The sequence below is a fragment of the Microbacterium sp. bgisy203 genome (assembly GCF_057706945.1).
On sequence record NZ_JBYIPF010000002.1, the window covers coordinates 341,577 to 454,638 of the forward strand.

The following is a 113,062-nucleotide window of genomic DNA, read 5'->3' on the forward strand; positions in this document are numbered from 1 at the left end:
GCCGATCACGATGTTCGGGGCGAACAGAGGCTGCACCTCGAGGAAGTCGCCCGCGTCCACGATGGTGCGGATCACGGTGTGGATGTCGTAGGGCTGATTCGGAGAGTCGGGGATCACCGCGTTGAGCGTGCGATCGGCATCCGTCGTCTCCCACTCGAAGGCGTTCTCGTAGACCGGGATCTCCGACATGTTGTTGTCGGGGAGGAAGCCGATCATCGTGCGCACGTAGTCGAGCGCGTCGTCCTCGTCCTCGGCGAGGTAGTGCGCGACGCCGGAGCGGGTGTTGTGCGTGTAAGCGCCGCCGAGCTCCTCCATGCCGACGTCTTCGCCGGTGACCGTCTTGATGACGTCGGGACCGGTCACGAACATCTGGCTCGTCTTGTCGACCATGACGACGAAGTCGGTGAGCGCGGGGGAGTAGACGGCGCCGCCGGCGGCGGGACCCATGATGATCGAGATCTGCGGGATGACGCCCGAGGCGGCCGTGTTGAGGCGGAAGATCTCGCCGTACTTGCCGAGCGCGACGACGCCCTCCTGGATACGCGCGCCGCCCGAATCGAGGATGCCGATGATCGGCATGCCGCCGCGGAGCGCGAACTCCATGACCTTGATGATCTTCTCGCCCGCGACCTCGCCGAGCGAGCCGCCGAAGGTGGTGAAGTCCTGGGCATAGACGGCGACCGTGCGTCCGTGGATCGTGCCGACGCCCGTGACGACCGAGTCGCCGTAGGGGCGGGAGCGGTCCATGCCGAAGGCGCTCGTGCGGTGGCGGACGTACTCGTCGAGTTCGACGAACGAGCCCGGGTCGACGAGCGCCTCGATGCGCTCGCGGGCCGTCATCTTGCCCTTGGCGTGCTGCTTCTCGCGGGCGGTGCTCTCCGCATCGACGACCGCCTCCTGGTAGCGGGCGCGGAGGTCGGCGATCTTGCCGGCGGTCGTGGAGAGGTCACTCGGGTCGGTCACGCGTTCCACCCTAGCGACCGCGATGCGCGGATCGTTGGGGGAGTGCGACAACGGCATCCGTGTTTCGCTGTTGCCGTTCGCTATTCGGATGCTTGGGCGGAGGGCGCGGTGGGCGCTTCCGAGCGCTTCCGGGCGCTTCGAACGCCCGTGGAGTACCAGTCGTCGGATCGGTGGTGCTGTAGTGAACGGATGTGAAGGATGAGGCATCCATCCGTCGATCGCTCCGACGACGGGACCTCTATCCACGCGATTCGGGCTCCTCGAGACCGGGCCGCGCCCTCGGGGATGCCCTCCTGCGGGCGCCGTCCGAGGCCTAGAGTGGCGCTATGCCGATCCCGAACGAGGGTTACCCCCTGGCCGCCGCCGTCACGCCCCGCCTGCAGGTGATCGGGTCGGTCGACTCGACCAACGCCAAGCTGCTGCACGACGCCGCGCGCGACCCCGAAGGCCACCCGCACCTTTCGACGCTTCTCACGCGCGATCAGCGCGCCGGCCGCGGACGGCGCGACCGCTCGTGGGTGACGCCGCCCGATTCGGCGCTCGCCGTCTCCGTCCTGCTTGAGGTCGGTGCCGTCGCCCTCGAGAACCGCGGCTGGATTCCGCTCATCGCGGGAGCTGCGATGGCGGATGCCGTGGGTGCACAGCTCTCGGATGTCTCGCTCAAGTGGCCCAATGACGTCTTGGTGGGGGTGGGGCCCCAGGCGCGGAAGATCAGCGGCATCCTCGTCGAAGTCCTCCCGTCCGACCCGCGCACGGTCGTCGTCGGCGCGGGTGTCAACACGACGATGGAGACGATCGACCTGCCGGTGCCGACCGCAACCTCTTTCGCCGACCAGGGCGCCGTCGCCGATGAGGATCGCCTGCTCGCCGACTACCTCACGGCGCTGCGCGACGGCATCGCCGACCTCGCGGTCGGGGGTGGCGCCGTCGTCGCGCCGCGGGTGAGCGAGCGGTGCCGCACGATCGGCTCAGAGGTCGAGGTGACGCTTCCCGACGGCGTGGTGCTGCACGGCCGGGCCGTTCGGCTGGATGACACCGGCCGCCTCGTCGTCGGAACGAACGGTGTCGAGACCGTGGTGGCCGCGGGCGACGTCGTGCACGTACGGTAGTCCGCCCGCACTCCGGCCATCGGTGCTCCGCTTCCTCAGGCCATCGGCGCCCGCTCCCTCCGGCGAAACGCCGGAAACCGGCCGGTTGCCCGGCCGAACGCACCCGCGTCGGCACAATGAGAGGGTGACCCAGCCGACCGCGTACACCGGGCGCCCCGCGACACCCGCTCCGGGTGCTGTCGTGCCCGAGCGGCGGATCGCGCGGGTGCGCGGGCACGCGCGCCGACTGTTCTGGTCGGCGCTCGTCGTCATCGCGGTCGCCGGCGGGGTGGGCTACTTCACCGGCAATCTGCCGGCCCAGTTCAGCGCATGGGCGGAGGACTGGATGCTGTGGGCGACGGCGGGCGCCCTCATCCTGCTCTTCGCGATCGTGCCGTATCTTCGGTGGCTCTCGCGCACCTACACGGTGACGACGCGGCGCGTGATCGCCCGGTCGGGGGTCTTCGGACGCCACCGCTTCGAGCTCAGCCATGCCCGCGGCTACACGATCGGCGAACGCCGCGGCCCGATCCAGCGCCTGTGGGGCACCGGGACGCTGACTCTGTCGAACGGCGTCGACGAGCCGCTGCGCATGGTCGACATCCCGTCCGTCCGGCTCATGCACGAGGTGCTCGCCGACCAGGTCGAGGTCAACCAGATCCTCGCGCACCGCGACTCGCACGCGATCCCGATCATCGATCCCGGCCCGCCCCCTCCGCTGCCCGGCCGGTAGCGGGCGCCACGGCGTCCGGGCGCCCCCGCCCCCGCGCCCGCCTCGGCGGCGCCCGCCCCAGCGTCCGCGCGCCGCCCCGCCCACCCCGCGAGACCGCGTGTTCTCGACGAGACCCGCCGTCGGAAGCGCGGGTCTCGTCGAGAACGCACGGTCTCGGGGAAGTGCCGGCGCGCGCGGCGCGGGAGGCAGGCGTGCGCGACGCGGGAAGCTCCGGTCCGTGCGAGGGGAGCGCGGTGAGCGCTCAGGTGCCCGCCGGACCTGAAAGGATGGACGCGTCGAAAGGGACGCGTCATGGCACTCACACTCGGAATCGTCGGGGGCGGGCAACTCGCCCGCATGATGATCGCGCCGGCCGTCGAACTCGGGATCGACGTGCGCGTGCTCGCGGAGGAGCCGGGCATGTCGGCATCCCTCGCCGCGACCGCGACCGGCGATTACCGCGACCTGGAGACCGTCCGCGTCTTCGCGGAGGGCGTCGACGTCGTCACGTTCGACCACGAGCACGTACCGCAGGAGGTGCTCCGTGCGCTCGTCGACGGCGGCGTCGCCGTGCACCCCGGTCCCGATGCGCTTCAGTTCGCGCAGGACAAGCTCCGCATGCGCGCCCGGCTCGCGGAGCTCGGCATCCCCCAGCCGGAGTGGGCCGAAGTGGCGGATGCCGCACAGCTGCAGACCTTCCTGGACAGCAACGGCGGCCGGGTCGTCGTGAAGACGCCGCGCGGCGGGTACGACGGCAAGGGCGTCCGCGTCGTTTCGTCGCCGGACGAGGTCGCCGACTGGTTCGGCGACGGTCCGCTCCTCGCGGAGGAGCTCGTCGACTTCTCGCGGGAACTCGCCCAGCAGGTTGCGCGCCGACCCTCCGGCGAGCTCGTCACGTATCCCGTCGTCGAGACGGTGCAGCGGGGCGGCGTCTGCGCCGAGGTGATCGCCCCCGCCCCGCACGGCGCCGCACGCCTCCCCGAGGTCGCCGCGGAAATCGGCACGACCATCGCCGAGGGCCTCGGAGTCACCGGCATGCTCGCCGTCGAGCTCTTCGAAACCACCGACGAACGACTCCTCGTCAACGAGCTCGCGATGCGCCCGCACAACAGCGGTCACTGGAGCCAGGACGGCGCGATCACCTCGCAGTTCGAGCAGCACGTGCGCGCCGTGCTCGACCTGCCCCTCGGCGACGCCGTTCCGCGGCAGCCGTGGGCGGTCATGGTCAACATCCTCGGCGGGCCGGCGACCGACACCTTGGAGAGCCGCCTTCCCGCGGCGCTCGATGCGCACCCGGCCGTCAAGGTCCACACGTACGGCAAGGCGCCGCGCCCCGGGCGCAAGGTGGGCCACGTGAATGCGACGGGCGAAGAGTTGGATGCCGTCGTCTACGACGCCCGCGCCGCAGCGGCGTTCTTCGCGGACTGACGGCGTTTCGACTCGCTGCGTTCGCGAGGCGACCGGGGCTGCGTTCGCGGGGAGGCCGGGTCTGCGTGGCGTTCCGGGATTCTTCCAGGGTGTCGCCCTAGCCTGGTGCGGTGACTTCGGCTCTCCACTCCTCGGCATCCCCTCTCGTCGGTGTCGTCATGGGCTCCGATTCGGACTGGCGGGTCATGAGCGACGCCTCGCAGGTGTTGAGCGAGTTCGGCATCCCGCATGAGGTCGAGGTGGTTTCGGCGCATCGGACCCCCGACAAGCTCATCCGCTACGGGCGCGAGGCTCGCGCGCGGGGCCTGCGCGCGATCGTGGCGGGCGCAGGGGGTGCGGCGCACCTCCCCGGCATGCTGGCGTCGGTCACGGCGCTGCCGGTGATCGGCGTGCCCGTGCAGCTGGCGACGCTCGACGGGCTCGATTCGCTGCTCAGCATCGTGCAGATGCCCGCCGGCATCCCCGTGGCGACCGTATCGATCAACGGCGCGAAGAACGCCGGGCTCCTCGCCGCGCGGATCCTCGGCGCGTCCGATGACCGGCTCGGCGACCGGGTCGAGCAGTACGCGCGCCTTCTCGAAGAGCAGGTCGAGGAGAAGAACCGGCGCCTGAAGGACTCGCTGTGAGCGTCGCCTCGCCGCCGCGGCCGTCGTCGCCGGGAGCGTCCCGTCCCGCCTCCGGTGCGAGCCAGCGAGCGCAGCAGAAGGCGGATGCCGTCGTGCTCGGCGACCAGCCGATCCGGCGCCCCGACACGCGCTCGCCGAAGGTGATGACCCGGCGCGCGTGGTGGCTCGTGGTCTTGAACTTCCTCCTCCCGGGGTCGGCGCAGAGCCTCGCGGGAAACCGGCGCCTCGGACGCGTCGGCCTCACGGCGACGATCGTCATGTGGGTGCTCGTCCTGGTCGCCGTCGCGATGGCGCTGCTCTGGCCGACGATGCTCGGGACGCTCGCGTCGAACGGCTTCGTCCTCCTCCTCGTGCAGATCGTGCTGCTCGCCTACGCGGTGCTGTGGGTCGTCCTGACCGTCGACACCCTGCGGCTCGTGCGGCTCGTGCGTGCGCGCCCCGGCGCGCGACCCGCGATCGCGGCGCTCGCGATCGTCGGCGTCGTCCTCGGCAGTGGTGGGGCCGTGTATGCCGCGCAGCAGCTCATCGCGCCCGCGCGCGAGCTGATCGCCTCGATCTTCACCAACAACGCGCCGCCGGTCCCGCCGTCGAACGGGTACTACAACATCCTGCTGCTTGGGGCAGATTCGGGGCTCGGCCGCGACTCGATGCGCTTCGACAGCATCTCGGTCGTGTCGGTGAACGCCGACACCGGGGCCGTGCACATCACCGGCATCCCGCGTGATCTTGCCCATGCGCCGTTCTCGGAGGGGCCGATGAGCGAGCTCTACCCGAACGGTTTCGAGGGGCATCCCTCGTCGACCTGCGGATGGGGCCCGGGCATCAACCAGCTGATGAACGCTGTGGAGATCTGCCAGCCCGATGGGGGTAAGGACATCTATCCCGATGCCGCGGCGCAGAGCTCCACGCCCGCGATCGAGGCCACGAAGTCGGCCGCGGAGGGGATTCTCGGGGTCGAGATCCCGTATTACGTCTTCGTCGACATGAAGGGCTTCGCCGACATCGTCGATGCGCTCGGCGGTGTCGACATCACCGTGCAGGAGCGGCTGCCCAAGGGCGGCGGGCCCTCGTACGAAGGCGAGCCGGCGGAGGACTGGGCGATCGGGTGGATCGAGGCCGGTCCGCAGCACATGGATGGGGACACCGCCCAGTGGTACGCGCGCTCGCGCTACACCACGAGCGACTGGGATCGCATGCGCCGTCAGCGCGAGTTGCAGCAGGCGATCCTCGCGCAGGCGAATCCCGCGAATGTCCTAACGCGGTTCCAGGAGGTCGCGAAGGCGGGGGAGGACCTCGTGCAGACCGACATTCCGGCCGGCGCCCTCGGCTACTTCGTCGAGCTCGCCGCCAAGGCGAAGGAGCAGCCCGTCCAGACGCTCGAGCTGACCCCCGACGGTGCCGGGATCTCCACGGAGAAGCCGACCGCCGAGCAATACGCGCACGTGCGCGAGCTCATCCAGCAGGCGCTGTACCCCCCGTCGCCGAGTCCGACCCCCGCCCCGTGACAGCCCTGTTGCGGGTCGTGCTCGACCAAGTGGTGGCGCCGACCGCGTCGGATCTCACGACCGCGTCGCGCGAACTCGGGCGCGCGCTCGTGCGCACGGCGCCCGCCGGCTGCGCCGTCGAGGCGATCGTCCCCGCCGTGCCCGATGCCGCCGGGACGCTCGAGGGAGCAGTCCCCGGGCTCGCGTCTCTGTCGCGGGCGTCGCTCGGGCGTCGCGAGCTCGCCGCCGCGTGGCAGCTGGGGGTCGCGCCGGGGATCGGCGGCGGGATGATCCATTCGCCGACGCTTATGGCGCCGCTCGTGCGGCACGACCGCGTCAACGACAACGACCAGACCGTCGTCACAATCTGGGATCTGGATGCCTGGGAGCGCGGCGCCGAGCTGCACCGCGGTGCCGTCACCTGGCAGAAGGCGATGCTGAAGCGCGCCGCGCGCTTCGCCGACGCCGTGGTCGTGCCGACGCATGCCATGGCAGCGCGCGTCTCCGAACTTGGGGCCTTCGGCGACCGGGTACGGGTGATCGCCGGCGCCGCCCCCGCCGGATTCGCGGTGCCGACCGATGAGATCGGGCGTCGGCGCGCGCTCGGAGTGCCGGAAGGGTTCGTGCTCGCATCAGGTTCATCGTCGCCGTCGGCGCGGGTGGGGGACGCCTTCGGCGCTGTGGTCGCCGCGGGTCTGGACGTCGCCGTCGTGGTGATCGACGTTCCGGAGGGCGATGCGGATGCCGTCACCGCGCTCGCCTCGGCATCCGGCCTCTCGAGCGACCGCGTGGTCGCGCTCGGCGCTCTCGACGACGCGGACCGCGGGGCGCTGCTGGGCGGCGCGGTCGCGTTCGTCGCGCCGTCGCGTCTGTCCGCCTTCCCGTGGCGGCTCGTCGAGGCGCTTGCGGTGGGCCTGCCGGTGGTGGCCGTCGACACGCCCGTCCACCGCGAAGTGGTCTGGGACGGGGGAGCGCTCGTGGAGGCGGACCCCTCGGACGCCGGGTCTTCGACGTCTTCCGCGGCTGCGGCGCTTGGTGCCGCGCTCGCCGAGGTGCTCGGGTCCACGGCATCCGTCGAGCGGTACGGCGTACTCGCCGCGGACCGCGGAAGGGCGTTCTCGTGGTTCGGCGCCGCGGAGCGGGTGTGGATGCTGCACGCCGATCTCTAGGGCGCGGCTTCGGTGCGCCACATTGATGATGAGAAAGTGGTAACAATCATTGACTTCCGTCACAATGTTCACATGAGTACCCGAAACTCGACGTTGGTCGCACGCCGCGCTCGCTCCGGAGCCGCCGCGATCCTCGCGTCTCTGGCGCTCATCGCGTCCCTGTTCGTCGCGGCGCCTGCCGTTGCTGCGGAGCCGGTCTCCGCGTCCGCGCCGGCGGCTGCCGCTGCGCTGGATGCCGCCGCGTCTGCGCCCGACGTGTCCGCCGGCATCGTGAAGGCAGCGCCCGTCGTCGGCTTCGATCCGGAGAACATCATCTCGGATGCGCTGTTCTACGACGGCGCGGCGATGACAGCAGCCGAAATCCAGAGCTTTCTCGACAGCAAGATCGGGCGATGCGAGAATGGCAAGTGCCTCAACGTGATCAACGCGAGCATCTCCGACAAGGCGGAGTGGGTATCGCAGACGACCGGTCAACTCGTGTGCTCCGCCATCAAGGGCGGCACCATGAAGGTTTCGGAGCTCATCTACCGCATGCAGACCGCGTGCGGGATCTCGGCGAAGGTCATCCTCGTCACGCTCCAGAAGGAGCAGGGCCTCGTCACCAGCACCGCACCGAGTGACTGGAATCTTCAGGCCGCGATGGGTGCCTCCTGTCCGGACACCGCACCGTGCGACCCCTCCTTCAAGGGCGTCGGCCCGCAGATCTTCAAGGGCACGCAGCAGCTCAAGACCTACAAGGCGACACGGTTCGCACGACAGCCGGGCGTGCACTTCATCGGGTGGAGCCCGAACTCCGCGTGCGGCGGCACCAATCTCAACATCCGCAACTACGCGACCGCCGCGCTCTACAACTACACGCCGTATCAGCCGAACAAAGCCGCGCTCAACGCCGGCTACGGCATCGGCGACGGCTGCTCGAGCTACGGCAACCGCAACTTCTACAACTACTACACGCAGTGGTTCGGGTCGACGCAGGGCGCCGACACATCGCATTCTCCCTTCGGCGGATACAACCTCGTGGTGAGCCGCGGGCAGGTCACAGTTCAGGGGTGGGCGATCGATCCCGACGCCCCGACCCAGTCGCTAAGTGTCGTCGTGAGGGTGAACGGAGAGGCCAACTGGGCTTCCTTCACCGCCGACGCGTATCGACCCGATGTGGCGAAGGCCTACCCTGGAGTCGGCGACCGGCATGGAATGGACTCGACGTTCGAGGTGCGCGGAGGAGACACAACGGTCTGCGTCGCCGTGAAGAACGCAGGCATCGGTTCAGACGCGGACTTCGGATGCACACCCGTATTTGTGGAGTCCGCGTCGCCGCACGGCGGAACGACGATTCGCGCTGTCCCGGGGGGAATCCACATCGAAGGGTGGACAGTCGACACTGACACCCGCGATCCGCTCGCCGTCCACGTGTATATCGACGGCGTCGGCTCCGCCTACAAGGCGAACGCATACCGTCCCGATGTCGGAGCAGTCTTCAAGGACTCGGGAGACAACCACGGCATCGATCTCTCGATCCCGACGACTTTGGGTGCTCATCAGGTGTGCGTCTACGGCATCAATGTCGGCCTCGGCTTCAATATGCTGCTCGGAGAATGCACGACGGTCCGAGTGACGACGAGTGCTGACCCCGTCGGCGCCGTCGACTCGATCTCGGCTGTGCCCGGAGGACTCCGCGTGAAGGGATGGGTCACTGACCCCAACGCCACGGGCCCGATGACGGTTCACGCATGGATGGGGAGTTCGGCGACGGCGATCCGTGCACAGACCATTCGCACCGATGCCAGGGTCGCCTCTGGTTCGACCGCCTATGGCTTCGACGCTGTCATCCCGTCGCGAACTGGATCGCAGCAGGTCTGCCTCTACGGCATCAACGTGGGATGGGGGGGAAACGTCCTCCTCGGTTGCGGCGCGAGCACCGTGCTCGCCGGCGACCCCTTCGGCGGAATGGACGTTGCAATCGTTGACGGCGATGCGGTTCTGCGGGGCTGGTCGATCGATCCTGACACGACGGATTCGATCCCCGTGCACGTCTACGTGGACGGCGCGTCCCGAGCGGTCACTGCGGACGCGTCCCGGCCGGATGTCGGGCGGGTTTATCCGGGTTATGGGAACTCTCATGGGATCGACGCGAAGCTGAACCTCTCGGCGGGGCGACACAGTGTCTGCGCATACGGGATCAACTCCGCTGGCGGCGGTGGGAACGCGCTCTTGGGTTGCCAGGACATTGTGGTGCCGAATCGTTCGCCCTTCGGAGGAACCGATGCCACCGTCGTCGCCGGGGGTGTGCAGCTCCGCGGGTGGACCATCGACCCTGACACGACGGGCGCGATAGCTGTGCACGTATACGCGGACGGCGTCGCCGTAGCCGTGTTGACGGCGAACGCATCCAGGCCCGACGTCGCGGGCGCGTATCCGGGATTCGGTGCCCAACACGGATTGGACGCGTTCATCCCGCTGTCTAAGGGGGCTCATCAAGTGTGCAGCTACGGCATCAACGTCGGCCGAGGATCGAACTCGCTGCTGGCGTGCCAATCCGTGGTCGTGGTCTGATAGAAGCCGCGCCGCTGTGTACGTGCCCACCGACCGAAGCCGGTAACTGATTCTCGACTCGTGAGGCTCCGGTCGCCCGTCACTCTGTGTGCTCGCGGAGCACTGTCAGATACTGCTCGAGAGTGGAATCAGCCGGTGCCACGTGCCACCCGGTCGCCAGCAACTTCGTCGGATCAAGCACGCTGTTGCGCGGTCGGGGCGCCACCGGCGCGGTCGCGCTGGCGAAGTAGACCTCGGTCGACACTCCGGTGATCCGCGCCGGATCATGCCCCGTCAGTCGGAAGACATCGCGGGCGATGTCCGCCCAGGACTGCGGATCGCCGCCTCCGGTCAGGTTATACACGCCGAACGGTGCACCGGTATCGACGAGGTGGCGGATTCCGCGGGCGATGTCGTCGGTGAAGGTGAGACGGCCGACCTGGTCATCGACGACCTTCGGGTCGATGCCGCGCTCGGCAAGGGATGCCATCGTCCGCACGAAGTTGGCGCCGTCGCCGATGACCCAGCTGGTGCGGATGACGAAATGGCGGGGCACCGTCTGCACGATCGCGTCACCCGCAGCCTTCGTCTGGCCGTAAACGCCGAGCGGACACACCGGGTCGCCTTCGCGGTACGGGCCGTCGAGAGTGCCGTCGAAGACGTAGTCGCTCGACACGTGTACGAGCGTGATCCCGTTCTCCGAAGCGACGCGGGCGAGCGCCGTGACTCCGCTGACGTTCGCCGCCCACGCGTCCTTCCGACCCTCGGACGTCTCAGCGAGATCGACCTTCGTGTACGCGGCGGCGTTGATGATCAGGCCGTAGTCACGCCAGCGACGGGCGGTCGCGAAGTCGGGAGATGCAAGGTCGAGCGCGACGCGGTCGGCGTACTCGACGTGGGGAGCGTCGCCGTACTGGTCGCGCAGCGCACGTCCGAGTTGCCCGTTCGCGCCGAGCACGAGCGTCTTCTTCGGCGGGATCGGTGTGACCTCGGCAAGGCGCGGGTGGTTCTTGTCCTTGTCGCTGATCTCGACCTCATCGAGTGGGATCGGCCACGCGATCGCGGCCGTCTCGTCGGCGAGGTTGAGGAACGAGTAGGCGGCATCCGGCGACCAGTGGTCGTTGACGAGGTAGGTGTACGCGGTGTCTGTGTCGAGGGTCTGGTACGAGTTCCCGACTCCGCGGGGCACAAAGATCGCCTTCGACGGGTCGAGCTCCGTTGTGAACACCGCTCCGAAGGTGGGTCCCTCACGCAGGTCGACCCACGCGCCGAAGATGCGCCCCGTCGCGACCGAGACCCACTTGTCCCACGGTTCGGCGTGGATTCCCCGTGTGGTGCCGACCGCGTCGTTGAACGAGATGTTGTTCTGCACCGGGCCGAAGTCGGGCAAGCCCAGCGACGTCATCTTGTCGCGCTGCCAGTTTTCCTTGAACCAGCCGCGCGCATCGCCGTGAACGGGCAGGTCGAAGACGACGAGACCGGGGATGGCAGTCTCGGTGACGGTGAGGTGCTTGCCGTACTCGGTCACGCGGATCACTGTCCCTTCGACGCGTAGAACGCCTCGACGCCGTCCTTCGCGGGCGCCCACCACGCCTCGTTCTCGCGATACCAGTCGATCGTCGCGGCGACGCCCGCTTCGAAATCGCGGTACTGCGGCGTCCAACCGAGCTCCGTGCGCAGCTTCGTCGAGTCGATCGCGTACCGCAGGTCGTGACCGGCGCGGTCGGTGACGTGGTCGTAGGCATCCGCCGGCTGACCCATCAGTGTGAGGATCAGTTCGACGACGGTCTTGTTGTCCTTCTCGCCGTCGGCGCCGACGAGGTAGGTCTCGCCGATCTCGCCCTTCTCGAGGATCGTGAGGACGGCGGAAGAGTGGTCATCGGCGTGGATCCAGTCGCGGACGTTGTCACCGGCACCGTAGAGCTTGGGCCGGATGCCGCGGATCACGTTCGTGATCTGGCGGGGGATGAACTTCTCGACGTGCTGATACGGCCCGTAGTTATTGGAGCAGTTGGAGATCGTCGCCTGAACGCCGAACGAGCGCACCCAGGCGCGGACGAGCAGGTCCGACCCGGCCTTCGTGCTGCTGTACGGGGACGACGGGTTATAGGGGGTGTTCTCGGTGAAGCGTTCCGGATCGTCGAGTTCGAGGTCGCCGTAGACCTCGTCGGTCGAGATGTGGTGCAGGCGCGTGCCGTGCTTCCGCGCGGCCTCGAGCAACGTGTAGGTGCCGACGATGTTGGTGTCGAGGAACGGACGCGGGTCGTTGAGCGAGTTGTCATTATGCGACTCGGCGGCGTAGTGCACGACGGCATCCGTGTCGGCGAAGAGGGAATCGACCAGCGCGGCGTCCGCGATGTCGCCCTGGACGAAGCTCACGCGGTCAGCGGGGAGCCCCTCGAGCGACGCGAGGTTGCCGGCGTAGGTGAGCTTGTCGAGGACGGTCACGTGGTCGTCGGTGTGAGCGACGACGTGGTGGACGAAGTTGGAACCGATGAAGCCGGCGCCGCCGGTGACGAGGAGCTTGCGCATCCGTCCAGACTATCGGGGCGTTCTGTGGTCTCGAAGTTGGATCGGATCACTCTCGATGAGAGACTTGCAGGATGCGCGGCATCATCCTTGCCGGGGGCACGGGCTCTCGATTGCACCCGATCACCCTCGGCATCTCCAAGCAGTTGGTCCCGGTGTACGACAAGCCGATGATCTACTACCCCCTGTCGACTCTGATCCTGGCCGGCATCCGGGACATCCTGATCATCACCACGCCGCAGGATTCGGAGCAGTTCCAGCGGCTGCTCGGTGACGGCTCCCGGTTCGGTGTGTCTATCACGTACAAAACTCAGCCATCGCCTGACGGGCTCGCTCAGGCGTTCATTCTGGGCGAGGAGCACATCGGTTCGGACAGTGTGGCACTCGTCCTCGGTGACAACATCTTCTACGGCCCGGGTATGGGTACCCGTCTGAGGCAGTATCGGGAGCTCACGGGCGGCGTGGTCTTCGGCTATCGAGTCGACGATCCTTCCGCCTACGGCGTCGTGGAATTCGATGAGTCGGGGCGTGTCGTTTCCCTCGAGGAGAAGCCGGAAGAGCCCAAGAGCCACTATGCGGTCCCCGGTCTGTACTTCTATGACAACGACGTCGTCGAGATCGCGAAGAACCTGAAGCCTTCGCCACGCGGGGAGCTCGAGATCACTGACGTCAACAAGAAGTACCTCGAGCGCGGCGCCCTTCAGGTCGAACTCCTTCCGCGGGGAACAGCCTGGCTCGATACGGGCACGTTCGATTCGCTTGCCGAGGCGACGGAGTTCGTACGGACGGTGCAGAAGCGCCAGGGACTTTCGATCGGCGCTCCCGAGGAAGTCGCGTGGCGGCTGGGATATCTCAGCGATGCGGAACTGCTCGAACGCGCGGAGCCGTTGCGTAAGAGCGGCTACGGTGAGTACCTGCGCAAGCTCGTAGAGGTGGCCGGCCAGTGATCTCTCCCACGCCGTGAATGCCCTCGACCAGGATACCCCCGCTCGTTTCCGCGTGCGCCGGCGCTTCGCGGCCGACATCATCGTCCTGCCGATAGCAGCGGCCTTCATCGCGTTCTTCATCGTCATGATTCCCCAAGGGTGGGGGATGGACGAGCAGTCTCATGTGGCGCGTGCCTACCAGGTCTCGGAGGGCACCCTCGCTCCGTACGTGCGCGCGGACGGGCGCACTCTCGGCGCGCAGGTACCGCAGTCGATCGTCGATCTTCAAATGGACGGGCACCGCGCCTCGAACGACGTCGATCGCGGTGCACCTCAATGGTCTCGCGCCGACTTCGAGAATGCCGGGGACATCGCGCGCCTCGCGAGCGCGCCGCTGCGACCGGAGTCGACCGTCGACTTCGACATCTCCAACGCGGCGGCATCGAGCGCCGTCGCCTACGCGCCGGCCGCCGTCGGGATGGCCGTCGGACGCGCAGCAGGGCTCGACACGGGCGGCGTGCTGCTGGCGGCACGAATCTCCAATGCGCTCTTCTCCATGGCGCTCACGTGGATCGCTGTCCGGATTCTTCGCGGCTTCCGTGCGGCCTGGCTGTCATTCGTTGTCGTCCTCTTCCCCTCCGCGATCGTTCAAGCGTCGTATGTGACTGCGGACACCTACACGAACGCTGTCGCGATCCTCGTCGTATCGGCGGCCGTCCGACTCTGCCTGGATCGTGATCCGTCCGCGAGGGCGCTCCTCGTGGCGGGCGTCGCAGGGCTCGGCCTGGCATTCGCGAAGCCCTCCTACGCTGTCTTCCTTGCACTCGTGCTCGTGATTCCCGGGCCGCGCCTTCTTCCAGAGCGATGGCGCTCCCGTTCGATGAGAGACGATGTGCGTCGGGCGCGCGCGATTCGATGGGGTTATCTTGCGATTGCGGCGGTGCTGACTGCGGTGATCCTCGTCGCAACCTCGTCTGCGGCGTCGGCCATCAGCGCGATGTACGGCCGAGGCGCCGTGCCGGCCGAGCAACTGAAGTGGGTGCTGGCACATCCGCTGGACGCCGCCATGGTCGTAGGACGTTCCTTCGTCAGGTACGGCGACGACTGGGTGCGCAACCTTTTCGGCAGTATCGGGTACAACGGCATTAATCTGCCCGAGATCGCCGCCGTCGTCCTGGTCGCGGTGATCGTCGTGGCAGCGCTCAACGCGGAACCTCTTCGGCGAGGTCGTGGCGTCTGGTTCGCGATCGTCGGCGCGGGCGGGGTCCTCGTATCGATGCTCGCGTTGTACCTGTCGTTCACTCCCGTCGGCGGAGCCGCCGTGGAGGGAGTGCAGGGTCGCTACTTCGCTCCGATGGTGCTCCCGGTGCTCGTGGGTATGCGATCGCTGCTCCCGATGCGAGCGGAGATGTCGGCCCGCGCGTCGGCAGTCGTCTTTCCCGTCGGCTCCGTATTCGTGCTCGCCGCGCTGGCGGCAGCGTGGATCCTGGCGCTGTACTGAACAACCACAGGGGTCGGAGCGGTCGGTCACCGCTCCACGTCGTAGACGAAGTAGTTGATGCCGCCCCAGGTGAAGCTGTCACGCTGAGTGAGACACGGACCGTCCAACGGAGACGCTGAGACCGCGTGTGTGAATGATTCGATGCGCTCCGCCACCACGCAAGGCGATGTCTGGACGATTATCGTGTCGGCGACAGGCTGCGCGAAGGTGATGTCATCGTTGTCGGTCCACTCGAACATGATGTGCAGACCGCCACGATTCCACAACTGCTCGTACGCACCCTCCGGGTCGAGCTTGCGCCACTCGTCGACATCGGGTCCGATCTGCTGCCGGGCGCTGAGGGACGGAGTGCCGGTGGCCATCATCAGTGAGTCGACGTCCTGCGAGGGTGATGCCCACACCGTGCCGTCGGACATGCTCTCCGCGCCCCAGGCCATGAACTTCTGTGCCGTCGTGCTAGCGCGCAGATCGCCCAGGCCGAAGAGGATCGGTTGTGCGGTGGCCGTGAGCGAGAGCGCGGCCACGCCCGCGAGCACCAGCGGCCAGCGGTGTTGGGAGAACGCCACGAGGGCGTAGACGACGGCGCCGGTTCCGAGCGCGCAGGCCCAGATATACCACGTTGTCAGTCCCGGCATCGTCGTCTCCTGGAGGGAGGAGCCGCCATACCCCGACAGGAATGCGGCGGCGGACGCGGCGACGACGGCCACCGCCTGGCGGCGAGGGGGACGCCATTGGCTCATGAACAGACAGAACGCGATGATCGCGATGTATCCGACGCCGAGCATCGCCCGGGTGTTCGGCACACGGTTGACGATCGGTATGTGACTGCCGAGCGACCCCCAGCTCATCGTGCCCCAGCTCAGCCAGAAGAGGCCGAGGGCGACGATGGGGATCAGAGCTGTCGCAAGCACGCGTGATCCGCGCCACCGCTGCGTCGCAAACAGCAACACGAGAACCACGAGCAGCACGGTGAACGCGGTTGCGGCCTCGCTCTGGTTCAGGGGGGTGTCGCGACCGAGTGCCTCCATCTTTCCGAGGTTCGTCGCGCCGAAGACCATCCCCGGGCTCGTGGCGCCGCCTGTGCTCTGGCGGTCGCCGGGGTAGACCGTGCCGAGGCCGGCCATGACCGCCGAGCGATTCTCCCAGAAGATCAGCGCAGTCCAGCCCAGCCCCGAAACGCCGACTGCGCCGAGCGCGAGCACACGCTCGCGCCACGGCGCTGCGCGAGCGAGGATCACCGCGGCGGTCGCGACGACGATGGGGATGCCGACCACGATCGCCAAGGGCTGGTAATACGTGGGAAGGCGCGCGAGGAGGATGCCGCAGGCGAGCACGGCGACGATGCCGCGGCCCCACTGACGTCTTCCGAGAGCCGTTGCTCCGTAGATTCCGAGCGCGCACCCTGCAGCCACGAATCCGAGCGTGTTCACCGGTCTCCCGGACCACCACGCGCTACCCGGAGCAACCATGATGAGCACGCCGGCGAGATATCCCCAGCGCGCGCCCGCCCCGACCTGGCGGAACCAGATCGGGAGCCCGATGAAAAGCAGGAGCGCGGGGAGCCACCACTTGGCCGCGAAGAGCATCTCTTGAGGCAGGATCGTCCCCAACGACAGCATCGAGCCGTCGAAGAACACCACGCTCGACACGGGACCCGCCGGCAGTTGCGCGAAAAAGTCGTTGGAGACGCTGAGCGGGGTCGGATCCTCGGCGCCGCCACGGGCGAGTTGCCCGAGCCAGATCGGTGATTCCGTGCCCCATTCGTCCGATCGGATGCCCTGAGATCCGCCGATCTGCAACCCCAGGGGAGAAGCCGGGTCTTCACGAAGTGAAGAGATTCCGATGTTCGACGTCGTGACACCGAGAAGGACGAGGATGAGGTAGACGAGGACCGGTGCGATGAAGATGGTTCGCCGGCGAGCCCATGCCGAGAATCGGGTCAGCGCGCCTCGGGTCGCGTCGAGCGCGGCGGGGGCTGCCGTCGTGCTCGTCATGGAATCGTAGGCGTCGGCGCGCTGTACTGCAGGTAGTTCAGTCGACTCAGTTCTCGGCGCGCTTTGAGCACACCGTCGAGAATCAGGCCGATGACCCACGCCAGGAATGCGACGATGACGATCCCGACGGCGAGGACTGCGGTCGGCAGTCGCGGGACCAGGCCGGTCTCGACGAAGTCGACGATGACCGGTATACCGATGATGATGCCGATGATCGCGAGCAGTGCCCCTGCGATGCCGTAGAACATCACGGGGCGCTCGTGACGGATGAGACCGATGATCAGCGACAGAATGCGGAAACCGTCGTGGTAGGTCCGCAGCTTGCTCTCACTGCCGACGGGCCGGTCTTTGAACCCGACGGGAACTTCGATCTGCGGAACGCGCAAGCTCATCGCGTGGACCGTCAATTCTGTTTCGATCTCGAACTCTCGCGACAGAGCAGGGAAGCTCTTGACGAATCTCCGCGAGAACACGCGATAGCCGCTCAGCATGTCGCTGACGCTCGAGCCGAACACGCCGCTGACAAACCAGTTGAAACCGCGGTTGCCGAGCTCGTGCCCGGGGCGGTAGGCACCCGCCTCGGTCTCGCGGCGCACTCCGAGGACGTGATCGTAGGGGCCGTCCAACAGTGCATTGATCATCTGCGGCAGATCTGCAGCGGCGTAGGTGTCGTCGCCGTCGATCAGGACGTAGACATCTGCATCCACGTCGGCGAATGCGCGCCGGACGACGTTCCCCTTGCCCTTGACGTACTCGTGCCGCACGGTGGCGCCGGCCGCCCTCGCCACTTCCGCTGTGCGGTCGCTACTGGCGTTGTCATAGACATAGATCGTCATGCCGGGAACGGCCGCGCGCAGGTCGTCGACAACCTTACCGATGGCGAGTTCCTCGTTGTAGCACGGGACGATCGCGGCGATGCGCAACTCGGGCGTTTCAGGCAACACAAATCTCCTCGGAAGGCACGCGCTAAGGACCCTCGGAGGCCCGCGCGGCGGCATCCAAGTTATCATGGGAGCAACCTACGGCCCGTGCGAGTGAGATGGAGTGGCGTGGCAGATCGTTCCGGGCCCGGTGGGTTCCTTCGGAAGAGCGGTGCATTCCTGGTCGTCGGCGGCGTTGCCTTCATCGTTGACGCGCTGACCTACAACCTTCTCGTCTTCGGATTCACCGGTCGTGGCCCCCTGTACGACCTTCCGGTCGTTGCCAAGATCATTGCGATCGTCGTGGCGACGGTCGTCACCTACGTCGGCAATCGATACTGGACATTCGGCACGCGGACGATCGAGCAACGCGCTTCGCGCTACGTGATCTTCATCCTGCTGAACGTGATCGCGATGGCCATCCAGGTGGGATGCCTCGCGTTCTCCCGGCACGTTCTGGGCTTGGAGGGTGTCGTGGCGGACAACATCGCCGGCACGATCGTCGGTCAAGCGCTCGCGACTATCTTCCGATTCTTCACTTACGATCGCTGGGTCTTTCCCGACGACAAGGCCACGGCGCAGCGAGTGGCTGTGGAAACCGGTTGACACCACAGGGAAGCCACAGGCTCTGTCCTTAGCGTCAATGAGCAGTCCCACAGTCTCACGAGGAGGAGCCGAACTTCTATGAACCCGCACAGCTCGATCGCGGAAGAAGGCACGAACGGGGTTCCGGAGGGCACGAGCCGTCTCGTCATCTACGCACTCGCCAGCGAGGGAGCGGCGCTCGACGGTTCGGTGCGCCGCGCTCTTTCCGCACTGCGAGCACACGCAACACGCCTGGTCGTGGTCGTTGCCACGTCGCTCCGCGCCTCGGATCGGCAAGAGTTGGTGGATCTCGCGGACCGGGTCGTGGTAGGCCCCGCCGAGAAGTTCGAACCCTCGTTCTACGCGGTCGCACTAGCCCACAGCTCTGCGAACGCGTGGGACGAGATCCTGCTGACGGGCGACTCGTGGTTCGGCCCGGTGGACGACTTCGCGCCCCTGTTCTCGCGGATGAGCGGGGGAAGCGCAGACTTCTGGCAGCTTGCTGAGAGCCGCCAGGGCTTGGTGCGCGACTTCCCGGACCAAGGCTTCCCCCGTCGATCCTGGCCGTGGACGTGGACTGTTGTCCGGCGAAGTGCCATCGAGCACGCCGCGTGGGCCGAGTACTGGCGGCACCCCCGTGATTCGTTTCCGGTCGACGGCGGGGAGGAGGAGCTCCGTGCTCACTTGGAGGCCGCAGGTCTCGTGGGCGATCATGCTTACTTGAAAGCGGACTTCCCGGATGGGCATCCCACCGTCTTCGCCGCCGATCGCCTCCTCGACGCAGGCTGCCCGATCGCCAGCCGGGTGCCGTTCTCGCTCTACCCGCCGTTCCTTCAGCAGCACGCGGTGATCGGGCGGGACACCGTTCGCGCCCTGCACGCGCATGGCTATCCCCTCGAGGTCGTGTGGCCGACGCTTGCGCGTACCGTGCCGGCGAAGGCGTTGAACGCCAACGCGGGAATGCTCGAGGTGATTCCGCGTCGTTCGCCGGCGCTCGAGGTGCGACTCCGTATCGCCGTCGTCGCCTATGTCTCCGATGTCTCGCTCGCCGACGAGCTGCTCCGCTACGTGGAGAACGTGCCCGAGGGGTTCGACCTCTACGTGACGACGACGGATGGCATCAAAGCCTCGAGGCTGCGCGCGATGCTCGACGACAGGCCGACGCTCGGGGCCAAGATGATAGACATCCGTGTCACTCCGACGGGCGGCGGCGGAGACATGGGCGACTTCTTCGTCGGCTGTCGCGACGTCATCGCGAGCGACGAGTACGACCTGATCGTCAAAGCGCACGTGCGGCGCAAGCGCGCGAAGACGGCGAAGGTGCGCCGTTACTTCCGCCGTTATCAATGGGACAACGTGCTCGGCTCGCCCTCTCACGTTTCCGGCATCCTCGCGCTGTTCGCCAAGGAGCCGGGGCTGGGCATGGTGTTCCCCCCGATGATCCATATCGGCTACCAGACGATGGGGAGGGGCTGGGCGCGTTACCGCGATCGCGCGCTCGCTTTGCTGAAGCGTCTCGATGTGCGAGTTCCTGTGGATCGGATCACCCCGCTGGCGCCCTACGGCGCGACGTGGATCGCCCGGCCGGCGGCATTGCGTCGCGTCGCCTCCCTCCCGTGGACATACTCTGAGTACAAGTCGTTCCCCGACCTCGGTCGAGTTCAGGAGCGCGTTCTGGTCCCCGCAGCGGCGGCGGACGGATTCCACGTGCGGACGGTACTCACTCCCGATCATGCGGCGATAAGTCACACCGCGCTCGAGTTCAAAGCCGATCAGTTGATGTCCACCACGACGGGGTACCCGGTCGACCAGATCACGCTCTTGCACCGAGCCGGCGCGACGGGGCGTGGCGGCCCGGTCGGGCTGTCGCGGATGTATCTCCGCATCAACCACCCTCGCGTAGCCAGGATCACGCTGCCGGTAATGGCGGTCGCCGAGCGATGGTTCCTCCGAGTGCGGGACCTCCGACACCGCAGTGCGGCTCGCAGGGTCGGGCGAACATCCGGGAAGGACGCCTGAAATGAAGACGACCGAACTCATCGTCACAGAGCCCCGCCCCGCCTCCGCGTTCCCCCCAGGGGGCAAGCGCCTCTTGATCTACGTCGTGTACGACCGCCGCGGCGATGTCGAGGACTACATCCCGTACGCGCTGACGAGCCTCAGGGAGTATTGTGACCGCGTCTTCGTCGTGGTCAACGGGACGTTGACCGAACAGGGGCGTGCCGCGCTGGCGGAAGTCGCCGACGATGTCCTAGAGCGCGAGAACCGCGGCTTCGACATCTGGGGGTACAAGGACGGCCTGGATGCCGTCGGGGCGAAGATCGCAGAGTACGACGAGGTGATCCTCGCCAATGACACCTGGTACGGCCCCGTCCGCTCTTTCGGGCCGGTCTTCGACCAGATGGACGGACAGCCCTTGCATTTCTGGGGCATGACCGACCATCCTCGTGTCGAGCCGAATCCCTTCACCGGGACCGGCTACCTGGCCTACCATCTGCAGTCCTACTGGCTGGCGGTGCGGCGCGATCTGTTCCTCTCCCACGAGTGGACGTCCTACTGGCGTGACCTTCCGGAGCTCGCCGGGTACAACGACGCCGTGGTCGTCCATGAGGCGACGTTCACGGAAAAGCTCTCCACCGACGGTTTCGTCGGCGAAGTCGCGTTCCCCGGCCTCACCGACCGCATCGAGAACCACGCGGTTCTGTACGCCGAGGAGCTGATCGAGCAGGGGTGCCCCACGCTCAAGCGCCGCGCGTTCTTCCAATGGCCGCCGTACCTCGACCATCTGGGTGTCGTGGGCAAGTGGGCGTTGGATGCCGCGGAACGCGCCGGGTTCCCCATGCGGCTCATCTACTCGGATCTCGCGAGGAATGTCGAGCCGCATACGCTGAATGCGGATGCCGCGTTGCTCGATGTCCTGCCTGTCGACAGCAATGATCTCGATCCCGACGGCCCGCTGCGCATCGTCGCGATCGCGCACATCTTCTATGAGGAGATGGCGGAGGAGATGCTGGATCGGCTCGACTACCTTCCCGGGAGCTACGACCTCGTCGTCACCACCACCGACGATGAGAAGGCCGCACACATCCGCAATGTGATCGCCGCGCGTCACGCACGAGGGAAGTCGGAGGTGCGCATCGTCGGGTCCAACAACGGCCGCGATCAGAGTGCTTTCCTCATCGACTGCCGCGACGTGCTCACCGAGGGGCGCTATGACCTTGTCGTCAAGATCCACTCGAAGCGGACGCTGCAGGACGCGGCGAACGCAGGCCGACACTTCCAACGTCATCAGTTCGACAACCTGCTGCCTTCGCCGGACTACGTCGCGAATGCGGTCGCCCTGTTTCAGAAGGAACCGTGGCTGGGCCTCGCGTACCCGCCGATGGTGCACATCGGGTACGGGACGATCGGCCACGCTTGGTGGGACAATCGGGCCGCCTTCCTCGCTATGGCGGAGAAGCTCGACGTGCGGGTCCCCGTCGATGAGACCTCACCTCTTGCGCCCTTCGGGTCTATGTACTTCGCGCGTCCCGACGCGTTGATGCGGCTGGCGGAGCAGGAGTGGAGCTACGACGACTTCGGTGGGGCCGAGGCGTATCGCGACGGAGGGCTGGCTCATGTCCTCGAGCGGATGCCCTCTTATGTCGCGGGCGAGGCGGGCTACACGACGCGCACGATCGCGACCGCGGACTATTTCGCGACGAGCTATACGGCGCTCGACTACAACCTGGACCAGTTCTCCAGCACGATGCCCGACACGACGATGCACCAGATCCAGTTCCTGCGAAGACTCGGGCCGATGGGCCGCGGGACCGCCGAGGACTTCGCTCTCATCCTCGCGCGGATGAGACGGCCTGACTGGGAGCCGAAGATCAGGCGAGTGGCTGACCGTGCCCGCGCCGCGCGACGCCGCTTGCGTAGACGTGGCTGACCACGAGAACTCGCCCGGGTCGGCGGTCGTTCCTCGCGTCTCGGTGATCGTCCCCGTGTACAACGCGGTCTCGTTCCTCGAGGCGACGGTGGCGTCGATCCTCGACCAGACCTACTCCCGGCTCGAGGTGCTGCTCGTCGACGACGGCTCGACCGACGGCTCCGGCGAGCTCTGCGATCGTCTCGGCAGGATGGATGACCGGATTCGCATCATCCATCAGGGCAATTCAGGTATCGGTGCGGCGCAGAATGCTGGACTCGACGCTGCGACCGGGGATCTCATCACCTTTTGCGACAACGACGATCTCATGCTGCCGTCACTCATCGCGCGCCTCGTCGAGGTTCTCGTGGACTCGGGTGCCGACATGAGCTGTTGTCGGTGGGCGAATGTCGGTGCCAGTGTGGCCGCGGAGGAGCGCCGTCGTCGGAGTGACGATCCGCCCGGTGAGGTTGTCGTGTTCGGCGAGCCCGCCCGTCACTACCAGGAGGTCTTCAGCCTCGCGCATCGGCGGCTGAGTCGTCGCGAGCTGCAGTACTTCAGTGAGGCGAACTGGGGAAAGCTGTACCGCGCAGCGTTGTGGGACGGCGTCCGGTTCCCCGTCGGTGTCTATGCCCAAGACGTTGCCGTCGCGATGGACCTGTACCTCCGCATGGAGACGGTCGCATCGTGCTCGGACGTGCTGTACCTGTGGATTCAGCATCCGCAGAGCGTGTCGCATGGCTCACGCCGCACCTCGTACTTCCACGACATCGTCGTTGCGCACGCGCACGTGTTCGACCTCGCGCTGGAAGCGGGGATCACGCCGGCGCGAGCCTATGGCGGGATGATGACGCTCGATGCGGAGCGGCGGAGCATTCGCGACGATGACGACCGCGCTCTCTACCTCGATGATGAGCAACAGGTCGCCGCTCGGGTCGCGCGCCTCACACCAGCCCAACGCCTGCGTTGCCGGCTGCTTCATCTCATGCGTCGACTCGAGGTCCGGATTTACCGCCTGACGGTGCACCGCCGCCGTTGACTGGGCCGTGGTGCCGTGCGTCGCCACGGCTAGACTGAGTGACTGGCGTCACCCACGGAACGAGAGCACTGCAAACCATGGATCTTCTCATCGTCGGCTCTGGTTTCTTCGGTCTCACGGTCGCGGAGCGGGCTGCTGCGGCGGGTCGTAAGGTGACGGTCATCGACCGCCGTCATCACATCGGCGGCAACGCGTACAGCGAGGACGAGCCGACCACGGGGATCGAGGTGCACCGTTATGGGGCGCACCTGTTCCACACGTCGAATGCGACGGTGTGGGAGTACGTGAACCGGTTCACGAAGTTCACGGACTACGTCCACCGTGTGTACACGAACCACAAGAACGTGGTGTTCCCGTTGCCGATCAATCTCGGCACGATCAATCAGTTCTTCCAGGCCGCGTACACCCCTGACGAGGCGCGTGCGCTGATTCATGAGCAGGCGGGGGAGTTCGATGCGAAGTCTGCGCAGAACCTGGAGGAGCGGGGGATCGGTCTGATCGGGCGCCCGTTGTATGAGGCGTTCATCCGGGACTACACGGCCAAGCAGTGGCAGACCGATCCGAAGGATCTGCCGGCGGAGATCATCAGCCGTCTCCCGGTGCGGTACACGTACGACAATCGGTACTTCAACGACACGTGGGAGGGGCTCCCGACCGACGGGTACACGGCGTGGCTGGAGCGGATGGCCGACCACCCGAACATCGACGTGAAGCTCGGCACCGACTACTTCGACGACACCCAGCCCTTCAATAAGGCCGCGACTGTCGGGCAGGTCCCCGTGGTCTACACCGGCCCGGTGGACCGGTACTTCGACTATGCGGAGGGTGAGCTGTCGTGGCGGACCCTCGACTTCGAGGAGGAGGTCCTGGAGGTGGGGGACTTCCAGGGGACGAGCGTGATGAACTACGCGGATGCCGGGGTGCCGTACACCCGCATCCACGAGTTCAAGCATTTCCATCCTGAACGCGCCGACCGGTATCCGAAGGATCGGACCGTGATCATGCGGGAGTTCTCCCGGTTCGCGACCCGGGAGGATGAGCCGTACTACCCGGTGAACACCCCCGACGATCGTGCGGGCCTGCTCGCGTACCGGGAGCTCGCGAAGGGGGAACGGGACGTGCACTTCGGGGGACGCCTGGGCACCTACCAGTACCTCGACATGCACATGGCCATCGGGTCGGCACTGTCGATGTGGAACAATCAGCTCGCGTGAGAGCGGGAAGCTGAACGCACGACGGTCTCTCATCGGGCGCTCGGTATAATCGTGACTTCGTGATGAGCGAGAGACAGTGAGCAGTGCGTGAACGAAAGTGCCGTCGTCCGATTCGATCGACTGGCCGGTGAATCCCTCCAGTCCGTGACGCCGAGTCGTGAAGGGATCGGCGGGTTCTTTCGCACCTTCGGTGACATCTGGAACCATCGTCAGCTGCTCGGGCTTCTCGTTCGGCGAGACGTCAAGGCGCGCTACAAGGACAGCGTTCTGGGCATGCTGTGGACGCTCATCAACCCCCTGGTCCAGCTCGGCGTGTACTTCCTCGTCATGGGCCAGATTCTCGGGGCGGCCCGCGGCATCCCGGACTTCGCGATCTACATCTTCTCTGGTCTCACCATCTACGGGCTCTTCTCCGAGACTCTCTCGGGGGCGACCGGGTCGATCGTGGCCAACTCGGGGCTTGTCAAGAAGGTGTACGTGCCGCGCGAGGTGTTCCCCCTCGCTGCGACCGGATCGGCGCTTTTCACCTTCTTCGTTCAGCTGCTCGTGCTGATCCTCGCCAGTCTCCTGCTCGGCACGGCGGCGCTCTCATGGTCATTGCTGTACTTCTTCCCCGCGGTGGCACTCGTCCTCGTGTACGGGGTCGCCTTCGGGCTGCTCCTGTCGGCGCTCAATGTCTATCTGCGTGACGTGCAGTACCTGACGCAGGTGCTTCTGATGCTCGCGCTGTGGGCGTCGCCCATCGTCTACGCGTGGACGATGGTGAGCGATGTGGTCGTGAGATACGGCCTTCCCAGCTGGCTGCTCGAGGTGTACACGGCCAGCCCGTTGACGCTCGCCGTCCTCGGTTTCCATCGCGCTTTCTGGACCGCGGGAACACCCGCCGACTATCCGCCGGACCTGCTCCTCCGCATGGGTATCGCGTTCGCGGTGGGGTTGATCCTCCTCGTCATCTGCCAACGCGTCTTCGCTCGACTGCAGGGCAACTTCGCTCAGGAGCTATGACATGTCAGAAACCACAACTGTGGAAGTGCCCGACGTCGTCGTCATCGACGAGGTCTCCAAGACTTTCACGCTCCGCAAGGACAATTCGCTCAAAGAACGCATCGTCACGTTGGGGCGCCGCGGACGGCAGCATCGCGAGGAGTTCCAGTCGCTGAAGGACGTCTCGTTCTCGATCCCCGCAGGTTCTTCGATCGCCCTGATGGGGCCGAACGGATCGGGGAAGAGCACCCTCTTGAAGGTCATCGGCGGGATCATCGAACCGTCCTCCGGGCAGGTCCTACGCCGTGGCCGGCTCGCCGCGCTCCTCGAGTTGGGGGCAGGCTTCCACCCCGATCTCTCCGGGCGAGACAACGTCTACCTCAATGCCGCGATTCTCGGGCTCACCAAGGAGGAGACCGACGAGCGGTTCGACAGCATCGTCGCCTTCTCTGAGATCGGCGACTTCATCGACACGCAGGTGAAGTTCTACTCATCCGGGATGTACGTCCGCCTCGCATTCGCTGTCGCAGTCCACACCGATCCCGACATCCTTCTGGTCGATGAAGTGCTCGCCGTCGGCGACGAAGCGTTCCAGCGCAAGTGCATGGACAAGATCCGCGAGTTCCAGCGGGAGGGTCGCACGATCGTGCTTGTGTCGCACTCGGCGGGCCAGGTGATGGACATCTGCGACCATGCTGTGGTGCTCAGCCACGGCGAGGTCGCTTACATCGGAGAGGCCGCAGAAGCGACGAAGGTCCATCGCGAAATCCTTGAAGGTAAGCGTCAGGCCAACGCCACCCTCGCGCCTGTGCCGGAGGTGGCGAAGGCCTCCCGGGTCAAGGGCATCAGAGTCACTGACGTGTCGGGGGCGCCCAAAGCGGAAGTCACCCCCGGAGAGGACATCGTGGTGCAGATCGACATCGAGCACGACCAGCCACATGAGATCTGGTACACGACTTTCAGCATCGACACGCCCACGGGGCAGCAAGTGTTCGGAACCGGTGCGCATCGACTCGGAACGGCCCATGACGCGGTTGTGGCAGGACCAGTGACCGTGGAGTATGTCATCCCAAGCGTCAGCTTCGCTGGCGGTCAGTACTTCGTGAACGCCGACGTTTCCGACCAGGATCGCACCAGGCTCGACGTCCTGTGGCAGGGCGCTCACTTCTATGTACCCATTGAGGACCGCCAAACGGGTACCGTCCACGCGGAAGCGCGTCTTGTCAAGGGTGCGCGGTAATGGCGGCGAGGCTGCAGGCAGACGGTGGAAGGACTGACGCGTGACCCTGGTCATGACCGTGCTGGTGCGTGACGAGGCAGACATCATCGTCCCCATGATCGAGTACCATCTCGCGGCGGGCGTCGACCGAATCATCGTCACCGACAACGGATCGATCGACGGCACCCGACAGATCCTTGCGCGCTATGCGGCGGATGAGCGCGTCGTCGTCGAGGACGACCCTGTTCAAGACAAGAATCAATCCAAGAAAGTCACTCGAATGGCGCGCCGTGCAGCGACAGAGTTCGGTGCGGACTGGGTGATTAACGCCGACGCAGACGAGTTCTTCGTTCCGCTCGATCGTTCGATGAATCTTCGAGAGGTCTTTGCTCGAATGCCGGTCGAGATAGTTTCTGCGGTCATTCCGGTCATCGACATGACTGGTGAACCGACTGTCGACGGAGCGGGTATCGAAGCCCTCGTCTTTCGTGATGAGCGGGTCGAGGAGGGTCTCTATCAAAGGTCGGGGTTGCACGCCCACGCGACGCACGACGCGATTCACGTGGGGTCCGCCGACGTCACTGTCGCGCAAGGCAATCACCATGTGAGCCTAGCCAGTCAGGGTCCGGTGCCCCCAGAGCTGAGTATCGAGAGCCTGCACTTTCCGTGGCGCTCTTACCGTCAGTTCGAGAAGAAAGTGGTGAACGCAGGCCGCGCATACGAGGCAAGCCCTCACCTCCGCCCAAGCCCTCGACACCACGGGATGCGTGATTACCGCCTTTGGCGTGCTGGCGTGCTGGAAGCTGCGTACATATTTCGGCACCCGCCGGCGTCAGAGCTCGGTGCGGCTGAGTTACTCAAGGACGAATGGCTGCATGAACGTCTTCTCAGCATCGCGCGGACGGGGGCGGCGACATGTCCTGACCTCCTCGATCGAGCGTTGGCGCGAGTGGGCGCTAGGTACGATGCCGCCTCGCTCGAACACTCCCGGGATATCATGCAGCCTGTCCTCGCAATCGATGAGGAAAGGACCGCCTTGGCCGTACGAGCAGCAGCGAGCGCCCAAGCGGAGACGGCGGTACGCTCGCAGCTCGAGGTTGCTCAGCGGCGTATCGCTGAGCTCGAGCAGGAGACGGTCGAGCTAGCGGACGAGTTGACGCGGGTCAGCGCCGAGTTGACGCGCATTGAGGAGCACCCGGCCTTTCGCGTTTCCAGAGCGACCCTGCGTTGGGCGCGATCAATGAGCCCCGCGAACATCATCGGTCACGTCCGGCGCAAATGATCGAAACCGACCCGCCTGCAGTAGCATTCCGAAACGCGAAGCACTACCTCCGAACTCGCCTTCGTGCTCGAACAGCCCGCATGGCGGCACTTGTCAGCACCTCCGCCCGTGCGTCGAACGAATGATCCGCGCGCACACGCTCGACGATGGCCTCCCGCTCCTCAACGGATGGCCAGGCGTCGTCGTCCGACAGAAGTCGGCGGAGGTCCTCAACGCTCCCGTATGTTCTCACGAGACCGCCGAAGATCTCGTCGGCGCCCGGCACTTGGTCCGAAATCACGCGGGCGCCGACCGCCGTCGCGTCGAACAGGCGATTCGAAATGAATCCGTGATCCCGCATGTCGGACCAATGGTCGTTCAGCACGATTCGTGATCCGCGATACGCGCCGGGAACCGACTCGAAGTCCAGATGGTCAGCGCGGACGAAGGAAGGGTCGATGAAGTCGTCCCAGTCGTGGCCGTACACGCCGAGGCGAGCGCCCGCCGCGATAGCGTCACGCACGACCGGTCGCTCGACCCGTCGTGACGTTCCGACGAAGACCACGTCCTCGGAAATGTCGTCCCTTTCGGGTTCTCGTGTGAAACGCCGCGTGGACACCGCTTGGAGCAACGGCGTCACCTCGATCCCTTCGATCCCGCGCCATGTGTTGCTCGCGACGAATACCTGATCCCAGCCGCGTGTCGCCTCGCTGTCACCGACGCCATCCGGATGGCTGATGATCCAGAGGAAGTTCACTGCGCCCGGCACCGGGCCGATGTCATGAAGTCCACGTAGCACCAACACGACATCATCTTCTTCGGCGGCGCTGGGCTCGGCTCCGAAGAAGACGACTCGCGCCGCCTGACCCTGGCCCCGTAGTGCGTCGGCGAGGTCCTCGGCGAACGCGGTGTCGCCCCATCGTGCAGCGGTCTCATCGTCAGGCGCGCTGATCTTGATCGCCCAGTTCAACTGCCGTCGGCGATAGCGAGATTCGCGCGCCAGACGCCGTCTGATGCGCGCTGTAGTGCTGCGGAATCGATCTCTATGCAGCGAGAGACGTGAGCGCGCGGCGGAGAGAGCGTCCTGCATGTAGACGATGGTATCGATGGGATGGACGGACAGTTCCATCACCGCCCACATAGACTCGAACCCGTGACCACCGCCGTCGTCGGCGCCCCCGGATCCCCTCGGCGCTATCTCCACTCGCTGTGGTTGCTGTCGGCACGCGACCTCAAGGTGCGGTACTCGACGAGCGCGCTCGGATACCTGTGGTCGGTGCTCGATCCGCTGGTGATGAGCCTGATCTACTGGTTCGTCTTCACACAGGTCTTCAACCGCGGAGACATCGGAGGCTCGCCCTACATCGTCTTCCTCATCGTCGGCCTCCTGCCGTGGGTATGGTTCAACACATCGGTGTCAGACTTCACAAAGGCGTTTCGGAAAGATGCCAAGCTCGTCCGCTCGACGGCGATCCCGCGCTCGATCTGGGTGAATCGCATCGTACTGAGCAAGGGCACCGAGTTCCTCTTCTCGATCCCGGTGCTCCTCCTCTTCGCGATCTTCGCGCGCCCGCAGGTGCAGTGGAACCCGATGATCCTGCTGTTCCCGCTCGGGATGATCCTGCAGACGATCCTCCTCGTCGGCCTGGGCCTCCTCGTGGCGCCGCTGTGCGCCCTGTGGGGCGACCTCGAGCGCACCACACGGCTCATCCTCCGTGCCCTCTTCTACGCCTCGCCGATCATCTACGGCATCTCCGACCTGCCTGCACCGTTCGATCAGCTCGCGCTCTTCAACCCGCTGTCCGGCATCCTCGTGCTCTACCGGTCTGGGATGTTCCCCGAGCAGTGGAACCCGCTCGCCGTCGTCATCGCGACCGTGATGTCGCTGGCGTTCCTCGGCCTCGGCATCCTGGTGTTCCGCCGGCTCGAGCCTGCCGTCCTGAAGGAACTGTGATGGCAGACGACATCGCTATCAGCGTGCGCGACCTCGGTGTGCTCTTCCGCCGCAACCGCCGCGGCCGCCGCAACATCAAGGACCTCTTCGGCGGAGCCGCACGTCGCGCCCGCCCGAACGAGTTCTGGGCCCTCCGGCACGTCTCGTTCGACGTCACGCAGGGCGAGGCCATCGGCGTGGTCGGGCGAAACGGGCAGGGAAAGTCGACCCTGCTGAAACTCGTCGCGGGGGTGCTTCTCCCCGACGAGGGCGAGGTCGTCATCAACGGGGGAGTGGCGCCGCTCATCGAGATCACCGGAGGTTTCGTCAACGACCTCACGGTGCGCGAGAACGTCCGCCTCACCGCGGGACTGCACGGGATGCCGAAGGCCGAGATCGCTCGCCGCTTCGACGACATCATCGGCTTCGCGGAACTCGAGGACTTCGTCGACACCCCGTACAAGCACCTCTCCAGCGGCATGAAGGTGCGCCTGGCGTTCTCCGTCGTCTCGCAGCTCGAGGAGCCGATCCTCCTCGTCGACGAGGTGCTGGCGGTGGGTGACAAGGCGTTCCGCGAGAAGTGCTACCGTCGCATCGACGAGCTGCTCGCCGAGGGGCGCACACTCTTCTTCGTCAGCCACAACGAGAAGGACCTACGCCGCTTCTGCACCCGAGGGCTCTACCTCGACAAGGGTGCGCTCAAGCTCGACGGTTCGATCGGGGACGTGCTCGACGCGTACAACGCGGATTACGCCCCGCGCTGAGCGCAGGCGGCTCAGCGGGTCAGGGGCGTCCCATGCCGTAGTAGTCCCAGCCGGCGTTGCGCCAGGCGGTGGCGTCGAGGCCGTTGCGTCCGTCGATGATGACGCGTCCGTCGGTGAGGGTGGAGGCGTGGTCGGGGGTGAGGTCGCGGCGGTACTCGTCCCATTCGGTGACGAGGATGATGGCATCCGCGCCGCGGATGGTGTCGTCGCGGGACGGGTTGTAGGTCAGTTGCGGGTGGACGCGGCGGGCGTTGTCGATGGCTTCGGGGTCGGTGACGACGACGTTCGCGCCGAGCCCGTGCAGGCGTACGGCGACGTCGAGGGCGGGGGAGTCGCGGATGTCGTCGCTGTAGGGCTTGAACGCGGCGCCGAGGACGGCGATCTTCTTTTCGAACACCGATCCGTCGAGTCCGTCGACGACGAGTTGGATGGCGCGGTCGCGGCGGCGGAGGTTGATCTCGTCGACTTCGCGCAGGAACGCGACCGATTCGCCGCGGCCGAGCTCTTCGGCGCGGGCGGAGAAGGCACGGATGTCTTTGGGGAGGCATCCTCCGCCGAAGCCGATCCCGGCGCCGAGGAAGCGCCGTCCGATGCGGACGTCGTGCCCGATCGCGTCGGCGAGCTGGGTGACGTCGGCTCCGGTGACTTCGGCGATCTCGGCCATCGCGTTGATGAAGCTGATTTTGGTGGCCAGGAACGCGTTCGCGGCGACTTTGACGAGCTCGGCGGTGGCGAGGTCGGTGACGAGGAAGGGGGTGCCCTTCGCGACCGCCGGGGCATACACCTCCCGCAGGACATCGGCGGAGGTGTCATCGCCTGGCGCCACTCCGACGACGAGCCGGTCGGGGTCGATCGTGTCCTTCACGGCGAACCCTTCCCGCAGGAATTCCGGGTTCCAGGCGAGCGCCGCGCCGGTCGCCGCGACGCGGGGCGACAGCTCGGCGGCGGTCCCCACGGGGACGGTGGACTTCCCCGCGACGACGTCGCCGGGAGACAAGTACGGCAGGAGCCCGTCGACGGCGGCGTTGACATAGGTGAGGTCTGCGGCGTACCCGTCCTTCTGTTGCGGCGTGCCGACACCGATGAAGTGCACCTTCGCTCCGGATGCCTGGGACATATCCGTCGTGAACGACAAGCGGCCCGTCGCGAGCCCCGCCGTGAGGATCTCGGGCAGGCCAGGCTCATAGAACGGCGCGTCACCACGCGAGAGCGCACTGATCTTGCGCGCGTCGACATCGATGCCGACGACCTCGTGCCCAATCGACGCCATCGCCGCAGCGTGCACGGCGCCCAGATACCCGCAACCGATGACCGAGAGCCTCATCGGCGGCCTCAGCCCTGAACGAGGGCCGGCATCGGCTCCCAGTCGCGGTCGCGTGCGATGGCGCGCCCGTCGCGGAGCCCGCGGAACAGGTGCGACGTGCCGGAGAGCTTCCGCTCGACGAACGCGAGACGGATGAGCTCCTTGCCGAAGGTCAGCGCCGTGCCCAGGCCGAACGCAGCGGGGTGGTAGACGCCGAGCGCGCGGTAGTACTGCTTGATGAGCGCGCGGTTGCGCATGATGTAGTAGCGGTAGGCATCCGATGAGGCATTCATGTGCCGGATGCCCATGTCCCACTGCTTGATCTCGCGCGTGCGGCGCAGGACGAACTCGTTGACGATGACCGAGGTGGTCACGCGCGACGCGAGCCAGCCGTAGGTCTGGTCATCCCAGTAGATGAAGAACCGGGGGTCGGGCAGACCGATCTGTCCGACGATGTCGCGGTGGATGAACATGCCCTCGAAGCATCCCGAGTTCATCTCCTTGTACCCCGACGCGTCGAAGCCGGAAGGAGCGAAGGGAATGGGGATGCCGAGCGGCTCCGCGATGCGGTACTGCCAGTAGAACTCGCTGCCGTCGAAGTCGTAGCGGCGCCCCTGGATCGACTTGAACCGCGGTGCCCACGCGCCCATCTTCGCGAGCCCGTCGGGCATGACCTCGACGTCGTCGTCCATGACCCAGATCCAGGTGGATCCGAGCTCGTAGGCGATGCGCATACCCTCGCTGAACCCGCCGGAGCCGCCGGTGTTCGTATCGAGACGCTGGTAGACGAGCGTCGTACCGATGCGCTCTCGGTACGACTCGACGACCTCGGTGGTGTCGTCGGTCGAGGCGTTGTCGACGATGACGAGATGCCCGGGCTTCGGGTCCATGGCGACGATCGAATCGAGCAGTCGGGTGAGGAGCGCCGACCGGTTGAAGGTCACGACGGCGATCGTCGCGGTGGCGGGATCGAACGGTGGGGCACCCTGCGGAGTCTCCGCGGACGACGAGTCTTCCGGCGTCGATTCCGGGGAAGAGCTCCGAGCGGAGTGCGGCGAAGAGGAGAGCGTCATGACCTGCCGATTCTACCCCGGGCTACCTCTCAGGCAGTGTCGGAACCGTCCCCGTCGGCGTTGCGGCGCCCAAACGCTCGCGCCATCCGCGCGACTGTCCGGCGCGGACGGCGCACAGGACGAGGAGCATCCACCCGAGCCCGAAGAGCGCCAGCGACTCGAACATGCTGGTGACCGCGAGGGCGACGAGCATGAGCGGCGTCCACGCGTACACGATCGAGCGGCGCTCGCTGGCATCCACCCACGAGCGGACCAGCGCGATGCCACCCATCGCGCACAGCAGCAGCACGCCGACCCACCCGAGCTGCAGATGGATGTCGACGTACGCGTTGAGCGCCGTCGTGTGCTGCTGGTCGAGGAGGTCGTTGATGCGCGCGAACGGGATCTCGTTGACGTCCCACGGCCCGAACCATCCCCACCCCTGCACGGGCTGACGCGCCGCGAAGTACGCGGAGAGGGTCCAGAGGTTCGTTCGCATGCGGAGATCGTCGGCCGCCCCCAGCAGGTCGATGATCCGTTCCCGCTGCACGTAGGCGGCAACCGCGACGACCACCACGACCCCTGCCAGGACGGCCTGGGTGAGGGGCCGACGCGCAGCCGGAGCGGCTCGGACGATGGCGAGGATGCCGGTTGCCGCCCCCACCGTGATCAACAAGATCAGCACGGTGGGGGAGGCCGACAGCAGCGCGAGTCCCGTCGCGAGGGACAGCGAGTAGACCGAGAGCCCCGGTCGCAGGGAGTGCGCTCCCCGCTCGACGGCGAACGTGATGAGAGCGACGACGGCGACGAACCCGAGCACATTGCGCGTGCCGAAGATCCCCTGGATCGGCCCGAAGGACGCGAGATTGCCCTGGATGCCGAGGAAGCGGAACGGGACGTCGAAGATGACGCCGCTCAGCACCTCGAGGATGAGCGACAGGGTGAGCGCCACCCGCAGGACATCGCCGAGCGCCCGAACGGTCTGGAGCGTGTCGCGGACATGCCCGATCGTGACGGCGAGGAGCGCGACGGCGGCCATCCCGAGCCACCGGGCGAAGCTCCCGAGCGGGTCGGTGCTCCAGAAGACGCTCGCGAACGCCCACAGGACGAGGAGGGTCAGCGTCGTCGGCACGAGCCGCAGAAGCGAGATCTCGGCGCGCCGTACCCAGAGGATCGCGACGGCGACCACGCACAGTCCGGCGACGATCGTGCGCGCGACGACGACGCCGGAGACGGCGACGACGAAGTGCGCCCCCACGAGCATCGCGAACGCGGCGACGGTGAAGGCTCGCGCGAAATCGGCAGACGCGAGAAGCCGAGCGGCCGCGGACGGAGCGGAGGCCGGGCCCGCGGCATCCTGCGTCATCGTCCGCGCTCGGCGACGGCGCCGCCCTGCTCGCCGGTGAGCCGCTGCTCGCTGGGCCCGCGCCCGATCAGCGGCGCCTGCTTGATCTTGAACGCGAGCATGACGAGGAAGAACCAGCCCCACCCCAGCAGCGGTCCCGACTCGGCGAGGCCCTGTACGAGCAGGATCGCGCCGACGAGAGTCGGGACGAGGGTGAGGGGAGAGTAGGGCCGCGTCGCGACGAGATCCCAGCGCGGGCGGTCGACCGCGAAGAACCATGACCGCCAGACGAACGCGAGCATGGCGAGAAAGAGGAGGACGAGGCCGACGACCCCCAGCTGGAGGAAGGCATCCAGCCACATGTTGTGTGCCTGCATGACGGTCTGGCCGTGGTCGACGATCCACCCGTCGAAGTGCGGATCGCTCGGCACCCATGGCGTCGAGAATCCCCATCCGATCACGGGATGCTCGACGGCCTTCTGCCAGACCTTCTCCCAGATGCCTTCGCGGCCGGTCAGGTCGGCCGAGCGGCCGAGCGCCGAGAACAGCGCATCGCGCCAGAGCCACAGCGCGGCGAGTCCGCCGACGGCGACGACGGCGTACGCAAGGTAGTACCGCGATCTCTCGCCGGGGTGACGGGTGCGGCGCATGAGCAGCACCGTGACGAGCACGACGGTGACGCCGGCCGCCGCGAGGGTGGCCGTCGCGGACCCTGCCCGCACGAAGAGGAACGCCGCGAGAGCGAACCAGGCGACGAGGAGCGCCCGGCGCGGCGCGCGCGACGCGAACCGTACGGCGAAGACGACCATGGCCAGCAGCGCCACGTAGGCGAGGGCGTTGGAGTTGCCGAAGATCCCCTGGATGCGTCCGCCGTCGAACAGGTTGTCGCGACTCCACATCTCGATCGGGTCGGTGCCCTTCTCGGGACGCGTGAACCCCGGCATGACGGGGCCTCCCCAGATGAGCGACGCCCACAGCTCGAAGAGGATCGACAGGCCCAGGATCCACTTGAGCGCCGACGCGATCGCGCGGATGAGCTCACGCCAGGTGAGCACCGACCCGACGAACATCGCCTGCACGGTCGTGGACAGAAGAAGGAGAAGCGTCAGCGCCGTCGCCTCGCGGTACGCCGACCAGATGAGGGAGAGCACCGCCCACGCGACGTAGAGCAGCGCGAACCACGGCAGGCGCCGCCACTGCACGGCCGGGCGGAGCGAGAGCCACAGGACGATCGAGACCAGACCCGAACCGGCGGCGACGATGCCCGAGCCGAGCGTTCCGATCGCGAGCAGCCACGCCGTCCCGGCGACCGAACCTGCGATGACGAAGATGCACCAGCCACGCAGGAGCAGGTGCCCCGTCGTCTCCCGCACCGGCGCCGACGGCGGCGCCTGGACGGGATGGTTGGTGTACACGGCCATGATCCCCTCAGGCTACCGCCCGCGGGTGTGTGATCCCCGGTGTCGCGCGGTCGCGGGCGGATGGGCTCGGCCTAGGCTGATCGCGTGCTGATCCCGATCTCCAATGCGCCCCGCCCCTACTCGTGGGGGCACACCGATTTCATCGCTGATCTCGAGGGCCGCACGCCCACGGGGGACCCCGAGGCGGAGATCTGGTACGGCGACCACCCCGGCGACCCGTCGCGGGTCACCGGGACCGACGAGCGGTTGGATGCCGCGCTCGCCCGCGCCGGGGAGCGCCCGCTGCCCTTCCTGCTGAAGCTCCTCGCGGCGGGATCGTCGTTGTCGATCCAGGCACACCCGACGAAGGCCGAGGCGGTGGCGGGCTTCGCGCGCGAAGAGGCGGCCGGCGTCCCGCGCGACGCGTCCGACCGGCTCTACCGTGACGACAACCACAAGCCCGAGATCATCGTCGCCCTGAGCGACGAGTTCCGCGCGCTCGTCGGCATCCGTCCCGTGGCGGAGACTCGGCGCCTGCTCGCGGCGCTCGGCGGCACGCCCGCGCTCGCGCGTCTCGACGCGCTCCTTGCGGACGACGACGCCGAGCGGGGCGTGCGAGCGGCGCTCGCGTGGGCGCTGAACGACGCCACTGGCGACGATGTCGCCGAGTTGACGGCGGCGCTGGATGCCGCCGGAGGGGCGGATGCCGCCGCCGTAGGGGCGGATGCCGCGTTCGCCGACGAGATCACGGTGCTGCGGGCCGCGGCATCCGACTTCCCGGGCGATGCGGGGCTTTTCGTCGCGCTCCTCATGAACCTCGTGACGCTGACGCGCGGCGAGGCGCTGTTCGCTCCGGCGGGGGTGCTGCACGCCTACCAGTCCGGGCTCGGCGTCGAGCTGATGGCCGCGAGCGACAACGTGCTCCGCGGTGGTCTCACGCCCAAGCACGTCGACGTGCCGGAGCTGCTGCGCATCGTGGACGCGACGCCCGGCCGCGCGCCCGTCGTCGAGCCCGTGGTCTCGGGAGATCACGCGGTGACCTACGACCCGGGCGTCGAGGACTTCGTGCTGACGCGGGTGGAGCTGACGGGGTCGCCCGTGTCCGCGGACCTGCGCGGCCCCGCGATCATCCTCGCGACGCGCGGCGAGATCGCCGTCGCGGAGCGGGAGCCGGGACGCGACGCCGTGGTGCTCGCGCCGGGGCAGGCCGTGTATGTCGGTGGGGGAGCGACCGGCGTGGAGATGTCAGGGACAGGCGAAGCGTTCCTCGCGCAGGCCGGACTGGGCTGAAGCACCTTCCTCGATGGGCGCGACACGCCGGGCGTGGCGCGGGTGAAGGTTCAATCACGCCCTGAGGGTTTACGATCTGCGACTTGACCTCTGGGAATGACAGCGGTGTAATTATCTCCAACACGCGGCACCGCGTGCGGGGAACCAGTGGGGAGAGCGATATGACGGGTTACCGTTCCGGAGTTCCCGAGAACTGGTTCGTCGATCCGGTGAATCTCGGGGTTCCCGGCGTCCGGCGTCCATCGACCGGCGACGAGGATACCGCCCTCGCCTGGCAGGCCGACGCGCTGTGCGCACAGACCGACCCCGAGGCGTTCTTCCCCGAGAAGGGCGGATCGACGCGCGATGCGAAGCGCATCTGCACGACGTGCGACGTCCGCACCGAATGCCTCGAGTACGCGCTGCAGAACGACGAGCGCTTCGGCATCTGGGGCGGCCTCAGCGAGCGCGAGCGCCGCAAGCTCAAGCGCCGCGCCTGACCTCGATACGCCGCGTCTCGATACACCGCGTCTGGATACACCGCGTCTGGATACACCGCGGCGACGCCGCGGCACTCGATCAGCATTGGGTCGGGAGGGTGCGATGTGGGCGCGGCGGCGCGGCATGCGGCCGTGGCGGGAAGGCGTGCTTAGGCTGACGGGGTCATGCCCGCCCGAGTTCACGCGCTGCTGGTCGTGCGCCCCGATGCGCGCGAGGCTGCCGACATCCGCCTGCAACGGACGCTCACCGCGCTCCGCGCGCAGACGCGACCCGTCGACACACTGACGATCGTCCTCTGCGACGCCGACAACCGGGTGCAGGAGGTCGCCCGCGCCTCTCACGCCGAAGGCGTCATCAGCGCCGACCGCGGCACCAGCTTCGCCCGCGCCCTCGCGCTGGGGTCCCACCGACTCGACGGCGACGCCGTCTGGGTGCTCACGCACGACACGGTTCCCGCACCCGACGCGCTCGCGCGCCTCGCGGGCGCGCTCGAAGCGGCGCCCTCGGTCGCGTTCGCGGCGCCCAAGCTCGTCCGTTCCGACGAGCGCGACCGGATCGTCTCGCTCGGCGTTTCGATGACGCGGTTCGGCCGCACCGTCGGCCTGTTCGACGGCGAGCACGATCAGGGGCAACACGACGGCGGGGAGGACGTGCTCGGCTCGGACGTCCGCGGCATCCTCGTCCGATCGGATGCCTGGCGGCAGCTCGGCGGCGTCGACCCCGCCCTCGCCGGTGCCGACGAGGGACTCGACCTCGGCATCCGCGCGCGCCTGCGCGGCGGACGGATCGTGCTCGTGCCGGCGGCTGTCGTGGCCGTGTCGGCGCGCGAGGTCGCTCCTCTTCGCACCGCGTACGCGCAGCGCACCGCGCAGCTGCACCGCCGCCTCGCGTACGCCCCGCCGTTCGCCGTGCCGCTCCACGCGCTGAGCCTGCTTCCGCTCGCGCTCCTGCGGACACTGGGCGCCCTTATCGGCAAGCAGCCGTCGCGGATCCTCCCCGAGTGGGGAGCGGCGACCACCGCGCTCGTCCGGCCCGGTGCGGTCGCGCGGGCGCGCCGCGGCATCCGCACCGATCGTGTCGCGTCGTGGTCGCAGATCGCGCCGCTGCGCGTCACCTCGCGCGAGCTTCGCCACCGGCTCGACGACGACCTGCCCGCAGGCACCGGACGGGGCGAGCTGCACTTCTTCAGCGGCGGGGGCGCGTGGGTGGTCCTCGCGGCGCTCGTCGTGTCGGTGATCTCCTTCTTCTCGCTGCTCGCCTGGCCCGTCCTCGGCGGCGGCGCCCTCGCCCCTTTGCGCGCGGGGCTCTCGGGCCTCTGGGCCGATGCGGCGTTCGGTCTGCGGCCACTCGGCTGGCAGACGAGCGGACCGGCCGACCCCTTCAGCGCGGTCGTCGCCCTGCTCGGCTCGCTCGCCCCGGCGACCCCCTCGCGCGTCCTCGTGATCCTCTGGGTGCTGGCATTGCCGCTTGCCGCGCTCGGCGGCTGGTTCGCGGCGACCCGATTCAGCGATCGAGCGATCGTCCGCGTCGTCGTCGCTGTCGGATGGGCGCTCGCACCGAGCCTCCTCGACGCCCTCATCGGTGGTCGTCCCACGGTCGTCATTGCCCACCTCGTCCTGCCGTGGCTCGTCTGGACCGGCGCCGTCGCGCACCGTTCGTGGAGTGCCGCAGGCGTGGCGTCGATCCTCGCGGTCGTGGTCGTGGCTTGTGCTCCCTCGCTCGCACCGGCGCTCGCCGTCGTGTGGGTCGTGGGGCTGCTGCTCGTCCTGTCGGCCGGGCGTGCGCGGGGGCTGTCGCGCATCATCTGGCTGCTCGTGCCGACCGTCGTGATCTTCGCGCCGCTCATCTGGGAGCGCGTGCGCGCGGGCGATCCGTGGGCGCTGCTCGCCGACCCGGGCGTCCCGCTCGGCGACCCGGGCGGAACGGGAATGGCGCGCCGGATGCTCCTGGCGCTCGGCTTCCCGACAGGAGACGGATGGGATGCCTTCCTCCCGGCATCCGTCGCGGCATGGACCCCCCTGCTCGTCGCGCCCGTCCTCCTGCTCGCGCTCGCGGCGCTCGTCGTCGCGCGGCCGCTGCCGGCTCTCGTGCTCTCGGTCGCGGGGCTCACGGGCGTCGCGACGGCGGTAGGGGCGATCGGCGCACAGCTGTCGACGTCGGGGCCCGAGGTCATCACCGTGTGGCCGGGCGCAGCGCTCAGCCTCTTCTGGATCGCCGCCCTGTGCGCCGCCGCGCTCGCCATCGACGCGCTCCCCGGGGGCCTGCGCCGCGGCGCGCGTGTCGCCGCCCCCGTCTCGGCCGTCGTCATGATCGCCCTCGCCGTGAGTGCCGTGCCGAGCCTGACCGCACCGCTGCGCGGCACCGCGACCATTACGGAGGGCACCACGAGCACCCTGCCCGCGTACGTCGAGGCAGAGGGACGCGGGGGCCTTTCGACGGCCACCTTCGTCCTCGCGCCGACCGCGCCGGGCTCCGTCATCGCCGATGTCGTGTGGGGCGCGACCTCCTCGCTCGGCGGGCAGACGACCCTGCGGTCCGCGCGCCCGGAGGCGGACGCAGCCGACCAGGAGACCGCCGACCTCGCTGCGCGCTTGGTCGCCGACCCCGACGGTCCGGCCGTCGCCGACCTCGCCGCCCACGGCGTGGCCTACGTCCTGCTCGCGGAGGGCGCGGACACCGACGCCGCGCGCGCGGTGCGGCTCGAGGCGGCGACGAGCCTCGATCAGCGTGCCGACCTCGAGATCGTCGGCGACACCGCCAAGGGTCGGCTGTGGCGCGTCACGGGCGACGTGACGCCCCGCGCGAGCGCAGACGGTGCGGATGCCTGGCGCATCGCGCTCGTCCAGATCGGCGTCGTGCTCGCCGCGCTCCTCCTCGCGATCCCGACCCGCCGCTCCCTGGAAGAGGCGCGCCGACGTCCGCGTGTCGTCGGGCGTCCTCGGGTGCGCCGGCGGACCCTCGTCGTCGCGGCAGGGCCGGGTGCCGATGCCGGCTCGGCGCACGCGACGGTCGGGCCCGAGACCGGAACCGACACCGGAGTCGGCCCCGACGCGGGGGCGGACGCCGACCCCGGGGCGGACACCGACCCCGGGTCGGACGCCGCCTCCGACGGGGGTGAGGACCGATGACCCCCTCCGTCGCGCGCACGGCGCGCTGGGCGGTCGGCGGCCTCGCCGCCGCGACCGCCGCAGCGGCCGTCGTCGCGCTCACCGTCGTCGGTCTTCCCGGCGTCCCCCGCGAGTCGATCTCCGTGCTCGCGCAGCCGCCCGCCACCCCCGCCGTCGCCGCGTGCGCCGGTCCGCTGCTCGCAACGGGCAGGGACCCGGGCCGTGCCGCCGCCCTCGAGGATGCCGCGGCGCCCGCCGTCGTCGCCGCGAGCGCCGACGGATCGGCTCCCGCCGAGCGGCGGCTGACCGCGCCCGACGTCACGAACGGCGCGGGGGCCGACGTCCGCGTCGCGACACCCGACGGCGACGAACCGAACGACGTCGCCGCCGCGTCCTCGGCGCGAGCCGCGGACGCCGACCTCGCCGGATTCGCGGCCTCCGCCTGCAGCCGGCCCGCGATGGAATCGTGGCTCGTGACCGGGGCCGCGACGACCGGAGCCTCCGACCTCGTCGTCCTGTCCAACCCCGGCGATGTCCCCGCACTCGTCACCCTGACCCTCTTCGGAGCGACCGGCGAGACCGCCCCCGCCGCCGGCGCCGACATCGTCGTGGCGGCGGGGACGCAGCGCGTCATCCCGCTCGCGGCGCTTGCCCTCGGCGAGGAGAACCCCGTCGTCCGCGTAACGGCCGCGCAGACCCCCGTCGCCGCCTCCCTGCAGTCGAGCCTCACCCGCGTGCTCGATCCCGGAGGCGTCGACCAGAGCGCCGCCGTCGGCGCGCCCTCCGACGAGATCGTGATTCCCGGAGTCGCTGTCACGCTGCCGCCCGGCGAGTCCGGCAGCAGCGAGGTCTCGACGACGCTGCGACTGCTGGCCCCGGCATCCGACGGCACGGCGACCGTCACCGTGACGAAGGACGGCGCGTCCGACGGCGCGTCGCAGGACGTGCCGCTGACCGCCGGCATCCCGTTGCAGCTCGACCTGCCGGGGCTCGCTGTCGGCACGCACACCGTCACGATCCGCGCGACCACCCCGGTCACGGGCGCCGTGTGGAGCGTGACCGGGTTCGGCGCCGGGAGCGACTTCGCCTGGTACACCCCCGCACCGCGCCTCACGGCGGAGACGCTCGCCGCCGTCGCCGACGGACCCGGGGCGACGCTCACCCTCGCGGCATCCGGCGATGCCGACCAGACCGTGACGGTGCTCGCCCCCGGCGGAACGAGCCGCGACGTGACAGTGCCGGCGGGTCGGAGCGCGAGCGTCGCGGTCGACGCGGGGTCGGTGCTCCGCCTCGTGCCGAACGGCGACGGGGTGTTCGCGGCGATCTCGTATGCCGGGACCGGAGCCCTCGCGGGCTACCCGGTGCCGGCGGGCGACGCCGCGGCATCCGCCATCGAGGTCTACCCGCGCTGAATCCGGCCGCCGGATGGAGCGGTCATAACGTGCGGGCGATCAGTACGAGCGGTAGCGGTCGGGGCCGAGGTCCCACGGGTCGCGGTCGAGATATTCGGCCGCCGCGCGGAAGACGCACCCCTCGATCGCCATCCGCCGGTGCAGATCGTCGTCGCGGTGCAGTTCGCCGAGCCGCTCGATCGGCAGGCGGTAGAGGGTGATGCGCTTGCGGTCGACGTCGATGCTCCAGCGGGGGATGCCGTCGTCATCGGATGCCGGGGGCATCCAGCCGACCTCGAAGCGCACCTCGCGCAGCTCCGGCCAGGCGCTCCGCAGGAACTCGGCGGCCGTGCCGACGGCGAAGTCGAACCTCTCCTCGCGCGACTCGAGGGGCAGGAGCGGCGGGCGTACGACGGGGCTCCGGCCCTCGCGCCCGTGCCGGCCGTGCCGGGCGGGGCGCCGCGCCGGTCGGCTCGAGGGGCGCCGCCTGATCATGGCTCAAGTCTAGGTCTCCGCGGTTCTGGGTCCTCCTGGTTCTCGGTTCTCGGTTCTCGGTTCGCGGTTCGCTGTGGTGTCGAGGTCGCCGTTCGGGCGCCGCTTCTCTGTTCGGGCGCCTCTGTTCGGGCGCCACTTTCCTGAGCGCCCACAACCTCCGGCGCCAGTCTCGTGTTCGGGCGCCAGAAAACTGTGGCGCCCGAACGGGAAAGTAGCGCCGGTACACCCGAGCCGCGCACCCGGAGCCCTCACCCGCCGCAGCACCGGCCGCGGCGCCATCGCCGCCGTCCCGACCACCCACCGTCCCGACCACCCGCCGCCGCGACGGCGCGGCATCCGAGGACCCGACGAGCGGCGGCGTAGCGTGGAGCGCGATGCGAACCAGACTGTGCTCCAAGGTGGGCTGTGCCCGCGAAGCGGTGACGACGCTCACCTTCGACTACGGCGACCAGATGGCGGCCGTCGGCCCGCTGGGCCCCGGCGGCGACCCGCACGCGCACGACCTGTGCGCGATCCACACCGACCGGCTCTCGGTGCCGAAGGGCTGGCTCGTCGTGCGCCACGAGACTCTCCGGGTCTGAGGACGTTCTCGGCGCGGCGTCGTCCGGTTCGCAGGAGACTCCGTCGATCGGGGGCTCCCGGGGACCGGGGAGCCGCCTCGACGCGCGATCGTCCTGCGAACCGAACGCCGACCCCCGGCGCCGGGACCGAGTTCTTTTGAGGTGATCAAAAGTAGGCGGTAGGGTGGATGCCGTGACCGCGCCCACCTCGCCCTCCGTCGCCGCCGCCCCGGCCGCTTCCGCGGCCGACGCGCTCCGTGCCGCCGGACTGCGTGTCACCGAGCCGCGGACGGCCGTCTACGACGCGCTTCGCGCGCTCCCGCACGCGAGCGCGGACGCCGTGCACGCGGCGATCGCGGGCGATCTCCCGCGCACGAGCCTGCAGTCGGTCTACAACGCGCTCGGTGACTTCGAGGGCGCGGGCCTCGTCCGCCGCATCGAGCCGGCCGGTCAGCCCATGCGGTTCGAGCTGCGCACCGGCGACAATCACCACCACCTCGTCTGCACGTCGTGCGGCGCCGTCGAAGACGTCGACTGTGCCGTGGGGGAGGCCCCCTGCCTCCACCCGTCCGACGTCCGCGGCTTCACCGTCGCGGTCGCCGAAGTCACGTACTGGGGCCTCTGCCCCAACTGCGCGGCCGAAGCGGCCGACGCAGACGCGGCCTGACACGCGCGTCCCACCTCACACCCGAAGCCCGACCCACACCCGAACCCCGATCCGACCCGGAGGAAGGAACACCATGACCGAGAACGACCCGAGCGCCGCCGGCATCGGAGAGGACGTCACCGACATCGACCAGTCGGTCACCGTCACCGACACCGCAGAGGCCGAGGCCGAGCAGGCCGCGACCTGCCCCGTCATCCACGCGCAGCCGCACCCCACCTCGGGCTCGGCCAACCGCGTGTGGTGGCCGAACCAGCTGAACCTCAAGATCCTCGCGAAGAACCCCGAGGCTCGGAACCCCCTCGCCCCCGACTTCGACTACGCGGCCGCCTTCGAGGCGCTCGACCTCGCGGCTGTCAAGAAAGACATCGCCGAGACCCTCACCACAAGCCAGGACTGGTGGCCCGCCGACTTCGGCAACTACGGCCCTCTCATGATCCGCATGGCGTGGCACTCCGCGGGCACCTACCGCGTGACCGACGGCCGCGGCGGCGGTGGCGCGGGCCAGCAGCGCTTCGCCCCGCTGAACTCCTGGCCCGACAACGTCGGCCTCGACAAGGCGCGCCGCATCCTCTGGCCGATCAAGAAGAAGTACGGTCAGTCGATCTCGTGGGCCGACCTCATGATCCTCGCCGGTAACGTCGCGCTCGAGACGATGGGCTTCGAGACCTTCGGCTTCGCCGGGGGCCGTCAGGATGTCTGGGAGCCGGACGACGACGTGTACTGGGGCCCCGAGACCACGTGGCTCGGCGACGAGCGCTACAAGGGCGACCGCGAGCTCGACCGCCCGCTCGCCGCCGTGCAGATGGGCCTCATCTACGTGAACCCCGAGGGTCCGGCCGGTCACCCCGACCCGCTCGCGTCGGCGCGCGACATCCGTGAGACGTTCGGCCGCATGGCTATGAACGACGAGGAGACGGTCGCGCTCATCGCCGGCGGTCACACCTTCGGCAAGACACACGGTGCCGCACCCGACTCGAACCTCGAGGACAACCCCGAGGCCGCAGGCCTGGAGATGCAGGGCCTCGGCTGGAAGAACAACAACGGCTCCGGCAAGGGCGACGACCAGATCACCTCGGGGCTCGAGGTCACCTGGACCTACCACCCGACCCGCTGGGACAACGAGTTCTTCCACATCCTCTACGCCTACGAGTGGGAGCTCTTCCAGAGCCCCGCCGGCGCCCACCAGTGGCGTCCGACGGGTGGTCAGGGTGCCGACATGGTGCCGCTCGCCCACTCCGACGGCCGCCGCGAGCCGCGCATGCTCACGAGCGACCTGGCGCTGCGGATGGACCCCGAGTACGACAAGATCTCGCGGAAGTTCAAGGACGACCCGAAGGCCTTCGCCGACGCGTTCGCGCGCGCGTGGTTCAAGCTGACCCACCGCGACATGGGCCCGGTGGCCCGCTACCTCGGCTCCGAGGTGCCCTCCGAGACGCTCCTCTGGCAGGACCCCGTGCCCGCCCCCGAGGGAGACCTCATCGACGCCGCGGGCGTCGCCGAGGCGAAGAAGCGCATCCTCGACTCCGGCCTCACCGTCGCCGAGCTCGTCTCGACGACGTGGGCGGCGGCATCCTCGTTCCGCGGCAGCGACAAGCGCGGCGGCGTCAACGGCGCCCGCATCCGTCTCGCTCCGCAGAAGGACTGGGAGGTCAACAACCCCGCCCAGCTCCACAAGGTCCTCGGGGTTCTGGGCGGCATCAAGGCCGACCTCGACGCCGCGGGCACGCCCGTCTCGCTCGCCGACCTCATCGTCATCGCGGGCAACGCGGGCGTCGAGAAGGCGGCGGCGGATGCCGGCGTGACGATCGAGGTCCCGTTCCGCGCGGGCCGCACGGATGCCTCGCAGGAGCAGACCGACGTCGAGTCGTTCGGCTACCTCGAGCCCATCGCCGACGGCTTCCGCAACTACCAGGGCCCCCTCGCGGAGATGCCGGCGGAGTACCACCTCATCGACAAGGCGAACCTGCTGACCCTCACCGCCCCCGAGATGACGGTGCTCGTCGGAGGCCTCCGTGTCCTCGGCGCGAACTGGGACGGCTCGCCCTACGGCGTGTTCACCGACCGGCCGGGTGTGCTCACGAATGACTTCTTCGTGAACCTCCTCGACCTCGGCACGACGTGGAAGCCCCTCGACCCGGGCTCGCACGCCTTCGCCGGGGCGAAGGACGGCTCGGGAGAGAAGGTCGGCGTCGGCACCCGCGTCGACCTCCTGTTCGGCTCGAACTCGGAACTGCGCGCGCTCGCCGAGGTCTACGCCTCGGACGACGCGGCGGAGAAGTTCGTCCGCGACTTCGTGGATGCCTGGACGAAGGTCACCGAGCTGGACCGCTTCGACCTGCACCGCTGAGTCGAAACGCGCAGTTACGACGTCGACGCGGAAGGCCCGCCCCTCTCGGGGCGGGCCTTCCGTCGTTGGGATCGCCTCAGGAGCGGGTGCGGTCGAACAGCGCCCGATGTGCGAACCCGGCGATGAGTCCGCCGACGATCGGGAACACGATGAACACCCAGAGTTGACCGAGCGCCCCCGTGCCGCCGTAGATCGCCGCGGCGATCGAGCGGGCCGGGTTCACCGACGTGTTGTCGACAGGGATCGAAATGAGGTGGATGAGGGTCAGGGTGAGGCCGATCACGAGGCCCGCCATCGTCGCGTTGCCGCGGGTGACGTGCGTGACGCCGAGGATGACGAGGACGAAGACCCCGGTGAGGACGATCTCGATCGTGATCGCCGACCCGAGCCCGAATCCACCGGGGGAGCGGTCGCCGAACCCGTTGCTCGCGAAGCCGCCGTCCTGCGCCTTCTGCAGCCACCCGTCCGGGCCGAACAACCCGATGAGCACGATGATGCTCGTCGCGATCGCGCCTCCGACGATCTGCGCGATGATGTAGCCGATCGTGTCCTTCCACGGGAACCGTCCCGCGGCGGCGAGGCCGAGGGTGATCGCGGGGTTGAAATGGCCACCGGAGAGGGGGCCCCACGCGTAGGCGCCCGCGACGACGGTGAGGCCGAAGGCGAGCGCGACGCCGACGTAGCCGACACCCACGGGGAAGCCGTTGTCGGCGAGCCCGTTGTTGGCGGCGAGGAGGGCTGTTCCGACGCCGCCGAAGACCAGCAGGAAAGTACCGGATGCCTCGGCGACGAGCTTCATCGACGTCGTCGGCGCATCCGCCGCGCTCGACGGCGTGGGCGTGTGGGAGAGTTCGGTCGGATCGATGGGGCGGTCGGGACGGGGGTCGGTGCTCACGGTGGTGTCCTTTCGGCGGTCGGCCGGATCGAATCGTGCCTTGCTCGTGATTGTGCACCCTCCGGCGTCCGGAGGACAGGGCTGCGACGGCACGTTGCGTGCGACGATCACGCGCGATGCGCTCGGCGCGTCCCCAGGCGCGTCCGATACTGTAAACGTGCGCCGTCCCGTCAGCGCCCGGCATCCCGCCGAATCGAAGGACTACATCGCCCCCATGACTTCTCGCATCCTGGTTGTCGACGACGACACTGCGCTCGCGGAGATGATCGGCATCGTGCTGCGCACCGAGGGCTTCGAGCCGGTGTTCTGCGCCGACGGCGCCGTCGCGGTCGACGTGTGGCGCACGGAGCGGCCCGATCTCGTCCTTCTCGACCTCATGCTCCCCGGCATGGACGGCATCGAGATCTGCACGCGCATCCGCGCCGAGTCGGGCGTGCCGATCATCATGCTCACGGCCCGCACCGACACCGCCGACGTGGTGCGCGGGCTCGAGTCCGGTGCCGACGACTACATCGTCAAGCCGTTCAACCCGAAGGAGCTCGTCGCGCGCATCCGCACGCGCCTGCGTCCCGCAGCCGCTGCCGAGACGGAGACGCTCCGCGTCGGCGACGTCGTCGTCGACGTCGCCGCGCACGAGGTGCGCCGCGGAGAGGAGGCGATCGCGCTGACGCCGCTCGAGTTCGAGCTGTTGGTCGCGCTGGCGTCGAAGCCGCAGCAGGTGTTCTCGCGCGAGATGCTCCTCGAGCAGGTATGGGGCTACCACTACAAGGCGGATACCCGCCTCGTGAACGTCCACGTACAGCGCCTGCGCGCCAAGATCGAGATCGATCCGGACAACCCCCGCATCGTCACCACCGTCCGCGGTGTCGGCTACCGCGCCGGCGCGGTGGTGTGACCGCCTCATCATGACGGCGACCGTGACCGTCCCGGCGTCGCGCGGCTGGCAGGGGTGGCGTGACTGGCGGTCGTGGCCGGCGCGGTTCGGCACTTCGTGGCGGCGTTCCCTGCGGTTTCGCACCCTCACCCTGACGCTCGGACTCACGGCCCTGGCGATCCTCGGGGCCTTCGTCACCATGGCCCTCGCGATCCAGAACGACCTCTTCGAGTCGCGCGTGAACCAGGTGCAGGCCGCCGTGGCCCGAGCGACGGCGTCGGCACAGGATGCGCTCGATTCGGCGCAGGTCGACGGCGACCCGGTCGCCCTCGACGCCCTCATGGAGTCGGCGATCACGTCGACCACGCGCCAGGCGGGCACGGACATGGTCGCGGCATTCCGCGTCTCCGACGCTCCCTCGGCCATCGCCCCGCAGGACTTCAGCCTCAACGGACTCACCGCGAACATGCTCAGCGACGGGCTGCGCGAGCGCGTGCGCGGAGACGCGGAGCAGCGCTGGTGGCAGTCGATCGGGCTGCCGGGCGCCGACGGCCAGGTCGTCCCGGGTGTCGTCGTGGGGCAGCAGTTGATCTTCCCGGGCGTCGGAGCGTACGAGTTCTACTTCGCGTACGACCTGGCCTCCGAGGCGCAGACCCTCCGCTTCGTGCAGGTGACGCTGTGGCTCGTCGGCGCAGGGCTCGTGCTTCTCATCGGCATCATCTCCTGGCTCGTGCTGCGCTCCGTGACGGCGCCGATCGCCGCTGCGGCCGAGACGAGTGCCAAGCTCGCCGCAGGCGATCTCGGGGTGCGTCTGGGGGTGCACGGCGAGGACGAGTTCGCGACGCTCGGCCGCTCCTTCAACGCCATGGCCGACTCGATCGAGGCCCAGATCAAGGAACTCGCCGAACTCTCACTCGTGCAGCAGCGCTTCGTCTCCGATGTCTCGCACGAGCTGCGGACGCCGCTCACGACGATCCGCCTCGCGAGCGACATGCTCAACGACCAGCGCGACACCTTCGACGCCACCACCGCGCGCGCCGCGGAACTGCTGCACGCGCAGGTCCAGCGATTCGAGGTGCTCCTCACGGATCTTCTCGAGATCAGCCGCTACGACGCGGGGTCGGTACAGCTCGAGAACGAGCCCACGAGCCTCGCGCACCTCGCCGAGGACGTCATCTCGTCGATGAGTCAGCTCGCCGAGCAGCACGGCACCGACGTGCGGCTCGTCGCCCCCGGGGGATATTCCCCCGTCGACATGGATCCGCGGCGGGTGCGGCGGATCGTGCGGAACCTGCTCGGCAACGCGATCGAGCACGGCGAGGGGCGCCCGATCGTCGTGACCGTCGACAGCGACCAGAATGCGGTGGCGCTGGGTGTCCGCGATTTCGGCCTCGGCATGACCGCCGCCGATGCGGAGCGCGTGTTCGACCGTTTCTGGCGCGCAGACCCCTCGCGCAAGCGCACGATCGGCGGCACCGGTCTCGGGCTCTCGATCGCCCTCGGCGATGCGCGCCTGCACGGAGGCGCCCTCGCTGTCTGGTCCGAACCGGGGCGCGGGACGAACTTCGTCCTCACCCTGCCGCGGCGAGATCAGCCGATCGGGACGTCCACCCCGATCCCCGTCGATCCCGGCGACGACGGGGCGTCGCTGAACGACCTCGGTCTGACGCAGCCGATCACGATCGCCCCGGCATCCCTGCCCGCCGACGAGGAGGCCCGCTCATGACGGCCCGTCGCAGGATCGCGCAGGCGATCGCCGCCGTCGCTCTCGTCCTCGCCCTCGCCGCGTGCGGCAGCCTCCCGACCAGCGGGCCGGTCAACGCCGGCGAGCCGATCGCGGATGACGAGACCCAGAGCAACCCCGTCTTCATCCCGCGGGGCCCCGCGAAGGATGCCACGCCGCAGCAGATCGTCGAGGGCTTCATCGCCGCGGGGTCGGGGCCGCAGGGCGACTGGGAGACGGCGCGGCTCTTCCTGGACGATGGCGTCGAGTGGAACCCGCGCGAGAGCGTCACGGTCTACAGTCCCGGCGATCGCGAGATCGAGCAGACCGGCGACACCACCTTCACGCTCTCGGTCACACCGGCAGCGACCGTCGACGACACGGGCGAGCTCTCGCCCCTCGGCGGCAGCGGGCCGATCCCGCTCCGCTACACGCTCGCGCAGAACGACGACGGGCAGTGGCGCATCACCGAGGCGCCGCCGGGGATCGTCCTCGACAGCACGCGCTTCGTCGCGGTGTTCTCGAGCTACGCCCTGCAGTTCTTCGATCCGACCTGGACGTACCTCGTGCCCGACGAACGCTGGTTCCCGCGTGAGTACGCGCGCACCCGCATCGTCGAGGCGCTCGTCAACGGCGGCCCCTCGACATGGTTGCGGGGGTCAGTGGCAAGCGCTTTCACCGACGGCGCGCGCCTGGCGAACAGATCTGTCCCGATCTCCTCGAGCGTCGCCTCCGTCTCGCTCCAGGACGGCGCGCGCTCGCTCGACGCGACGGTGCTCGATCGCATGCAGACCCAGCTCGAGGCCTCGCTCAAGGAGGCGGGCGTCCTCGGTGTCGAGATGGTCGTCGGGGAGCAGCTGCTTCCCGCGACCGCCGTCACGGTGCGCCTGACCCGCGTCGACCCGAACCCGCTCGCGGTGACCGAGCAGGGGTTCGGATTCGTGTCGGGATCGACGGTGGACGAGATCCCCGGGCTCTCCGACGCGGTCGTCCAGATCGACGCGACCGACATCGAAGTCGACGCCGACCGCTCGATCGCCGCCGTCCGTGACCACGCCGGCGCCGTCTGGGCGGCCGAGAGCGACGGGACGCGCACGCTCATCGACAATCGGCCCGGCCTCGTGGCGCCCTCGGTCGACCCCTTCGGGTACATCTGGACGGTGCCGGAGTCCTCGCCCGGTGCGGTGATCGCCCACGCGGCGGACGGCACCGAGGCGCCCATCGCCGACGCCTGGACGGGCACCGTCCAGATCCTCGCCCAGCGCGTCTCGCGCGACGGCACGCGCGTCGCGGCGATCGTCCGCGACGGCGAGGGATACGCCCTGTGGGTCGCAGGGATCGTCCGAGACAGGACCACCAACGCCCCGACGGGGCTCGGCGAGCGGAGAGTGCTCGCGATCCTCTCCGAGCCGACGGCGGTGCTGACGTGGACGGATGCCTCGACGCTCGCGCTCCTCATCAGCGAAGACGACGAACCATGGCTCTACACGCAGCAGATCGGCGGATTCGCGAAGCTGCAGCGGGCGCCCGCCGGAGTGACCATGGCTGCGGGCGGTTCGCAGTCCGGCGGCATCCGCGTGAGCGATGCGGAGGGCGTGCTGTACACGCAGCGCGGGACGGCGAACTGGCAGCAGCTGGCCACAGGCATCCTGGTGCTCGCGGTGCAACAGGGCCTGCCGCGCTGACGTCTCCTCCACAGGAGGCGGATCGGCGGACTTCTCCACCGATCGCGCTCTCCGCGTCACGGCGGGCGGTGCGCGGCGCCACACTGGTCGGATGCCTGCCCTCCCCGCCCGCGTGAGCACGGCGTTCTCGGGCGCCCTCGCGCTCGTCTTCCCCGTCTGGTGCGTCGGGTGCGACCTGCCCGACGTGGCGCTGTGCGCTGCGTGTCGCGACGCGCTCGCGCCCCGGACTCTCCGGCGCCGTCTCGATGGGCTGAGCGTGCACTCCGGCTTGGCCTTCGAGGGCGTGGCGGCGCGGGCGCTGCGCGCCGCCAAGGAGGAAGGGCGCACGCGCCTTCTCTCCGCGCTGGCCCCGGCGCTCACGACGGCCGTCGACGCGGCGCTACGCAGTGTCGGCGGTGGCGGGGCCCCCGTGATGCTCGTCCCGGTGCCGACCTCGGCTGCCGCGATGCGTCGCCGCGGCTATCGGGTGGTCGAGATCCTCGCCGCCCGCGCCGCCCTCCCCACCCGCCGCCTGCTCACGGTGGGAGGCTCCACCGCCGACCAGCGCACGCTCGGTCGCCGCGAGCGGGCCGAGAACGTCTCCGGCCGTATGCACGCCCGAGGCGCAGAGGGCCGTCGCGTGATCCTCCTCGATGACGTCGTCACCACCGGTGCGACCCTTCGCGAGGCCACCCGCGCGCTCGTCGCGGCCGGAGCGCAGGTCGTCGGTGCGGCCACCGTCGCCTCGACGCCGCGTCGCGGATCGGGGTCCTTTCTCACGGCATCCGACGCGTGACATGCGACCCGCACCCCGATAGCGTTGGAGAGACCAAGGCGAACTCAGGTTCTCCCTTGACCGGGAGAACCGGAACAAGGAGGTCAAGGATGGAAACCAACATCGTCGGCGTGGGTGTGAGCATTTCGGATCGCTTCCGCACCGTGGTCGAAGAGAAGTCCGTCCGCATCGAGAACCTCGCCCCCCGCGCGCAGCGGCTCGATGTCAAGGTCACGCACCGGGCGTATCACAACGGCTCCCGCGAAGAAGAGACCGTCGAGCTGACGCTCACCGGAAAAGGCCCCGTCGTCCGCGCTGAAGCGACCGACGGCGACAAGTTCGTCGCCCTCGACCTCGCCGTGGACAAGCTCGCCGAGCAGGTCCGTCGCGCGAAGGAGAAGCGCGTCGATGCGCGGAACCACCCGCGCGGAGCGAAGCTCGACAAGGAGAGCGGCGCCCTTTCGGGCATCGACGTGCAGCCGGCGTCGGCCGACGTGCTGCGGGCCGTCGCGACGGGGGAGATCCCCGTCATCGGGGAAGACGGCGACGAGGACTACACGCCCGTCGTCATCCGCACGAAGAACTTCGACGCGGAATGGATGACCGTCGAAGAGGCCGTCGACCGCATGGAGCTGGTCGGCCACGACTTCTTCCTCTTCATCGACGCGCGCTCCGACCACCCGAGCGTCGTCTACCGTCGCAAGGGCTGGGACTACGGCGTGATCTCCCTCACCGCGAGCGCGCCCCCGAGCGCCGAGCTCGCGTCCTGACGCGCGGGCTCTGATCTTCGTCGCGGATTCTCTTCGTCGCGGATTCGGAGATCGTGCACAGAATCGGATGCCTCGCGCTGAGGCATCCGATTCTGTTCGTCTGATCCGAATCCGCGCGCCGCGTCGGGGGTGAGCGCGTCGACAGGCTTAGTCGAAGATGCCGTCGAGGATCGAGCCGATGACCAGCCCGCCCAGGATGCCGTTGACCATGCCGCCGCCGTTTCCACCGCGGCGGCCGCCGCCCATTCCGCCCCACCCGTCGTCATCGGGGCGTGAGGAGTCGATGTCGCGCTGCGCGAGCTGCAGCGCCTCGGAGGCGAGCTGACCGCAGCGGCGCGCGCTCAGGAGCGCGGCCTCTCGGTCGTCCTCGGGGATCGGGGTCGGGAGGTTCGCGAGGTCCAGGCGCAGACGCTCCGCCTCAGCGAGTCGCGTGCGTGCGTCGGCGCCGATCCAGCCGCGGTGACCCGAGATGACGCTGCGCGCGACCCCGAGCTGCCGGTCGGCGTCGTCGATCGCGTGACGCACGTGCGACTCGGGGGGCACGGGGCGCGCGGCGCGTTCGCGGGCCTTGTCGACCGCGGCGTCGAGCGCCGCGTTCGCGGCCCGAAGGCGCGTCAGCTCGGCGAACGGGTCGGGCTTCGCGCCCGCCGGCGTGAGGGAGAGGAGCTCCTTCTCGAGCTCCGTCATCGCGGCGGCCACCGCGGGCACGTCGCGCAGATCGCGGGCGGCCGCGATGTCGTCCCGCGAATCGTCGACGATCGCATCGAGGGTCGTCTCGGCGCGCAGCGCCTCGACCTCGAAGGCGTCCACGGCATCCAGCAGCGTCGTCGCACGGCGGCTCGCCTCGATCGCCGTCTCGAGTGCGAGGTTCGCCTGCTCCCGCTGACCGGTCTCACGACGCGCGGTGGAGATGTCGGCGCCGTGGAGGGCGAACTCGAGCAGGTGCCCGGCTTCGCGGGCGTTCCCGGCGACCTTCCGCAGGGCCTCTGCCGAATAGCGGTCCGAGAGCCGTGCGAGCGCCGCCTCGGCGCGGGGGATGCGCGCTTCGTCGCGGGCGACGTCGCGGCGGATGCCGTCGATGATCTCGGGTGCCCGGCGCGCCCGAGCGACTGGCTCGGCGAGGGCTTCCAGGCGATCGTCCAGCAGGGCTTCGGCCCAGTCGCACAGCTGCACGATGCGCGCGTTGCGCGTGCGCGCCTCTTCGGGGGTGTCGGGGATCTCGTCGTGGTTGAGCTGATTCAGGTGGAACGCCTCACCGAGATGGGTGCGCACCGCTGCGAGCGCGTCGCGAAGGTCCTTGGTCGCGTCGCGCCCGAGCTCGAGCTCGGCGAACATGAGTTCATCGGCGGTGAGACGCAGCCGCTCGTCGGCGGCCACCAGGGCGGCGTCGGCGCGGCGGCCGAGCTCGGCATCCTGCGCAGCGAGCTCTGCGCGCTCTTTCTTGCGTGTGCCCCAGAATCCGGCCATGGTCCGATCCTAGGCGGCGCGATCGCGTCGGGGGCGGGTGCGGGCGCGAGACGGATGCGCCTCGCAGGAAACACAGGTCACAGACGGGTAACATGACGAGGTGTGCTGTGCCCGCCGCGCGCAGCCCCGATCGACAGCCCCGATCGACCGCCCCTGATCGAAGGTCGCGTCGACCGCATCCGACAGATGGAGATCCTCCGTGGCCAACCCTCTCGAGAAACTGCTCCGCGCCGGTGAAGGACGCATCCTCCGCAGGCTTCAGCAGGTCGCGAAGGCCGTGAACGCCCTCGAAGAGGACTACGCGCAGCTCACCGACGAAGAGCTGCGCGGCGAGACCGCAGAGCTCCGCGCCCGCTACGAGGCGGGGGAGTCGCTCGACAAGCTCATGCCCGAGGCGTTCGCCGCCGTCCGCGAGGCCGCGAAGCGCACGCTCGGGCAGCGCCCCTACGACGTGCAGATCATGGGCGGTGCGGCCCTGCACCTCGGCAACATCGCCGAGATGAAGACCGGTGAGGGCAAGACGCTCACCGCGACCTTCGCCGCGTACCTCAACGCGATCGCCGGCAAGGGCGTCCACGTCATCACGGTCAACGACTTCCTCGCCTCCTACCAGTCCGAGCTCATGGGCCGCGTCTACCGCGCGCTCGGCATGACGACCGGGACGATCATCGCGGGCCAGCCCCCCGAGGTCCGCCGTGAACAGTACGACGCCGACATCACCTACGGCACGAACAACGAGTTCGGCTTCGACTACCTGCGCGACAATATGGCGTGGCAGAAGCAGGACCTCGTCCAGCGCGGCCACTTCTTCGCGATCGTCGACGAGGTCGACTCGATCCTCATCGACGAGGCGCGGACACCCCTCATCATCTCCGGCCCCTCCTCGGGCGAGGCGAACCGCTGGTTCGTCGAGTTCGCGCGCATCGCCAAGACGCTCGAGGCGGGCGTCGACTACGAGGTCGACGAGAAGAAGCGCACGATCGGCGTGCTCGAGCCCGGCATCGAGAAGGTCGAGGACTACCTCGGCATCGACAACCTCTACGAGTCGGCGAACACCCCGCTCATCTCCTTCCTCAACAACTCGATCAAGGCGCTCGCCCTCTTCAAGCGCGACACCGACTACGTCGTGATGAACGACGAGGTCATGATCGTCGACGAGCACACCGGCCGCATCCTGGTCGGCCGACGCTACAACGAAGGCATCCACCAGGCCATCGAGGCCAAGGAGGGCGTGCCCGTCAAGGCCGAGAACCAGACGCTTGCGACCGTCACGCTGCAGAACTATTTCCGCCTCTACGAGAAGCTCTCCGGCATGACCGGTACCGCCGAGACCGAGGCGGCCGAGTTCATGTCGACCTACAAGCTCGGCGTCGTCCCCATCCCGACCAACAAGCCGATGATCCGTAAGGACCAGGCCGACCTCGTCTACAAGAACGAGCAGGCGAAGTTCGCGCAGGTCGTCGAGGACATCGCGCGTCGCCACGAAGACGGCCAGCCCGTCCTCGTCGGCACCGTCTCGGTCGAGAAGAGCGAGTACCTCTCGCGCCTGCTCGCGAAGAAGGGCATCAAGCACGAGGTCCTGAACGCGAAGAACCACGCCCGCGAAGCCGAGATCGTCGCCCGCGCCGGGCGTCTGGGCGCCGTCACCGTCGCGACCAACATGGCCGGCCGCGGCACCGACATCATGCTCGGCGGCAACGCCGAGTTCCTCGCCGTGCAGGAGATGAAGTCGCGCGGACTCGACCCCGTCGAGACGCCCGAGGAGTACGAACAGGCGTGGGACGAGGTGTACACCCACATGCGCGACACCGTCGCCGAAGAGGCGACGAAGGTCGTCGAGGCGGGCGGCCTGTACGTGCTCGGCACCGAACGCCACGAGTCGCGCCGCATCGACAACCAGCTGCGCGGACGCTCGGGCCGTCAGGGCGACCCAGGTGAGAGCCGCTTCTACCTGTCGCTCACCGACGACCTCATGCGCCTGTTCCAGTCGGGCGCCGCGGAGGCGATCCTCGCGCGCGCGAACTTCCCCGACGACGTCGCGATCGAATCCGGCATGGTCTCGCGCGCCATCAAGAGCGCACAGAGCCAGGTCGAGGCGCGGAACGCCGAGATCCGCAAGAACGTCCTCAAGTACGACGACGTCCTCAACCGTCAGCGCGAGGCGATCTACGCCGACCGCCGTCAGATGCTCGAGGGCGACGACCTCTCCGGCCGCGTCGAGCACTTCATCGAAGATGCGATCTCCGCCGTCATCGACGACCACACCGGGGCCGGCCACACCGAGAGCTGGGACTTCGATGCACTGTGGACGGAGCTGAAGACGCTCTACCCCGTCAGCGTAACGATCGACGAGGTCGTCGCCGAGAGCGGCAGCAAGGGCCGGGTCACCTCTGACGTCATCAAGCGCGAGATCCTCTCCGACGCGAAGATCGCCTACGCGAAGCGCGAAGAGACGCTCGGGTCGGCGGCGACGCGCGAGCTCGAACGCCGCGTCGTGCTGCAGGTGCTCGACCGCCGCTGGCGCGACCACCTCTACGAGATGGACTACCTCAAGGACGGCATCGGCCTGCGGGCGATGGCCCAGCGCGACCCGCTGATCGAGTACCAGCGCGAGGGCTACGCCATGTTCCAGGCGATGATGAGCCAGATCAAGGAGGAGTCGGTCGGCTTCCTCTACAACCTCGACGTCGAAGTGCGCCAGCAGGGCGACGGGCAGGTCGAGGCGAAGGGTCTGCAGGGCCCGACGGTCGACGCCCAGAAGCTGCAGTACACCGCGGCCGGCGAGGGCGGCGAGGTCGAGGTGCGCAACGAGCGCGGTCAGGTGCAGCAGGCGGCGACGACCAAGGCACGCCAGCAGACGCGGCCTGCGGCATCCGCGCCGAGTGCTCCGGCGGCTCCCACCGCACCCGCTGCGCGCGGCGCGTTCGGGCAGCGGACGGATGCCTCATCCGCCGCACCCGCTCCGCAGAACCGCGCCCAGCGCCGCGCCGCCGACAAGAAGAAGTGACGGGCCACGGGTCGTCGATTGGCCCGCAGGCGGCGGCGATATCCTGATGCGATGAGCCCCCGCATCCTGGATCAATCGTCGAAGCTGAAGGACGTCCTCTACGAGATCCGCGGGGCAGCACTGGTCGAGGCCGACCGTCTCGAGGCCGACGGCCACCGGATCTTGAAGCTCAACACGGGGAACCCCGCCGTCTTCGGATTCGAGGCCCCGTACCAGATCGTCCGCGACATGATCGAGGCCGTTCCCACGTCGCACGGCTACAGCGACAGCCGCGGCATCATGTCCGCGCGGCGCGCCATCGTCTCGCGCTACGAAGAGGTGCCGGGCTTCCCCCGGTTCGACCCGGACGACGTCTACCTCGGCAACGGCGTCTCCGAGCTCATCACCATGACGATGCAGTCGCTCGTCGACACGGGAGATGAGGTGCTCATCCCCGCGCCCGACTACCCGCTGTGGACCGCGATGACGAGCCTCGCCGGCGGCACGCCGGTGCACTACCTCTGCGACCCGGAGGACGGCTGGCAGCCCTCCCTCGACGACATCCGCGCGAAGATCACCGACCGCACGAAGGCGATCGTCGTGATCAACCCGAATAACCCGACCGGCGCGGTCTACTCGCGCGAGGTGCTCGAGGGCATCGTCCAGATCGCGCGGGAGCACCAGCTGCTCCTCCTCTCCGACGAGATCTACGACCGGATCCTCTACGACGAGGCCGAGCACATCTCGCTCGCGACGCTCGCCCCCGACCTCCTGTGCCTCACCTTCAACGGCCTGTCGAAGACGTACCGCGTCGCGGGCTACCGCTCGGGATGGATGGTGATCACCGGAGACAAGCGCCGCGCCGAGGGGTTCCTGCAAGGCATCCAACTGCTCGCCTCCACACGTCTGTGCCCCAACGTGCCCGGGCAGCACGCCGTGCAGGCGGCGCTCTCGGGGGTGCAGTCGATCGACGCGCTCATCGCGCCCACGGGGCGGCTGCACGAGCAGCGGGATGCCGCGTGGGAAGGTCTCACGGCGATCCCGGGCGTCACGTGCCACAAGCCGGCCGGTGCGCTGTACGCGTTCCCCCGGCTCGATCCGGAGGTGTACGAGATCCGCGACGACGCGAAGCTCGTGTACGACTTCCTCGTGGCGGAGCACGTCCTGCTCGTGCAGGGGACCGGCTTCAACTGGGCGACGCCCGACCACCTGCGGGTCGTGACGCTGCCCGAGGCCCGGGTACTCAGTGAGGCGATCGAGCGCCTCGGCAACTTCCTGGCGTCATACCGGCAGTAGCGGCACGCGCCCGCGCGGGGCCGCAGCGGTCCGATAGCGCGGTCCTACAGCGCGGTCCTACAGTGCGGCGACGGACGTGGCGCGCCAGCGCCCGTCCCAGCCCTCGAGCCGGACGGCGACGGCGCGCGTCCGGGCGGGGCCGGCGGTGATGACGACACCTTCGATGACCCCGTCGGCGGGGGAGGAGGCGTGCGTCGAGACGATCCGGTAGGCGGGGCGGGCCGGCGTGACGTTGCGTGCGCTGCGGGCGCGGGCCGAGAGGTTCGCACGGGTGACGAGGGCGCGGAAGGCGTCTTCGCCGAGCCAGCGGGCGAGTTGGTCGGGCTCGCGCACACCGGCGAGGACCTCGAGCACGCCGATGGTGAGGTTGGCGAGCAGCGGCTCGGGGTCGGGCAGGTCCTGCGTTGCGGTGCGCTGCGGGGCGAAGTACTCGGCGACTTCGAGCGCCGAGCCGACGCGGGCCCTGCGGCGCGCGGCTCCGGGGGGCGGGGGAACCATGATGACCTCCTCGGACCTCATGCGGAAAGTGAATCTGACCTGGGATCGAGTAGAACACGGTGCCTCACGGGGTGGGATGAGAATGTCCTCACCTGTGGACAGACCCCTCGCGGCGCCGCGTCCGTCGCTTACGCTCACGGGGTGCGTTGGGATCGGTTCTTCGAAGACCTGGAAGGTCAGCTCGACTCCGAATGGGAGGCCGAGCGCGCCGCCCTGGACACCGAAGCCGAGCGGCTGCGACTGTCGCGCGTCCCGCTGCGCGATCGCCTCATCGCCCTCGAGCGCGACTCCCGAGAGGTCACGGCGCACCTGAGCGACGCGACGAGCGTGCAGGGGCGGATCGGCCGTGTCGGCGCGGATTGGTTCGCCGTCGTCTCGGGCGACGACGCCGCCGGTGCGGCGATCGTGCCGCTCTGGGCGGTGGTGGGCGTCGGCACCTCGCCCGACGCCGTGCTCGCGAGTGTGCGTGACGCCGACGCGGGTCCCGCACTCGGCCAGCGGATGGGGTTCGGTTTCGTGCTCCGCGACCTCGTGCGCCGCCGCGTCGCGGTGTCGGTGCACACGGCCGCGGCACGCACCCTCACCGGCACGATCGACCGCGCCGGCGCGGACCACCTCGACCTCGCGCTGCACGAGCCCGGCACCCCGCGGCGCGCCGGGAACGTCACCGGCTACCGGATCGTCCCGTTCGCCGCCGTCATCGCGGTGCGGCTCGCCTCGGCATCCGACCTCGCCTGACCGCACTGCTCCCGCTCTCCCCGACGTTCTCCTTGACCGCGAGACTGCATCTGCGCCTCGAAACTGCGGCCACGGACCGATGTCTCGACCCGCAGATGCAGTCTCGCGGGACAGAGGAGGGGAGAGGAGAGTGGAGAGGGGGGAGGGGGTCAGTCGCCGCCGCGGACGGGCCCGCGACCCCAGAGCTCGGGAAAGCTCGCCGCGTTCGACTCGCGCCACAGCGCCATCCGCCGGGCCTCTTCGGCCTGGTCGTCGAGGTATCCTTCGACGCTCGCCGCCTCGATGCGCCAACGTCCGGGGGAGCCGACCTTCATGCCGCGCAGGCGCCCGTCGATGATCAGCGCGACGACCTCGTCGACGGGGAGCTGGAGCATCTCCGCGACTTCGGCGGGCGTGAACAGGCGCTGTCCCGCGTCGGGTTCTTCGGGCATGAAGCAATTATGGTCCGCCGCGAACTTAATTCGACCGTCGCGTGCGACCTGTGGATAACATCTGCGACGCCGACGCTCCCCGGGTCACGATGAGGGACATGAGCGATCATTCCACCGCCCGCCCGCGTCCCCGCGCGTTCTGGGCCGACATCAGGTTCCTGCTCGGCATCGTGCTCGTCGTCGTCTCGGTGGTGGGCGTGTGGCTCGTCGTCTCGGCGGCTCGACAGACGGCACCGGTGTTCGCGGCGGCCCGCACGATCGTGCCGGGAGACGCCGTCGATGCGGACGACCTTCGGGTCGTCGAGGTGGCGCTCGGTCAGCTGCAGGATGCCTACGCCTCTCCTGCGACGCTCGAGCCCGGCGCCGTGGCGACGCGCACGATCCCCGCCGGCGAGCTCGTCGCGAAGGATGCCGTGGGAGACGCGGCGGCCGTGCAGACGACGCACGTCGTCGTGCGCACTTCGACGGCGCTCCCCGCGGCGGTGACGCCGGGGTCGACCGTCGAGGTGTGGTCGGCACCTCTGCTCGACCGCGGTCGGTACGACACGCCGCGGATCCTCGTCGCGTCGGCCACCGTCGTATCGGTCTCCGACGACGAGTCGATGATGGGGTCGAGCGGTCCCGCCGTCGAGCTCGTCATCGAGCGTGCCGACGTCGCCGAGACGCTCGCGGCGATCTCGGACGGATCGAGCATGTCGATCGTCCCGACGGCGGGGGAGAAGCCGTGACCGGCGGCGACGGGCGAGCCCGAGCGGGTGGATCGCGCCCGGCCGTCATCGTCGCCGTCGACGGGACGAGCGGGGCCGAGCTCGCCAGAGACCTCGATGACGCGGGTGCGGATGTGCGGCTCGTCGTCGCGGCCGACGCGCCGAGCGACGCCGTCGTCGACGCGATGCGCGGTCGGGAGTCGGCCGAACTCCTCGGTGAGCTCGCACGGGCCGACGTCCTCGTGGTGACGGCCGACCGCCGCACGCTCACCGCTCAGCTCGTCGAGGCATGCGACCGCTTCGGCGTGCGCGTTGCGGCGCTGTGCGCCGAGGCATCCGCCCGCCGACTCGCGGCGATGTTCGGTGTCGACGCATACGACCCCGAGGTGGCGCCGGCCGAGATCCTGACCGGCTCGACGGCCCCGACGGAGGAGCCCGAGGGCGCCCAGCGCGGGCGCGTCATCGCGGTGTGGGGCGCGGCCGGTGCGCCGGGCCGCACGACGCTCGCGATCGAACTCGCCTGCGAGCTCTCCCGCGACGGACGCCGCGTCGCGCTGGCGGATGCCGACGCGCACGCGCCGTCGCTCGCGATGGCGACGGGGCTCGCCGACGAAGGACCCGGCTTCGCGGCGGCCTGCCGGCAGGCCGAACGCGGCGCACTCACTCCCGCCGAACTCTCCCGGATCTCCGCTCCGCTCGCGCAGATCGACGTGCTCACCGGTATCAACCGGCCGGGGCGGTGGCCCGAGCTCGCGCACGACCGTGTCGCCGCGGCGCTCGAGCACTGCCGAGGCTGGGCAGACGACACCGTCGTCGACGTGGCGGCATCCCTCGAGCGCGACGAGGAGATCGTGAGCGACCTCGACGGTCCGCGGCGCAACGCCGCCACCCTCGCGGCGCTGTCCTCGGCCGACCTCGTCGTCGCGGTCGTCTCGGCGGATCCCGTCGGCGTCGCCCGCTTCGTGCGCGCGTATGCCGACCTCCGGAGCGTCATCGGCGTGACGCCCGTGCGCATCGTGGTCAACAAGCTCCGCACCGCGACGCTCGGTCTCGACGCGAAGGGGCAGGTGCGCCGCACGCTCGAGCGGTTCGCGGGCGCCGGCGACGTGTGGTTCGTCCCGTGGGACCCGAAGGCCGCCGACGCGGCGACCCTCGCAGCTCAGCCGATCGCGCACGTCTCGCCGCGCTCGCATCTCGCCGGGGCCGTGCGCCGTTTCGTCGGAGAGGCGATCGAACCGCCGGCGCCTGCGGCACGGACGCGCAAGGAGCGTACCGGCGCCTCGGCGCAGCCGTTCCCGCGCCGCCGGGCACGCACGGCGTGAGCGACGAGGCGCGGGCGCGCCCAATAGGCTGAGGGCGTGTCCACGCTCAGCGAACTCGTCTACGCACAGGGTCTGTCTTCGGAGGCCGACGTCGAGTGGCTGCATCGCCTCGCGGGCGACGGGCAGCTTCTCGCCGACCTCGCCTTCGCCGACATCGTCATCTGGGTGCCGACAGCCGACGACTCTTTCATCGCCGTGGCCCACACGCGGCCCTCGGGCGCCGCGACGCTGTTCTACCGCGACATCGTCGGCGACCGGATGCGCCCGCAGTGGCGTACGCAGGTGCGGGATGCCTTCCAGCGTGCGACGATCGTCGACTCCGCCTCTCCCGATTGGTTCGAGGAGACGCCGACGCGCGTCCGCGCCGTGCCCATCGTGCGCGAGCGCGGAACCGCCGACCGCCCGCCGAGCGTCATCGGCGTGCTGACCCGGCACACGAACCTCGGGGAGGCGCGCACGCCGTCGCGCCAGCAGATCACCTTCAACGACTGCGCCGACGACCTGTTCGGCATGGTCGCCTCGGCCGATTTCCCCGACCTTGCCGCGCCCACCTCGCCGCGCCGGGGCGCGCCGCGCGCCTCCGACGGTCTCATCCGCATCGACGTCGACGGCATCACGACCTTCGCGAGCCCGAACGCGCTCTCGGCGTTCAACCGTCTGGGGTTCGATGACGAGCTCGAGGGCGAGTCGCTGCTCGAGGTGGCCACCGGCATCCTCCCCAAGGGTCGCGACTTCGACGAGTCGCTGCCGATCGTCATGGCCGGGCGCGCGCCGTGGCGCGCCGACATCGAGGCGCGCGGCGTGACGGTGTCGCTGCGGACCATCCCCCTGAAGGACAACGGGCATCGCATCGGCGCGATCGTCCTCTGCCGCGACGTCACCGAGATCCGCCACCAAGAGCAGGAGCTCATCACCAAGGACGCGACGATCCGCGAGATCCACCACCGCGTCAAGAACAACCTCCAGACGGTCGCCTCGCTCCTGCGCATCCAGTCCCGCCGCACGCATTCCGACGAGGCGAGGGACGCCTTGACCCACGCGATGCGCCGGGTGTCGGCGATCGCGGTCGTGCACGACACGCTGTCGGAGGGCCTCGCTCAGAACGTCGACTTCGACGACGTGTTCGACCGGGTGCTGAAGCTCGTCGCCGAGGTCGCCGCGTCGCCCAACACGCGCGCACGCACGGTCAAGACGGGGACCTTCGGCACGCTGCCGAGCGAGTACGCGACGCCGCTCGCGCTCGCGCTCACCGAGCTTGTGACGAACGCGGTCGAGCACGGGCTCGCCGATCAGGAGGGCGAGGTCGAGATCATCGCGGAGCGGACGCCCGAGCGACTCGGGGTCAAGGTGCGCGACACCGGCGTGGGACTGCCCGAGGGACAGGTCGGCCGGGGGCTCGGCACGCAGATCGTGCGGACGCTCATCCAGGGGGAGCTCAGCGGCACGATCGACTGGCACACGCTGACGGGATCGGGCACCGAGGTGACGATCGAGATCCCGATGCGGTACCTGGACCGCTGAATCAGCTCGCGCGGCGGGCGCGGGCGGCGCGGCGCTTGAGCGCGCGGCGCTCGTCCTCGGAGAGGCCGCCCCACACGCCCGAGTCCTGACCGGTCTCGAGGGCATACTGCAGGCAGACTTCGGTGACCGTGCACCGTGCGCAGACGGCCTTGGCCTTCTCGATCTGCTCGACGGCAGGACCGGTGTTGCCGACCGGGAAGAACAGCTCGGGGTCGACCGTGAGGCAGGCGGACTTGTCGCGCCAATCCATAGTGGGGTGCTCCTTGATACGGGAATCGTGAAGTGAGATGAGGGAACGGACTCGGGTGTCCGATACCCTGGTGGGTGTGCGAGCCGGGCTCGCCCCACTTCGCTGTGGGAGCACACTGATTGCTCTATCGTCCCACGCATATTCGGATGAATCAAGAGTGAACGGGTCGTTTCCGCGGGCCGTTGCTGAGTATCCGCTCCACGGTTGGGGGCCCGCCACAACCCGCCCCCGCAGAATTCAGGAGAACGTGGCCCATGTCGACAAGCGTCCCCGACCGCATCGCCGCCGCCCTCTTGGCGATCGAGGGACTGGCGCTGCTGTGGGTGACCGGACGTGAACTCGTCGCCCTGGTCTCGGGTGACTCGACTGACACGGGGAGCTCGATCGCGCTCATGGTGCTCACGGTCGTCGGCGTCGTGGCGGTGATCGCCTTCGCGATCGCCGTGCTGCGCGGTCAGTCGTGGGGGCGGTCGGGTGGGATCGTGACCCAGCTGCTCATCCTCGCGGTCGCCATCGGGGCCCTGACGGGGCCGGCGCCCTCGCCGGGGTTCGCGCTCGCGCTGGCAGTGCCGGCGCTCGTCGCGCTCGTGGCCCTGTTCGCGGGCGTGCGACGCGCGGGGGCGGCCCGGCACGGCGCACCGGGCGACGAGGCGTGAGCGTTCAGTCGACGCCGAGCAGCTTCCGCAGCCGCGCGACGTGCCCCGTCGCCTTGACGTTGTACAGGGCCTGGGCGATCGTGCCCGAGGCATCCACCACGAACGTCGAGCGGATGACCCCTTCGACCTTCTTGCCGTAGTTCATCTTCTCGCCCCACGCGCCGTACGCCTCGTGGACGGCGTGGTCGGGGTCGCTCAGGAGGTCGTAGGTGAGGCCGTCGCGCTCGCGGAACTGCCGCAGCTTCGCCGGCTCGTCGCGGGAGATCCCGAGCACCGTGTAGCCGGCGGCCTGGAGCGGGGCGAGGCTGTCGCGGAAGTCGCACGCCTCGGTCGTGCACCCCGGCGTCATCGCGGCCGGGTAGAAGAACAGGATGACGTGCCGGCCCGCGTAGTCGCTGAGGGAGACCTCCTTCTCATCCTGGTCGACGAGGGTGAAGGCGGGTGCGGGCGAACCGATCTCGAGCTGCGTCATCCCCTCAGCCTACGAGCAGCGCGGGCGCGCGGGGGTCAGGCGAAGGTGGCGAGCAGGCGCTGCAGCGAGTCGAGGCGGGCGGCGCCGCGCTCGCCCAGGCGGCCCTCGTCGACGGCCTCGATGATCGCGCAGTCGGGGGCGTCGGGGAGGTGCGTGCACCCGCGCGGGCAGTCCTCGGCGACGACCGCGAGGTCGCTGAACGCCTTGAGGATGTTCTGCGGGTCGACGTGGCCGAGCCCGAACGAGCGGACCCCGGGGGTGTCGATCACCCACCCCTTGCCGGCGTCGCTCTCGTAGCGCAGCGACACCGTGGAGCTCGATGTGTGACGCCCGCGCCCCGTGACCTCGTTGACGTGGCCGGTCGCGCGGTCCGCCGAGGGAACCAGCGCGTTGACCAGCGTGGACTTGCCGACGCCCGAGTGCCCGACGAACACCGTCGAGTGCCCGACCAGGTGCCGCCCGATCTCCTCGACCGGCATGTCGCCCGTGCCGCTCAGGAACACCGTCAGGTCGTCGACGCCCTCGAAATGGGTGAGGAACTCGGTCGGATCGGCGAGGTCGGTCTTCGTCACTACGAGAAGAGGGTGGATGCCGGCATCCAGCGCGGCGATGAGATAACGGTCGACGAGGCGGGGGCGCGGCTCGGGGTCGGCGGCCGCGACGACGATCAGCATCTGGTCGGCGTTCGCGACGATGATCCGCTCGACCTGGTCGGTGTCGTCGGCGCTGCGGCGCAGGAGCGACGTGCGCTCCTCGATGCCCACGATGCGGGCGAGCGTGCCCTCGTCGCCCGACGAGTCACCGACGACCCGGGCCCGGTCTCCCGTGACGATCGGTTGCTTGCGCAGCTCACGCGCCCGGGTCGCGAGCGCGGTGTGCTCGTTCGGTCCGTCCTCGTCGATCAGCACCGTGTAGCGGCCGCGGTCGACGCCGAGGACGCGGGCGATCTCGGCATCCGCGTGCGCGGGACGGCGTTTGGTGCGCGGGCGGTTCGCCTTGGGGTTCGGCCGCACGCGCACGTCCGACTCGTCGAACTCCGGTTCGTCGTCGTCGACGTCGTCGAGCCAGCTCATGTCAGCGCCGGCTCACGATACCGCCGCGGTCGCGACGAGTTCGCTCCACAGCTCCGGGAACTCGGGGAGCGTCTTCGCGGTGGTGCCGATGTCGTCGATCTCCACGCCCGGGACGCGCAGACCGATGAGGGCGCCGGCCGTCGCGATGCGGTGGTCGTGGTGCGCCCGCCAGAGCCCCCCGCGCAGGGGCGCGGGAGTGATGCGGATGCCGTCGGGCAGCTCATCGGCCACGCCGCCGAGCGCCCGGAGGTTTTGCACGAGCGCGTCGATGCGGTCTGTCTCGTGTCCGCGGATGTGCCCGATGCCGTGCAGCGTCGTGGGGGCGTCGGCGAACGCGGCGAGGGCGAACAGCGTCGGGGTGAGCTCGCTCGCGGCCGACAGATCGAGATCGACACCCGCGACCCGGCCGGTGCCCGTGATCGTCAGGGCGCCGCCGCGCCGCGATCCGCGCGCCCCGAGCAGAGACAGGATCTCGGGCAGGAGTGCTCCGGGCTGCGTCGAGGTTGCGGGCCACCCGGGGATCGTCACCGATCCGCCCGTGAGCAGGGCCGCCCCGAGGAACGGCGCGGCGTTCGACAGGTCGGGCTCGATCGAGGCATCCCGCCCGCGAGGAACGCCCGCCGGGACGACCCATTCGTTCGGCGTCGGGTGCTCGACGGCGATGCCGCGCCGCGCGAGTGTTTCGACCGTCATGTCGATGTGCGGCAGCGAGGGCAGGCGCGCGCCCGAATGCACGAGGTGCAGACCCACGTCGAAGCGAGGCGCGGCGAGCAGGAGCCCCGAGACGAACTGGCTCGATGCGCTCGCGTCGATCGTCACCTCGCCGCCGCGGATGTGTCCGCGCCCGCGCACGGTGAACGGCAGCGACCAGTTGCCGCCGTCGTCGATGTCGGCGCCGATCGTGCGCAGGGCCTTGATCATCTCGCCCATTGGGCGATGCAGGGCGCTCTCGTGCGCGGTGATCGTGACATCGCCCTCGGCGAGCCCCGCGAGAGGCGCGATGAAGCGCATGACGGTGCCCGCCTGGCCGCAGTCGATCGTGACACCGCCGCGAATGGATGCCGGGGGAGTGATGCGGAGGTCGGGGCCGAATCGCCCGGTCTCGGGAAGCTCCTCGATCTCTACGCCGAGCGCCGTGAGCGCCTCGATCATGCGCGCCGAGTCGTCGGAGTGCAGCGGTGCCGAGAGCGTCGACGGCGAGTCGGCCAGGGCCGCGAGGACGAGCTTGCGGTTCGTCAAGGACTTCGACCCGGGCACGGCGATCGTGGCCTGCACGGGTTCGTCGATGTGGGGCGCGGTCCACATCGATGCAGAAGCGGGCTGGCGCTGGGAATACCCGGTCGTGGTCATCGAGTTCTACCCTAACGAACCCGTCCGACGCTCTCGAATGGAAGGAGACCCCGTTGACAGCGATGCTCTCACCCGTTCGGGTCGACCTCGCCGACGTAGACTGGGCCGCGATGGAAGAGCAGGCGGCCGCAGAACCGCAGACCACCGCAGGCACCGATCAGACCGATCCGGCCGCGCCGGACGACGCGAGCGCCCAGTTCCAGGAGCAGGCGCTGCCGTTCATGGATCAGCTCTACGCCGCCGCGATGCGGATGACGCGCAACCCCGCCGACGCCGCGGACCTCGTGCAGGAGACGTTCGTGAAGGCCTTCGCCTCGTGGGCGTCGTTCACGCAGGGCACGAACCTCAAGGCATGGCTCTACCGGATCCTCACGAACACGTACATCAACACGTATCGGAAGAAGCAGCGCGAGCCGTACCAGGGCACGATCGACGAGCTCGAGGACTGGCAGCTGGGCGGCGCCGAGTCGACCACCGCGACGAGCAGCCGCTCGGCCGAAGCGGAAGCGATCGACCACATGCCCGCGTCCGTCGTCAAGGATGCGCTGCAGTCGATTCCCGAGGACTTCCGCCTCGCGGTCTACCTCGCCGACGTCGAAGGGTTCGCGTATCAGGAGATCGCGGACATCATGAAAACCCCCATCGGCACGGTCATGAGCCGCCTGCACCGAGGCAGACGGCTGTTGCGTGACCTGCTGGCCGATTATGCGCGCGAGCGTGGCATCGACGTGCCCGCAGTCGCGGTGGAGAGCACCGCGACGACCAGCGCGAAGAGCAAGAAATGAGCGAGACGATGAGCGACTGCGGCTGCGACAAAGCCCGGAAGGACCTGGAGGAATACCTCCGCAACGAGGTGTGCCGGACCGAGCACTCCGACATCACGGAGCATCTCGAGCACTGCCAGTCCTGCCGTGACGAGGCGCTCGTGGCGACGACGCTGACCGCCGTCGTCGCCCGCGCCTGCAAAGAGACGGCCCCCGAGGAGCTGCGCGACCAGGTGCTCGCGCGGCTGCGTGCGGAGCAGGCCTCCCACCACTGACCGCGCCGCCGGCGGCGCGAGCTCTCCCGCAGACGAGCGCGCGGTCCGCGCCGGGCGCAGAGCAATCCCATAGCCGACTCCCGGGCGACCCATCGCCTCGGAGCTCTAGCATCGGATCCGGTGACCTCGACCGATTCCGCCTCCGACGCTGCGACGGGCACGCAGAAACCGCACCACTCCGGCATCCCCGTGGTCGCGGTGATCCTGCGCAGGGTCTCGGCCGTGCCGCGCGGCTACCTTCGCCGGCATCCGGTCGCGACGAGCTTCGGCGCCGTCGCTCTGCTGGCGTTCGTCGCGACGGCGACGGTGGTGCCGACGGAGTTCTTCGGCATCGGACCCCAGGCGCTGCTGCAGAGCGGACGCTGGTGGACCCCGCTCACCGCGCTGCTCGTTCCCGCCTCGCTCGTTCAGGCGCTCATCGTCGTCGCGCTGTCGCTGACGCTGCTCGCTCGGACGGAGACCGTGCTCGGTCGACGGCGGACGCTCATCGCCCTGTTCGGCATCGGAGTGCCGGCGGTCGTCCTGAGCGTCCTGGCGCAGGCAGCGCTGTGGACCATCGCCAGCTGCGGCCGTTCGAGGGGGCGGAGGTGCTCGTCCTCGACCCCGCGATCGCGATCGCCGGGGCGGTGATGTTCGCGTCGGCGGCCGCCGGACCGCTGTGGCGGCGGCGTGTGCGGCTCATCGGCATCAGCACCCTCGCGATGCTCGCGCTCTACACCGGTGACGCGGACGCGTGGTATCGCCTCGTGGCCGCGCTCATCGGACTCGCCGCGGGCAGCCTGTTGCTGCGACGCGGCCGGGTGCATGCCTGGCATCGCAGCTCCATCGCCGAGACGCGGTCCCTGGTCGCCGTGCTCGTGGCGGTCGCCGCGGTGGGGCCGTTCTCCGCGCTGTTGTCGGATGGAGGTCACGGCATCCTCTCGCGCGTCTCCGACATGTTCACGCAGGTCGATCAGCGCCTCGCCGAGGCCTGCGCGCGCGACTCCTTCCCCGCATGCGACCATGTGACCGCCGCGGTCGTGACGCACGGGGCGGGTCCCGCGCTGCTCGCCCTGTTGCCGCTTGCACTGCTGGCGGTCGCCGCGTGGGGGTTGCGGGCCGGGCGCCGGGCCGCATGGGTGCTCGCGCTGATCGTCGGCGCGGCGCTCATCGCCCAGGCGATCGTCGGGATCCTGCTCGGCGAGGGCGCCGGCGAGTACGCGGGCGACGCACTCGATGTCACCGCGACGATCCTCGCCGATCTCGTGGTTCCGATCGTCATGATGATCGTGCTGCTGCGAACGAGGCGCGCGTTCGACATCGTCGCCGACGGACGCGTCGCGCGACGCGCAGCCGTCATCGCGGTCGTGGCCGTGGTCGCCGCGATGATCGCGTACATCGCATCGGCGATGGTGTTCCGCGCCGACTTCGTCTCGACCTCGACCTGACCCGCGGTCGTCGCGGAATCGATCCGGCGGCTGCTGCCGCAGGGTCTTCTCAGTGCCAGCGCCGAACCCCAGTACCCGCACCGCGGCGCGATGCTCGTGATGTACCAGTGGGTCGGCGTCGCGTTCTGGGTCGGGGTGATCGCGCTGCTGCTGCGCGTGTTCCGTTCGCGCCGCACGCTGCCCGATAGCGACGGGGAGCTGTACCGGCACCTTCTGCGTCGCGGTGGCGGCACCCTCTCGTGGATGGGCACGTGGGAGGGAAACCGGTACTGGTACAGCGCCGACGAACGCGCGGGCATCGCCTACCGCGTGGTCGGCGATGTCGCACTCGCCGTCGGCGGACCGGTCGGCGAGCGCGACGGCGCCGGCTCCGCGATCGGCGGCTTCGCAGCCCTCTGCGCGCAGCACGGGTGGACGGTGGCCTTCTACAGCGTTGAGGACGACCTGCTGCCCGAGTTCGCGCGTCGCGGATGGGACCACCTGTCTGTCGCCGAAGAGACTATCATCGACCTCGCCGACTTCGACCTTTCCGGCAGCGCGCGCCAGAAGGTGCGCCAGCCCGTGACGCGCGCCGAGCGCGAGGGCCTGCGCGCCGTGTGGACGACGTGGGACGAGCTGTCCCTCGGGCTCGCGACGCAGGTCCGCGAGATCAGCGAGGCCTGGGTGGCCGATCGGGCGCTTCCCGAGATGCGCTTCACGCTCGGGTCGATCGACGAAGCGCGCGACGGCGAGGTGCGCCTCATGCTCGCCGTCGATGCGGCGGGCCGCGTGCAGGGCGTGACGAGCTGGATGCCGTCGTGGCGCGACGGTGTGCTCATCGGGCGCACCCTGGATTTCATGCGGCGACGCGCCGACGGGCCGAACGGTGTCATGGAGTTCCTCATCGCCAAAGCCGCGTTCGCGTGCGCCGCGGAGGGACTCGCGTTCGTCAGCCTCTCCGGTGCGCCTCTCGCCACCCGCGAGCTCGATCGGGAGGTGCCCGCGAGGGCGGTGGATGCCGTGCTGTCGTGGCTGGCGGCGGTGCTCGAACCCGCCTACGGATTCGCCTCGCTGTTCCGCTTCAAAGCGAAGTTCCACCCGCGCTATGCCGGTCTGCACCTCGCCATCACGGCACACCTCAACGTGACGTCGGATCACGCACGCTGGCTGATCGGCGGATACTCCAATGGAGGATCGTGCGCCCTCACCTATGCCGCCGATCACCCCGACGTCTGGGGCGGGGTGATCGACATCTCGGGCAACGAGTACCCCGGCTCCGAGCATGTGGACGAGACGGTCCGCGATGTGTTCGGCGGCGACCGCGCGGCCTTCGAGGCCAGCCTGCCCGCGGCGGTGATGGCACGGAACGCCGGCGACTACGCGGGCCACATCGCCGTCTTCACCCGGGGTTCGGAGGATACGACGTTCGGGCCCGGGCAGCAGCGCAATGCGGCGGCCGCGCGAGCTGCGGGCTTCACCGTCTCCGAGACGGTCATCGCCGGAGCGGGTCACGTCGGCGCGGCGCTCGCCGACGGGCTGACGGCGGCCGTCGCCGCCGTGGGGCCGGCGCTCGGTCTCGCACCGCCGGGGTGAGGACGCGCGCAGAACGAGCGAAGAGGGGGATGCCGCGGCATCCCCCTCTTCGCTCGTTGATCGCCGGGCGGCGTCAGACCGCGAGCGCCTCCTCGACGATGGCGGCCTGCTCGCGGGCGTGGACCTTCGGCGACCCGGTCGCGGTGGACGCGGCCGCGTCACGCGAGATGCGGCGGATCGTCCGGCCCTTCAGGTGCTTGACGACCTCGAGCGCGATGAACGGCCAGGCCCCCTGGTTCTCGGGCTCGTCCTGCACCCACACGAGTTCCGCGTTGGGGTACCGGTCGAGCACGGCGTTCAGTTCGTCGACGGGCGCCGGGTAGAGCTGCTCGAGACGCACGAGCGCGACCTTGTCGTTCGGCTTCTTGTCGAGCTCGGCCTTGAGATCCCAGTGGATCTTGCCCGAGTGCAGCAGCACGCGGGTGACCGTACCGGCATCGATGCCGCGCTCGTCGTCGAGGACCGGCTCGAAGCGTCCCGTCGTGAAGTCCTCGACGGGGCTCGTCGCGCCGCGCAGGCGGAGCATCGCCTTCGGGGTGAAGACGATGAGCGGGTGACGCGGGCGAGCGTAGGCCTGGCGGCGCAGCAGGTGGAAGTGGGATGCCGGGGTCGACGGACGCGCGACGGTCATGTTGTCCTGCGCGCACATCTGCAGGTAGCGCTCGATGCGCGCCGACGAGTGGTCGGGTCCCTGGCCCTCGTAGCCGTGCGGCAGGAGCAAAACGACGCCGGACTGCTGGCCCCACTTCTGGTCGGCGGCCGAGATGTACTCGTCAACGACCGACTGCGCGCCGTTGGCGAAGTCGCCGAACTGGGCCTCCCAGAGGGTCAGTGTGTCGGCGCGTTCGACCGAGTAGCCGTATTCGAACGCCATCGCGGCGTACTCGCTGAGCAGCGAGTCGTACGCGTAGAAGCGCCCCTGGTTCTCGGAGAGGTTCGCCAGCGGCAACCACTCCTGGCCGTTCGCGCGGTCGTGGAGCACCGAGTGGCGCTGGACGAATGTGCCGCGGCGCGCGTCCTGACCGGCCAGGCGCACGTTGGTGCCTTCCATGAGGAGCGAGCCGAACGCGAGGAGTTCACCGAAGGCCCAGTCGATCGAGCCGTTCCGGCTCATGTCGAGGCGCTTCTCGAGCAGCTGCTGCAGCTTGTTGTGCACCGTGAAGCCCTCGGGCTTGTTCACGAACGCGTCGCCGATGTGATGCACCACCTCGGTGCTGACGCCGGTCGTCTCCGGCTCGCCGACCGCGGCCTCGAGCTCACCGGTCGCGGGCGACACGATGCCGGTCGTGCCGGTCTCGGCGGCGTGGGTCTCGGCGAAGGCGATCTCGAGGCGGTTCTGGAAGTCCTGCTTGGCCTTCTGGTACTCCTCCTCGGTGATGTCGCCGCGACCGACGAGCGACTCGGTGTAGAGCCGGCGCACCGAGCGCTTCGCCTCAATGAGGTTCGTCATGAGAGGCTGCGTCATCGACGGGTCGTCGCCCTCGTTGTGACCGCGGCGGCGGTAGCAGACGAGGTCGATCACGACGTCGCGCTTGAACTGCTGGCGGTACGCGACCGCGAGCTCGGCGACACGGACGACGGCCTCGGGGTCGTCGCCGTTCACGTGGAAGATCGGCGCCTGGATGGTCTTCGCGACATCCGTCGCGTACACCGACGAGCGACCGTCCTGGGGGAGGGTCGTGAAGCCGACCTGGTTGTTGACGACGACGTGCACGGTGCCGCCGGTGCGGTAGCCGCGCAGCTGCGACATCTGCAGCGTCTCGACGACGACACCCTGGCCCGCGAAGGCCGCGTCGCCGTGGACGAGGATCGGCAGCCACGAGAACGAGCCGATGGGCTTCCGGTCCTGCTTGGCGCGGACGATGCCCTCGAGGACGCCGTCGACGGTCTCCAGGTGCGACGGGTTCGCCGCGAGGTAGACGGGCAGCTCCTCCCCGGCATCCGACACGAACGTGCCCTCCGTGCCGAGGTGGTACTTGACGTCGCCCGAGCCCGACTTCGACCCGATCGCGACGGAGCCCTCGAACTCGCGGAAGATCTGGCTGTAGGTCTTGCCGGCGATGTTCGTGAGGACGTTCAGGCGGCCGCGGTGGGCCATGCCGATCGCGGTGCCGTCGAGCTTCGCCGCGGCCGCGCCCTGCAGGATCTCGTCGAGCAGCGGGATCAGCGACTCGCCGCCCTCGAGCGAGAAGCGCTTCTGGCCGACGTACTTGGTCTGCAGGAACGTCTCGAAGGCTTCGGCCTGGTTCAGCTTGTCGAGGATGCGCAGCTGCTCGTCGTGGCTCGGCTTCTGGTACTTGACCTCGACGTTGTCCTGGAACCACTTGCGCTGGGCCGGGTCCTGGATGTGCATGTACTCGACGCCGATCGTGCGGCAGTACGAGTCGCGCAGGACCCCCAGGATCTCGCGGAGCTTCATCGTGCGCTTGCCGCCGAAGCCGCCGGTCACGAAGTCGCGGTCGAGGTCCCAGAAGGTCAGGCCGTGGTTCTCGATCTCGAGGTCGGGGTGCGTGCGCTGCACGTACTCGAGCGGGTCGATGTCGGCCATGAGGTGGCCGCGCACGCGGAACGAGTTGATGAGCTCCTGCACACGGGCGGTCTTGTCGACGCGCTCGGCGACGTCGACGTTGATGTCGCCCGCCCAGTGGATGGGGGCGTAGGGGATGCGCAGGGCGGCGAAGATGTCTTCGTAGAAGCCGCGCTGGCCGATGAGCAGCTCGTGGACGATCTTCAGGAACTCGCCCGAGCCGGCACCCTGGATGACGCGGTGGTCGAACGTGCTCGTGAGGGTGATCGTCTTGCCGATGCCGAGCTCGACGAGCGTCTTCTCGCTGGAGCCCTGGAACTCGGCCGGGTACTCGAGGGCGCCGGCGCCGACGATGCAGCCCTGGCCCTTCATGAGGCGCGGCACCGAGTGCACGGTGCCGATACCGCCGGGGTTGGTCAGCGAGATCGTCGTGCCCTGGAAGTCGGCGGCGGTCAGCTTGTTGCCGCGGGCGCGAACGACGAGGTCTTCGTACGCGGAGAGGTACTCGCCGAAGGTCAGCGACTCGGCCTGCTTGATGGAAGGCACCATGAGGGCGCGCGTGCCGTCGGGCTTCGGGAGGTCGATCGCGATGCCGAGGTTGATGTGCGCGGGCGCGACGACCGAGGGCTTGCCGTCGATCTCGGCGTAGGCGACGTTCTGGCTCGGGAAGACCTTGAGCGCCTGGATGAGCGCCCACCCGATCAGGTGCGTGAAGCTGACCTTGCCGCCGCGCGTGCGCGACATGTGGTTGTTGATCACGATCCGGTTGTCGATCATGAGCTTCGCCGGGACGGTCCGGACGCTCGTCGCCGTCGGGACGGTCAGCGACTCGTCCATGTTCGCGGCGAGGGTCTTCGGCATGCCGCGCAGCGGCGTCACGACGTCTTCGCGAGCTGCGGGCGCCGCGGCGCGATCGGCGACGGGAGCCTGCGCGGGCACGGGCTGCGGCGAGGCGGGGCGGGTCGTCGTCCGGGCGACCGGCTGAGCGCCGACGACGGGGATCGGCGCCGTCATCGGGCGCGGCTCGGCCGTCGCCGCGGGCGAGGCGGCCGGCGCGGGAGCGGTCGTCGTCTTGCCCGGGGCGGGGGATGCCGGAGCTGCAGCTTCCTGAGCCGTCGCGCCCGCCGTCGTCGCGTCGGGCTTCGCCGCGGTGTCGGGTTTCGCCGCGGTGTCGGGCTTCGCCGCGGCGACGGGCTTCGCCGCGGCATCCTGCTGCGACTTCTCATACGCTTCGAGCACCGGCCACCAGGCCTGGTCCACTGCGTTGCGGTCCTTCGCGAACTGGTCGTACATCTCGGCGACGAGCCACTCGTTGGCTCCGAAATCGCCGTCTGTCGAAGTTCCCACACCGGTCACCTGGCTGGACACGGTTGACGCCTGCTTTCATCGATGAAGTTCACTCGGCGTGCAGCTCGGAGACCGTCACGCACACATCCATCAAGGGTATCCCAGGTTTCGAGTCGGTACCGTGGATCCCATGCACTTCTCCGGCGCCCAGCCCACCGTCGATCTCACGTATTCGGACGTCTTCCTCGTCCCCCGCCGCTCGGGCATCACCAGCCGTCTGGACGTCGACCTGTCGCCGGGCGACGGCACGACCGCCACCATCCCCCTCGTCGCCTCGAACATGAACTCCGTCACCGGGCCGCGGCTCGCGGCCACGCTCGCGCGCCGCGGCGGCCTGGGCGTCCTCCCGCAGGACATGCCGCTGCAGGACATCGACGCCGCGATCCGGTGGGTGAAGGACCAGCCCGTGCCGTGGGACACGCCGATCGTGCTGCCCGCATCGGCCACCGTCGCGGACGCTGCCGCGCTCCTCCCTGCCGCGGACGGGCACGGGATCGTCGTCGTGGCGGAGCTCGCCGAGCGCGTGCACGTCGACGACATCCTCGGCGTCGTCCCCGCCGCGCGCCTCGGCACGGCACTGCCCGACGCCCGCCTGGGCGACCTCGCCCGCGGGCGCACCGCGTCGATCGACGCCGACGACGTGGAGGATGCCCGGCACGCGTTCGACCTCATCGTCGCCGCCGAGGCCGACATCGTGTGCGTCCTCCACCACGGCTACCTCGTCGGGACGCTGTCGGAGCGCACGGCCTTGCGGTCGACGCTCTACCGTCCCGCGGTGGATGCCGATGGACGGCTCATCGTCGCGGCCGCCGTGGGCATCAACGGCGATGTCGCCGCGAAGGCGCGCGCCCTCGCCGACGCGGGCGTCGACGTGCTCGTCGTCGACACCGCGCACGGCCACCAGGAGGGCATGCTCCGCGCCCTCCACACGGTCGCGGGGCTCGGCCTCGGCATCCCGATCGCGGCGGGCAACATCGTCACCGCCGAAGGCGCGCGCGACCTCGTCTCGGCCGGGGCCTCGATCCTGAAAGTCGGCGTCGGTCCGGGCGCGATGTGCACGACCCGCATGATGACCGCCGTCGGGCGCCCCCAGTTCTCCGCCGTCCTCGAGACGGCGCAGGCCGCCGCCGAGCTCGGCGCGCACGTCTGGGCGGACGGCGGGGTCCGCTACCCCCGCGACGTCGCGCTCGCCCTCGCCGCCGGCGCCGCCTCGGTCATGATCGGTTCGTGGTTCGCCGGCACGATCGAGGCGCCCGGACAGCTGCAGGTCGATGAGGCCGGGCGGGTGTTCAAGGAGTCGTGGGGGATGGCATCCACGAAGGCCGTGCACGGCCGCTTCGGCCGCCTCGACCCCTACGAGCGCGCCCGCAAGGAGCTGTTCGCCGAGGGCATCTCGTCGTCGAAGATCTACCTCGACCCGCTGCGGCCGTCGGTGGAGGACCTGCTCGACATGATCACGTCGGGCGTGCGGTCGTCGTTCACCTACGCCGGCGCATCGACTGTCGCCGAGTTCCACGAGCGCGCGACGGTCGGCCTCCAGTCCGCGGCCGGCTACGAGGAGGGCAAGGCGCTGCCCGTCAGCTGGTAGCCGCCGCGGGGCGCTGGTCTCGGGTGTGCTGACGTCGGCATCCCCTCGCGCGGAGTTTGGGCGCCACCTTCCTGCTGCTGGTCTCGTTCGGGCGCCATCTTCCTGCTGCTGGTTTCGTTCGGGCGCCACTTTCCTGCTGCTGGTTTCGTTCGGGCGCCACTTTCTTGCTGCTGGTTTCGTTCGGGCGCCACCTTCCTGTTCGGGCGCCAGAAAACTGTGGCGCCCGAACAGGAGAGTGGCGCCGACGCGTGCCAGGGCCTCCACCTCATCGACCTCTCCACATGCGGGAAGATCGACGATCTGTCCACGGACTCCGTGATCGCAGCTCCGCGGTGTGCGCTGGCCATCGACGATGTGTGGATGCCTCGACTTCCCGAACCTCGGATCGACACGTTCCGCCGACGCGAGCGCGACGGCGCGCCGGTCAATGACCGGCGACTCGCGCGGGCGCTCGACGCGGGCGAGTTCGTGCGCATCGCGCCCGGATCTTTCGCCCGGGCATTCGACTGGCGCACGCTGACCCCGATCGAGCAGCATCACCTCCGCGTCATCGAGGCCGCCGACCGCGCCCAGGGGGAACTCATCGTGATGGGTGCGGCCGCCGCCGCAGTGCATGGGATCGACCGGATCGGCCCCTGGCCGCGCACGATCGACATCGCGGTCCCGCGGCGCGGCGGTGGTCGCTCGACCGGGCTGATGCGCCGAAGGGGCTTTTCCGACTTGGATCTCGAGACGGTCGCGTGGCGGAATCATCGGATCACGACGCCGGCGCAGACGGCGATCGATGTGGCGCGTGAGTGCGGTTATGCGCGCGGCGTCGTCGCGATGGATCAGGCGCTCTGGCAGCGTCGACCCGGGGGAGCGCTCACGACCATCGACGATCTGACTCGGGTGCTCACGGAGGGGATTCGCCGGCGGGGTCAGGAGCAGGCCGAGCGCGCGCTCTGCTTCGCGAGCGCCCTCGCGGACTCGGTTCGCGAGAGTCAGAGTCGCGTGCTCCTCGACCAGCTCGGCTTCCCCGCGCCGAGCTTGCAGCAGCGATTCCTCCTGCCGGGATCGCGCGTGGTCTTCAGCGACTTCTGGTGGGAGGAGTTCGCGCACGTCGGTGAGTTCGACGGCGTCGGTAAGTACTTCGATCCGGCGCTGCTGCACGGCCGGACGCCGGAAGAGGCGATGCTCGAGGAGAAGGATCGTGCCGATCAGCTGCGTCGGCACGTGCGCGCCCTGTCGCGATGGCGGACGCCGGCGCTGCGTGACGTGCGTGAGCTGTACGACATCCTCTGCGGCGACGGGCTACCGTCACGGCTGCCGCGACCTCCCGCGGGGTTGCAGATCGGCCCGGCCGCATGGTGACACGGATGCCGCTATCGGACGCGTCGCGGAGAGCGTCGTGCCGGTTCGGCGCTGTTCGGGCGCCAGAGATCTGTTCGGGCGCCACAGATCTGCAGCGCCCGAACAGGGAAGTGGCGCCGGGACGGCGAGAGGACAGGGAAGTGGCGCCGGGGCGGCGAGAGGGCAGGGAAGTGGCGCCGGAAAGAGTCGGAGGACAGGGAAGTGGCGCCGGGACGGCGGGAGGACAGGGAAGTGGCGCCGGGACGGCGAGAGGACAGGGAAGTGGCGCCGGAAAGAGTCGGAGGGCGGGATACGGGTCGGGTGGCGGCGAGCGCGGCGCCGCGAAGGGCGAGCACGTGCGGGGCCGGATGCCGGAGATCGCGCCCGCCCCGGCGGGGGCGGGGTGCCGTACACTCGACTGCAAATGGACGACCCTCCTAGTTGCCGACGTTCGCTCCACCGCACGGGCCTGACACTCATCGGGACACTCGTCCCGACGTCCGCCCGCACATCCGCCGCCCGCGCCGCCGGCTCGCGCGTTCCCCGCGCCGCCGCCTCGCGCGTTCCCCGCGCCGTCGCCTCGCGCACCGAGGGTGAGGCCTGATGGATTACGTCATGCTCGGTGTCGGCCTCCTGCTGACGATCGGCACAGGCCTCTTCGTCGCGAGCGAGTTCGCCCTGGTCAACCTCGACCGCGCCGACCTCGAAGCCCGGCAGGCCGCCGGCGAGTCGCGCCTGTCGCTCACGATCAGCGCGCTGAAGATCACCTCGACGCACTTATCGAGCGCGCAGCTCGGCATCACCCTGACGACGCTCCTCACCGGTTACACGATGGAGCCGGCGCTCACGAACCTCATCAGCCCGCTCTTCCAGGCGTGGGGACTGCCGAGCGGCGCGGCGCGCCCCGTCGCGACCGTCATCGCGATCGCGATCGCGACGATCTTCTCGATGATCCTCGGCGAGCTCGTCCCGAAGAACTTCGCCCTCGCGATCCCGCGTCAGACGGCGAAGCTCGTCATGCCGTTTCAGGTCGGGTTCACCACGCTGTTCCGGCCCGCCGTCTCGCTCCTCAACGGCAGCGCCAACGCGATCCTCCGCGGCATGGGCATCGAGCCCAAGGAGGAGCTCTCCGGTGCCCGCACCGCCGACGAGCTCTCGAGCCTCGTGCGCCGTTCCGCCAGCGCCGGCGTGCTCGAGCAGGACACGGCATCCCTCCTCAACCGCACCCTCACCTTCGCGCGCCTGACGACCGCCGATGTGATGACGCCGCGACCGAGCATCCACGCGGTCGCCGCGGGCGACAGCGTCGAAGACCTGATCCAGCTCGCCCGCCGGACGGGCCACAGCCGATTCCCGGTGTACGGCGACTCGATGGACGACATCACGGGCATCGCGCACCTCAAGCAGGCCGTGAGCGTCCCCCGCGACCGCCGTCGCGAGGTGCCTGCCGCCGCGATCTCCGAAGAGCCGCTGCGGGTTCCCGAGGCGGTGCACTTGGATGCCGTCATGGCCGAGCTCCGCGCCCGGGGGTACCAGATGGCGATCGTCGTCGACGAGTACGGCGGCACGGCGGGCGTCGTGACGCTGGAAGACCTCGTCGAGGAGATCGTCGGCGAGGTGCTCGACGAGCACGACCGCAGCCGCGCCGGGGTCGTCCGCATCGCCGACTCGGTCGTCTTCCCCGGTGAGCTCCGCCCCGACGAGCTCCTCGACCGCACCGGCATCCGCGTGCCCGAGGGCGACGTCTACGACACCGTCGGCGGCTTCATCATGGCAACGCTCGAGCGCATCCCCGTCGCGGGCGACGTCGTCGAGATCGAGGACGGCGTCCTCGAGGTGCAGCGGATGGACGGGCGCCGTGTGGACCGCGTGAGGTTCACGCCGCACCCGGTTCCGGAGGGCGCTGCCGAGCTGAAGGGGGGTGAGCGGTGATGAACGATTGGGCGGGAATCGCGTGGCTCGTCGTCCTGCTGCTGTTCAACGGCTTCTTCGTCGCGTCGGAGTTCGCGGTCATCTCCGCGCGCCGCTCGCAGATCGAGCCGCTCGCCGAGCGCGGGTCGAAGCGTGCGAAGACCGCGCTCTACGCGATGGAGCACGCGACGCTCATGCTCGCGACGTGTCAGCTCGGCATCACGATCTGCTCGCTGCTGATCCTGAACGTCTCCGAGCCGGCGATCCACCACCTGCTCGAGGGGCCCCTCGGCCTCACCGGCTGGAGCGAGGCGGTCATCGGTGGCGTCGCGTTCGGCATCGCGCTGGTGCTCGTCTCGTACCTGCACGTCGTCTTCGGTGAGATGGTGCCGAAGAACCTCGCCTTCAGCCTCCCCGACCGGGCGGTGCTCTTCCTCGCGACGCCGCTCGTGTGGGTCTCGAAGCTCTTCTACCCGATCATCGTCGCCCTCAACTGGACAGCGAACCACATCGTGCGCCTGTTCGGCGTCGAGCCGAAGAACGAGGCATCCTCCACCTTCACGCTCGACGAGGTCGCGACGATCGTCAACCAGTCGCGTATCGAAGGGGTGCTCGACGACGCGTCGGGTGCCGTGACGGCGGCGGTCGAGTTCACCGACAAGAAGGCGCGCGACACCGCCGTGCCGCTGTCGGAGCTCGTCACGCTGCCGGAAGTGACGACGCCCGACGAAATCGAGCGGGCCGTCGCGAAGCACGGTTTCTCGCGGTACGTGATCGTGGATGCCGAGGGCGCGCCCATCGGGTACGTCCACCTCAAGGACGTGCTGCGCGCCGCCGAGGGCCCCGAGGGCGAGGAGGACGTCGCGCGCCCGATCAAGGCGAAGCGCATCCACCACATGGTGTCGGTGTCGGAGAACACCGACCTCGAAGACGCCCTCGCCCTCATGCGGCGCTCCAGCCGTCACCTGGCGCAGGTGCGGGATGCCGAAGGCACGACGACGGGGGTGCTGTTCCTCGAGGACATCATCGAGGAACTCGTCGGCGAGGTGCACGACGCCACCCGGCGCGGCTACTGACGCGCCACCCGCGCCAGCGCCGCCTCGCGGGGAGGGAGTGCGGCCCGGGGCGCGCGCGTGGGGGTCAGTGGGATGGTGCGCGCATCGCGCGCTCGTACTGCGGGGGCCACGGGGCCGCGGCGGGGTCGCCGAGCTCGCCCGCGGCGCGGAGGGCGAAATGCGGGTCGCGCAGCCACTCCCGCCCGGCGAGGATGACGTCGGCGTCGCCCGCCTGGAGGATCTCCTCGGCCTGCGGCCCCGACGTGATCTCGCCGACCGCGCCCACGGCGACCCCCGCATCGGCGCGCACGGACGCCGCGAGCGGCACCTGATACCCCGGGCCGGGGACGATCCGCTGGTGGGCGACGAGTCCGCCGCTCGAGATGTCGAAGAACACGGCGCCGCGCTCGGCCGCCCAGCGGGCGACGGTCGCGGTCTGTGCGGCATCCCACCCGCCCTCGGCCCAGTCGGTCGCCGAGAACCGGACCGTCACGGCGGTCTCGGGTGCGGCCTCGCGGACGGCGTCGACGACGCGCAGCAGCAGGCGCGCGCGGTTCTCGAGCGACCCGCCGTAGGCGTCGGTGCGCCGGTTCGACAACGGCGAGAGGAACTGGTGCAGCAGGTAGCCGTGGGCGGCGTGGATCTCGAGCAGCTGGAATCCGGCGGAGACGGCGCGGGCGGCGGCGTCCGCGAACGCGACGACGACCGCGTCGATCCCGGCGTCGTCGAGGGCGGTCGGCGCGTCGAACCCGTCGTAGGCGATCGCCGACGGCGCGACCGTCTGCCAGCCGCCTTCCGCGATCGGCACGGAGCCGCGCCGGCCGGAGAACGGCGACCACGTCGAAGCCTTTCGCCCGGCGTGCGCGAGTTGGACGCCGGCGACAGCGCCCCGGGCGCGGATGGCGGCGGCGATCGGGGCCCAGGCGTCCCGCTGTGCGTCGTTCCACAGCCCGACGTCCTCGGGGGAGATGCGGCCCTCGGGAAGGACGGCGGTCGCCTCGGCGATGACGACACCGGCCCCGCCCGACGCGAACTGGGCGAGGTGCACGTGGTGCCAGTCGTTCGGCATGCCGCCCTCGGCGGAGTATTGGCACATGGGCGCGACCCAGAGGCGGTTGCGGATCGAGAGGCCGCCGAGGTCGATCGGCGAGAACAGCAGGCTCATGCGGAGACTCCAGAGGGGGAGGACAGCGGGCGCGGTGCGCGCGGACTAGGGTGACGCCATGACCGAGCAGTGGACGACGCAGGACGCCGCACGCACTCTTCGGAGGCCAACCGCCTCCGACGACAAGTATTCCCGAGGCGTGCTCGGCGTCCGGACCGGCTCCGACCGTTACCCCGGGGCCGCCGTGCTCGGCGTCGAGGCCGCGCATCGCACGGGCGTCGGCATGGTCCGCTACGTCGGGCCGGAGCGGGCGACCGCGTTCGTCCTGTCACGCCGTCCGGAGACGGTCGCCGCGGATGGACGCGTGCAGGCGTGGCTGATCGGCTCGGGGACGGATGCCGCGGAGCGCAGCGCCGACGAGACCGCGGCGCTGCGCGCACTGTTCGCCGGAGAGGTGCCCGTCGTCGTCGACGCCGGAGCGCTCGACCTCGTGCCCGGTCGCTCCGGGACCGCGCCGGTCGTCGTGACCCCGCACGCGAGCGAGCACGCGCGCCTCCGCGAGGCGGCGGGGCTCGACGCCTCGGCCGCGGACCGTGCGGAGGCCGCCGCCGACACGGCCGCAGCCCTCGGTGTCGCCGTGCTCCTGAAGGGCGCCGAGACGATCGTGGCGACGCCTTCGAGGGCGATCCGCCGCGTCGAATCGCCCACCGCGTGGCTCGCGACGGCGGGCACGGGGGACGTGCTCGGCGGCATCCTCGGGGCGCTCGTCGCGGCGGCGCAGCCGAAGGATGCCGAGGCGCTCGCCCCCCTCGCCGCGACGGCCGCCCTCGTCCACGGCCACGCGGGCGCCGCCGCCTCGGCCGCCCGCGACGGCGGCCCGATCACCGCGCTCGACGTCGCGGAGGCCGCGGCATCCGTCATCGGCCGGATCCTCGCGCAGGCGGACGGCGCGCACTGACACGCGGCCCCGCCCGGCTGCGCCCGCTCCCTAGGATGGGACGGTGTCGAGACGGGCGGTGCTGTGGATCGCGTTCGCGGTCGTGCACGTCGCGGTCGCGGGACTCGGGTTCCTTCTGCCGAATGAACCGATGGGCGACGTCTACCGGGTCTACGAGCCGTGGTCGCAGCAGGCGCTCGAGGGCGGCGGCATCGTCGGGATCACCGAGGCGTGGGTGTACCCGCAGCTCGCGCTCGTCCCGATGGTCCTCGCGCACGGCTTCGCCCCGATCGCGGGATACACCGTCGGGTGGGCGATCCTCGTCACGCTGATGGATGCCGTAGCCTTCGGCATCCTCGTGGGCCGCGCCCGGTCCACCGGGCGGGTGAGCGCCGCATGGTTCTGGCTCGCGTTCATCGCCCTGGTCGGGCCCGTCGGCCTGTACCGACTGGACGGCTTCACGGTGCCGCTCGCGATCATCGCGTGCCTGTGGCTGGTCGGACGCCCGTGGATGGCGTCGATGCTCCTCGCGGCGGCGACCTGGATCAAGGTGTGGCCGGCCGCGCTCCTGGTCGCCGCGGTGATCGCCGTGCGCCGGCGTGCCGCGATCATCGGGGGAGTCCTCATCGTCAGCGTCTTCATCGTGCTCGCCGTCGTGGCCGCTGGAGGAGGCGCCTACCTCTTCGGCTTCGTGACCGAGCAGACCTCGCGGGGCCTGCAGGTCGAGGCGCCGGTCGCGACGCCGTGGCTGTGGGGCGCGCTGCTTCAGGTACCCGGCTTCGAGGTGCAGTACTCGCTCGACCTGCTCACCTTCCAGGTCGAGGGCCCCGCGGTCGACCAGGCGATCGCGGTCATGACGCCGCTTCTCGTCGTGGTGATGCTGGGCGTCGCGGCGGTCGGCGCGGTCAAGGCGTGGCAGGGGGCCGGATTCGCGGCGCTCTTCCCGGTGCTCTCCCTCGCGCTCGTCCTCGGCTTCATCGTCTGCAACAAGGTTGGCTCGCCGCAGTACCTCGTGTGGCTCGTGCCCTCACTCGTCGTCGGGCTCGTCGTCCGCCGCGCGACCTGGTCGGCGCCCGCGACGGTCGCCCTCGGCGCGGCGCTGCTCACCCAGTTCGTCTACCCGCTGCTCTACGGCGGCATCCTGCACCCCGAACCCGTCGCCGTCACGATCCTCACGGTCCGGAACCTCGTGCTCATCGCCCTCTTCGCCTGGATGGTCGTCCGCCTCGTGCGCCTGCCGGTGCCGGCGCGGCGGCGAGCGGACGTGACGGCGACCGCCTGAGACCCGACCCCGCCCCACCAGCCCCACCCACCCCGCCGATCCCGCGTAATCCTGGAGGTCCCCATGCTCATCGCCTTCTCCGTCGCCCCGTCCGGAGCTCCCGCCGGCAGCGGCGCTGCCGCTTCCGAGAACCCGGATGCCTCGGTCCACGACGCCGTCGCCGCGGCGGTCGCCGTCGTCCGCGCCTCCGGCCTGCCGCACCGCACGACCTCGATGTTCACGGAGGTCGAAGGTCCCGATTGGGACACCGTGATGGATGTCGTCAAGCGCGCGACCGAGGCCGTCATGCCGTACGGCTCTCGAGTGTCGCTCGTGTTGAAGGCCGACATCCGCCCGGGCTACAGCGGCGAGATCGACGGCAAGGTCGAGCGGCTCGAACGGGCCGTCGATGCGGCAATGGCCCGGCGCGACGGCCGCCCCGACGTCTGAGCGGCGGTCAGTCCTCGAGCAGGCGCCGCAGGTGCGCGGTCACGGCATCGGTCTCGATGAGGAATCCGTCGTGACCGAAGTCGCTCGAGATGACGACGAGCTCGTCGTCCTGTGTCGTGCGGATGCCGCGGAAGATGCGCTCCTGTCCCTCGACCGGGAACAGACGGTCGCTGTCGATGCCGAGGACGAGCGTTCGCGCCGTGACGCGGGCCAAGGCATCCTCCACACCGCCGCGATCGCGCCCGACGTCGTGGGAGTTCATCGCTTCCACGAGCGTGAGGTAGCTGTTCGCGTCGAACCGGCGCGTGAACTTGTTGCCGTGGAAGTCGAGGTAGCTCTCGACGGCGAAGCGACCTCCTCCGCCCAGGGGGCTGACGTCCGACTGCCAGGAGCGCTGGAAGCGGAGGTTCAGCTCGACGGGGCTGCGGTAGTTCAGGAGCGCCATGCGCCGCGCGAGCGCGAGCCCCCGGTGGGGGCCGTCGCCGTCGGCGGCGTCGTAGTACTCGCCCCCCGCGAAGCGCGGATCGATGCGGATCGCTTCGAGCTGCACGGAGTTGAGCGCGACCTGGTCGGCGGTGGTCGTCGGCGGCGCAGCGAGGACCGCGAGGCGCTCGACGCGCTCGGGGTAGGTGACGCCCCACTCGAGCGCCTGCATCCCGCCCATCGATCCGCCGACGACGGCGGCCCATCTGTCGATGCCGAGGGTGTCGGCGAGCGAGGCCTGGGCGGCGATCTGGTCGCGGATGGTCAGGTAGGGAAAGCGCAGCCCCCACTCGCGCCCGTCGGGGCCGATCGAGGCGGGGCCGGTCGACCCCTGGCATCCGCCCAGCATGTTCGGGGCGACGACGAACCAGCGGTCGGTGTCGATGGCCGCTCCCGGCCCCACGATGCCGTCCCACCAGCCGTCGGTCGGATGCCCCGGGCCCGCCTCCCCGCGCACGTGGCTGTCGCCCGTCAGGGCGTGGAGGACGAGCACCGCGTTGTCGCCGGCCGCGTTGAGCTCGCCCCACGACTCGTACGCGAGTCGCGCGAACGGCAGGCTCTCGCCGTTCTCGGTGCGGAAGGCGCCGAGCAGCGCGAACCTCCGGTCGCCGGCGGGGTCTCCGTCGCGCCACGCGCCGGTCGCCGGCGGGCGGGCGCGCAGCAGCCGCGCATCGGCCTCGGAGATCGGGGCCGAGGGCACCGTGTCTTCCGAGGCCTGCCAGTCCATGGCATCCATTCTCGCCGCTGCCGGCGCGGTCGGTCGGCGTGTTACGCCCCGAAAGCAGGCTGGATCGGTCGGAGCCGCGCTCTCCGGCGACGCACGGCGCAGTTCACCCTGCTTTCGGAACGCGGCGCCGGAAACAGACGTGCTCCGGCACCGCCGCAGGGCCGGCGCCGGAGCACGCAGAGACGACGGCCGTCAGGCGCGGGCGGCCTCGGAGACCCGGCGCGCGGCGGCGAGGGCCTGGTCGAGGTCGACCTTCAGGTCCTCGACGTTCTCGAGCCCGACCGAGAGACGCACGAGGCCGGGCGTGACGCCGGTCGTCAGCTGCTGCTCGGGGGTGAGCTGGGAGTGGGTCGTGGATGCCGGGTGGATCACGAGCGAGCGCACGTCGCCGATGTTGGCCAGGTGGCTGAACAGCGTCAGGGAGTTGACGAACTCGCGGCCCGCCTCGACGCCGCCCTTCAGCTCGAACGACAGCACCGCGCCGACTCCCTTCGGGGCGTAGCGGTTGGCGGCGGCGTACCAGGGCGAGGTCGGCAGGCCCGAGTAGTTGACCGAGGCGATGTCGGCGTGGTTCTCCAGCCACTCGGCGATCTCCTGCGCGTTCTGCACGTGACGCTCGATGCGCAGCGACAGGGTCTCGATGCCCTGGATCAGCAGCCACGCGCTCTGCGGCGAGATGGCGGCGCCGAGGTCACGGAGCAGCTGCACGCGCGCCTTGATGATGTAGGCGAGCGGGTCGCCGACGGCCTGCGTGTAGACCGCGCCGTGGTACGACGGGTCGGGCGTCGTGAGACCCGGGAACCGGTCGGCGTGCTCGGTCCAGGGGAACGTGCCACCGTCGACGATGACGCCGCCGATGACTGTGCCGTGGCCGCCGAGGAACTTGGTCGCCGAGTGCACGACGATGTCGGCGCCGTGCTCGAACGGGCGGATGAGGTAGGGCGTCGCGATCGTGTTGTCGACGATGAGGGGGACACCGGCCTCGTGCGCGACGTCGGCGACGGCACGGATGTCGAGCACGTTGATCTTGGGGTTGCCGATCGTCTCGGCGAAGAAGAGCTTCGTGTTCGGGCGCACCGCGCTCCGCCACTCTTCGGCGTCGTCCTGGTTCTCGACGAAGGTGACCTCGATGCCGAGCTTCGCGAGCGTGTACTTGAAGAGGTTGTAGGTGCCGCCGTAGATCGACGACGACGAGACGATGTGGTCGCCGGCCTGCGCGATGTTGAGGACGGCGAAGGTCTCGGCCGCCTGCCCCGAGGCGACGAGGAGCGCGCCGGTGCCCCCCTCGAGCGCCGCGACGCGCTGCTCGACGACATCCTGCGTCGGGTTCTGGATGCGGGTGTAGATGTTGCCGAACTCGGCGAGCGCGAAGAGGTTCGCGGCGTGGTCGGCGTTGTCGAAGACGTACGACGTCGTCTGGTAGATCGGCGTCGCGCGGGCCTTGGTGACCGGATCGGGCGCGGCACCGGCGTGGATCTGGGTGGTCTCGAAGCGCCAGTTCTCGGGTGCGGACATGATCGGACTCCTGCGATTGGTCGGATGGACCGAGCGGATGCCTCGGCCACATCGACAGTACGATCCGCCGCCCTTGTCAACAACGGACGGGAAATGTGACGTCACAATCCCCGGCGTGATCCGAGCGCCGAGCACCCCGGTAGCGTGGAGGCATGACGACGCGACGTGCTGTGGTGACCGGGGCGAGTTCGGGAATCGGGGAGGCGACGGTCCGCGCGCTCCGTGCGAGCGGATGGGACGTCGTCGGCGTCGCCCGGCGCGCCGACCGCCTCGATGCTCTGGATGCCGAAGTGGGTTCGGCATCCTTCGCCGCCGACCTCAGCCAGGAGGCCGACGTCGCCGCGCTCGCCGCGCACCTCGCCGAATCCGGTCCGGTCCACGCGCTCGTGCACGTGGCCGGCGGCGCCCGGGGCACCGAGCGCATCGAGGACGGCAACCCCGACGACTGGCGCTGGATGTTCGAGGCCAACGTGCTCTCGGCGCAGCTGCTCACGAAGGCGCTGCTGCCGCTCCTGCGGGCCTCGATCGGCGAGGGCGGACACGCGGACACGCTGTACGTCACGTCGACCGCGGCGCAGAACGCGTATGCCGGCGGCGCCGGCTACAACGCCGCGAAGGCGGGCGAGTCGATGCTCGTCCACGCGCTGCGTCTCGAGCTGAACGGCGAGCCGATCCGCGTGACGGAGATCGCGCCGGGCATGGTCTACACGCCGGAGTTCACCCTCAACCGGCTGCGCGGCGACCAGGTCGGCGCCGAGAAGGTCTACGACGGTGTCGAGCAGCCCCTCGTCGCGACCGACGTCGCCGACGTCATCGCCTACGCGCTGAACGCGCCCGGCCACGTCAACCTCGACCTCGTGACGATGCGACCGGTCGCGCAGTCGGCGCAGTTCCTGCTCGCCCGCGGGCCGCTCCGTCCGCGCGGCTGAGCGCGGGGTCGCCGACCGGCGTCAGGCAGGCGGCGCGTCGGCGAAGGCGACCTTCGGCACGAAGAAGAGCAGCACCGCGGCGAGGAACCCGCCGGCCGCGCAGATCGCCCACACGGTGAGGTATCCGCCGAGGGATGCCGCGGTCTGGCTCGCCACGGTGCCCGCGCCCGCCGCGAGCACGACACCGAACACCGCCGACGAGAATGTGCCGCCGATGGTCTTCGTCGTGTTGGTCAGCGCCGAGGCGATGCCCGTCTGCCCGGGAGGCGCTGCTGCAGCCGCCGCCGCGGGCATCGCGCCGACGAGCGCGCCGCAGCCGAGGCCCGCGATCGAGAGGTTCAGCAGCACCTGCCAGAGCTCGAGGTGGAACGGGAGGAACAGGGCGTACCCGATGCCGACGAGCAGCGCGGCGCCGATCAGCACGATCCGCGGGCTCAGGCGGCGCGAGGTGACCGCGAAGATGATCGCGCCGACGATGAGCGACACGAGGTACACGCCGATGATGTTCGAGCGCTCCGTGGCATCCAAGCCCAGCCCGTACCCGAGCGACCGGTCGGTGCCCGCGTAGGTCGACAGCGGCACCTGCGCGCCGAGCAGGCTGATGCCGACGAGGAAGGCGGTGGCCTGCACGGGCCACATCTCGGGGCGCGCGAGGACGCGCAGGTCGACCGCCGGGTCGTCCTGCCGCAGCTCGTACCAGGCGAACCACGCGAAGACGACGAGCCCCGCGAGGACGAGCGCGACGACCCAGAGCCACGCGCCCGCGGCGAGGTGGAACTCGCCGATCATCCGCATCCAGGCGAGGCCTCCCGTGACGAGCAGCAGCCCCCACGCGAGGATGACGAAGCCCCACGTGTCGAGCTTGCGTCCCGGTTCGGGCTTCGATTCGGGCACCCACAGCCAGATGACGACGGCGACCAGCGTCGTCGCGATCGCGGGGACGATGAGGGTCAGGGTGAGGTCCTCGCCGCTCGCGCGGAAGATGCGACCGGCCGACAGCGCGCCGATGATGGCGCCCGCCTGGAGGCCGACGACGAGCAGTCCCGCGGCGCGGCGGGTCGTCGACACGCCGCGTTCCTGGCGGCGGCCGCGCTCGAAGATGAGCGCGATCTCCAGCGGCAGCCACACGACGTAGAAGCCCTGCAGGGCCCACGCGATGAGGAAGGTCCAGAACGATCCGGCGAACGCGATCCACCAAGTCGCCCCGGCGGTGAGGATCGCGGAGACGAGCAACACCTTCTTGTGCCCGTACATGTCGCCGAGCTTCGCCATGATCGGTACCACGATCGCCGAGAGGAGCAGCTGTGCCGCCTCGAACCAGTTGGCGTCGGAGTCGTGGACGCCCAGATGCACCACGATGTCGCTGAAGAGCGGCGTGTAGTAGCCCTGGATGATGCCGCTGACGATCTCGACGACGATGAACACACCGATGAGGCTCGCGGTGACGCCGACGGCGGAGGTGCGGATCGCGTCCGTGGCGGAACGCAGTGTCGAGGTTCGTGGCACGGCGTTCAGCATAGGGCCGCTCCGGCGTCGCCGTGTTACGGCTTCGCGTCGCCGCGATGTCGGGGTGCTGGGGTGCTGGGGTGTCGCGATGTCGCAGTGTCGCGGTGTCGGGGTGTCGTGGTGTCGCGGTGTCGCGGTGTCGCGGTGTCGGCGTCGCGCCCCGCGACGCGCTGAGCGTCGTCGGTGGGAGCGTCTACATTGGAATCGTGACCGACACCGACGACGCCCCCGCCCGCGAGATCCTGACCTGGGACGCCTTCGGCGAGGCGACCCGCGACCTCTCCCGCGCCATCGTCGCCGACGGGTTCGCCCCCGACGTGGTCGTCGCGATCGCCCGCGGAGGACTCCTCCCGGCCGGCGCCGTCGCGTACGGGCTTGGCGTCAAGAGCTGCGGAGCCCTGAACGTCGAGTTCTACACCGGGATCGGCACGGTGCTCGACGCTCCCGAGATCCTCCCGCCCGACCTCGACCTCGGCTACCTCCCCGGCAAGCGGGTGCTCCTCGTCGACGACGTCGCCGACTCGGGCCGCACGCTCGCCCTCGCCGTCCGCATGCTCGAGGGCGTCGGCGCCGACGTCCGCTCGGTCTGCATCTACACGAAGCCCGGCTCGGTCGCGATGCCGGACTACGCGTGGCGCGAGACCGACCGGTGGATCGACTTCCCCTGGTCGGCGCGGGGCAGCGTCATCGAGGAGGACACCGGCGGCGAGGCATCCGCCTGATGCCGATGACGCTCGATGAGCTGGCGGAGGCCGGGCTCATGGATGCCGGATGGGCGCGCGCCCTCGCGCCCGTCGCGCCGGACATCGCCGCGCTCGGCGAGCGACTGCGCGCCGAGGCATCCGCCGGGCGCGGCTATCTGCCCGCCGGTGACAACGTGCTCCGCGCCTTCGCGCGGCCTCTCGACGAGGTGCGCGTGCTGATCGTCGGGCAGGACCCGTACCCGACGCCGGGCCACCCGATCGGGCTCTCGTTCGCGGTCGAGCGCCACGTACGGCCGCTGCCCCGGAGCCTCGGCAACATCTACACCGAGCTCGAGAGCGACCTCGGCATCCCGCCGGCGACGCACGGCGACCTGTCGGCGTGGAGCGATCAGGGCGTCATGCTGCTCAACCGCGTCCTTACCGTGGCGCCGGGCGCGGCCGCGTCGCACCGCGGCTGGGGCTGGGAGAAGGTCACCGAGCATGCGATCCGCACGCTCGTCGCACGCGAAGCGCCGCTCGTCGCGATCCTGTGGGGGAGGGATGCCGCGAACCTCCGGCCCCTCCTCGGCGACACTCCGGTGATCGCGTCGGCGCACCCGTCGCCGCTGTCGGCGAGCCGCGGCTTCTTCGGATCGCGGCCGTTCTCGCGGGCGAACGAGCTGCTCGTCGCGCAGGGCGCGGAACCGGTCGACTGGCGTGTGGACGCGGGCGCGTCTGCGTAGGCTGTCGGCATGCTGCAGGAGGAGCCGTGCTAGAGGAGGAGTACGAGAAGACGCGGCGGCGTCTGCCCGCGCATCTGCGTCGGGTAGAGCGCGAGCGCCCGTTCTCGTACGAGATCCGCCCCGTGCGCGAGAGCGACATCCCCGACATCCGCGAGATCTACAACTACTACGTGACGAACTCGGTCGTCACGTTCGACGAGAAGAAGTGGACGCTCGCCCAGTGGCGCGAGAAGGTCGCGTTCCTCGAGCGGCTGGGTATGCCGTTCCTCGTCGCCCAGTCGCCGTCGGGGCAGGTCCTCGGGTACGCGCTCGTGCAGCCGATGTCGTCGAAGTCGGCGTACCGCTACAGCGTCGAGAACTCGATCTACCTCGGCCACGCGGCAACCGGCAAGGGGCTCGGACGGGCGCTGCTCGACGCGCTGATCGCCGCGTCGGAGGAGGCGGGGATCCACCAGATGGTCGCCGTCATCAGCGACAAGGGCGCCGAGTCGTCGGTCGCGTTGCACGAGAAGCTCGGCTTCGTCGAGGTCGGGCGGATGGGCCGGGTCGGGTTCAAGTTCGGCCGCTGGCTGGGGACGATCTACCTGCAGAAGCAGCTGAAGCCCAAGAAGCGCAAGCGCCGGCTGTTCGGTCGCGGTGGGGACGCCGACGGGGACTAACGCGCGACGGCACCCGATCAGCGGGCGGGTGAGGCTGATCAGCGCGGGGACGGGGTCGAGGCGTCGCGCACGGCGTCGATGAGGGTGCGCCAGGGGCCGGATGCCTCGGACTCCGCCAGCTCGGCGTGGTGCTCGGCCTTCGGCATCCGCGCCGACACGCTGTAGGCGAACCGGTCGGCGCCGGTCGTGGCGTGCGGAGCCGCAACGCACGCGTCCCAGGGACATGCGTCGACGAGTGCGATCCACGGGTCGGCGTCGGCGTCGGCGGCTTCGACGCCCCAGCGCCGGCGCATGCCCGCGATTCCGCCCGTGCGGACGACGGTCACCGCGACCGTGCGCTCCGTGTCGGCGGGCGCGTCCTGATCGTCCGAGTCAGCGTTCAGCTCAGGGTCGTGTTCCACCGATGCTCACACCGACGGCGCCCCAGGCGGTGCGGACGGCGGCGACCTCCTCCGAGTCCTCACCGTACTCCGCCGCGGCCGTCGCCGCTGTCGCGGCGGCGAAGGTCTCGAAATCGGCGGTGCGCGGCAGAGCGCCGCGCGTCACGGTCAGGTACCAGATGCGGCCCGCCCGCTCCCAGGCGTATCCGCCGAGCGCGGAGGCGACCAGGTGGAACGCCTTGTTGGGGATGCCGGAGTTGATGTGCACGCCGCCGTTGTCCTGCGTCGTCTCGACGTAGTCGCGGATGTGCGCGGGCTGCGGGTCGCGCCCGAGCACGTCGTCGTCGTAGGCGGTGCCCGGCGCCTTCATCGATCGCAGAGCGGTGCCCTGCACGGCATCCGTGAAGATACCCGCGCCGATCAGCCACGAGGCTTCCGTCACGGGCTGGCGGCGCGCGCGCTGCTCGGTCAGCGCACCGAACACGTCGGCGACCGACTCGTTGAGCGCACCGGACTGACCCTGGTAGGTGAGGCCGCCGCCGTGCTCGATGACGCCGTGGCCGAGTTCGTGCGCGATGACGCTGAGTGACCCCGTGAAGCCGCGGAACACCTCGCCGTCCCCGTCGCCGAACACCATGCGCTCGCCGTTCCAGAACGCGTTGTCGTAGCGGTCGCCGTAGTGAACCGTTGCGGCGAGCGTGCCGCCGACGCCGTCGATCGACGCCCGGTCGAACGCGTCCCAGAAGAACGCGAACGTCTCACCGAGACCGTCGAACGCCTCGTCGACCGACGCGTCGCCCGTCGCGGGATCGCCCTCCCCGCGGACGCGCACCCCGGGGAGCGTCTCCCGGTTCTGCGCATCGGAGATGACGCGGTCGGGGTCGGGGGAACCCTCGAAGACAAGCGCGTCGCCTTCGACCGAGAAGTCGAGGTTCGCGGGCACGCGGTGATAGACGCGCGGGGTCGCGAGCGTCGCCCGGGCCGCCTCGGCGGCGACGGCGAGGTGCGGGGCCTCGGCATCGGCGAGCCGCGCGAGGAGGTACGGAGGGATGATCGCGTGCATGCCGACACGCTACCGGGCGCCTCCGACATCCCACGCGTCTTCGCCGACGGTGGCCGGTCGCGAGGTCTCCGCCGACGGGCGCGCCCGGTCGTCGGATCCGTGGGGCTGGTGTCACCTCCGCGGCCTCACCAGGCGACACCCGCCCCAGCGATCCGACGGATGGTCACGCTCCGGACACGCGTCGACGCGCTGCGCGCGCCGGCTCGGCCAGCGCCACCTCGCGAGACCGCCGGCTCTCGACGAGACCCGGTGTCGCGGACGCGGGTCTCGTCGAGAAGACGCGGTCTCGCGGGAGAGGCGCCGGGATGCCAGACCGCCCGCGACGAGAGGGGGCGAGGCGGCCTCGGGTCAGGTCTGCGAGGGGCCGATCACGGGGATCGAGGCCAGGAGGCGCCGCGTGTAGGCGACCTGCGGGGCGAGGAGCACCTTCTCGGTCGGGCCCTCTTCGACGATCCGGCCGTCCTTCATGACGATGACCTCATCGCACAGGCTCTGCACCACGCCGATGTCGTGCGACACCATGACGAGCGAGAACCCCTCGGTGCGGCGGAGGTCGCGCAGCAGCTCGAGGACCTGGGCGCGCACCGTGACATCGAGCGCCGACAGCGGCTCATCGCCCACCAGCAGGCGCGGACGGTGCACGATCGCCCGCGCGAGCGCGATGCGCTGCCGCTGTCCGCCCGAGAACTCGTGCGGAAAGCGCGCCGCCATGTCGGCCTCCAGGCCGACGCTCTCGAGGACCTCGCGCACCCGCGCGCGGCGGTCGCCGTCGATCCCGAGCGCCCACAGCGGCTCGCCGACGATCCGGCCGACGCTCATACGGGGGTCGAGCGACGCGTAGGGGTCTTGGAAGACGATGCCGGTCTCGCGGCGCAGCCAGTGCAGAGACCGTGCGCCGGCTCCGGCATCCACCGCCCTGCCGTCGAACTCGACCGTGCCGGACGTGGGCGAGTCGAGCCCCAGCAGGATCCGGACGAGCGTCGACTTCCCCGACCCCGACTCGCCGATGATCCCGACCGCCGACCCCTCGCGGACGTCGACGTCGGCATCGTCGAGGGCGGTCGGCCACTGTGCGCGCTCGAAGAGCCTCCTGCCGCGCTGGCGGTACCTCTTGGTGAGCGCCCGGCCGCGCAGGAGCGTCGTCACGAGATGCCTCCCGGCTTCCAGACGGTGGCGGTCGCATCGCGCAGGAGCCCCTGTGTGATGGGCGACTCGGGAGAGGTCAGCAGGGTGGTGAGGGGGCCGCGCTCGACGACGCGGCCGTCCTCGAGGACGACGGCGTGGGTCGCGACCTGCGAGAGCACCGCGAGGTCGTGCGTGATGAAGACGAGCGACATCCCGTCGCGGTCGACGAGACCGTTCAGCAGCTCGAGGATCTCGGCCTGGATCGTGACGTCGAGGGCCGTCGTCGCCTCATCGGCGATCAGCAGACGCGGGCGGCACGCGAGCGCCATGGCGATCGCGACGCGCTGACGCTGCCCTCCGGAGAGCTGGTGCGGGTAGCGGCGCACGATCTCGGCGGGTTCGGGCAGGCGCACGCGGTCGGCCTCGGCGATGGCACGAAGGGATGCCTCCTTCCGCGACACCCCCTCGTGGATGCGGATCGACTCGCCGATCTGCCGGCCGACGGTGCGGATCGGGTTCAGGGCCGTCCGCGGCTCCTGGAACACGATGCCGATCTCGTCGCCCCGGAGTTTCGCGAGCTCGCGATCGGGCAGACCGATGAGTTCGCGCCCATCCCAGCGGATGCTCCCCGACGCCGTCGCCGCCTCCGGAAGGAGCCCCAGGATCGCGAGCGCCGTCAGCGACTTGCCCGACCCCGACTCGCCGATGAGGCCGACGCGCGCGCCGTCGGGCACCGAGAACGAGACGCCGTCGACGACGCGCCGGCCGTCGATCTCGACGACGAGGTCCTGCACTTCGAGACTCACGCGCTCACCCCGTTCATGCGACCCACCCGATTCATGCGACCACGACCGGTTGGTGGGTGCGCGCGGACCGGCGCCGCTGCGAGAGCGTGGGGTCGGTCGCCTCGCGCAGGCCGTCGCCGAGGAGATTGAGCCCCAGCACGGTGATCGTGATCGCGAGTCCCGGCCAGATGACGGTCAGCGGATGGACGGAGATGTAGGTCTGCAGGTCGCGCAGGAGCAGCCCCCAGCTCGGTTCGGTGGGGGGAGCGCCGAAGCCGAGGTAGCTGAGGCCGGCCTCGGCGAGGACGGCCACGGCCATGCCCCACGACAGCTGCACGATGAACACGGGCGCGACGTTCGGGAGCAGGTGCCGCCACAGGTTCTGGAACGGTGTGAGCCCCGACGCGCGCCCCGCGAGGACGAAGTCGCTGTGCAGCACGCGGCGGAGTTCCGGCCGGGTGACGCGCGCGATGTTGACGCCGAAGCCGATCCCCACCGCGACGATCACGACCCAGAGCGATCCGCCCCACACCGACGAGAGCATCATCGCGATCAGCAGCACGGGGAAGGCGATGAGGATGTCGACGAGCACGGCGATGCTCTCCCGCACCCATCGGGTGGTCAGCGATCCGAGCGCGGCGAGGAGGAGCCCGAGGAGCGTCGCGACGACGCCCGCCCCGAGCGCGACCCACACGGTCGTGCGCGCCCCCGCCATGAGGAGGCTGAGGATGTCGCGCCCCGACCCGTCGGTTCCGAGCAGGTGCGGGATGCCGGGGGAGTCCCACCGGTTCGCGACGTCGACCTTCTGCGGGTTGAACGGCGTCCAGAAGCGCGCGACGAGGGCGGTGAGGGCGATCACCGTGACGACGATGATCCCGAAGCGCCCCGTCGGGAGCGCCCAGAGGCGTGAGAGCCAGGAGGGCCTCTTCAGCCGACCGGAACGGTTCATTCCGCCTCCCGCTGTCTCGGGTCGATGAGGCGGTGCACGAGGTCGACGACGAACCCGATGATGAGGACGAAGCCGGTGAGGACGAGGAGCTCGCCCTGGACCTTGGGGAGGTCGCGGTTGCCGACATCGGTGACGAGCATGCGGCCGATGCCGGGAAGACTGAACAGCTGCTCGATGATGACCGCGCCCACGATGATGCCGGCGACCTGCAGGCCCAGCACCGTGATGATCGAGAGCCCGACGGTGGGCAGCCCGTGGCGGATGAGCGCCTGGTTGCGGGTGAGGCCCTTGGCGGCGGCCGTGCGGACGAAGTCCTGCCCGCCCGCCTGCAGGGTCGCCGAGCGGACGAAGCGCATGAGCATCGCGCCCTCGACGACGCCGATCGTGATGGCCGGCAGCAGCAGCGAGCGGAAGGCGAGGCCCGGCTCGCTCCATCCGCCACGGGGGAACCCCTGCGCGGGGAACCAGCCGAGCCACACGGCGAAGACGAGGACGAGCATCATCCCGGCCCAGACGACGGGCACCGCGGCGATCGCCTGCGCTCCGATGTTGAGGGCCGTGCCGTCGGCGTGCCCGCGGCGCATCGCTGAGACGACGCCGAAGGGGAGCGCGATCAGCAGCGCGATCACCATCGACATGAGTCCGAGCGGGATCGTCACCTGCCCCTTCTGGACGAGCTCGCCGACCACCGGCGCCCCGGTGAGCAGCGACGAACCGAAATCGCCGCGGAAGATGCCGGCGATCCATGCGCCGTACTGCACCGGAAGCGGCTGGTCGAGGCCCAGCCGGTCACGGATGGCGGCGACCTGCTCGGGGGTCGAGTTCACCCCGGCGATGATCTGCGCGACATCGCCGGGGAGAACGCGGAGGGTGAGGAAGATCAGCGCACTGGCGACGAAGAGGCCCAGCAGCAGCAGGGCCCCTCGCGTCAGTGCGTAGCGGATCACTCCGTGCTCGGCGTCTAGCCCTGGCTCTTGGCCAGCTCGGCGAGGTTCATGCGCTCGTTCGTGTTCACCGTCGGGAACCCGGAGACGCCCGATCCGATCGCGACGACGGATGCCCCGTTGTAGAGCCAGTCGGCGGCCTGGTCCTCGGCGACGATCTTCGCCGCCTGCTTCAGGTCGTCGGCGGCGGTGTCCGCGTCGGTCGCGGCGACGGACTGCGCGTAGAGCTCCTGCACCTTCGGGTTGTCGTAGGTGAAGTAGTAGTCGGGGTTCGCCCAGTTCTCGAAGTCGCGTGCCTCGGTGTGCAGCACGAAGCTCAGCTCGTAGTCCTTGTTCACGTAGACGTCGTTGATCCAGGTCGGGAACTCGACCGGGTTGACCTTCAGCGTGATGCCCACGTCGTCGAGGTTCGAGACGAGGATCTGCGACACCGTCGTGCCGTAGAACGCGGGGATCGTGAGGGTCAGGGTGAGATCCTCGGCGCCGGCCTCGGCGAGGAGCTTCTTCGCGGCATCCGGGTCGAAGGGCGCCGTCTTCTCGAGGTCTTCGTAGCCCGGGTCGAGCTCGGGGATGGGGCCGTACTGGGTCTGGCCGGCGCCGAGGGCCTCGACGATCGACTCCTTGTCGATCGCCTGGCGGATCGCCTGGCGCACCCGCTTGTCGGCGAGGGGTCCGCTCGTCGAGTTCATCGCGAGCGTGCCCTTGTCGGTCGACTTTCCGAGCACGACCGTGAAGTCTCCGTTCGCCTCGATCTGGTCGGTGAGCGTCGCGTCGAATCCGGTGACGACGTCGAGCTCGTTCGCGAGCGCGCCGTTGAGGGCCGCCTGCGTGTCGGGGATGTAGTCGAGGACGACCTCGGCGACCTTGGCCTTCTCGCCCCAATAGGCGTCGTTGCGCTTCAGGGTGATCGAGTCGCCCTGCTTCCAGTCCTCGAGGACGAAAGGACCGGTGCCGTTCGCCTCCGTCTTGCGGTCGATCGCGTCGCCCTCCTTGAGGACGAGACCCGCGCGGCCGGTCAGGTTCCACAGGAGGGTGGAGTCGGGGGCGGAGAGTGTCAGGACGACGTTCTGCCCGTCGGCGACGATCGAGCTGACGTTCGCCAGTCGCGCGGAGTCGCGGTAGCTCGCGTTGTCCTTCACCTGCTGCAGTGACCAGACGACATCGGCGGGAGTGAGCTCCGTACCATCGTGAAAGCTCACGCCTTCGCGGACGGTGAAGGTGTACGTGAGCCCGTCGGCTGAGACCTCGTGGCTCGAGGCGAGCGTGTCGACGATCTCCTGATCGGGAGTGCGCGAGACGAGACCTTGATAGACGTTGTCGACGAGAAGCTGGTCGAGTGCGGCGCCAGCCGTCTCGCGGATGTCGAGGTTGCTGGGTTCGAGCACGAGCCGCACCGCAACGGAGGCGTTCGGGTCGGGCGTTCCGGTATCGGTGGAGGAGGGGGACGGCGACGTCCCGCCGGTGCAGGCGCTGAGCAGCAGGGCGCCGGCCGCGAGGATCGCGGCGGCAACAGTCGTGCGGCGGAGCATGGAGGGGTTCCTTTCGCAGCGGCGCGCGGGGAGGAGGGAAGGGTGCTGTGGGAGCGCGCCCGTGGATTCGGTGCGTAGGACAGCCTAGGCGTGCGCGGCCCATGCGGGTGCACGGTGACGGTCATCCGCCGTCATGCACCGACGGTGGGGCTGTGGGTTCAGTCGTCCGCGACGTCCCCGACGAGGGCGGCGAGGGCGAACGGGAGCTCCTCCTGCACGTTGTGCCCGGCCGGGACGACCGCGATCGTCGCCTCCGGAACGCGGGCGCGGAAGTCGTCGGCATCCTTCGCCGTCACGAACCCGCGCTCGCCGCGCACGAGCGTGATCGGCGCCGTCACGGCCGCCAGATCCTCCCAGCCGGATGCCGCGAGCACACCCCGCAACGCCCGCTGATGCGCCTGGGCGGCGCCCGCGGCATCGGCATCCGCTGCGAGCGCGTTCGCGAGGTGCGCGAAGTGGTGCTTCCATTCGACGCGGCCGTCCTCGCGCACGCGCGAGTTGAGGAAGACCCCGCGGGCGGCGGACTCGCGCGAGCCGCCGAGCCCGAACGACACCGCGCGGTCGGTCAGCTCGTCGCGGCTCGCCCAGTCGGTGGGGCCGGCGAAGAACGCGGCGATCTGACGTGCGTCGCCGTCGGGATCGATGCCGGGGGTGATGTCGACGACGACGAGCTGCCGCACGAGCTCGGGGTGCGTGGCGGCGAGGGATGCCGCGGTCAGGCCGCCGAGCGACTGCCCGACGAGCACCTGCGGGGCATCCGTCCACTCCGCAAGGGCGCGGGCGACGTCCGGCGCGAGGGTCGCGGCGGTGTAGGAGCCGTCGGCGCGCCACGACGAGTCGCCGTGGCCCGGGAGGTCGACGGAGAGGGCGGGGCGTCCGAGCGCGAGGATCGTCGTGTCCCACGTGTGGGCGTTCAGGCCCGCGCCGTGGAGGAACGTGACCTCGGGGGAGGGGAAGGCGCCCGTCGCGGCGTCACCGTACTGGAGGGCGCTCACGGTGCGCCCGTCGGCCAGGGGGAAGCTCAGGCGGCGCACGGGCGGCACCGGTGCATCGATCGCGGCAGCCTGGGCGGGCAGGAAGGAGAACTCGTCCATCCCGCCATTGTGCGGCATTCGCCATCTGCCCGTGGGCGCGGTGGCCGCAATAGGCTGAGGGGATGAGCGAACGTCGTGTGCACCTCTCCCGATCGGCCCGGCCAGCCTACGACGCGCTGGAGGCCTTCTCGCAGACCGCCGGCGCGCTCGCCGCCGAAGCCGGCATCGACAACCGGATGAAGGAGATCGCGCTCATCCACTCGTCGCAGCTCAACGGCTGCGCCTACTGCGTGCGCATCCACGTCGACCGCGGCGTTGCGGCAGGACTCACCGCCGACGAGATCGCCCAGATCGCCACGTGGCGTGAGTCGGGCGTCTTCACGGCGCGCGAGCGCGCGGCGCTGGAGCTCGCCGAGAGCTACGTCTTCATCCATGAAGAGGGCATCCCCGACGACGTGTACGACCGCGTCGGAGGCATCCTGAGCGAGCAGGAGTACGTGGCGCTCAGCTGGACGCTCGTGGCGATCAACGCCTTCAACCGCATCACCATCGCGGGCAAGTATCCCGTGCCGCCGCGCAAGACCGACCACGCGGCGCACGCTCCGGCGTGAGCGACGCGGACGCCCGTCGGATCGCGGGCGCGCTGAACTTCCGCGACGTGGGCGTGCTGCCCGCGGCCGGCGGCGCGACGCGGCCCGGGGTGCTCTTCCGGTCGGGCAACCTCGCCCGCCTCGACGAGAACGACCGCGGCGCGCTGCGGGCCCTCGGCATCCGCCGCATCGTCGACCTGCGCGCCGACGACGAGGTCGCGTTCGAACCCAGCCTCCTCGACGGGCTCGACGTCGAGACCGTGCGGGCTCCGCTCTTCCTCGGCTCGACGGCATCCTTCTTCGCCGAGGATGTGCCGCTGCGTGAGATGTACCGCCTGCTCGTCGACACCGCGTCGGAGCGGATCGTCGAGGTCGTCCGCGCCGTCATCGGCGCGCAGCCGGTGCTCGTGCACTGCACGGTCGGCAAGGACCGCACGGGCGTGACGGTCGCACTCATGCTCGCGGCGGTCGGGGTGGACCGGGATGCCATCGTCGCCGACTACGCCCGCACCGAGACGCTCCTGCCCGCCGGTCGGAACGAACGCGTCGTCGCGTACCTCCGCAGTCGTCACCCCGAAGCGCAGCACATCGAGGAGCTCGCGACGCTCTCGCCCGCTCCCGTCATGCACGCCTTCCTCGACGACGTGACGGAGCGCTTCGGCTCGGCGGCCGGCTACCTGCGCGCGCACGGTGTCACCGAGGAGGAGCTCGTGCTGTTGCGCGCGGCGCTCATCGCTCCGAACGGCGATGCCGGCGGCGGCGGTGGGAACGCATCGAGTAGGTAAGGCTCGCCTAAACAGGGTCTATAGTGGAGGAATCATGTCCTCCTTGATCGAGTCCTCCGCCGGCGCCGCCGCGACGGCGACCCGCGCCGCGCACGACGCGTCAGCGTGCAAGGCGTCGCGTCACGCGCGCGTGCAGCAGCTCATCACGGCCGACGAGACCTCGCTCATCGAACTCGAGACGCTCGTCGCGACCCTGCCGATCTGCTCGACGGGACGTGTGTTCATCGAGGTGCCGGATGCCTCGTGGATCTTCGATCTCGCCGTTCCCGCCCGCATGATCGTGACGTGGCTCGACCGCTCGTCGCGCACCGGCGCGCCGGGCACGGGACGCGGCTGCGCGCCCGGTCAGGCGCTCGCCCGCGCCGTCACCGCGTGGGCCGACGAGATGCTGTGCGATGCCGACGCGCTGTGCGCGGAGAACTCCCGCGTGTGCGCCGGAGGTACGCGCATCCACCTGCTCGGCGGATTCCTCGGCACCGCCGACATCTTCGACCACCTCGTCGACGCGCTCGGCATCGACGCGTCGGTGGTCGCGACGCCGGAGCGGTTCGGCCTCACCGCCGCGCGCTGAGCCCGTGACCCGCTGAGGCGGCGGCGCGCTGAGCCCGTGACCCGCTGAGTCGACTGCCCGGTTCTCCGGTCAGCTCCCGCGCGGCACGTAGTTGCCGTCTTCGAGCCCGGCCATGATCTCGAACCGGTTGCGCAGCGGGTTGCGACCGGCGAGCAGGTACAGCACCGGCATGAGGAACCCGTACCTCCGCCACTGCCGGGCGTGCACCGCCTCGTGCCGCAGCACCGCGTCGGTCACGCGCGCGTCGCCGGTGAGGTAGCACCCGCCGACGCACACGCCGCCGCGACCGAACGTCCACCCCGGCATGCCGGTGAACACGTGGAGGCCCTCGCGGTGCTGGACCGGGCCCGTCGACCACAGACCGCCCCAGATCCAGCCGATCGCCGTGCCCCACCAGTACCCGACCCGGCTGATCGGCGAGTCGAGGAGAACCGGCGGGATCAGCCGGTCGAGCTTCTCGCCGCGAGCCACGGCGCGCTCGGCGCGGGCGCGCCAGCCTGGGGGCGGGGTCGCGATCACGCGAGCGCCCCGACGATCCGGAGGATCGTGCCGAGGTCGTCGACGGCGGCGGCCGGGGATGCCGGGGCGAAGCCCGACAGCGACCCACCGACGAGCGGCACCTCGGCGCGCAGGGCCCGCACCGCGGCCACCAGCTCATCGAGCGACAGGCCGAAGGGGACGGGCATGCCGAGGCCCGCCAGGACGGCGGGGTCGAGGACGTCGAGATCGACGTGGACGTAGACGGCATCCGCACCCGTGGCGGCGACGGCGGCCGCCAGCGCGCCGGGGTCGGCCAGATCGGTGACGGGAAGATGCGTGATCCCGAGGTCGGTCGCGGCGTCACGCTCGCCGTCGTCGAACTCCCGTGCCCCGACCAGGATGATGCGCTCGGCGGGCACCGCGCCGCTCCCCGGGAACGTGCCGGCCTCCGCCACGGCGCGCAGCGCCATCCCGCCGAACGCGCCCGAGGGCGAGCTGTCTGCGGTGTGCAGGTCGCCGTGCGCGTCGCACCACACGACCGCGAGGCGTTCGTGCCGTGCGGCGGCAGCGGCGATCGCCGGAACCGCGACGCCGCAGTCGCCGCCGATGACGAGCGCGGACTCCGCGGCATCGCCCTCATCGAGCGCGGCGCCGATCGCCGCGCTGACACGTTCGAGGGTGCTGAAGCGGCGGATGCCGGTGTCGAGCGCCTCTCCCGCCTCGGCGGGGACCTCGACCCGCACCGTGGAGGAGCGCGGCAGGTCCCCGGCGATCGCCTCGGCCCCGTCGATCAGCTGCATCGCGCGCGCGGACGGCGACCCCTGCCACTGCGGAACGACGACGAACCGCGTCATCCGGTCATCCTTTCCCGCGCGCTTGCGCGTGCTCCCGCACCGCGAAACCGCCCATATGTCACGTTCCCGTGCCGGGAAGCGTGCATATGAGCGGTCTCGCGGATGGATTACTGCTCGATCGCCGCGGTGGACGTGCCGCCGGTCTTCAGAGCGGCCAGGCGCGCCTCGACCTCGGTGAGCTCGCCCACGTCCTCCAGCTGGTTGAACTGCTCGTCGAGCGACGACGCCGCGATCTCCGCCTTGCCGGCGGCCAGGGCCTCCTGGCGACGGACCTTGTCCTCGAAGCGGCCGAGCTCGCTCGTCGGGTCGAGGACGTCGATCGACTTGACGGCGTCGTGGACCTTGTTCTGGGCCTCGGCGGACTTCGAGCGGGCGAGGAGCTCGGAGCGCTTCGACTTCAGCTGCTCGAGCTTCAGCTTCATGCCGTTGAGGCCGTCCTTGAGCTTGTCGACGACCTCGGTCTGCGCCGCGATGGTCGGCTCGATCGCCTTGGCCTCGTTCTCCTCGCTGATCTGACGCTGCAGGGCGATCTTGGCGAGGTTGTCGAACTTGTCGGCGTCGGTCGTGTTGCCCGTGCCGCGCAGCTCGTCGGCTTTGCGGCTGGCCGCGAGGGCCTTGCCGCCCCACTCGGACGCCGCGCGCACGTCTTCTTCGTGGTCGCGCTCGAGCAGGCGCAGGTTGCCGATCGTCTCGGCGATGGCCGACTCGGCGTCGGCGATTGAGTTGGTGTAATCGCGCACCAGCTGGTCGAGCATCTTCTGCGGGTCTTCGGCCGAGTCGAGGAGGGCGTTGATGTTCGCCTTCATCAGGGTGGAGATGCGGCCGAAGATGGACTGCTTTGCCATCGGATTTCCTTTCTTACGGAACATGGTGTCGAGATCTGGTCGGGGTCCGGGTCGGGTTCGAGGGGGTGGAACGAGCGGATGCCGGGGTCAGAAGCGTCCTCCGCCGCGGCGACTGCGGGTGCCGCCGCCGCCGAAGCTGCCGGGGCCGAGACCGCCGCCGCCCCCGCGGCTGTAGCCGCCGCCTCCGTATCCTCCGCCGCGGTTACCGCCGCCGTTCAGGAGCGAGTTGATGACGATGCCGCCGAGGACGGCGCCCATCATGTTGCCGCCCCCGCCGCCTCCGCCGCCGAACATGCCGCCGCCGGAGAAGGCGCCGACATCGTTCTGGGCGGACTGGATCGCCTGTGCGGCGAGATCGTTCGCGCGCTGGGCGTAGCCGAGGGCCTGCACCGGGTCGGTCTGCTGCAGTTGACGCGCCTGCACGAGCGAGGCGCCCGCTTCAGCGAGACGCGTGCGGGCCTCGGCGCCGATCGCGCCGCGACGCGACGTGATGAAGTCCTCGGCGGCCGACACCTGCCCCTGCGCCTGCGTCATCAGTGCGGCGAGCTGCTGGGAGGCCCGCTGCTGCTTCGCCTGCGCGTCGCGGACGCCCGCGAGCATCGTGTCGATCTGCTTGTTCGCCGCGTCGAGCCCCTCGAGGGCGTACAGCGGTCGCTTCTGGGTGCCGGCGAGCAGCCCCTTCGCCGCCTCGACCTGCTGCCGCGTCGAGGCGATCACCGGCGCGAGGCGCCCGTCGGGGTCGGGCATGGCGCTCGCGGCGGCGAGGTCCTGCTCGACGTCGGCGATGAGGGCCGCGGCATCCGTCTCGCCCTTCGCGAGGTCGGTGCCGAGCTTTCCGACCGCCTTCTGCAGGAGGTCGGCCTGGGCGACGGCATCCTCCGCCGCGCGGATGCTGACGGCGGCGGCCGCATTGTCGCCCTCGGCGATCTCCTGCTGCGCCATGCGCAGGCGCTCGTCGGCGAAGGTCAGCCGCTCGGTGGCCTGGGCGGGGTTGTCGACGATCGTCGCGAGGGCAGCCGGGGCGTAGGCCTGCTGCAGGGTCGCGAGGGCGGCCTCGGCCTGCTCCGGCGCACCCGTGAGGCCGCCGCGCAACGCCTGCACGCGCGCGAGCGCCTCGGGGGCGTTCTGCTCGAGACTGCGCAGCTCGTCGAAGTCCTTCGCCTTCTCATCGAGCTCGCCGTTGGCGTGGGTGCACAGGTCGACGATCTGCGCGTTCCACGCGCGGGTCTGCTCCTCGGTGTCGGGCGTCTCGTCGTCGAGCTGCTGCTTCAGCGAGAACGCCTGGTCGAGGTCGGTCCGGGCGTGCGCGAGCGCCTCGGCGAAGGCGGCCGTCGCCTCGTCGCCGAACTGCGCGCGGGCGAAGTCGAGCTCCTGCGCGCTCGTCTTGATGGCGTCGTCGGTCGCGACGAGGGCCGAGGCGGCACGCTTCGCGAGCTCGGCGGTCGACACGCCCGCGAGCGGATCGACGGGTCCGCCGGGTGCGGCGACCTGCCCCGTCTTCTTGCGCCGCGAGCGCACGACGATCCAGATGACGAGGGCCGCGAGCGCCACGAGGACGACGACCAGCAGGATGCCGAACACACCCGACCCGCCGCCGGAGCCGCCCGTACCGCCCGACCCGCCGCGCGCGGCGTCGGCGAGGCCGGCGGCGGCGGCCGTTGCGGCACCGGCCCAGTCGTTCGCCTCCAGCGCGGGGCCGATGCGCTGCTGCTCGATCGCGGTCAGCTGGTCTTCACCGACGGGGCCCTCGGAGTACCCCGAGAGGTAGAACGTCCGTCCGTCCGTCGCGATCGCGAGGAGATACTGGTTCGGGCCGAGTCCGTTGCGATCGGCGGTGTCGTTCGCCCACTGCTCGGGGTCGGTCGGGTTCGTGAACTCGGGAACGTAGACGACCCACAGATCGACGTTCGACGACGAGGCGGAGCGGAGCTCGGCATCCACGTCGCGTTCTTCGGAGGCCGACAGGACGCCGGACTCGTCGAGCACGCGCGTGCTGCCGAGCGAGAGGGGATCGGTCGCGACGGCGGCTGCGGCGCCGCCGAAGACGATCGCCACGGCTGCCGTGAGGGCCAGCACCAGACGCGCGCGCACAGACATCCCCTCCGGACCGGAATCGCTCCGGCTCTCGCCCCGATCCTATTGCGGGCGCCGCGAGCGGCGGTAGGGCGGATGCCGGGGTTCGGCCATCAGCGAACGCGAAGCATCGCCGTCCGCGCCGCCGGCCGCGCGGTGTCGGGGAGTGCGGGCGTTGCGCGCCGGCGTCGACGGCGGCTGCGGGTAACGTGACCGACTCGGAGGAAGCATGCATCACGACCCGACCGACCGCTACGGCGGCGACGTCCTCGCGGCGGGCTGGCGGAACGTCGGCCGCCCCGTCGTCACCAAGACCCCCGCGGAGCCGGGACTCGTCGTCGAGGTCGCCGGCGACGGCTTCTGCGGCGCCGTCACCCGCGTGCAGTCGGGGACGGTCGAGCTCGAAGACCGCGTCGGCAAGCGGCGCCTCTTCCCGCTCGGCGGTGGGTTCCTGATCGACGGCGCCCCCGTCGAGCTGGTGGTGGCCGCCACGGCATCCGCCGGGCGCGCGCGCACCGCCTCAGGGTCGTTCGCGGCCCCGGAGGCGCGTGCCCGGGTCGCCCGCGCGTCGCGCATTCTCGTCGAAGGTCGGCACGATGCCGAGCTCGTCGAGAAGGTGTGGGGCGACGACCTGCGCCACGAGGGGGTCGTCGTCGAGTACCTGCAGGGCGTCGACCTGCTCGACCAGGCGCTCGCCGCCGACCCACCGAGTCGCGAGCGGCGGTACGGCGTGCTCGTCGACCACCTCGTCCCCGGGTCGAAGGAGTCGCGCATCGCCGAGGCCGTCGCCCGCGGACCGCACGGCGCGCACGTGCGGATCGTCGGCCACCCGCACATCGACGTCTGGCAGTGCGTGCGGCCGGAGGTCCTCGGCATCCGTGCCTGGCCGGACGTGCCGCGCGGCATCGAGTGGAAAGTCGGCGTCAGCCGGGCGCTCGGCTGGCCGGCGCGCGATCAGGCGGACCTCGGACGTACGTGGCAGCGGATCCTCGGCGCCGTGAGGAGCTACCGCGACCTCGACCCCGCCCTCCTCGGCCGCGTCGAGGAGCTCATCGACTTCGTCACCGAGTAGTCAGCGAGTTGTGAACCGCCGGTAGCCTGGGAGGATGCCGGATGCCACGCCCGACGCCGCCCCCGACGCCACTTCCGGTACGGCGGACAGCGCGCCCCGCTACCGCGACAAGCCGGTCTCGTTCGTGCGCCGCAGCGGCCGGATGAGCGACGCGCAGGAGCGCGCCTGGAGCGAGCTCGCTCCGTTCTACGTCGTCGACGTCGAGCGCGGGGCCGCCGCGACGAGCATCCACCCCGACTCGACCGCCGATCCGGTGGTGCTCTTCGGGCGCGAGGCGCCCCTCGTCGTGGAGATCGGCTCCGGGCAGGGCCACGCGATCGTGCACGCCGCGTCGACGACCCCGGACACAGACTTCCTCGCCGTCGAGGTGTTCCGGGCGGGGCTCGCCCGCACGATGCTCGACGCCGACCGCGCGGGCGCGCGGAACCTCCGCCTCGTGGAGGCGAACGCCCCGGAAGTGCTCGAACACCTCCTTCCCGAGGGGAGCGTCGACGAGCTGTGGGTCTTCTTCCCCGACCCCTGGCACAAGGCGAAGCACACCAAGCGCCGCCTCATCGCCCCGGCCTTCCCGCCCCTCGCCGCCCGCGTCCTCCGCGACGGGGGCGTCCTCCGCCTCGCGACCGACTGGGAGGAGTACGCCCTCCAGATGCGCGAGGTGATGGCGGATGCCGCCGACTTCGCGCCGGCCTTCGAGGGCGACTGGGCCCCGCGGTTCGACCGGCGCACCATGACGGCCTTCGAGCGGAAGGGCATCGCGAAAGGCCGCGACATCCGCGACCTCGCCTATCGGCGCCTGCCGAGATCATGACGGCGCACGCCGGCGGCGCGGCGCACGCCGAGGCATCCGTCCGCCCCCTCCTCAGCTCGGACATCGTGCCGGCGCTGCTGGTCTGCCTCGCCGCACCCGCGCTGTTCGTCGCGCTGATCCCGTGGCTCGGATGGCTCCTGCTCGCCGCCGGCGTCGGCCTCGCGGCGATCGTCGAGCGCGGGGGCGTCTTCGACCGGCTCAGGGACGCGGCATCCGCGCCCTCGCTCACGCGCGACCTGTCGCTCATCGCGATCGGCATGCTGATCGTCAGCGCGATCTCGCTCGAGGCGAAGCTCGACACGGCGTCGATGATCCGGTTCACGATCGCCCTCGGCGGTGCCGTCGTCGTGCCGTACGCCCTGTCGCGATGGGTCTACCGCGACCGGGCGATCCGGTTCCCGTGGCGCGGGGGAGGGCGTTGGAGCGTGTGGCAGTGGGGGTGGCTCGTCGCGGTGCTTCTGCTCGCGTGGCTGATCCTGCCGTTCTACTTCATCTCGTCGGGCGTCTACCAGAACTGGCCCGTCGTCGACACGCCCGACCTCATCGCACGGCTCTTCGTGGGTGTCGGCGCCGTCGGCATCTGGGACGAGCTGTTCTTCATCTGCACCGTCTTCGCGCTCTTGCGTCGGCACGTCGCCGACCTGACGGCGAACCTCCTGCAGACGATCGTGTTCGTGTCGTTCCTCTGGGAGCTCGGCTACCGCGCCTGGGGTCCGGTGCTCACCATCCCGTTCGCGCTCCTGCAGGGCTTCATCTTCCTGAAGACCCGCTCGCTCGCATACGTGGTGACGGTGCACCTGCTCTTCGACGCCGTCGTCTTCGCCGTGCTCGTGCATGCCCACAACCCCGGGATGCTCGACGGGATCTTCCTCCTGACGCCCTGAGCGGGCAACGTGATCGGGCGTTGCCCAGGATGCCGCGATACGCTCGATCACGGACCTCGACAGGGTCCCCGGACGAGGGTTCAGTACCCGGTGAGCGACAAGACTGGCCGAAAGGTCACGCCATGTCGTGGGTCGTTCTCGTCCTCTCCGGTCTCCTCGAAGCCGTCTGGGCCACCGCGCTCGGCAAGTCGGAGGGCTTCACGAAGCTCGGGCCGTCGATCGTCTTCGCCGTCGCCCTCATCGCCAGCATGGGCGGACTCGCCTGGGCGATGCGCGACATCTCGACCGGCACCGCCTACGCCGTGTGGGTCGGCATCGGCGCATCGCTCACCGTCGCGTGGGCGATGATCTCGGGCGCCGAACCCTTCTCGATCGTGAAGACGCTCCTGATCCTCGGCCTCCTCGGCTGCATCGTGGGCCTCAAGCTCGTCGGCGACCACTGACGCGCCGCGGTCGCGGCGGCGAGAGGCCATTCGGCGCACGGGACGAGCACCGGAAGAGCACAAGCCGGAAATGCCGGATGCCCGACCCACGAGGGGCCGGGCATCCGGTGGGCGCCGTCGGGTCGGCGCCGTCAGGTCAGCGGCGGATCACTGTTTCGCCCACGGACCCCACTGCGAGGCGCCGGGGGTGTCGCCTTGCGTCCACCACTTGGCGGCGTAGGTGGCGCCGCCGTAGGTGACCTTGTCGCCCGCGACGTAGGCCCGAGCGGAGTTCCACGCGGGGGCGGTGCCGGGGTTCGTCCCCGGGTCTATGCCGCCGCCCGTGCAGCTGCCGGTGGCGAGCCACACGCCGCCCGATGCCGGGTTGTCGCCCTTCGTCCACCACTGCGCCTTGTAGACGGTGCCCTGGTAGCTGACCGTGTTGCCTCCGGTGTAGACGGTGTCGGCGCTCCACGCGGCCACCGAGCACGTGCCCGGGGTCGGGGTCGGGGTCGGGGTCGGGGTGGCCGTCGGGGTCGCCGTCGGAGTCGGCGTCGGCGTCGCGGTCGGGGTGGGTGTCGGTGTCGGGGTGGGTGTCGCCGTCGGAGTCGGCGTCGGGTTGACCGGGTCGGTCGACGGGCCGGTCTTCGCGGCGCGGAACTCGTCCGCAAGGGTGCCGATCAGCTCGTTGTTCCGGTCGCCCGAGAGCTCCCACCACATGCCGCCGCCGAGACCCTTGTCGACGATGTACTTCGCCTTCTGCTTCGTCGTCTGGGCGTTGTCGTACGACCACCACTGGTTGCCGTCATAGCGCCACGCGGCGCCGATCGAGGCGTCGTAGTTGTCGACGCCACGGGTCTTGAGCTTGTCGTAGTCCTCGTTGCCCGCCTCCCACGTGCCCGGGGCGGCACCGGTGGCGGCGCTCCACGGCGTCGTGGTCTTCACGCCCTGCCAGCCGCGACCGTACGCCGCGAGACCGATGCCGAGCTGCGACGGCTTGATGCCCGTCTTCAGGTATTCCCCCACGGCCTTGTCGACGCTGAACTGCTTGTTCGCGGGACGCGTGTCCTTCGGGTCGTCGTAGCGGTTGCCCTGGTGGCCGGTGAGTGCGGGGTCCCACGCGCCGTGCAGGTCGTAGCCCTGGACGTTGCCGAAGTCGAGGTCCTGGAAGATCGCGGGGTCATTCCAGCCGCCCGCCGCGATGTCCGCCGGGTTCGCGGGCAGGAACGCGCTCAGCTGATACGCCTTGCCCGACGTCTTCGAGTAGGCATCCAGCTGCGTGCGGAACTCCTTGATGAGCGCCTTGAAGTTGGCCTTGTCGCCCACCGGGTCGACGAAGTTGCCCTCGAGCCCGCTCGTCGTGCCGGGCCACTCCCAGTCGAGGTCGAAGCCGTCGAAGACGCCGGCGGCCGAACCGGGGCCGCCGCGTCCGTCGATGACGGGGAGGTTGCCCTTGATGAACATGTCGATGCAGCTGGAGACGAACTTCTTGCGCGACGCGTCGGTGGCGGCGGCCTTCGAGAAGTTCTTCGACCAGGTCCACCCGCCGATCGACATCATGACCTTGAGGTTCGGGTGCTTGGCCTTGAGCTGCTTGATCTGGTTGAACGAGCCGGCGAGCGGCTGGTCCCACGTGTCGGCGGTGCCCGAGACAGAGGTCGCCGCGGAGTAGCCCATGCCGTAGTCGGCCCACGCGTCGCCGGCGCCGTCGGAGCCGTTCGGGCCGGTGCCCTGCGCCTTGTTGGCCTCGAAGCACGTGAGGCTCTGGTGGTGGATGTTGGCGAACGAGTAGTTGATGTGCGTGAGGTCGGCGGCGGCGCCCGAGCGGTCGAGCTGGCGCAGCGTGAAGTCGCGTCCGTAGACGCCCCACTGGGCGAAGTAGCCGACGTTGCGGTAGCCGTTGATGCCGGGCGCAGGGTCCGCGGCGGCTGCCGACGCCGTCGCGACGCCGACGAGCCCGCCGACGGCGAGCGCCGTCGTGGCCACCGCGGCGGCGAGGCGATGGAGGCCGCGTCGCGGCCGGGGGTGTGTGGACATCTCGATCCTTCTGGATTCGACCACACCGACGGCTCGTCGAGGCCGGGAAGGGGCAGTCCGGCGTCGGCGGGGGCGATCGCCTCGTCGGCGGCGAGGGCCAGGAGCGTGCCCGCCTCGGTCATCCGGCCGCCGAGGTAGGCGACGATCGCCCGGTCGACGAGCAGTCCCGCGCGCAGCGGACGCGACTGCGGGGTCGGGTGCGCGGCATCGAGCGCGATCGTCGTCTCGAGGGGGACGCCGTCGGTCACGGCGTCCAGGCGCCGTGCGAGGGCGACGGCGAGCCCCCCGAAGACGAGTCCCACCGGCACCGTCGCGGCGGCATCGGCGAGTTCGGCACGCGCCCGGGCGAGCTGGCCCTCCCAGAACAGGACGAGCGCGATCGCGACGCGGCGGTGGGCTTCGAGCAGCGGTGCGGTGCGGGGCTGGTCGAGCGTCGTCGGTGTCGGTCCGACGGTGCCCAGCGTCGTCCCCACCGTGCCGTGCAGCATGCCGAGCGCCGCGTCGGCGCGGTCCGCGCGGGCGTGCTGGAGCGCCGTCGCGATCCGCGACAGGTGCGAGGCGGTCCACGATCCTTCGGCCCGCTCGGCGGCGGGCGCGTCCACCGCCTCCGGGGGCACACCGAACACGAGGCACCACCGGCGAGCCTCGGCGAGAGGCGCCGGCTCCTCGCCGAGCGCGTCGGCGGTGGCGGCCGGGTCGGCGTACGACGCGAGGCGTTCGGCCACGGAGAGCATCGCCGCCGCGTCGGCGACGTGCCCGCGCTCGGCGTGCAGCTGCGCCGCGGCGCACACGGCCTCCAGCAGACCCGGATCGGGTGCGGTGCGCGGCGCGTCGTCGCTCATGAGCGGTGCGATGAGGCGGGCGATGTCGGCATCCGGCACGCTTCCGTCGCGCAGCGCCACGGCCCACACGTACGCGGGGAGGGCGGCGGCGGCCACCTCGCCCCCCGCGGCCACGGGAGCGTGCAGCCACGCGGTCGCATCCTCGACAAGGCCTGCCGCGACGGCCGCGCGGCCCGCCAGCACGTGGGCGCGCAGGCGCGTGTCGCCGGGAGCGTGGCTCGCCGCCTCGCGCGCGACCGCGTGCGCCCACTCCGCTGCGCCCGACTGGAGCGCGTGTGCGGCGAGGGAGAGGAGTGCCGGGGTCAGCGCCGCGTCGCCCTCGAGCGTGCTGAGCGAGGTGTGCCACGTCGCGAGCCCGTCATCGCCGGCGGCCCGGTAGGCCGCCCCGAGCCGTGCATGCACGTCGGTGCGCTCGCCGAGGCTCGCGGCGCTGTGCAGGTACGCCCGCACGCGCGGGTCGAGGAACGACAGGCGACCCGCCGCGAAGGTGAGCAACGGCGGGGTGGGG

99 protein-coding genes and 1 riboswitch (1 of these 100 running past the window's edge) are annotated in these 113,062 nt (G+C 69.9%); of the genes, 62 read left to right on the forward strand and 37 right to left on the reverse strand.

Going from position 1 to position 113,062, the window contains the following annotated elements; translation table 11 throughout:
- On the reverse strand, positions 1-963 hold the 5' portion of the coding sequence (locus AC3ENQ_RS04930) for an acyl-CoA carboxylase subunit beta (protein WP_431802266.1). It extends 627 nt beyond the left edge of the window; only the first 963 of its 1,590 coding nucleotides appear in the window; its start codon is at positions 961-963; the stop codon falls past the left edge of the window.
- 326 nt (positions 964-1,289) lie between these two features.
- Here AC3ENQ_RS04930 and AC3ENQ_RS04935 point away from each other — a divergent pair, with 326 nt between their 5' ends.
- The 7 genes from AC3ENQ_RS04935 (at position 1,290) to AC3ENQ_RS04965 (ending at position 10,023) form a co-directional block, all read left to right on the forward strand.
- Positions 1,290-2,072: a biotin--[acetyl-CoA-carboxylase] ligase gene (locus AC3ENQ_RS04935; RefSeq protein ID WP_431802268.1), complete on the forward strand. Its 783-nt coding sequence runs from the start codon at positions 1,290-1,292 to the stop codon at positions 2,070-2,072.
- A gap of 124 nt (positions 2,073-2,196) precedes the next feature.
- Positions 2,197-2,784 (forward strand): PH domain-containing protein, encoded by a 588-nt coding sequence (locus AC3ENQ_RS04940; RefSeq protein ID WP_431802270.1) that lies wholly within the window; start codon positions 2,197-2,199, stop codon positions 2,782-2,784.
- Between the two features lie 291 nt (positions 2,785-3,075).
- Positions 3,076-4,191, forward strand: a complete 1,116-nt coding sequence (locus AC3ENQ_RS04945; RefSeq protein WP_431802272.1) for a 5-(carboxyamino)imidazole ribonucleotide synthase — start codon at positions 3,076-3,078, stop codon at positions 4,189-4,191.
- 158 nt (positions 4,192-4,349) lie between these two features.
- Positions 4,350-4,817 carry a 5-(carboxyamino)imidazole ribonucleotide mutase gene (gene purE, locus AC3ENQ_RS04950; protein ID WP_431802602.1) on the forward strand — a complete coding sequence of 156 codons (468 nt, stop codon included), beginning with the start codon at positions 4,350-4,352 and terminating at the stop codon, positions 4,815-4,817.
- Complete coding sequence (locus AC3ENQ_RS04955) at positions 4,814-6,322, forward strand: LCP family protein (protein ID WP_431802274.1); 1,509 nt, start codon at positions 4,814-4,816, stop codon at positions 6,320-6,322. Before purE ends, AC3ENQ_RS04955 begins: the two co-directional genes overlap by 4 nt.
- Entirely contained in the window at positions 6,319-7,470 is a 1,152-nt protein-coding gene (locus AC3ENQ_RS04960; protein WP_431802276.1) for a glycosyltransferase, read from the forward strand. The genes AC3ENQ_RS04955 and AC3ENQ_RS04960 overlap by 4 nt, the downstream gene beginning before the upstream one ends.
- Before the next feature lie 12 nt (positions 7,471-7,482).
- Positions 7,483-10,023, forward strand: coding sequence for a hypothetical protein (locus AC3ENQ_RS04965; protein WP_431802278.1), 2,541 nt, complete (start codon positions 7,483-7,485; stop codon positions 10,021-10,023).
- A 79-nt stretch (positions 10,024-10,102) separates the two neighbouring features.
- Here the strand turns inward: AC3ENQ_RS04965 and AC3ENQ_RS04970 are convergent, their stop codons facing one another.
- Positions 10,103-11,536, reverse strand: a complete 1,434-nt coding sequence (locus tag AC3ENQ_RS04970; protein ID WP_431802604.1) for a sugar nucleotide-binding protein — start codon at positions 11,534-11,536, stop codon at positions 10,103-10,105.
- Entirely contained in the window at positions 11,536-12,534 is a 999-nt protein-coding gene (gene rfbB, locus AC3ENQ_RS04975) for a dTDP-glucose 4,6-dehydratase (protein WP_431802280.1), read from the reverse strand. Before rfbB ends, AC3ENQ_RS04970 begins: the two co-directional genes overlap by 1 nt.
- 71 nt (positions 12,535-12,605) lie before the next feature.
- Here rfbB and rfbA point away from each other — a divergent pair, with 71 nt between their 5' ends.
- Both rfbA and AC3ENQ_RS04985 read left to right on the forward strand, forming a co-directional pair.
- Positions 12,606-13,478 carry a glucose-1-phosphate thymidylyltransferase RfbA gene (gene rfbA, locus AC3ENQ_RS04980; RefSeq protein ID WP_431802282.1) on the forward strand — a complete coding sequence of 291 codons (873 nt, stop codon included), beginning with the start codon at positions 12,606-12,608 and terminating at the stop codon, positions 13,476-13,478.
- A gap of 52 nt (positions 13,479-13,530) precedes the next feature.
- Positions 13,531-14,958, forward strand: a complete 1,428-nt coding sequence (locus tag AC3ENQ_RS04985) for a DUF2142 domain-containing protein (RefSeq protein ID WP_431802284.1) — start codon at positions 13,531-13,533, stop codon at positions 14,956-14,958.
- Between the two features lie 26 nt (positions 14,959-14,984).
- On the opposite strand, the gene AC3ENQ_RS04990 is transcribed toward AC3ENQ_RS04985, so the two are convergent.
- Both AC3ENQ_RS04990 and AC3ENQ_RS04995 read right to left on the reverse strand, forming a co-directional pair.
- On the reverse strand, positions 14,985-16,952 hold the full coding sequence (locus tag AC3ENQ_RS04990; RefSeq protein WP_431802286.1) for a DUF7657 domain-containing protein: 1,968 nt from the start codon (positions 16,950-16,952) through the stop codon (positions 14,985-14,987).
- Complete coding sequence (locus AC3ENQ_RS04995; RefSeq protein ID WP_431802288.1) at positions 16,949-17,875, reverse strand: glycosyltransferase; 927 nt, start codon at positions 17,873-17,875, stop codon at positions 16,949-16,951. The genes AC3ENQ_RS04990 and AC3ENQ_RS04995 overlap by 4 nt, the downstream gene beginning before the upstream one ends.
- A 126-nt stretch (positions 17,876-18,001) precedes the next feature.
- Here AC3ENQ_RS04995 and AC3ENQ_RS05000 point away from each other — a divergent pair, with 126 nt between their 5' ends.
- The 8 genes from AC3ENQ_RS05000 (at position 18,002) to AC3ENQ_RS05035 (ending at position 28,105) form a co-directional block, all read left to right on the forward strand.
- On the forward strand, positions 18,002-18,478 hold the full coding sequence (locus tag AC3ENQ_RS05000; protein WP_431802290.1) for a GtrA family protein: 477 nt from the start codon (positions 18,002-18,004) through the stop codon (positions 18,476-18,478).
- Positions 18,479-18,667: 189 nt separating this feature from the next.
- Positions 18,668-20,476, forward strand: a complete 1,809-nt coding sequence (locus AC3ENQ_RS05005) for a rhamnan synthesis F family protein (protein ID WP_488185847.1) — start codon at positions 18,668-18,670, stop codon at positions 20,474-20,476.
- A gap of 1 nt (position 20,477) precedes the next feature.
- Positions 20,478-22,388 carry a rhamnan synthesis F family protein gene (locus AC3ENQ_RS05010; RefSeq protein ID WP_431802294.1) on the forward strand — a complete coding sequence of 637 codons (1,911 nt, stop codon included), beginning with the start codon at positions 20,478-20,480 and terminating at the stop codon, positions 22,386-22,388.
- Positions 22,348-23,406, forward strand: a complete 1,059-nt coding sequence (locus AC3ENQ_RS05015) for a glycosyltransferase family 2 protein (RefSeq protein WP_431802296.1) — start codon at positions 22,348-22,350, stop codon at positions 23,404-23,406. Before AC3ENQ_RS05010 ends, AC3ENQ_RS05015 begins: the two co-directional genes overlap by 41 nt.
- A gap of 77 nt (positions 23,407-23,483) precedes the next feature.
- Entirely contained in the window at positions 23,484-24,620 is a 1,137-nt protein-coding gene (gene glf / locus AC3ENQ_RS05020; RefSeq protein ID WP_431802298.1) for a UDP-galactopyranose mutase, read from the forward strand.
- 144 nt (positions 24,621-24,764) lie between these two features.
- Complete coding sequence (locus AC3ENQ_RS05025; RefSeq protein ID WP_431802300.1) at positions 24,765-25,625, forward strand: ABC transporter permease; 861 nt, start codon at positions 24,765-24,767, stop codon at positions 25,623-25,625.
- 1 nt (position 25,626) lies between these two features.
- The gene (locus AC3ENQ_RS05030; RefSeq protein ID WP_431802302.1) at positions 25,627-26,844 is read left to right on the forward strand and encodes an ABC transporter ATP-binding protein; all 1,218 of its coding nucleotides are present in this window, start codon (positions 25,627-25,629) and stop codon (positions 26,842-26,844) included.
- 40 nt (positions 26,845-26,884) lie between these two features.
- Positions 26,885-28,105: a glycosyltransferase family 2 protein gene (locus AC3ENQ_RS05035; protein WP_431802304.1), complete on the forward strand. Its 1,221-nt coding sequence runs from the start codon at positions 26,885-26,887 to the stop codon at positions 28,103-28,105.
- A 43-nt stretch (positions 28,106-28,148) separates the two neighbouring features.
- Here the strand turns inward: AC3ENQ_RS05035 and AC3ENQ_RS05040 are convergent, their stop codons facing one another.
- A complete protein-coding gene (locus AC3ENQ_RS05040; RefSeq protein ID WP_431802306.1) occupies positions 28,149-29,213 on the reverse strand; it encodes a glycosyltransferase family protein in 1,065 nt (354 codons plus the stop codon).
- Positions 29,214-29,237: 24 nt separating this feature from the next.
- On the opposite strand from AC3ENQ_RS05040, the gene AC3ENQ_RS05045 reads away from it, so the two are divergent.
- A complete protein-coding gene (locus tag AC3ENQ_RS05045) occupies positions 29,238-30,038 on the forward strand; it encodes an ABC transporter permease (RefSeq protein ID WP_431802308.1) in 801 nt (266 codons plus the stop codon).
- The gene (locus AC3ENQ_RS05050; RefSeq protein WP_431802310.1) at positions 30,038-30,781 is read left to right on the forward strand and encodes an ABC transporter ATP-binding protein; all 744 of its coding nucleotides are present in this window, start codon (positions 30,038-30,040) and stop codon (positions 30,779-30,781) included. The genes AC3ENQ_RS05045 and AC3ENQ_RS05050 overlap by 1 nt, the downstream gene beginning before the upstream one ends.
- Before the next feature lie 19 nt (positions 30,782-30,800).
- Here the strand turns inward: AC3ENQ_RS05050 and AC3ENQ_RS05055 are convergent, their stop codons facing one another.
- Genes AC3ENQ_RS05055 through AC3ENQ_RS05070 form a run of 4 tightly spaced genes read right to left on the reverse strand, consistent with a single transcriptional unit; the run spans position 30,801 to position 35,902 of the window.
- Positions 30,801-32,105, reverse strand: coding sequence for a UDP-glucose dehydrogenase family protein (locus tag AC3ENQ_RS05055; RefSeq protein WP_431802312.1), 1,305 nt, complete (start codon positions 32,103-32,105; stop codon positions 30,801-30,803).
- Between the two features lie 8 nt (positions 32,106-32,113).
- On the reverse strand, positions 32,114-33,157 hold the full coding sequence (locus AC3ENQ_RS05060; protein ID WP_431802315.1) for a glycosyltransferase: 1,044 nt from the start codon (positions 33,155-33,157) through the stop codon (positions 32,114-32,116).
- A gap of 22 nt (positions 33,158-33,179) precedes the next feature.
- A complete protein-coding gene (locus AC3ENQ_RS05065) occupies positions 33,180-34,502 on the reverse strand; it encodes an O-antigen ligase family protein (RefSeq protein ID WP_431802316.1) in 1,323 nt (440 codons plus the stop codon).
- Positions 34,499-35,902 carry an O-antigen ligase family protein gene (locus tag AC3ENQ_RS05070; protein WP_431802318.1) on the reverse strand — a complete coding sequence of 468 codons (1,404 nt, stop codon included), beginning with the start codon at positions 35,900-35,902 and terminating at the stop codon, positions 34,499-34,501. Before AC3ENQ_RS05070 ends, AC3ENQ_RS05065 begins: the two co-directional genes overlap by 4 nt.
- An 84-nt stretch (positions 35,903-35,986) precedes the next feature.
- On the opposite strand from AC3ENQ_RS05070, the gene manA reads away from it, so the two are divergent.
- The 4 genes from manA (at position 35,987) to AC3ENQ_RS05090 (ending at position 42,170) form a co-directional block, all read left to right on the forward strand.
- Entirely contained in the window at positions 35,987-37,171 is a 1,185-nt protein-coding gene (gene manA, locus AC3ENQ_RS05075) for a mannose-6-phosphate isomerase, class I (protein WP_431802320.1), read from the forward strand.
- Positions 37,172-37,332: 161 nt separating this feature from the next.
- On the forward strand, positions 37,333-37,650 hold the full coding sequence (locus AC3ENQ_RS05080) for a WhiB family transcriptional regulator (RefSeq protein WP_431802322.1): 318 nt from the start codon (positions 37,333-37,335) through the stop codon (positions 37,648-37,650).
- Positions 37,651-37,815: 165 nt separating this feature from the next.
- Positions 37,816-40,779, forward strand: coding sequence for a glycosyltransferase (locus tag AC3ENQ_RS05085; protein WP_431802324.1), 2,964 nt, complete (start codon positions 37,816-37,818; stop codon positions 40,777-40,779).
- Positions 40,776-42,170: a DUF5719 family protein gene (locus AC3ENQ_RS05090; protein ID WP_431802326.1), complete on the forward strand. Its 1,395-nt coding sequence runs from the start codon at positions 40,776-40,778 to the stop codon at positions 42,168-42,170. The genes AC3ENQ_RS05085 and AC3ENQ_RS05090 overlap by 4 nt, the downstream gene beginning before the upstream one ends.
- Before the next feature lie 39 nt (positions 42,171-42,209).
- Here AC3ENQ_RS05090 and AC3ENQ_RS05095 read toward each other — a convergent pair whose 3' ends face one another.
- Positions 42,210-42,644, reverse strand: coding sequence for a metallopeptidase family protein (locus AC3ENQ_RS05095; RefSeq protein ID WP_431802328.1), 435 nt, complete (start codon positions 42,642-42,644; stop codon positions 42,210-42,212).
- 374 nt (positions 42,645-43,018) lie between these two features.
- On the opposite strand from AC3ENQ_RS05095, the gene AC3ENQ_RS05100 reads away from it, so the two are divergent.
- From AC3ENQ_RS05100 to katG, 3 genes are all read left to right on the forward strand, one after another.
- Positions 43,019-43,225 (forward strand): DUF3499 family protein, encoded by a 207-nt coding sequence (locus tag AC3ENQ_RS05100; RefSeq protein WP_431802330.1) that lies wholly within the window; start codon positions 43,019-43,021, stop codon positions 43,223-43,225.
- Between the two features lie 172 nt (positions 43,226-43,397).
- On the forward strand, positions 43,398-43,871 hold the full coding sequence (locus tag AC3ENQ_RS05105) for a Fur family transcriptional regulator (RefSeq protein ID WP_431802332.1): 474 nt from the start codon (positions 43,398-43,400) through the stop codon (positions 43,869-43,871).
- Positions 43,872-43,944: 73 nt separating this feature from the next.
- The gene (gene katG, locus AC3ENQ_RS05110; RefSeq protein ID WP_431802334.1) at positions 43,945-46,218 is read left to right on the forward strand and encodes a catalase/peroxidase HPI; all 2,274 of its coding nucleotides are present in this window, start codon (positions 43,945-43,947) and stop codon (positions 46,216-46,218) included.
- 76 nt (positions 46,219-46,294) lie between these two features.
- On the opposite strand, the gene aqpZ is transcribed toward katG, so the two are convergent.
- Positions 46,295-47,017, reverse strand: coding sequence for an aquaporin Z (gene aqpZ / locus AC3ENQ_RS05115; RefSeq protein ID WP_431802606.1), 723 nt, complete (start codon positions 47,015-47,017; stop codon positions 46,295-46,297).
- Between the two features lie 310 nt (positions 47,018-47,327).
- On the opposite strand from aqpZ, the gene mtrA reads away from it, so the two are divergent.
- From mtrA to hpf, 5 genes are all read left to right on the forward strand, one after another.
- The gene (mtrA, locus tag AC3ENQ_RS05120) at positions 47,328-48,008 is read left to right on the forward strand and encodes an MtrAB system response regulator MtrA (protein ID WP_431802608.1); all 681 of its coding nucleotides are present in this window, start codon (positions 47,328-47,330) and stop codon (positions 48,006-48,008) included.
- 10 nt (positions 48,009-48,018) lie between these two features.
- Positions 48,019-49,713: an MtrAB system histidine kinase MtrB gene (mtrB, locus tag AC3ENQ_RS05125; protein ID WP_431802336.1), complete on the forward strand. Its 1,695-nt coding sequence runs from the start codon at positions 48,019-48,021 to the stop codon at positions 49,711-49,713.
- The gene (locus tag AC3ENQ_RS05130; protein ID WP_431802338.1) at positions 49,710-51,395 is read left to right on the forward strand and encodes an LpqB family beta-propeller domain-containing protein; all 1,686 of its coding nucleotides are present in this window, start codon (positions 49,710-49,712) and stop codon (positions 51,393-51,395) included. Before mtrB ends, AC3ENQ_RS05130 begins: the two co-directional genes overlap by 4 nt.
- A gap of 91 nt (positions 51,396-51,486) precedes the next feature.
- Complete coding sequence (locus tag AC3ENQ_RS05135) at positions 51,487-52,170, forward strand: ComF family protein (protein WP_431802340.1); 684 nt, start codon at positions 51,487-51,489, stop codon at positions 52,168-52,170.
- Between the two features lie 89 nt (positions 52,171-52,259).
- Entirely contained in the window at positions 52,260-52,919 is a 660-nt protein-coding gene (hpf, locus tag AC3ENQ_RS05140; RefSeq protein ID WP_431802342.1) for a ribosome hibernation-promoting factor, HPF/YfiA family, read from the forward strand.
- Positions 52,920-53,066: 147 nt separating this feature from the next.
- On the opposite strand, the gene AC3ENQ_RS05145 is transcribed toward hpf, so the two are convergent.
- Entirely contained in the window at positions 53,067-54,386 is a 1,320-nt protein-coding gene (locus AC3ENQ_RS05145; protein ID WP_431802344.1) for a coiled-coil domain-containing protein, read from the reverse strand.
- A gap of 199 nt (positions 54,387-54,585) precedes the next feature.
- On the opposite strand from AC3ENQ_RS05145, the gene secA reads away from it, so the two are divergent.
- Both secA and AC3ENQ_RS05155 read left to right on the forward strand, forming a co-directional pair.
- Positions 54,586-57,393, forward strand: a complete 2,808-nt coding sequence (gene secA / locus AC3ENQ_RS05150; protein ID WP_431802346.1) for a preprotein translocase subunit SecA — start codon at positions 54,586-54,588, stop codon at positions 57,391-57,393.
- A gap of 51 nt (positions 57,394-57,444) precedes the next feature.
- Positions 57,445-58,668 carry a pyridoxal phosphate-dependent aminotransferase gene (locus AC3ENQ_RS05155; protein WP_431802348.1) on the forward strand — a complete coding sequence of 408 codons (1,224 nt, stop codon included), beginning with the start codon at positions 57,445-57,447 and terminating at the stop codon, positions 58,666-58,668.
- Between the two features lie 57 nt (positions 58,669-58,725).
- Here the strand turns inward: AC3ENQ_RS05155 and AC3ENQ_RS05160 are convergent, their stop codons facing one another.
- Positions 58,726-59,187: an Rv3235 family protein gene (locus AC3ENQ_RS05160; protein ID WP_431802350.1), complete on the reverse strand. Its 462-nt coding sequence runs from the start codon at positions 59,185-59,187 to the stop codon at positions 58,726-58,728.
- Between the two features lie 120 nt (positions 59,188-59,307).
- Here AC3ENQ_RS05160 and AC3ENQ_RS05165 point away from each other — a divergent pair, with 120 nt between their 5' ends.
- A complete protein-coding gene (locus tag AC3ENQ_RS05165) occupies positions 59,308-59,904 on the forward strand; it encodes a hypothetical protein (RefSeq protein ID WP_431802352.1) in 597 nt (198 codons plus the stop codon).
- A 149-nt stretch (positions 59,905-60,053) separates the two neighbouring features.
- Here the strand turns inward: AC3ENQ_RS05165 and AC3ENQ_RS05170 are convergent, their stop codons facing one another.
- A complete protein-coding gene (locus tag AC3ENQ_RS05170; RefSeq protein WP_431802354.1) occupies positions 60,054-60,335 on the reverse strand; it encodes a helix-turn-helix domain-containing protein in 282 nt (93 codons plus the stop codon).
- A gap of 98 nt (positions 60,336-60,433) precedes the next feature.
- Here AC3ENQ_RS05170 and AC3ENQ_RS05175 point away from each other — a divergent pair, with 98 nt between their 5' ends.
- Genes AC3ENQ_RS05175 through AC3ENQ_RS05185 form a run of 3 tightly spaced genes read left to right on the forward strand, consistent with a single transcriptional unit; the run spans position 60,434 to position 63,885 of the window.
- Positions 60,434-61,063: an SAF domain-containing protein gene (locus AC3ENQ_RS05175; RefSeq protein ID WP_431802356.1), complete on the forward strand. Its 630-nt coding sequence runs from the start codon at positions 60,434-60,436 to the stop codon at positions 61,061-61,063.
- Complete coding sequence (locus AC3ENQ_RS05180; protein ID WP_431802358.1) at positions 61,060-62,364, forward strand: CpaE/TadZ family protein; 1,305 nt, start codon at positions 61,060-61,062, stop codon at positions 62,362-62,364. The genes AC3ENQ_RS05175 and AC3ENQ_RS05180 overlap by 4 nt, the downstream gene beginning before the upstream one ends.
- A 36-nt stretch (positions 62,365-62,400) precedes the next feature.
- Positions 62,401-63,885 (forward strand): sensor histidine kinase, encoded by a 1,485-nt coding sequence (locus tag AC3ENQ_RS05185; protein WP_431802360.1) that lies wholly within the window; start codon positions 62,401-62,403, stop codon positions 63,883-63,885.
- A 1-nt stretch (position 63,886) separates the two neighbouring features.
- On the opposite strand, the gene AC3ENQ_RS05190 is transcribed toward AC3ENQ_RS05185, so the two are convergent.
- Positions 63,887-64,135 (reverse strand): WhiB family transcriptional regulator, encoded by a 249-nt coding sequence (locus AC3ENQ_RS05190; RefSeq protein ID WP_196324119.1) that lies wholly within the window; start codon positions 64,133-64,135, stop codon positions 63,887-63,889.
- A gap of 254 nt (positions 64,136-64,389) precedes the next feature.
- Between AC3ENQ_RS05190 and AC3ENQ_RS05195 the strand changes: the two genes are divergently transcribed.
- Positions 64,390-64,791: a histidine kinase gene (locus AC3ENQ_RS05195; RefSeq protein ID WP_431802363.1), complete on the forward strand. Its 402-nt coding sequence runs from the start codon at positions 64,390-64,392 to the stop codon at positions 64,789-64,791.
- A 4-nt stretch (positions 64,792-64,795) separates the two neighbouring features.
- On the opposite strand, the gene bcp is transcribed toward AC3ENQ_RS05195, so the two are convergent.
- Genes bcp through aroA form a run of 3 tightly spaced genes read right to left on the reverse strand, consistent with a single transcriptional unit; the run spans position 64,796 to position 67,686 of the window.
- The gene (gene bcp, locus AC3ENQ_RS05200; protein WP_431802365.1) at positions 64,796-65,263 is read right to left on the reverse strand and encodes a thioredoxin-dependent thiol peroxidase; all 468 of its coding nucleotides are present in this window, start codon (positions 65,261-65,263) and stop codon (positions 64,796-64,798) included.
- Positions 65,264-65,298: 35 nt separating this feature from the next.
- Positions 65,299-66,336 (reverse strand): ribosome small subunit-dependent GTPase A, encoded by a 1,038-nt coding sequence (gene rsgA, locus AC3ENQ_RS05205; protein ID WP_431802367.1) that lies wholly within the window; start codon positions 66,334-66,336, stop codon positions 65,299-65,301.
- Positions 66,337-66,348: 12 nt separating this feature from the next.
- Positions 66,349-67,686: a 3-phosphoshikimate 1-carboxyvinyltransferase gene (gene aroA, locus AC3ENQ_RS05210; RefSeq protein ID WP_431802368.1), complete on the reverse strand. Its 1,338-nt coding sequence runs from the start codon at positions 67,684-67,686 to the stop codon at positions 66,349-66,351.
- A 62-nt stretch (positions 67,687-67,748) separates the two neighbouring features.
- Between aroA and AC3ENQ_RS05215 the strand changes: the two genes are divergently transcribed.
- The 5 genes from AC3ENQ_RS05215 to AC3ENQ_RS05235 all read left to right on the forward strand — a co-directional run bounded on the left by AC3ENQ_RS05215 (position 67,749) and on the right by AC3ENQ_RS05235 (position 71,724).
- A complete protein-coding gene (locus AC3ENQ_RS05215) occupies positions 67,749-68,471 on the forward strand; it encodes a sigma-70 family RNA polymerase sigma factor (protein WP_431802610.1) in 723 nt (240 codons plus the stop codon).
- Between the two features lie 8 nt (positions 68,472-68,479).
- Positions 68,480-68,725: an alpha-ketoglutarate decarboxylase gene (locus tag AC3ENQ_RS05220; protein ID WP_431802612.1), complete on the forward strand. Its 246-nt coding sequence runs from the start codon at positions 68,480-68,482 to the stop codon at positions 68,723-68,725.
- A gap of 120 nt (positions 68,726-68,845) precedes the next feature.
- Positions 68,846-69,355 carry a hypothetical protein gene (locus AC3ENQ_RS05225; protein WP_431802370.1) on the forward strand — a complete coding sequence of 170 codons (510 nt, stop codon included), beginning with the start codon at positions 68,846-68,848 and terminating at the stop codon, positions 69,353-69,355.
- The gene (locus tag AC3ENQ_RS05230) at positions 69,313-70,152 is read left to right on the forward strand and encodes a hypothetical protein (protein WP_431802371.1); all 840 of its coding nucleotides are present in this window, start codon (positions 69,313-69,315) and stop codon (positions 70,150-70,152) included. The genes AC3ENQ_RS05225 and AC3ENQ_RS05230 overlap by 43 nt, the downstream gene beginning before the upstream one ends.
- 90 nt (positions 70,153-70,242) lie before the next feature.
- On the forward strand, positions 70,243-71,724 hold the full coding sequence (locus AC3ENQ_RS05235; protein WP_431802373.1) for a phosphatidylglycerol lysyltransferase domain-containing protein: 1,482 nt from the start codon (positions 70,243-70,245) through the stop codon (positions 71,722-71,724).
- Positions 71,725-71,797: 73 nt separating this feature from the next.
- Here the strand turns inward: AC3ENQ_RS05235 and AC3ENQ_RS05240 are convergent, their stop codons facing one another.
- Complete coding sequence (locus tag AC3ENQ_RS05240) at positions 71,798-75,619, reverse strand: multifunctional oxoglutarate decarboxylase/oxoglutarate dehydrogenase thiamine pyrophosphate-binding subunit/dihydrolipoyllysine-residue succinyltransferase subunit (protein WP_431802375.1); 3,822 nt, start codon at positions 75,617-75,619, stop codon at positions 71,798-71,800.
- 109 nt (positions 75,620-75,728) lie between these two features.
- On the opposite strand from AC3ENQ_RS05240, the gene guaB1 reads away from it, so the two are divergent.
- The 5 genes from guaB1 to AC3ENQ_RS05265 all read left to right on the forward strand — a co-directional run bounded on the left by guaB1 (position 75,729) and on the right by AC3ENQ_RS05265 (position 81,505).
- A complete protein-coding gene (gene guaB1, locus AC3ENQ_RS05245) occupies positions 75,729-77,186 on the forward strand; it encodes a GMP reductase (RefSeq protein WP_431802614.1) in 1,458 nt (485 codons plus the stop codon).
- 360 nt (positions 77,187-77,546) lie between these two features.
- Positions 77,547-78,539: a hypothetical protein gene (locus tag AC3ENQ_RS05250; RefSeq protein ID WP_431802377.1), complete on the forward strand. Its 993-nt coding sequence runs from the start codon at positions 77,547-77,549 to the stop codon at positions 78,537-78,539.
- A gap of 403 nt (positions 78,540-78,942) precedes the next feature.
- Positions 78,943-79,122 (forward strand): hypothetical protein, encoded by a 180-nt coding sequence (locus AC3ENQ_RS05255; protein WP_431802379.1) that lies wholly within the window; start codon positions 78,943-78,945, stop codon positions 79,120-79,122.
- Positions 79,122-80,450: a hemolysin family protein gene (locus tag AC3ENQ_RS05260; RefSeq protein WP_431802381.1), complete on the forward strand. Its 1,329-nt coding sequence runs from the start codon at positions 79,122-79,124 to the stop codon at positions 80,448-80,450. Before AC3ENQ_RS05255 ends, AC3ENQ_RS05260 begins: the two co-directional genes overlap by 1 nt.
- Positions 80,450-81,505, forward strand: a complete 1,056-nt coding sequence (locus AC3ENQ_RS05265) for a hemolysin family protein (protein ID WP_431802383.1) — start codon at positions 80,450-80,452, stop codon at positions 81,503-81,505. The genes AC3ENQ_RS05260 and AC3ENQ_RS05265 overlap by 1 nt, the downstream gene beginning before the upstream one ends.
- A 64-nt stretch (positions 81,506-81,569) precedes the next feature.
- Here the strand turns inward: AC3ENQ_RS05265 and AC3ENQ_RS05270 are convergent, their stop codons facing one another.
- Positions 81,570-82,649, reverse strand: coding sequence for an NADH:flavin oxidoreductase/NADH oxidase (locus AC3ENQ_RS05270; RefSeq protein ID WP_431802385.1), 1,080 nt, complete (start codon positions 82,647-82,649; stop codon positions 81,570-81,572).
- Positions 82,650-82,707: 58 nt separating this feature from the next.
- Between AC3ENQ_RS05270 and AC3ENQ_RS05275 the strand changes: the two genes are divergently transcribed.
- The 3 genes from AC3ENQ_RS05275 (at position 82,708) to AC3ENQ_RS05285 (ending at position 85,237) form a co-directional block, all read left to right on the forward strand.
- Positions 82,708-83,547, forward strand: coding sequence for an ADP-dependent NAD(P)H-hydrate dehydratase (locus AC3ENQ_RS05275; RefSeq protein ID WP_431802387.1), 840 nt, complete (start codon positions 82,708-82,710; stop codon positions 83,545-83,547).
- A 43-nt stretch (positions 83,548-83,590) separates the two neighbouring features.
- The gene (locus tag AC3ENQ_RS05280) at positions 83,591-84,808 is read left to right on the forward strand and encodes a hypothetical protein (RefSeq protein ID WP_431802389.1); all 1,218 of its coding nucleotides are present in this window, start codon (positions 83,591-83,593) and stop codon (positions 84,806-84,808) included.
- A gap of 63 nt (positions 84,809-84,871) precedes the next feature.
- The gene (locus AC3ENQ_RS05285) at positions 84,872-85,237 is read left to right on the forward strand and encodes a thiamine-binding protein (protein WP_431802391.1); all 366 of its coding nucleotides are present in this window, start codon (positions 84,872-84,874) and stop codon (positions 85,235-85,237) included.
- Between the two features lie 7 nt (positions 85,238-85,244).
- Here the strand turns inward: AC3ENQ_RS05285 and metX are convergent, their stop codons facing one another.
- Entirely contained in the window at positions 85,245-86,447 is a 1,203-nt protein-coding gene (metX, locus tag AC3ENQ_RS05290; RefSeq protein WP_431802393.1) for a homoserine O-acetyltransferase MetX, read from the reverse strand.
- A gap of 192 nt (positions 86,448-86,639) precedes the next feature.
- Positions 86,640-87,962, reverse strand: coding sequence for a bifunctional o-acetylhomoserine/o-acetylserine sulfhydrylase (locus tag AC3ENQ_RS05295; RefSeq protein WP_431802395.1), 1,323 nt, complete (start codon positions 87,960-87,962; stop codon positions 86,640-86,642).
- A gap of 152 nt (positions 87,963-88,114) precedes the next feature.
- Between AC3ENQ_RS05295 and AC3ENQ_RS05300 the strand changes: the two genes are divergently transcribed.
- Complete coding sequence (locus tag AC3ENQ_RS05300) at positions 88,115-88,891, forward strand: SDR family oxidoreductase (protein WP_431802397.1); 777 nt, start codon at positions 88,115-88,117, stop codon at positions 88,889-88,891.
- Positions 88,892-88,912: 21 nt separating this feature from the next.
- Here AC3ENQ_RS05300 and AC3ENQ_RS05305 read toward each other — a convergent pair whose 3' ends face one another.
- Complete coding sequence (locus tag AC3ENQ_RS05305) at positions 88,913-90,409, reverse strand: MFS transporter (RefSeq protein ID WP_431802399.1); 1,497 nt, start codon at positions 90,407-90,409, stop codon at positions 88,913-88,915.
- A gap of 194 nt (positions 90,410-90,603) precedes the next feature.
- On the opposite strand from AC3ENQ_RS05305, the gene AC3ENQ_RS05310 reads away from it, so the two are divergent.
- Genes AC3ENQ_RS05310 through AC3ENQ_RS05320 form a run of 3 tightly spaced genes read left to right on the forward strand, consistent with a single transcriptional unit; the run spans position 90,604 to position 92,482 of the window.
- Positions 90,604-91,119: a phosphoribosyltransferase gene (locus tag AC3ENQ_RS05310; RefSeq protein ID WP_431802401.1), complete on the forward strand. Its 516-nt coding sequence runs from the start codon at positions 90,604-90,606 to the stop codon at positions 91,117-91,119.
- Positions 91,119-91,823: a uracil-DNA glycosylase gene (locus AC3ENQ_RS05315; RefSeq protein WP_431802403.1), complete on the forward strand. Its 705-nt coding sequence runs from the start codon at positions 91,119-91,121 to the stop codon at positions 91,821-91,823. Before AC3ENQ_RS05310 ends, AC3ENQ_RS05315 begins: the two co-directional genes overlap by 1 nt.
- Before the next feature lie 26 nt (positions 91,824-91,849).
- Positions 91,850-92,482 (forward strand): GNAT family N-acetyltransferase, encoded by a 633-nt coding sequence (locus tag AC3ENQ_RS05320; protein WP_431802405.1) that lies wholly within the window; start codon positions 91,850-91,852, stop codon positions 92,480-92,482.
- Positions 92,483-92,520: 38 nt separating this feature from the next.
- Here AC3ENQ_RS05320 and AC3ENQ_RS05325 read toward each other — a convergent pair whose 3' ends face one another.
- The 8 genes from AC3ENQ_RS05325 to AC3ENQ_RS05360 all read right to left on the reverse strand — a co-directional run bounded on the left by AC3ENQ_RS05325 (position 92,521) and on the right by AC3ENQ_RS05360 (position 100,351).
- Positions 92,521-92,883, reverse strand: coding sequence for a protealysin inhibitor emfourin (locus tag AC3ENQ_RS05325; RefSeq protein ID WP_431802406.1), 363 nt, complete (start codon positions 92,881-92,883; stop codon positions 92,521-92,523).
- Positions 92,867-93,925 (reverse strand): M4 family metallopeptidase, encoded by a 1,059-nt coding sequence (locus tag AC3ENQ_RS05330; protein ID WP_431802408.1) that lies wholly within the window; start codon positions 93,923-93,925, stop codon positions 92,867-92,869. The genes AC3ENQ_RS05325 and AC3ENQ_RS05330 overlap by 17 nt, the downstream gene beginning before the upstream one ends.
- A gap of 348 nt (positions 93,926-94,273) precedes the next feature.
- The gene (locus AC3ENQ_RS05335; RefSeq protein ID WP_431802410.1) at positions 94,274-95,071 is read right to left on the reverse strand and encodes an ABC transporter ATP-binding protein; all 798 of its coding nucleotides are present in this window, start codon (positions 95,069-95,071) and stop codon (positions 94,274-94,276) included.
- Entirely contained in the window at positions 95,068-95,856 is a 789-nt protein-coding gene (locus AC3ENQ_RS05340; RefSeq protein WP_431802412.1) for an ATP-binding cassette domain-containing protein, read from the reverse strand. The genes AC3ENQ_RS05335 and AC3ENQ_RS05340 overlap by 4 nt, the downstream gene beginning before the upstream one ends.
- 31 nt (positions 95,857-95,887) lie before the next feature.
- Positions 95,888-96,784 carry an ABC transporter permease gene (locus AC3ENQ_RS05345; protein WP_431802414.1) on the reverse strand — a complete coding sequence of 299 codons (897 nt, stop codon included), beginning with the start codon at positions 96,782-96,784 and terminating at the stop codon, positions 95,888-95,890.
- A complete protein-coding gene (locus AC3ENQ_RS05350) occupies positions 96,781-97,731 on the reverse strand; it encodes an ABC transporter permease (protein WP_431802416.1) in 951 nt (316 codons plus the stop codon). Before AC3ENQ_RS05350 ends, AC3ENQ_RS05345 begins: the two co-directional genes overlap by 4 nt.
- 14 nt (positions 97,732-97,745) lie before the next feature.
- Complete coding sequence (locus AC3ENQ_RS05355; protein WP_431802418.1) at positions 97,746-99,257, reverse strand: ABC transporter substrate-binding protein; 1,512 nt, start codon at positions 99,255-99,257, stop codon at positions 97,746-97,748.
- A 158-nt stretch (positions 99,258-99,415) separates the two neighbouring features.
- On the reverse strand, positions 99,416-100,351 hold the full coding sequence (locus AC3ENQ_RS05360) for an alpha/beta fold hydrolase (protein WP_431802420.1): 936 nt from the start codon (positions 100,349-100,351) through the stop codon (positions 99,416-99,418).
- A 62-nt stretch (positions 100,352-100,413) separates the two neighbouring features.
- Between AC3ENQ_RS05360 and AC3ENQ_RS05365 the strand changes: the two genes are divergently transcribed.
- From AC3ENQ_RS05365 to AC3ENQ_RS05375, 3 genes are read left to right on the forward strand one after another with little or no spacing between them, the layout of a single operon-like run.
- Positions 100,414-100,902 (forward strand): carboxymuconolactone decarboxylase family protein, encoded by a 489-nt coding sequence (locus AC3ENQ_RS05365; RefSeq protein ID WP_431802422.1) that lies wholly within the window; start codon positions 100,414-100,416, stop codon positions 100,900-100,902.
- The gene (locus AC3ENQ_RS05370; protein WP_431802424.1) at positions 100,899-101,666 is read left to right on the forward strand and encodes a tyrosine-protein phosphatase; all 768 of its coding nucleotides are present in this window, start codon (positions 100,899-100,901) and stop codon (positions 101,664-101,666) included. Before AC3ENQ_RS05365 ends, AC3ENQ_RS05370 begins: the two co-directional genes overlap by 4 nt.
- Before the next feature lie 34 nt (positions 101,667-101,700).
- Positions 101,701-102,237: an SIP domain-containing protein gene (locus tag AC3ENQ_RS05375; RefSeq protein ID WP_431802426.1), complete on the forward strand. Its 537-nt coding sequence runs from the start codon at positions 101,701-101,703 to the stop codon at positions 102,235-102,237.
- Positions 102,238-102,306: 69 nt separating this feature from the next.
- On the opposite strand, the gene AC3ENQ_RS05380 is transcribed toward AC3ENQ_RS05375, so the two are convergent.
- The 4 genes from AC3ENQ_RS05380 to AC3ENQ_RS05395 all read right to left on the reverse strand — a co-directional run bounded on the left by AC3ENQ_RS05380 (position 102,307) and on the right by AC3ENQ_RS05395 (position 106,507).
- Positions 102,307-102,756 (reverse strand): Fe-S oxidoreductase, encoded by a 450-nt coding sequence (locus tag AC3ENQ_RS05380; RefSeq protein WP_431802428.1) that lies wholly within the window; start codon positions 102,754-102,756, stop codon positions 102,307-102,309.
- Entirely contained in the window at positions 102,753-103,571 is an 819-nt protein-coding gene (locus AC3ENQ_RS05385) for an arginase family protein (RefSeq protein ID WP_431802430.1), read from the reverse strand. The genes AC3ENQ_RS05380 and AC3ENQ_RS05385 overlap by 4 nt, the downstream gene beginning before the upstream one ends.
- Before the next feature lie 107 nt (positions 103,572-103,678).
- Positions 103,679-104,416, reverse strand: coding sequence for a PspA/IM30 family protein (locus AC3ENQ_RS05390; protein ID WP_431802432.1), 738 nt, complete (start codon positions 104,414-104,416; stop codon positions 103,679-103,681).
- 87 nt (positions 104,417-104,503) lie between these two features.
- Positions 104,504-106,507 carry a TPM domain-containing protein gene (locus AC3ENQ_RS05395; RefSeq protein WP_431802434.1) on the reverse strand — a complete coding sequence of 668 codons (2,004 nt, stop codon included), beginning with the start codon at positions 106,505-106,507 and terminating at the stop codon, positions 104,504-104,506.
- Positions 106,508-106,718: 211 nt separating this feature from the next.
- Here AC3ENQ_RS05395 and AC3ENQ_RS05400 point away from each other — a divergent pair, with 211 nt between their 5' ends.
- From AC3ENQ_RS05400 to AC3ENQ_RS05415, 4 genes are all read left to right on the forward strand, one after another.
- Positions 106,719-107,561, forward strand: coding sequence for a DUF3097 family protein (locus tag AC3ENQ_RS05400; RefSeq protein WP_431802436.1), 843 nt, complete (start codon positions 106,719-106,721; stop codon positions 107,559-107,561).
- A gap of 34 nt (positions 107,562-107,595) precedes the next feature.
- Positions 107,596-108,369 carry a tRNA (guanosine(46)-N7)-methyltransferase TrmB gene (gene trmB / locus AC3ENQ_RS05405; protein ID WP_431802438.1) on the forward strand — a complete coding sequence of 258 codons (774 nt, stop codon included), beginning with the start codon at positions 107,596-107,598 and terminating at the stop codon, positions 108,367-108,369.
- Positions 108,366-109,253: a CPBP family intramembrane glutamic endopeptidase gene (locus AC3ENQ_RS05410; RefSeq protein WP_431802440.1), complete on the forward strand. Its 888-nt coding sequence runs from the start codon at positions 108,366-108,368 to the stop codon at positions 109,251-109,253. Before trmB ends, AC3ENQ_RS05410 begins: the two co-directional genes overlap by 4 nt.
- 47 nt (positions 109,254-109,300) lie before the next feature.
- Positions 109,301-109,365: riboswitch (guanidine-III (ykkC-III) riboswitch) on the forward strand.
- A 10-nt stretch (positions 109,366-109,375) separates the two neighbouring features.
- The gene (locus AC3ENQ_RS05415) at positions 109,376-109,696 is read left to right on the forward strand and encodes a DMT family transporter (RefSeq protein WP_431802442.1); all 321 of its coding nucleotides are present in this window, start codon (positions 109,376-109,378) and stop codon (positions 109,694-109,696) included.
- 147 nt (positions 109,697-109,843) lie between these two features.
- Here AC3ENQ_RS05415 and AC3ENQ_RS05420 read toward each other — a convergent pair whose 3' ends face one another.
- Positions 109,844-111,712 (reverse strand): glycosyl hydrolase family 18 protein, encoded by a 1,869-nt coding sequence (locus AC3ENQ_RS05420; protein ID WP_431802443.1) that lies wholly within the window; start codon positions 111,710-111,712, stop codon positions 109,844-109,846.
- Positions 111,713-113,062: the final 1,350 nt, after the last annotated feature.

What these genes read in the sequence shown, in the direction of transcription:
- AC3ENQ_RS05135 (WP_431802340.1), top strand. Translation starts at nt 51,487, where the DNA reads ATGCCTGCCCTCCCCGCCCGCGTGAGCACGGCGTTCTCGGGCGCCCTC.
- AC3ENQ_RS05315 (WP_431802403.1), top strand. Translation starts at nt 91,119, where the DNA reads ATGCCGATGACGCTCGATGAGCTGGCGGAGGCCGGGCTCATGGATGCC.
- AC3ENQ_RS05385 (WP_431802430.1), bottom strand. Translation starts at nt 103,571, where the DNA reads ATGACGCGGTTCGTCGTCGTTCCGCAGTGGCAGGGGTCGCCGTCCGCG.
- AC3ENQ_RS05270 (WP_431802385.1), bottom strand. Translation starts at nt 82,649, where the DNA reads ATGAGCCTGCTGTTCTCGCCGATCGACCTCGGCGGCCTCTCGATCCGC.
- purE (WP_431802602.1), top strand. Translation starts at nt 4,350, where the DNA reads ATGGGCTCCGATTCGGACTGGCGGGTCATGAGCGACGCCTCGCAGGTG.
- AC3ENQ_RS05010 (WP_431802294.1), top strand. Translation starts at nt 20,478, where the DNA reads ATGAAGACGACCGAACTCATCGTCACAGAGCCCCGCCCCGCCTCCGCG.
- AC3ENQ_RS05080 (WP_431802322.1), top strand. Translation starts at nt 37,333, where the DNA reads ATGACGGGTTACCGTTCCGGAGTTCCCGAGAACTGGTTCGTCGATCCG.
- AC3ENQ_RS05215 (WP_431802610.1), top strand. Translation starts at nt 67,749, where the DNA reads ATGCTCTCACCCGTTCGGGTCGACCTCGCCGACGTAGACTGGGCCGCG.
- AC3ENQ_RS05420 (WP_431802443.1), bottom strand. Translation starts at nt 111,712, where the DNA reads ATGTCCACACACCCCCGGCCGCGACGCGGCCTCCATCGCCTCGCCGCC.
- AC3ENQ_RS05030 (WP_431802302.1), top strand. Translation starts at nt 25,627, where the DNA reads ATGTCAGAAACCACAACTGTGGAAGTGCCCGACGTCGTCGTCATCGAC.
- AC3ENQ_RS05365 (WP_431802422.1), top strand. Translation starts at nt 100,414, where the DNA reads ATGAGCGAACGTCGTGTGCACCTCTCCCGATCGGCCCGGCCAGCCTAC.
- AC3ENQ_RS05305 (WP_431802399.1), bottom strand. Translation starts at nt 90,409, where the DNA reads ATGCTGAACGCCGTGCCACGAACCTCGACACTGCGTTCCGCCACGGAC.
- AC3ENQ_RS05155 (WP_431802348.1), top strand. Translation starts at nt 57,445, where the DNA reads ATGAGCCCCCGCATCCTGGATCAATCGTCGAAGCTGAAGGACGTCCTC.
- AC3ENQ_RS05040 (WP_431802306.1), bottom strand. Translation starts at nt 29,213, where the DNA reads ATGGAACTGTCCGTCCATCCCATCGATACCATCGTCTACATGCAGGAC.
- AC3ENQ_RS05145 (WP_431802344.1), bottom strand. Translation starts at nt 54,386, where the DNA reads ATGGCCGGATTCTGGGGCACACGCAAGAAAGAGCGCGCAGAGCTCGCT.
- aroA (WP_431802368.1), bottom strand. Translation starts at nt 67,686, where the DNA reads ATGACCACGACCGGGTATTCCCAGCGCCAGCCCGCTTCTGCATCGATG.
- AC3ENQ_RS05175 (WP_431802356.1), top strand. Translation starts at nt 60,434, where the DNA reads ATGAGCGATCATTCCACCGCCCGCCCGCGTCCCCGCGCGTTCTGGGCC.
- AC3ENQ_RS05355 (WP_431802418.1), bottom strand. Translation starts at nt 99,257, where the DNA reads ATGCTCCGCCGCACGACTGTTGCCGCCGCGATCCTCGCGGCCGGCGCC.
- AC3ENQ_RS05260 (WP_431802381.1), top strand. Translation starts at nt 79,122, where the DNA reads ATGGATTACGTCATGCTCGGTGTCGGCCTCCTGCTGACGATCGGCACA.
- AC3ENQ_RS05050 (WP_431802310.1), top strand. Translation starts at nt 30,038, where the DNA reads ATGGCAGACGACATCGCTATCAGCGTGCGCGACCTCGGTGTGCTCTTC.
- katG (WP_431802334.1), top strand. Translation starts at nt 43,945, where the DNA reads ATGACCGAGAACGACCCGAGCGCCGCCGGCATCGGAGAGGACGTCACC.
- bcp (WP_431802365.1), bottom strand. Translation starts at nt 65,263, where the DNA reads ATGACGCAGCTCGAGATCGGTTCGCCCGCACCCGCCTTCACCCTCGTC.
- AC3ENQ_RS04945 (WP_431802272.1), top strand. Translation starts at nt 3,076, where the DNA reads ATGGCACTCACACTCGGAATCGTCGGGGGCGGGCAACTCGCCCGCATG.
- AC3ENQ_RS05065 (WP_431802316.1), bottom strand. Translation starts at nt 34,502, where the DNA reads ATGACGCAGGATGCCGCGGGCCCGGCCTCCGCTCCGTCCGCGGCCGCT.
- trmB (WP_431802438.1), top strand. Translation starts at nt 107,596, where the DNA reads ATGCCGGATGCCACGCCCGACGCCGCCCCCGACGCCACTTCCGGTACG.
- mtrA (WP_431802608.1), top strand. Translation starts at nt 47,328, where the DNA reads ATGACTTCTCGCATCCTGGTTGTCGACGACGACACTGCGCTCGCGGAG.
- AC3ENQ_RS05070 (WP_431802318.1), bottom strand. Translation starts at nt 35,902, where the DNA reads ATGGCCGTGTACACCAACCATCCCGTCCAGGCGCCGCCGTCGGCGCCG.
- AC3ENQ_RS05360 (WP_431802420.1), bottom strand. Translation starts at nt 100,351, where the DNA reads ATGGACGAGTTCTCCTTCCTGCCCGCCCAGGCTGCCGCGATCGATGCA.
- AC3ENQ_RS05390 (WP_431802432.1), bottom strand. Translation starts at nt 104,416, where the DNA reads ATGGCAAAGCAGTCCATCTTCGGCCGCATCTCCACCCTGATGAAGGCG.
- AC3ENQ_RS05400 (WP_431802436.1), top strand. Translation starts at nt 106,719, where the DNA reads ATGCATCACGACCCGACCGACCGCTACGGCGGCGACGTCCTCGCGGCG.
- metX (WP_431802393.1), bottom strand. Translation starts at nt 86,447, where the DNA reads ATGGACTGGCAGGCCTCGGAAGACACGGTGCCCTCGGCCCCGATCTCC.
- AC3ENQ_RS05220 (WP_431802612.1), top strand. Translation starts at nt 68,480, where the DNA reads ATGAGCGACTGCGGCTGCGACAAAGCCCGGAAGGACCTGGAGGAATAC.
- AC3ENQ_RS05375 (WP_431802426.1), top strand. Translation starts at nt 101,701, where the DNA reads ATGTCCTCCTTGATCGAGTCCTCCGCCGGCGCCGCCGCGACGGCGACC.
- mtrB (WP_431802336.1), top strand. Translation starts at nt 48,019, where the DNA reads ATGACGGCGACCGTGACCGTCCCGGCGTCGCGCGGCTGGCAGGGGTGG.
- guaB1 (WP_431802614.1), top strand. Translation starts at nt 75,729, where the DNA reads ATGCACTTCTCCGGCGCCCAGCCCACCGTCGATCTCACGTATTCGGAC.
- AC3ENQ_RS05235 (WP_431802373.1), top strand. Translation starts at nt 70,243, where the DNA reads ATGCTCGTGATGTACCAGTGGGTCGGCGTCGCGTTCTGGGTCGGGGTG.
- AC3ENQ_RS05195 (WP_431802363.1), top strand. Translation starts at nt 64,390, where the DNA reads ATGTCGACAAGCGTCCCCGACCGCATCGCCGCCGCCCTCTTGGCGATC.
- AC3ENQ_RS05085 (WP_431802324.1), top strand. Translation starts at nt 37,816, where the DNA reads ATGCCCGCCCGAGTTCACGCGCTGCTGGTCGTGCGCCCCGATGCGCGC.
- AC3ENQ_RS05160 (WP_431802350.1), bottom strand. Translation starts at nt 59,187, where the DNA reads ATGAGGTCCGAGGAGGTCATCATGGTTCCCCCGCCCCCCGGAGCCGCG.
- AC3ENQ_RS05330 (WP_431802408.1), bottom strand. Translation starts at nt 93,925, where the DNA reads ATGCACGCGATCATCCCTCCGTACCTCCTCGCGCGGCTCGCCGATGCC.
- AC3ENQ_RS05170 (WP_431802354.1), bottom strand. Translation starts at nt 60,335, where the DNA reads ATGCCCGAAGAACCCGACGCGGGACAGCGCCTGTTCACGCCCGCCGAA.
- rfbA (WP_431802282.1), top strand. Translation starts at nt 12,606, where the DNA reads ATGCGCGGCATCATCCTTGCCGGGGGCACGGGCTCTCGATTGCACCCG.
- AC3ENQ_RS05190 (WP_196324119.1), bottom strand. Translation starts at nt 64,135, where the DNA reads ATGGATTGGCGCGACAAGTCCGCCTGCCTCACGGTCGACCCCGAGCTG.
- AC3ENQ_RS05410 (WP_431802440.1), top strand. Translation starts at nt 108,366, where the DNA reads ATGACGGCGCACGCCGGCGGCGCGGCGCACGCCGAGGCATCCGTCCGC.
- AC3ENQ_RS05345 (WP_431802414.1), bottom strand. Translation starts at nt 96,784, where the DNA reads ATGAACCGTTCCGGTCGGCTGAAGAGGCCCTCCTGGCTCTCACGCCTC.
- AC3ENQ_RS05275 (WP_431802387.1), top strand. Translation starts at nt 82,708, where the DNA reads ATGACCGAGCAGTGGACGACGCAGGACGCCGCACGCACTCTTCGGAGG.
- hpf (WP_431802342.1), top strand. Translation starts at nt 52,260, where the DNA reads ATGGAAACCAACATCGTCGGCGTGGGTGTGAGCATTTCGGATCGCTTC.
- AC3ENQ_RS05415 (WP_431802442.1), top strand. Translation starts at nt 109,376, where the DNA reads ATGTCGTGGGTCGTTCTCGTCCTCTCCGGTCTCCTCGAAGCCGTCTGG.
- AC3ENQ_RS05060 (WP_431802315.1), bottom strand. Translation starts at nt 33,157, where the DNA reads ATGACGCTCTCCTCTTCGCCGCACTCCGCTCGGAGCTCTTCCCCGGAA.
- rfbB (WP_431802280.1), bottom strand. Translation starts at nt 12,534, where the DNA reads ATGCGCAAGCTCCTCGTCACCGGCGGCGCCGGCTTCATCGGTTCCAAC.
- AC3ENQ_RS05100 (WP_431802330.1), top strand. Translation starts at nt 43,019, where the DNA reads ATGCGAACCAGACTGTGCTCCAAGGTGGGCTGTGCCCGCGAAGCGGTG.
- aqpZ (WP_431802606.1), bottom strand. Translation starts at nt 47,017, where the DNA reads ATGAAGCTCGTCGCCGAGGCATCCGGTACTTTCCTGCTGGTCTTCGGC.
- glf (WP_431802298.1), top strand. Translation starts at nt 23,484, where the DNA reads ATGGATCTTCTCATCGTCGGCTCTGGTTTCTTCGGTCTCACGGTCGCG.
- AC3ENQ_RS05295 (WP_431802395.1), bottom strand. Translation starts at nt 87,962, where the DNA reads ATGTCCGCACCCGAGAACTGGCGCTTCGAGACCACCCAGATCCACGCC.
- rsgA (WP_431802367.1), bottom strand. Translation starts at nt 66,336, where the DNA reads ATGAGCTGGCTCGACGACGTCGACGACGACGAACCGGAGTTCGACGAG.
- AC3ENQ_RS05055 (WP_431802312.1), bottom strand. Translation starts at nt 32,105, where the DNA reads ATGAGGCTCTCGGTCATCGGTTGCGGGTATCTGGGCGCCGTGCACGCT.
- AC3ENQ_RS05095 (WP_431802328.1), bottom strand. Translation starts at nt 42,644, where the DNA reads ATGATCAGGCGGCGCCCCTCGAGCCGACCGGCGCGGCGCCCCGCCCGG.
- AC3ENQ_RS04990 (WP_431802286.1), bottom strand. Translation starts at nt 16,952, where the DNA reads ATGACGAGCACGACGGCAGCCCCCGCCGCGCTCGACGCGACCCGAGGC.
- AC3ENQ_RS05255 (WP_431802379.1), top strand. Translation starts at nt 78,943, where the DNA reads ATGGACGACCCTCCTAGTTGCCGACGTTCGCTCCACCGCACGGGCCTG.
- AC3ENQ_RS05265 (WP_431802383.1), top strand. Translation starts at nt 80,450, where the DNA reads ATGAACGATTGGGCGGGAATCGCGTGGCTCGTCGTCCTGCTGCTGTTC.
- AC3ENQ_RS05300 (WP_431802397.1), top strand. Translation starts at nt 88,115, where the DNA reads ATGACGACGCGACGTGCTGTGGTGACCGGGGCGAGTTCGGGAATCGGG.
- AC3ENQ_RS05285 (WP_431802391.1), top strand. Translation starts at nt 84,872, where the DNA reads ATGCTCATCGCCTTCTCCGTCGCCCCGTCCGGAGCTCCCGCCGGCAGC.
- AC3ENQ_RS05090 (WP_431802326.1), top strand. Translation starts at nt 40,776, where the DNA reads ATGACCCCCTCCGTCGCGCGCACGGCGCGCTGGGCGGTCGGCGGCCTC.
- AC3ENQ_RS05250 (WP_431802377.1), top strand. Translation starts at nt 77,547, where the DNA reads ATGCCTCGACTTCCCGAACCTCGGATCGACACGTTCCGCCGACGCGAG.
- AC3ENQ_RS05130 (WP_431802338.1), top strand. Translation starts at nt 49,710, where the DNA reads ATGACGGCCCGTCGCAGGATCGCGCAGGCGATCGCCGCCGTCGCTCTC.
- AC3ENQ_RS04935 (WP_431802268.1), top strand. Translation starts at nt 1,290, where the DNA reads ATGCCGATCCCGAACGAGGGTTACCCCCTGGCCGCCGCCGTCACGCCC.